96 protein-coding genes (1 of these 96 cut by a window edge) are annotated in these 96,694 nt (G+C 56.9%); 64 read left to right on the top strand and 32 right to left on the bottom strand.

All coding sequences use genetic code 11. From position 1 onward, the window contains the following. Positions 1-335 precede the first annotated feature (335 nt). The 8 genes from rpmH (at position 336) to AAFM46_RS16355 (ending at position 5,841) form a co-directional block, all read left to right on the top strand. Entirely contained in the window at positions 336-473 is a 138-nt protein-coding gene (rpmH, locus tag AAFM46_RS16390) for a 50S ribosomal protein L34 (RefSeq protein WP_044569795.1), read from the top strand. Between the two features lie 54 nt (positions 474-527). Further along, positions 528-953 carry a ribonuclease P protein component gene (gene rnpA / locus AAFM46_RS16385; RefSeq protein ID WP_343318851.1) on the top strand — a complete coding sequence of 142 codons (426 nt, stop codon included), beginning with the start codon at positions 528-530 and terminating at the stop codon, positions 951-953. Beyond that, on the top strand, positions 950-1,345 hold the full coding sequence (yidD, locus tag AAFM46_RS16380; RefSeq protein ID WP_283528729.1) for a membrane protein insertion efficiency factor YidD: 396 nt from the start codon (positions 950-952) through the stop codon (positions 1,343-1,345). Before rnpA ends, yidD begins: the two co-directional genes overlap by 4 nt. 18 nt (positions 1,346-1,363) lie before the next feature. Beyond that, the gene (gene yidC, locus AAFM46_RS16375) at positions 1,364-2,332 is read left to right on the top strand and encodes a membrane protein insertase YidC (protein WP_283528731.1); all 969 of its coding nucleotides are present in this window, start codon (positions 1,364-1,366) and stop codon (positions 2,330-2,332) included. Beyond that, positions 2,332-2,859 (top strand): R3H domain-containing nucleic acid-binding protein, encoded by a 528-nt coding sequence (locus AAFM46_RS16370; RefSeq protein WP_343318850.1) that lies wholly within the window; start codon positions 2,332-2,334, stop codon positions 2,857-2,859. Before yidC ends, AAFM46_RS16370 begins: the two co-directional genes overlap by 1 nt. A gap of 85 nt (positions 2,860-2,944) precedes the next feature. Further along, positions 2,945-3,583, top strand: coding sequence for a 16S rRNA (guanine(527)-N(7))-methyltransferase RsmG (gene rsmG, locus AAFM46_RS16365; protein WP_283528735.1), 639 nt, complete (start codon positions 2,945-2,947; stop codon positions 3,581-3,583). 105 nt (positions 3,584-3,688) lie between these two features. Beyond that, positions 3,689-4,744, top strand: coding sequence for a ParA family protein (locus AAFM46_RS16360; protein ID WP_283528737.1), 1,056 nt, complete (start codon positions 3,689-3,691; stop codon positions 4,742-4,744). Between the two features lie 89 nt (positions 4,745-4,833). Beyond that, a complete protein-coding gene (locus AAFM46_RS16355) occupies positions 4,834-5,841 on the top strand; it encodes a ParB/RepB/Spo0J family partition protein (protein WP_343318849.1) in 1,008 nt (335 codons plus the stop codon). 3,617 nt (positions 5,842-9,458) lie between these two features. Here AAFM46_RS16355 and AAFM46_RS16350 read toward each other — a convergent pair. From AAFM46_RS16350 to AAFM46_RS16330, 5 genes are all read right to left on the bottom strand, one after another. After that, positions 9,459-11,678, bottom strand: coding sequence for a DUF222 domain-containing protein (locus AAFM46_RS16350; RefSeq protein ID WP_343318847.1), 2,220 nt, complete (start codon positions 11,676-11,678; stop codon positions 9,459-9,461). A 329-nt stretch (positions 11,679-12,007) separates the two neighbouring features. After that, positions 12,008-12,334: a thioredoxin gene (gene trxA / locus AAFM46_RS16345; protein WP_283528743.1), complete on the bottom strand. Its 327-nt coding sequence runs from the start codon at positions 12,332-12,334 to the stop codon at positions 12,008-12,010. A 16-nt stretch (positions 12,335-12,350) separates the two neighbouring features. Beyond that, positions 12,351-13,307: a thioredoxin-disulfide reductase gene (gene trxB / locus AAFM46_RS16340; RefSeq protein WP_283528745.1), complete on the bottom strand. Its 957-nt coding sequence runs from the start codon at positions 13,305-13,307 to the stop codon at positions 12,351-12,353. Between the two features lie 125 nt (positions 13,308-13,432). Continuing rightward, positions 13,433-14,833 (bottom strand): ABC transporter substrate-binding protein, encoded by a 1,401-nt coding sequence (locus AAFM46_RS16335; RefSeq protein WP_343318846.1) that lies wholly within the window; start codon positions 14,831-14,833, stop codon positions 13,433-13,435. A gap of 134 nt (positions 14,834-14,967) precedes the next feature. Then, the gene (locus tag AAFM46_RS16330) at positions 14,968-16,578 is read right to left on the bottom strand and encodes a lipid II flippase MurJ (protein ID WP_343318845.1); all 1,611 of its coding nucleotides are present in this window, start codon (positions 16,576-16,578) and stop codon (positions 14,968-14,970) included. Here AAFM46_RS16330 and AAFM46_RS16325 point away from each other — a divergent pair. Continuing rightward, positions 16,550-16,909 carry a hypothetical protein gene (locus AAFM46_RS16325; RefSeq protein ID WP_343318844.1) on the top strand — a complete coding sequence of 120 codons (360 nt, stop codon included), beginning with the start codon at positions 16,550-16,552 and terminating at the stop codon, positions 16,907-16,909. The genes AAFM46_RS16330 and AAFM46_RS16325 overlap by 29 nt on opposite strands. Here AAFM46_RS16325 and AAFM46_RS16320 read toward each other — a convergent pair. Then, positions 16,906-17,445 (bottom strand): NUDIX hydrolase, encoded by a 540-nt coding sequence (locus tag AAFM46_RS16320; protein ID WP_343318842.1) that lies wholly within the window; start codon positions 17,443-17,445, stop codon positions 16,906-16,908. The genes AAFM46_RS16325 and AAFM46_RS16320 overlap by 4 nt on opposite strands. 149 nt (positions 17,446-17,594) lie before the next feature. On the opposite strand from AAFM46_RS16320, the gene AAFM46_RS16315 reads away from it, so the two are divergent. From AAFM46_RS16315 to AAFM46_RS16300, 4 genes are all read left to right on the top strand, one after another. After that, the gene (locus AAFM46_RS16315) at positions 17,595-19,061 is read left to right on the top strand and encodes a CCA tRNA nucleotidyltransferase (protein WP_343318841.1); all 1,467 of its coding nucleotides are present in this window, start codon (positions 17,595-17,597) and stop codon (positions 19,059-19,061) included. Positions 19,062-19,103: 42 nt separating this feature from the next. Beyond that, a complete protein-coding gene (locus AAFM46_RS16310) occupies positions 19,104-19,733 on the top strand; it encodes a histidine phosphatase family protein (RefSeq protein ID WP_343318840.1) in 630 nt (209 codons plus the stop codon). A gap of 90 nt (positions 19,734-19,823) precedes the next feature. Next, the gene (locus AAFM46_RS16305) at positions 19,824-21,290 is read left to right on the top strand and encodes a glycosyltransferase 87 family protein (protein WP_343318839.1); all 1,467 of its coding nucleotides are present in this window, start codon (positions 19,824-19,826) and stop codon (positions 21,288-21,290) included. Continuing rightward, positions 21,283-22,737 (top strand): NAD(P)/FAD-dependent oxidoreductase, encoded by a 1,455-nt coding sequence (locus AAFM46_RS16300; protein ID WP_343318837.1) that lies wholly within the window; start codon positions 21,283-21,285, stop codon positions 22,735-22,737. The genes AAFM46_RS16305 and AAFM46_RS16300 overlap by 8 nt, the downstream gene beginning before the upstream one ends. Positions 22,738-22,813: 76 nt before the next feature. Here the strand turns inward: AAFM46_RS16300 and AAFM46_RS16295 are convergent, their stop codons facing one another. From AAFM46_RS16295 to AAFM46_RS16285, 3 genes are all read right to left on the bottom strand, one after another. After that, on the bottom strand, positions 22,814-23,197 hold the full coding sequence (locus tag AAFM46_RS16295) for an META domain-containing protein (protein WP_283528764.1): 384 nt from the start codon (positions 23,195-23,197) through the stop codon (positions 22,814-22,816). A 90-nt stretch (positions 23,198-23,287) separates the two neighbouring features. Next, on the bottom strand, positions 23,288-23,992 hold the full coding sequence (locus AAFM46_RS16290) for an ABC transporter ATP-binding protein (protein ID WP_343318836.1): 705 nt from the start codon (positions 23,990-23,992) through the stop codon (positions 23,288-23,290). A gap of 47 nt (positions 23,993-24,039) precedes the next feature. After that, positions 24,040-25,182: an ABC transporter permease gene (locus AAFM46_RS16285; protein ID WP_283528770.1), complete on the bottom strand. Its 1,143-nt coding sequence runs from the start codon at positions 25,180-25,182 to the stop codon at positions 24,040-24,042. A 189-nt stretch (positions 25,183-25,371) separates the two neighbouring features. Here AAFM46_RS16285 and AAFM46_RS16280 point away from each other — a divergent pair, with 189 nt between their 5' ends. The 10 genes from AAFM46_RS16280 to AAFM46_RS16235 all read left to right on the top strand — a co-directional run bounded on the left by AAFM46_RS16280 (position 25,372) and on the right by AAFM46_RS16235 (position 37,527). Next, positions 25,372-26,670, top strand: coding sequence for a sensor histidine kinase (locus AAFM46_RS16280; protein WP_343318834.1), 1,299 nt, complete (start codon positions 25,372-25,374; stop codon positions 26,668-26,670). Continuing rightward, positions 26,667-27,317, top strand: a complete 651-nt coding sequence (locus AAFM46_RS16275; protein WP_343318833.1) for a response regulator transcription factor — start codon at positions 26,667-26,669, stop codon at positions 27,315-27,317. Before AAFM46_RS16280 ends, AAFM46_RS16275 begins: the two co-directional genes overlap by 4 nt. A 145-nt stretch (positions 27,318-27,462) precedes the next feature. Beyond that, a complete protein-coding gene (locus AAFM46_RS16270; RefSeq protein WP_343318832.1) occupies positions 27,463-28,521 on the top strand; it encodes a C40 family peptidase in 1,059 nt (352 codons plus the stop codon). 370 nt (positions 28,522-28,891) lie between these two features. Beyond that, the gene (locus AAFM46_RS16265; protein ID WP_343318831.1) at positions 28,892-30,574 is read left to right on the top strand and encodes an ATP-binding cassette domain-containing protein; all 1,683 of its coding nucleotides are present in this window, start codon (positions 28,892-28,894) and stop codon (positions 30,572-30,574) included. Between the two features lie 101 nt (positions 30,575-30,675). Further along, positions 30,676-31,878 (top strand): MFS transporter, encoded by a 1,203-nt coding sequence (locus AAFM46_RS16260; protein WP_343318829.1) that lies wholly within the window; start codon positions 30,676-30,678, stop codon positions 31,876-31,878. Between the two features lie 361 nt (positions 31,879-32,239). Next, on the top strand, positions 32,240-33,217 hold the full coding sequence (locus AAFM46_RS16255; RefSeq protein ID WP_283528784.1) for an ATP-binding cassette domain-containing protein: 978 nt from the start codon (positions 32,240-32,242) through the stop codon (positions 33,215-33,217). Between the two features lie 2 nt (positions 33,218-33,219). Beyond that, a complete protein-coding gene (locus tag AAFM46_RS16250) occupies positions 33,220-34,110 on the top strand; it encodes an ABC transporter permease (protein WP_343318828.1) in 891 nt (296 codons plus the stop codon). 51 nt (positions 34,111-34,161) lie between these two features. Beyond that, positions 34,162-35,445, top strand: a complete 1,284-nt coding sequence (locus AAFM46_RS16245; RefSeq protein ID WP_343318827.1) for a histidine kinase — start codon at positions 34,162-34,164, stop codon at positions 35,443-35,445. Between the two features lie 11 nt (positions 35,446-35,456). Then, complete coding sequence (locus AAFM46_RS16240) at positions 35,457-36,170, top strand: response regulator transcription factor (RefSeq protein WP_343318826.1); 714 nt, start codon at positions 35,457-35,459, stop codon at positions 36,168-36,170. 61 nt (positions 36,171-36,231) lie between these two features. Further along, positions 36,232-37,527, top strand: a complete 1,296-nt coding sequence (locus AAFM46_RS16235; RefSeq protein ID WP_343318825.1) for a M18 family aminopeptidase — start codon at positions 36,232-36,234, stop codon at positions 37,525-37,527. Positions 37,528-37,562: 35 nt separating this feature from the next. Here the strand turns inward: AAFM46_RS16235 and AAFM46_RS16230 are convergent, their stop codons facing one another. Together AAFM46_RS16230 and AAFM46_RS16225 are read right to left on the bottom strand one after the other, a co-directional pair. Further along, the gene (locus AAFM46_RS16230; protein ID WP_343318823.1) at positions 37,563-38,225 is read right to left on the bottom strand and encodes a DUF1345 domain-containing protein; all 663 of its coding nucleotides are present in this window, start codon (positions 38,223-38,225) and stop codon (positions 37,563-37,565) included. Between the two features lie 11 nt (positions 38,226-38,236). Continuing rightward, positions 38,237-41,923, bottom strand: coding sequence for a TM0106 family RecB-like putative nuclease (locus AAFM46_RS16225; RefSeq protein WP_343318822.1), 3,687 nt, complete (start codon positions 41,921-41,923; stop codon positions 38,237-38,239). Between the two features lie 134 nt (positions 41,924-42,057). On the opposite strand from AAFM46_RS16225, the gene AAFM46_RS16220 reads away from it, so the two are divergent. Continuing rightward, positions 42,058-43,545, top strand: coding sequence for a TIGR01777 family oxidoreductase (locus tag AAFM46_RS16220; protein ID WP_343318821.1), 1,488 nt, complete (start codon positions 42,058-42,060; stop codon positions 43,543-43,545). A gap of 103 nt (positions 43,546-43,648) precedes the next feature. Here the strand turns inward: AAFM46_RS16220 and AAFM46_RS16215 are convergent, their stop codons facing one another. Both AAFM46_RS16215 and AAFM46_RS16210 read right to left on the bottom strand, forming a co-directional pair. Then, positions 43,649-44,935: an MFS transporter gene (locus AAFM46_RS16215; protein ID WP_343318820.1), complete on the bottom strand. Its 1,287-nt coding sequence runs from the start codon at positions 44,933-44,935 to the stop codon at positions 43,649-43,651. 52 nt (positions 44,936-44,987) lie between these two features. After that, entirely contained in the window at positions 44,988-45,875 is an 888-nt protein-coding gene (locus tag AAFM46_RS16210) for a LysR family transcriptional regulator ArgP (protein ID WP_343318819.1), read from the bottom strand. Positions 45,876-45,948: 73 nt separating this feature from the next. On the opposite strand from AAFM46_RS16210, the gene AAFM46_RS16205 reads away from it, so the two are divergent. Continuing rightward, a complete protein-coding gene (locus AAFM46_RS16205) occupies positions 45,949-46,566 on the top strand; it encodes a LysE/ArgO family amino acid transporter (protein ID WP_343318817.1) in 618 nt (205 codons plus the stop codon). A gap of 10 nt (positions 46,567-46,576) precedes the next feature. On the opposite strand, the gene AAFM46_RS16200 is transcribed toward AAFM46_RS16205, so the two are convergent. The 7 genes from AAFM46_RS16200 to AAFM46_RS16170 form a co-directional block, all read right to left on the bottom strand. Then, complete coding sequence (locus AAFM46_RS16200; RefSeq protein ID WP_283528807.1) at positions 46,577-46,984, bottom strand: hypothetical protein; 408 nt, start codon at positions 46,982-46,984, stop codon at positions 46,577-46,579. A gap of 75 nt (positions 46,985-47,059) precedes the next feature. Then, positions 47,060-48,184 (bottom strand): DUF1524 domain-containing protein, encoded by a 1,125-nt coding sequence (locus tag AAFM46_RS16195; RefSeq protein WP_343318816.1) that lies wholly within the window; start codon positions 48,182-48,184, stop codon positions 47,060-47,062. Positions 48,185-48,490: 306 nt separating this feature from the next. Then, entirely contained in the window at positions 48,491-49,312 is an 822-nt protein-coding gene (locus AAFM46_RS16190) for an HAD family hydrolase (RefSeq protein ID WP_343318815.1), read from the bottom strand. Then, entirely contained in the window at positions 49,309-50,478 is a 1,170-nt protein-coding gene (locus tag AAFM46_RS16185; RefSeq protein WP_283528813.1) for a cysteine protease StiP family protein, read from the bottom strand. The genes AAFM46_RS16190 and AAFM46_RS16185 overlap by 4 nt, the downstream gene beginning before the upstream one ends. Continuing rightward, entirely contained in the window at positions 50,475-52,028 is a 1,554-nt protein-coding gene (locus tag AAFM46_RS16180) for a phosphoribosyltransferase domain-containing protein (protein WP_343318814.1), read from the bottom strand. Before AAFM46_RS16180 ends, AAFM46_RS16185 begins: the two co-directional genes overlap by 4 nt. Then, positions 52,025-53,218, bottom strand: a complete 1,194-nt coding sequence (locus AAFM46_RS16175) for an HpcH/HpaI aldolase/citrate lyase family protein (protein WP_343318813.1) — start codon at positions 53,216-53,218, stop codon at positions 52,025-52,027. The genes AAFM46_RS16180 and AAFM46_RS16175 overlap by 4 nt, the downstream gene beginning before the upstream one ends. A gap of 90 nt (positions 53,219-53,308) precedes the next feature. Continuing rightward, positions 53,309-53,878, bottom strand: a complete 570-nt coding sequence (locus AAFM46_RS16170; RefSeq protein ID WP_343318812.1) for a hypothetical protein — start codon at positions 53,876-53,878, stop codon at positions 53,309-53,311. On the opposite strand from AAFM46_RS16170, the gene AAFM46_RS16165 reads away from it, so the two are divergent. Next, a complete protein-coding gene (locus AAFM46_RS16165; RefSeq protein WP_343318811.1) occupies positions 53,877-54,017 on the top strand; it encodes a hypothetical protein in 141 nt (46 codons plus the stop codon). The genes AAFM46_RS16170 and AAFM46_RS16165 overlap by 2 nt on opposite strands. A 101-nt stretch (positions 54,018-54,118) precedes the next feature. Here the strand turns inward: AAFM46_RS16165 and AAFM46_RS16160 are convergent, their stop codons facing one another. The 7 genes from AAFM46_RS16160 to AAFM46_RS16130 all read right to left on the bottom strand — a co-directional run bounded on the left by AAFM46_RS16160 (position 54,119) and on the right by AAFM46_RS16130 (position 59,695). Beyond that, positions 54,119-54,670 carry a TerD family protein gene (locus AAFM46_RS16160; RefSeq protein ID WP_283528823.1) on the bottom strand — a complete coding sequence of 184 codons (552 nt, stop codon included), beginning with the start codon at positions 54,668-54,670 and terminating at the stop codon, positions 54,119-54,121. Continuing rightward, on the bottom strand, positions 54,658-55,215 hold the full coding sequence (locus AAFM46_RS16155) for a hypothetical protein (RefSeq protein WP_283528825.1): 558 nt from the start codon (positions 55,213-55,215) through the stop codon (positions 54,658-54,660). The genes AAFM46_RS16160 and AAFM46_RS16155 overlap by 13 nt, the downstream gene beginning before the upstream one ends. Positions 55,216-55,250: 35 nt before the next feature. Next, complete coding sequence (locus AAFM46_RS16150; RefSeq protein ID WP_283528828.1) at positions 55,251-56,444, bottom strand: toxic anion resistance protein; 1,194 nt, start codon at positions 56,442-56,444, stop codon at positions 55,251-55,253. A 178-nt stretch (positions 56,445-56,622) separates the two neighbouring features. After that, positions 56,623-57,204, bottom strand: a complete 582-nt coding sequence (locus tag AAFM46_RS16145; RefSeq protein ID WP_283528830.1) for a TerD family protein — start codon at positions 57,202-57,204, stop codon at positions 56,623-56,625. Positions 57,205-57,288: 84 nt separating this feature from the next. Beyond that, positions 57,289-57,870, bottom strand: coding sequence for a TerD family protein (locus AAFM46_RS16140; RefSeq protein ID WP_283528832.1), 582 nt, complete (start codon positions 57,868-57,870; stop codon positions 57,289-57,291). Between the two features lie 81 nt (positions 57,871-57,951). Continuing rightward, positions 57,952-58,545 carry a TerD family protein gene (locus AAFM46_RS16135; protein ID WP_283528834.1) on the bottom strand — a complete coding sequence of 198 codons (594 nt, stop codon included), beginning with the start codon at positions 58,543-58,545 and terminating at the stop codon, positions 57,952-57,954. 37 nt (positions 58,546-58,582) lie between these two features. Beyond that, the gene (locus AAFM46_RS16130; protein WP_283530082.1) at positions 58,583-59,695 is read right to left on the bottom strand and encodes a DUF475 domain-containing protein; all 1,113 of its coding nucleotides are present in this window, start codon (positions 59,693-59,695) and stop codon (positions 58,583-58,585) included. Positions 59,696-59,962: 267 nt separating this feature from the next. Here AAFM46_RS16130 and AAFM46_RS16125 point away from each other — a divergent pair, with 267 nt between their 5' ends. The 9 genes from AAFM46_RS16125 to AAFM46_RS16085 all read left to right on the top strand — a co-directional run bounded on the left by AAFM46_RS16125 (position 59,963) and on the right by AAFM46_RS16085 (position 68,641). Further along, a complete protein-coding gene (locus AAFM46_RS16125) occupies positions 59,963-61,069 on the top strand; it encodes a hypothetical protein (RefSeq protein ID WP_343318809.1) in 1,107 nt (368 codons plus the stop codon). Positions 61,070-61,078: 9 nt separating this feature from the next. Beyond that, a complete protein-coding gene (locus tag AAFM46_RS16120) occupies positions 61,079-62,173 on the top strand; it encodes an adenosine deaminase (protein WP_343318808.1) in 1,095 nt (364 codons plus the stop codon). A 93-nt stretch (positions 62,174-62,266) separates the two neighbouring features. Continuing rightward, a complete protein-coding gene (locus tag AAFM46_RS16115) occupies positions 62,267-63,064 on the top strand; it encodes a (Fe-S)-binding protein (protein ID WP_343318807.1) in 798 nt (265 codons plus the stop codon). After that, positions 63,061-64,581, top strand: a complete 1,521-nt coding sequence (locus AAFM46_RS16110; RefSeq protein WP_343318805.1) for a LutB/LldF family L-lactate oxidation iron-sulfur protein — start codon at positions 63,061-63,063, stop codon at positions 64,579-64,581. The genes AAFM46_RS16115 and AAFM46_RS16110 overlap by 4 nt, the downstream gene beginning before the upstream one ends. Then, a complete protein-coding gene (locus tag AAFM46_RS16105) occupies positions 64,578-65,237 on the top strand; it encodes an LUD domain-containing protein (protein WP_283528846.1) in 660 nt (219 codons plus the stop codon). Before AAFM46_RS16110 ends, AAFM46_RS16105 begins: the two co-directional genes overlap by 4 nt. 65 nt (positions 65,238-65,302) lie before the next feature. Further along, on the top strand, positions 65,303-65,812 hold the full coding sequence (locus AAFM46_RS16100) for a DinB family protein (protein ID WP_343318804.1): 510 nt from the start codon (positions 65,303-65,305) through the stop codon (positions 65,810-65,812). 154 nt (positions 65,813-65,966) lie between these two features. After that, positions 65,967-67,178, top strand: a complete 1,212-nt coding sequence (gene fdhA, locus AAFM46_RS16095) for a formaldehyde dehydrogenase, glutathione-independent (RefSeq protein ID WP_343318803.1) — start codon at positions 65,967-65,969, stop codon at positions 67,176-67,178. Between the two features lie 121 nt (positions 67,179-67,299). Then, complete coding sequence (locus AAFM46_RS16090) at positions 67,300-67,770, top strand: helix-turn-helix domain-containing protein (protein ID WP_343318802.1); 471 nt, start codon at positions 67,300-67,302, stop codon at positions 67,768-67,770. Between the two features lie 16 nt (positions 67,771-67,786). Beyond that, positions 67,787-68,641, top strand: a complete 855-nt coding sequence (locus tag AAFM46_RS16085; RefSeq protein ID WP_343320482.1) for an IS3 family transposase — start codon at positions 67,787-67,789, stop codon at positions 68,639-68,641. A 124-nt stretch (positions 68,642-68,765) separates the two neighbouring features. On the opposite strand, the gene AAFM46_RS16080 is transcribed toward AAFM46_RS16085, so the two are convergent. Genes AAFM46_RS16080 through AAFM46_RS16065 form a run of 4 tightly spaced genes read right to left on the bottom strand, consistent with a single transcriptional unit; the run spans position 68,766 to position 71,945 of the window. Next, positions 68,766-69,107 (bottom strand): flagellar assembly protein FliW, encoded by a 342-nt coding sequence (locus AAFM46_RS16080; protein ID WP_283528853.1) that lies wholly within the window; start codon positions 69,105-69,107, stop codon positions 68,766-68,768. A gap of 38 nt (positions 69,108-69,145) precedes the next feature. After that, positions 69,146-70,033: a flagellin gene (locus AAFM46_RS16075; RefSeq protein ID WP_343318801.1), complete on the bottom strand. Its 888-nt coding sequence runs from the start codon at positions 70,031-70,033 to the stop codon at positions 69,146-69,148. Position 70,034: 1 nt separating this feature from the next. Then, positions 70,035-71,444: a flagellar hook-associated protein FlgK gene (gene flgK, locus AAFM46_RS16070; protein WP_343318799.1), complete on the bottom strand. Its 1,410-nt coding sequence runs from the start codon at positions 71,442-71,444 to the stop codon at positions 70,035-70,037. Between the two features lie 18 nt (positions 71,445-71,462). Beyond that, on the bottom strand, positions 71,463-71,945 hold the full coding sequence (locus AAFM46_RS16065) for a flagellar protein FlgN (protein ID WP_283528859.1): 483 nt from the start codon (positions 71,943-71,945) through the stop codon (positions 71,463-71,465). A gap of 179 nt (positions 71,946-72,124) precedes the next feature. On the opposite strand from AAFM46_RS16065, the gene AAFM46_RS16060 reads away from it, so the two are divergent. The 29 genes from AAFM46_RS16060 to AAFM46_RS15920 all read left to right on the top strand — a co-directional run bounded on the left by AAFM46_RS16060 (position 72,125) and on the right by AAFM46_RS15920 (position 96,575). Beyond that, a complete protein-coding gene (locus AAFM46_RS16060) occupies positions 72,125-72,982 on the top strand; it encodes a sigma-70 family RNA polymerase sigma factor (protein WP_343318798.1) in 858 nt (285 codons plus the stop codon). Positions 72,983-73,110: 128 nt separating this feature from the next. Further along, positions 73,111-74,280 (top strand): flagellin, encoded by a 1,170-nt coding sequence (locus tag AAFM46_RS16055; protein WP_343318796.1) that lies wholly within the window; start codon positions 73,111-73,113, stop codon positions 74,278-74,280. Between the two features lie 129 nt (positions 74,281-74,409). Next, positions 74,410-75,792 (top strand): flagellar filament capping protein FliD, encoded by a 1,383-nt coding sequence (gene fliD / locus AAFM46_RS16050; protein ID WP_343318795.1) that lies wholly within the window; start codon positions 74,410-74,412, stop codon positions 75,790-75,792. After that, positions 75,792-76,214 (top strand): flagellar export chaperone FliS, encoded by a 423-nt coding sequence (fliS, locus tag AAFM46_RS16045; protein WP_343318794.1) that lies wholly within the window; start codon positions 75,792-75,794, stop codon positions 76,212-76,214. Before fliD ends, fliS begins: the two co-directional genes overlap by 1 nt. 86 nt (positions 76,215-76,300) lie before the next feature. Next, a complete protein-coding gene (locus tag AAFM46_RS16040) occupies positions 76,301-76,594 on the top strand; it encodes a hypothetical protein (protein ID WP_343318793.1) in 294 nt (97 codons plus the stop codon). Between the two features lie 176 nt (positions 76,595-76,770). Further along, complete coding sequence (locus AAFM46_RS16035; protein WP_283528870.1) at positions 76,771-77,112, top strand: flagellar basal body protein; 342 nt, start codon at positions 76,771-76,773, stop codon at positions 77,110-77,112. Further along, positions 77,113-77,499: a flagellar basal body rod C-terminal domain-containing protein gene (locus tag AAFM46_RS16030; RefSeq protein ID WP_343318792.1), complete on the top strand. Its 387-nt coding sequence runs from the start codon at positions 77,113-77,115 to the stop codon at positions 77,497-77,499. A 54-nt stretch (positions 77,500-77,553) separates the two neighbouring features. Next, positions 77,554-77,802 (top strand): flagellar hook-basal body complex protein FliE, encoded by a 249-nt coding sequence (gene fliE, locus AAFM46_RS16025; protein ID WP_283530086.1) that lies wholly within the window; start codon positions 77,554-77,556, stop codon positions 77,800-77,802. After that, on the top strand, positions 77,802-79,400 hold the full coding sequence (gene fliF, locus AAFM46_RS16020) for a flagellar basal-body MS-ring/collar protein FliF (protein WP_343318791.1): 1,599 nt from the start codon (positions 77,802-77,804) through the stop codon (positions 79,398-79,400). Before fliE ends, fliF begins: the two co-directional genes overlap by 1 nt. Continuing rightward, complete coding sequence (fliG, locus tag AAFM46_RS16015; RefSeq protein ID WP_283528878.1) at positions 79,400-80,443, top strand: flagellar motor switch protein FliG; 1,044 nt, start codon at positions 79,400-79,402, stop codon at positions 80,441-80,443. Before fliF ends, fliG begins: the two co-directional genes overlap by 1 nt. After that, positions 80,427-81,170 (top strand): FliH/SctL family protein, encoded by a 744-nt coding sequence (locus AAFM46_RS16010; protein ID WP_343318789.1) that lies wholly within the window; start codon positions 80,427-80,429, stop codon positions 81,168-81,170. The genes fliG and AAFM46_RS16010 overlap by 17 nt, the downstream gene beginning before the upstream one ends. Then, a complete protein-coding gene (locus tag AAFM46_RS16005) occupies positions 81,167-82,492 on the top strand; it encodes a FliI/YscN family ATPase (protein WP_343318787.1) in 1,326 nt (441 codons plus the stop codon). Before AAFM46_RS16010 ends, AAFM46_RS16005 begins: the two co-directional genes overlap by 4 nt. Further along, positions 82,493-82,948 (top strand): hypothetical protein, encoded by a 456-nt coding sequence (locus AAFM46_RS16000; protein ID WP_343318786.1) that lies wholly within the window; start codon positions 82,493-82,495, stop codon positions 82,946-82,948. Further along, positions 82,945-84,309 (top strand): flagellar hook-length control protein FliK, encoded by a 1,365-nt coding sequence (locus AAFM46_RS15995; protein WP_343318785.1) that lies wholly within the window; start codon positions 82,945-82,947, stop codon positions 84,307-84,309. Before AAFM46_RS16000 ends, AAFM46_RS15995 begins: the two co-directional genes overlap by 4 nt. 15 nt (positions 84,310-84,324) lie before the next feature. Beyond that, the gene (locus tag AAFM46_RS15990) at positions 84,325-84,798 is read left to right on the top strand and encodes a flagellar hook capping FlgD N-terminal domain-containing protein (RefSeq protein WP_343318784.1); all 474 of its coding nucleotides are present in this window, start codon (positions 84,325-84,327) and stop codon (positions 84,796-84,798) included. Between the two features lie 78 nt (positions 84,799-84,876). Then, entirely contained in the window at positions 84,877-86,061 is a 1,185-nt protein-coding gene (locus AAFM46_RS15985; RefSeq protein ID WP_283528891.1) for a flagellar hook protein FlgE, read from the top strand. Between the two features lie 230 nt (positions 86,062-86,291). Then, entirely contained in the window at positions 86,292-86,570 is a 279-nt protein-coding gene (locus AAFM46_RS15980) for a flagellar FlbD family protein (protein WP_283528893.1), read from the top strand. A gap of 4 nt (positions 86,571-86,574) precedes the next feature. After that, positions 86,575-87,378: a MotA/TolQ/ExbB proton channel family protein gene (locus AAFM46_RS15975; RefSeq protein WP_283528895.1), complete on the top strand. Its 804-nt coding sequence runs from the start codon at positions 86,575-86,577 to the stop codon at positions 87,376-87,378. Beyond that, positions 87,375-88,187, top strand: coding sequence for a flagellar motor protein MotB (locus AAFM46_RS15970; RefSeq protein WP_283528898.1), 813 nt, complete (start codon positions 87,375-87,377; stop codon positions 88,185-88,187). Before AAFM46_RS15975 ends, AAFM46_RS15970 begins: the two co-directional genes overlap by 4 nt. A gap of 32 nt (positions 88,188-88,219) precedes the next feature. Further along, positions 88,220-89,128 carry a flagellar motor switch protein FliM gene (locus AAFM46_RS15965; RefSeq protein WP_283528900.1) on the top strand — a complete coding sequence of 303 codons (909 nt, stop codon included), beginning with the start codon at positions 88,220-88,222 and terminating at the stop codon, positions 89,126-89,128. Continuing rightward, entirely contained in the window at positions 89,125-89,826 is a 702-nt protein-coding gene (fliN, locus tag AAFM46_RS15960; protein WP_343318783.1) for a flagellar motor switch protein FliN, read from the top strand. Before AAFM46_RS15965 ends, fliN begins: the two co-directional genes overlap by 4 nt. Then, positions 89,827-90,288, top strand: coding sequence for a flagellar biosynthetic protein FliO (locus AAFM46_RS15955; RefSeq protein WP_343318781.1), 462 nt, complete (start codon positions 89,827-89,829; stop codon positions 90,286-90,288). 35 nt (positions 90,289-90,323) lie between these two features. Beyond that, the gene (gene fliP / locus AAFM46_RS15950) at positions 90,324-91,142 is read left to right on the top strand and encodes a flagellar type III secretion system pore protein FliP (protein WP_343318780.1); all 819 of its coding nucleotides are present in this window, start codon (positions 90,324-90,326) and stop codon (positions 91,140-91,142) included. After that, positions 91,139-91,411: a flagellar biosynthesis protein FliQ gene (gene fliQ, locus AAFM46_RS15945; protein WP_283528905.1), complete on the top strand. Its 273-nt coding sequence runs from the start codon at positions 91,139-91,141 to the stop codon at positions 91,409-91,411. The genes fliP and fliQ overlap by 4 nt, the downstream gene beginning before the upstream one ends. Before the next feature lie 11 nt (positions 91,412-91,422). Continuing rightward, positions 91,423-92,193, top strand: coding sequence for a flagellar biosynthetic protein FliR (locus AAFM46_RS15940; RefSeq protein ID WP_283528908.1), 771 nt, complete (start codon positions 91,423-91,425; stop codon positions 92,191-92,193). After that, entirely contained in the window at positions 92,183-93,301 is a 1,119-nt protein-coding gene (locus AAFM46_RS15935; protein ID WP_343318778.1) for an EscU/YscU/HrcU family type III secretion system export apparatus switch protein, read from the top strand. Before AAFM46_RS15940 ends, AAFM46_RS15935 begins: the two co-directional genes overlap by 11 nt. Before the next feature lie 70 nt (positions 93,302-93,371). Continuing rightward, positions 93,372-95,396: a flagellar biosynthesis protein FlhA gene (locus AAFM46_RS15930; RefSeq protein ID WP_283530091.1), complete on the top strand. Its 2,025-nt coding sequence runs from the start codon at positions 93,372-93,374 to the stop codon at positions 95,394-95,396. Further along, the gene (locus AAFM46_RS15925) at positions 95,374-96,276 is read left to right on the top strand and encodes a hypothetical protein (protein ID WP_343318777.1); all 903 of its coding nucleotides are present in this window, start codon (positions 95,374-95,376) and stop codon (positions 96,274-96,276) included. The genes AAFM46_RS15930 and AAFM46_RS15925 overlap by 23 nt, the downstream gene beginning before the upstream one ends. Positions 96,277-96,311: 35 nt before the next feature. Continuing rightward, on the top strand, positions 96,312-96,575 hold the full coding sequence (locus tag AAFM46_RS15920; protein ID WP_283528915.1) for a carbon storage regulator: 264 nt from the start codon (positions 96,312-96,314) through the stop codon (positions 96,573-96,575). Positions 96,576-96,594: 19 nt separating this feature from the next. Here the strand turns inward: AAFM46_RS15920 and AAFM46_RS15915 are convergent, their stop codons facing one another. Next, positions 96,595-96,694: the 3' portion of a stealth conserved region 3 domain-containing protein gene (locus AAFM46_RS15915; protein WP_343318775.1), read on the bottom strand. Its footprint extends 1,439 nt past the window's final position; the window shows 100 of its 1,539 coding nt (coding positions 1,440-1,539); its start codon lies beyond the right edge, outside the window — the gene reads right to left on this strand; it ends in the stop codon at positions 96,595-96,597.

Below are 96,694 nucleotides of genomic sequence, written 5' to 3'. Positions count from 1 at the left end.
TCCCGAGGTGGGGCTAATTTGTGCTTCGTCCACAGCCCGCGGAGACAGCGCTGTACACAGCTGTGGATGAAGCCCGGAGAACTAAGGCCGGTTTCACAGCGTGAAGCAGAAACGGCGAAAAAGGTCTGTTACTGGTGAGTGGAAGGAATCCGTAGTTTGACGAGAAGGCCTTAAATGACCTAACGTTGTGAAGTCCCATGTGTCCGCTTTGCGCTCTTGCGCGTGCTCCTTGTAAAAAAGAAGCGAAAGCGGGCATCCATATACTTAGCGTCGACCCCTTTCTTACCTGTTAGCTACGGGCAAGGCGCATCTTTGATTGTCTTGGAGTAACTACCGTGAGCAAGCGGACTTTTCAGCCGAACAACCGCCGTCGTGCCAAGAAGCACGGCTTCCGCCTTCGTATGCGCACCCGCGCTGGCCGTGCCATTTTGGCAGCCCGCCGCACCAAGGGTCGCGTAGAGCTGTCGGCCTAAACAATAACTGCTTGGCGATTCGTCGAGCCTTAGTGAAGTAGCGGTAGATCGCAGGTGCTGGCCACCAAGAATAGAATGCGGACTGCCGCCAACTTCTCACATACTGTACGTTCCGGCGTCCGAAATGGACGCCGGAACTTAGTGTTATATATGGTGTCCACTTCTCCTGAAGAGCCCAGCCAAGTTGGGTTCATCGTGGCGAAGACTGTAGGGAACGCTGTGACCCGCAATCTCGTTAAAAGGAGACTGAGGGAGATTGTTGTTGAAACAGTCAAGCAGCAACCTTTTGGAGTCAACTTAGTAGTACGGGCTCTGCCGGTTTCTGCTAATGCTTCCTTCTGTGACCTGGTCACGGACTACCGTAAGGCGTTTTCCAGTGCTTTTTCTCGTTTGTACGAGCAAGCAGGGAACTCTTCGCCGTTAGCATTGGCACCTGCAGTTGATAGGGTTCACGTTTCCAAAGGAGAAGATGTTTTGTGACCAGATCACAAACGCAAGGGAGTGCACGAAGGTGGTTGACCGCCGTCGTGCTTTTCTTGTGGCATCTTCCTCGCAATACACTTATCATCGTTTTGAAACTTTACCGGCGCGTCGTCTCACCCATTTATGGGCAGGTGTGCCGGTTTTTTCCGTCGTGTTCGGCTTATGCTTTAGAGGCCGTCACAGTTCACGGTGCAGTGAAGGGCAGTTTTTTTGCTGCTCGCCGTGTAGTGCGTTGCCACCCCTGGAGCGCAGGCGGCCTGGATCCGGTACCTTCGCCGGCACACGTTGATTGGGAAGACCCATTGACGGTGCCGCTTATTGTCCAGCTGAATCACCCGGATGTATTTCTGGCCAAGCAACAGGAAACGCAAAGCCGCGACGCGGCTTGAGGAGATAGATAAAGAAATATGGGCTTCTTCAATACAATTCTGGCCCCCTTCAAATGGGTTGTCTCATGGATCATGGTCCAATTCCATGATGTGCTGACGTTTCTGGGCATGGATGCCGCATCAGGTGTGACCTGGACGTTGGCCATCATCGGTTTGGTGCTGGTTATCCGTGCCGCGCTGATCCCCGTTTTTGTTAAGCAGATCAAGGCCCAACGTGGCATGCAGGCATTGCAGCCAGATATGAAGAAGCTGCAGGCCAAGTACAAGGGTAAAACTGACCAGCTGTCCAGACAGGCCATGGGTCAGGAACAGATGGCCTTGTACAAGGAACACGGGACGAACCCGTTTTCTGCCTGCCTTCCCATGTTGATCCAAATGCCTTTCTTTTTCTCCTTGTTCCAGGTGCTTTCCGGCGTTGCCAAGGCCAACGCTGCCAACGAAGGTATTGGTGCCCTGACACATCAGGAGGTGGTGCAGTTTGACGAAGCCACCATCTTCGGAGCCCGTCTTTCGGATGCATTGCTGCCATCCTTGCAGGGTGGCAACCTTACTGTTGCCATCGCGTTACTCTCCATCATCATGATTTTGGCTATGATCGCCTCTCAGTTCATTACACAGAAACAGATCATGTCCAAGAACATGTCTGAAGAAGCCATGCAGGGCCCCTTCATGAAGCAGCAGAAAATGATGCTATATGTGCTTCCATTGGTCTTTGGTATTGGTGGAGTGAACTTCCCCATTGGTGTGCTGATCTACTGGACCACGACGAACCTTTGGACAATGGGCCAGCAGTTCTTTGTGATTCGTCGCATGCCCACTCCCGGTTCTCCTGCTTACAAGGAGTACCAGAAGCGTCGTGAAGCCAAGGGCTTGCCGCTGTTGGGCGCTTCAAAGAAGAAGGTTGAAGCGGAAGAAGTGATCGAAGAGACTCCTGAGCTCAAGGGCCAGCGGAATCAGCCACAACGTAAAAACAGGAAGAGAAAATAATGCCTGATGACATGCAGCTTGCTCCTGAAGAAGAAATTGCCCCAGCTGACACCGGTGTTAGCAGGGTAGAAGAAGAAGGCGATATTGCCGCTGATTATCTTGAGGAACTGTTAGATATCGCTGATATTGACGGTGATATTGACATCGAGGTGCGTAGCGGACGAACTTATATTTCCATCGTTGCCGAAGAAGGATCAGATTCCTTGCAGAGCCTTGTTGGCCCAGACGGGGAAGTCTTGGATGCACTCCAGGAACTGACCCGGTTGAGTGTGCTCTCCTCGACTGACAGCCGGTCACGGTTGGTGTTGGATATTTCGGGCTACCGGGATCGCAGAAATGCCGAATTGACCAAGATTGCCAGTGAGGCTGCGCAACAGATCAAAGCCGGAAGCGAAGCCGTTGCCCTGGTTCCAATGGGCGCCTATGAGCGCAAGATTGTGCACGACACCATTGCTGAACTCGGTTTGGAATCCGAGTCTGAAGGCGAGGGCGCTAAGCGCCACATAGTGGTGACAGCTGCGCACTAATGCGCACTGTATTGGAAGTGGTAAAGCGGTATCGGCTGGAGCATGCGGCTCTAGCCACGTACCTGAATTTTAGAGGACACAAATAGTGGTGGAATTAACTGCACAAGAAGCCGTTGCTGCGGAGCATATTTTTGGCGACCGACTGGATGTGGTTAAGCGCTACGTTGAACACTTGGCGACGTCAGGGATTGAGCGTGGACTCGTTGGCCCACGGGAGGTTCCACGGTTGTGGAGTCGCCACGTATTAAACTGCGCCGTTGTTGCCGAGCTGATTGAAGATGGAGCCAAGGTTGCCGATGTTGGCAGCGGTGCTGGGTTGCCTGGACTTTGTTTGGCTATTGCTCGCCCCGATCTCTACCTCACCCTGATTGAGCCGTTGGAGCGGCGTGTGATCTGGCTAGAAGAGGTTGTTATGGATCTTGGCCTTTCAAATGTTGAGATCATCCGCTCTCGGGCCGAAGCCGCCATTGGTAAAGTGGAGTGCACCGTTGTGACGGCCCGCGCTGTATCGGCGCTGAAGACATTGGCTCCATTGACGATCCCGCTCTTGGGCGGCGAAGGTGAGCTTCTTGCAATAAAGGGCCGCAGTGCAGCCGACGAAATCGCAACGGCCGGCAAGACTATTAGAAATCTTGGTGGCTATGAAACTGAAATTTTAGTTGCAGGCCAGGATGTTCTAGAGGAGCCCACCACGGTAGTGCGGGTTAAGGTAAAGAGACGCTGATATCCACAGTTCTGGGGTGAAATAGGGGTGATCCCACCTGCTGTTGCTTGGAACCGATAGGCTAGAGGTTGGCAACCATAGCCATAGGAAAGTGAGTGTGTCAGCGTGACCAGTAGCGAAGCAGCTTCGCAACGGATCCCTCCGTTCATGACATTGGGATCGGCACGTTCTAATGTCATCAATCAATCTAAAATGGTTGATTCTTCGACCACTGACAACACAGTCAACGTTTCACGTGAAACCAAAAAGGCCGAGGCAAGCTCACTGGACCTTGACTTTGATGACAGCAGTCCTATTGCCAGGCAGCTCGTGAGCGAAACAAAGCGACGCGAACGACTACTAGGACGCCCCCTGCCCCGACCTGGATATACCCGGATATTGACGGTAGCAAATCAAAAAGGGGGAGTTGGGAAAACGACTACTACGGTCAACGTTGCAGCCGCACTAGCGTCGGCTGGGCTCCATGTTTTAGTAATCGACATTGATCCACAAGGCAATGCCTCGACAGCGTTGGGAATTCCGCATCATGCGGAGATTGACAGCATCTATGATGTCCTCATCAATGATGTTGCAATGTCCGAAGTTGTCGCACAATGTCCAGATATTGCGAATCTGTCATGTGCACCTGCCACCATACATTTAGCAGGGGCGGAGATAGAACTCGTCTCGCTGGTCGCCAGAGAGCAAAGACTGCGCCGGGCGATCGATGAATACGTGAAGTTCAGGGCGGAAAATGGTGAGGAACGGCTTGATTTCATATTCATTGACTGTCCGCCAAGCCTTGGGCTCCTCACTGTAAACGCTTTCTGTGCCGCCAATGAAGTTATGATTCCTATTCAATGTGAGTACTATGCGTTGGAAGGGCTCAGCCAGCTTCTGAAGAACATCAGTATGATTCAGAAGCATCTGAATTCCGAGCTAGTTGTATCAACGATTCTGTTGACCATGTATGACGGCCGCACGAATTTGGCTGCCCATGTAGCAGCAGATGTACGTGAGCACTTTCCAGAACAGGTGCTGCAGGCGATGATCCCAAGATCAGTTCGGATTTCTGAAGCTCCGAGCTATCAGCAGACCGTTATGACATATGATCCGTCGTCAACTGGCGCGCTGTCATATCTAGAGGCTGCGGCAGAACTCGCCGAGCGGTCCGCCTCATAAGCCACAGTTCAACGATAGACTTTGCAGTTAATAATGAAGTTCATGAGAGCCCCAACTACTCTGGGGTTCATTCAACGGAGGATGTCTCAATGACTGAAAAGCGCAGGGGTCTTGGCCGTGGTTTGGGCGCCCTAATCCCAAACTCTTCAGGCGATGAATCGGGATCCTCGCAGCCTGCACGCCCTGTGGACCTATTTTTCCCCGAACCCAAGTCGCGAAACACGACTCCGGTATCAAGAGGAACAACTAAAGCAGCTGTCGCACCGGTGGAGCTTGTTGAAGTGCCGGGCGCAACTTTCATGGAGTTGCCGGTTGGCGACATACATCCCAACAGGAAACAGCCTCGGACGGTCTTCAATGAAGATGATATGGCTGAGCTTGTACATTCAGTGCGTGAAATCGGTGTACTCCAACCGATTGTTGTACGGAAGTCCACTGAGCAGGGCGATCAGCCCTATGAACTTGTCATGGGTGAAAGGCGCTGGCGTGCTAGCCAGGCAGCCGGTCTAGATACTATTCCAGTCATTGTCCGTGAAACGACTGATGATAATCTGCTTCGGGATGCACTGCTTGAAAACTTGCACCGCAGCCAGCTTAACCCTTTGGAAGAAGCGGCAGCGTACCAGCAGCTACTAGAAGACTTCGGTACCACTCATGAGCAGTTGGCAGATAAAATTGGCCGTTCGCGCCCACAAGTCTCCAATACTTTACGACTGTTAAAACTACCACCAGTGGTCCAACGGAGGGTTGCAGCTGGGATCCTTTCTGCCGGACACGCCCGATCGTTGTTATCCCTGCCTGATACTGCGGCAATGGAACAATTGGCGCAAAAGATCGTGGCCGAGGGAATGTCCGTAAGAGCTACTGAGGAGGCCGTGCAGCTTTACCGCGCGCCCCTGATTGGTGATAAGCCGTCCAACCGAACGCCTAACCCCCGACATGAACGTTTAGACTTTCTGGCGAGTTCGCTTGCCGATAGATTGGATACCAACGTGAAGATCTCTCTCGGTGCGCGGAAGGGTAAAGTCAGTATTGAGTTTGCATCGGTCGAGGATCTCAACCGAATCATGGATGTTTTGAGCTCCGGCGGCCAGTAGTTTCAAAAAGCTTGGCGATAGTGGTGGTGTTTCACGTGAAACATCACCACTCTTGTTTCCTATGCAGGTCTGTAGGAACGATCCTAAGGTCAGTCCTCGGTATTTGGGATCCGCGTTGACTACCTGTGTGTGCTCGTCAGGGGGTGCATTTTCCGTAGAACGAACACTGCTTCGTCAGGGTACAGATCTTTCTATTGTGGAAGAAGAGTCAAAGAGAGACTATTGATTCTGATCGTATTCCCAGACTCGGTATAGGTGAACTTTGGCGACGTTCTTGCCCCACGTCATGTTTCACGTGAAACAAGAAGAGAACTCTACAACAAGCTGACGAATGTGTCCTGTTGCGACTATGCACAATGAAACAGACCGTCGGGCTACTGAAGGTCCGTGCCCTCCGAGAAAAAGGTGTGATAATCAGCCACCAGTTTGTATGAAGGATGGAAATAGCGTTCCATCCACTTAGCAGGCAGTTCAATCCTCCATGTGAATAGAACTAGCTTGCTACATTGGTCCAGACTACTCGCCGTAGAAATGACAAGTTTGGGCTTAGACGGTGCACTAGGTGAATGGACTCACACAACCGCTCAGCTAAGGCCCGATACGAAGAGCAGTGGCTTGGGGGCAAGGCGGGGCAGCTTTGATGGCCGTAGAGGCGCTTACGGGGCCCTATATCCCGGTCCAGAGTCGGGTAGCGGGGTAGTCGCCTCGGAGTTGCAGATAGACTGGTGTTAGATAGCGTTGTGGCGAGACAGTGGGCGTATGGACAGCGTCAATGCATGTGAGAGAGCATATGGCACGGTATATACGTCGGGGGACCTGCACGCTTTCTCCACCCAGGCTGACTCTGAAATCAGTTGACAAGTCTCGCTCGCCGTTTATCTCTGCTAACCGAACGGTTCGCAGATTACGGTAGCTCTTACGTAATCGACGGGTATCGCCGCTCTTGACTGCTCGGATAGGAGCGTAGGCGGGTAGCTTCAGTCGAGTGTTTCACGTGAAACGAACAAGGCCACTAAAGGTGTTCTTTGAGTCTCCGTTTCGCATGAAACACGAAGAACTGGCAATTCGAGAGAACGTGTTTCCGTGGCGAGCTACATAAAAAGCCACAGAGCGGAAAAATCGCGCCTATAGCTGGGGCCGCTGCCCAATCGAGTTACCGGCAACCCTCAGCGTTGGAGGTCAACTGAGAGAAGTAGCCAATAATCCAGGGGGCAGTAGGCAAGGGCAATCATACATTCTCCCGCTGTTGGCGGCGCATATGTGTGGTTCCATCGACTATGGAATGGCCTGGTCCAAGTACATCACGCGTACCGTCAAGTCGCTGAGGCGACAGGTCACAGTAGACAGGGACAGCGTTTCCGTTGAAATACCACCAATTGAGCGTTTCACTACACCCAAAATCGATCCAATCAGAGGAGTGGTGATCGTCTTGAACAGGGAAGACCCACAATCTCGGCACTCTAAAGATCACAATAGGTTTCACGTGAAACGCAGCCTGACGCGCGAAGGCGGCGGCTTCTGTTGGCTGGGGACCACCGCAATATGGTCCGTGGTGTTCTACTGTTGTAGAATTCTGTCCTGAGGCAGGCGGGAAAGATGCCAGTCGGGCGGATTCAGGCAGGCAGTAGAGGACCCCAGGAAGAGCCGACCACTACTACTGCGCACTGGAACACCTGTCCTGCAGCGTTCACGGGGAAAGCCTTGTCGACTGCAGGGTAGCTCCCATGGCAGCGTCCACCAGCTCTGCACCATTAAGCCAAGGAGCGTATGGCTAGGCCGGATTGCCCGCGGTGAACCGGCCGCAAGTTTGCTCACTGCACTAATCGAGGACACGTGTTGCACATGATCTATGTTCAGCAGCAGAATAAGCTCGCTACCAGCCAGTATTTTGTACATTCGTGCGTACAGCTGCAGGAACTGAACCACTAGCGGTTCAGACGCGCTTGGTTTATGCGCCCAAGAAAGAGAAGTATCTGTGCTGGGTGCTGGGTTGCTCGAACACGTAGAGGGAGAGAAGAGCCTGGTGCATTCGAAAGGCTGACTGGCCATATGTGAGGGCCTGGATTATTGCACCATCGTATCGATTAGCTACCGTTATCTGCGTGGTTGTGACTCCAAACGACCCGGCTCTGCAGGAGCAACGACCCCGTGGTGCCTCATGTCAGCATGGTCAACATACGAGTACCGCGTGCCTCATCTATTGTGCTCGCGAAATGGGTCAGGATGCGGGGCGCCTGGGAGTATGCCTTGGCCTCGGCGGCTGGATTGAGTCGTTGCTGGATCTCGTTGATCCGGTTCGTTAAATCGGCCAGGTCGAGGATGGCGTAGAGCCCGCCTATGTGTTGGTGTGTGGGTCAAGCGAGATCCTGTGTCCTTGATCCGCTGGGCGGGGGGTCTCGTCGCTGCGCACCGGCTCTTTCTTGCCACGGATGTTGCATTCGGTGAGTCTCTGAGTCGGCAGGAACAGGTTCTTACACACTTCCCCATGAGCCAGAGATCGTTGAATAGGCGAAGTCCAGTATCAGTGTCGTAGCAAGAATTGTACACAGAGCGACTTACGCTGGCGCAATTTTTTTGCTTAACAAATCGGTTGTCGTCGGACTGCTAGGACTTGGACCGCGCCACACGAATATTATGGGAAATTCACCAGTCAATGACGGGTTTGCTAAGGAATTCAGACCCATTATCTCTATGACAGTGTTTGATCGGAGTCTGAAATTCCTACTACATATCATCCATTGCCGCGACGCTACATTTAGCGGCTTTACTCTTGATCGCCCGGTTAGTGGTCCACCTGGTAAGTGGATCGTTGCCGTGCCCATGCCCCGCAGATGGGCATGCACGGCAGCGCTGCAACAGGACCCTGCTTTGGTGAAAGAACCAGTCCGGAGATAAGGGCTCCATGTTGGCCGGCGTGGCGCCTACAACCGATACAAGGTACTTCCTGCACGGCTGCCCGGCAACGACCAAGACTTGCTGATGGTCCTTGACCGTCTAATAGCCATGCGCAGGTGGGCTCGGCCTGCGGACCACAGTAAGGGTAGGTCGACGCGCTGGAGGGAACGCCTGAGCTCCCGACGGGCATTCGCACCAGACCATCCGCCCTCAACCATCAACCGGTCAAGTAGTTCAGTCTTAGCGTCCTTGAAGCCTGAGAATACACTCCGGCTACTCCTTCGTGATTTACGTGCGCGGAGACAACGTCAACCCGAACATCACTCCAAGACACCAAAGCACCCGAGCATGCGTGAGAGGTTTCGCGAATATTGTTCAAATTAGCCACCCACCACATTTCGCGAGCACTTTAGTTGAGCCTCGTCGATCCGTGAGTCAGCATCCCCATAAGCCAAAATAACAACCACTTATTCACCGAAACAAGAGTTGAGCGGAACACAGACGCTCGAGGAAACCTCGTGTAAATCACTCAACCTGCAGTATTGGCCAATACTGGGGAGCGCAACTTCGAGGCATAGAACTCATGACGGGCATCTTGGTACGCAGATTCTAAGAATCCCAGAGTCAACGGTTAGCCGAGCCGAGGTAACGAGCAACCCTACACTCAGGCAGACCCACGTATCCAGAAACTAGTTGCCACATACCGCTTTTGAGGGCCGTGTTTAGGTTGTGTTGTGGTGGGCGAGGTAGTGGTTGAGTGTTTGTTCGTTGAGGGTTTCTTCGTCTTCGGCGCAGGGATATGTTCCTGGTGGTGGTGTTGGTAGGGGTGTGGAGTAGGGGTTTGCTTGGTCCATGTTCTGGATGCGTGCTTCTTCGTGGTCCTCTAGGGCGTTGCGGTCTTCGGTCTCGAGGTGTTTTTTCAACCATTTCGGGTAGCTCGGTGCGTGGTCCTCGTGGGTGGCGGGTGGGTAGTACCGTCCACTCGGTGAGGTCCAGGCAATACGGCCCTGTATGTTCGTGGGTGTCCAGCCGCGAAGTTTCATCGCTTTCCGTTGGGGTGATTGATCGGTGCGGCAAGCACCATTGCGGGTCCGATCGTCCTTGAAGTGTTTCAGGAGATGATGGTGATGACAGAGAGTCTCTAAGTTATTGAAGATAGATCTGCCACCGTGAGCAAATTTCTTGATGTGGTCAATCTGGCAGTTACTTGCTCTGGCTAAACAACCCGGAAATTGGCAGTATTCATCCCTGATCGCCAGCATAGTCCGCATCGCTTTACTGATTCGGTAGCGCTGCGGGGCAGCGTCTAAGGGCTCGTTACTGACCGGGTCTACCAGAACCCGTAACAGGGACTTCGATCCCTGCGTTAGTCGCCGGGCGACTTCCATACTGATAGGACCAGCCCCTTCAAGCCACGCAGGATCCTGTGTAGCGCCCAGCAACGACAACACAGGTATCAGTAACACCGGTGTCACCTGCGGCAACGGCGGCCATACCTCCTCCATAACAACCCCACTACCCTCGCCGGCAGCGCCGCTGTGATTGCCCCGACGGTGCCCCCGATGATGGTCATCGGTAGTCTGTGATGATGAGCCAGATGGTGAGCCGGATGGTGAGCCGGATGGTGAGCCGGATGGTGGGTCTGGTGGTGGGGTAAGGGTTGGTGGTCGGGCTGTGGGGTCCCACTGTGGATCATTGCGGATATCAGGGTCTTTGAATCCTGGATCGGTGTAGTGCGGATCATCAAAGACCGGGATTAGCTGAGGATCTACCCGCCATGATCCTTCATCAGCTGTAAGGTCTTCCTGGTCCCTGTCTTCCTGGTCCCTGTGCGGTTCGGAGTCGAGGGTTGAAAACCACGACTCACCACAGCCGGATATTTGAACACAGCCGGATATTTCATCACACCCTGGTATTCCCTGATGCTCAGACATTTCAGCACTATCTTCGCTCGCATCGGGTTGCATGGGTGGGGCGGGGCTGTGGATGTGGTTTTGGGCCATGCTTTGATTCAGTAGCAGGGACGCTGCAATATCGGCACGGAGTTGGGTCAGGGTCCGGGTTTCATGGGGGCCTTGGGCGCTTTGAGCAGTGAGGGTGCATTGACTCCAGATTCCTTCCAGAGTTGGTGCTGGGCCATACAGGCTGAGCCAGGACATTCCGTCGTGGCCACGATTGACTCGTAAATACCTATCGCTCAAGGCGCGTCTGGTGCGGGCAGTGATCGTTTCAGGATAGAGACGTTCACGTTGCCGTCTGGCTTTTTCACGGAAGCTAGAGACCGTGCAGTCTTCGGCTTTGCCGAGTAAGACCTGCTCTAGAGCGTCAACCGCAGCCGCAGGGACACCGCTTTGACGGACCAAGGCTGTTTCCTGGGCAATAATGACCGCATAGTCCCAGCCTAAAGCGCCCGTACTCATGCATGAGAGAGTGCCTGGCAACTCCCGCACGAGCGTGCGCGAATGAGTCATTAACTCCCCAGCCACACCCTCAGGGATCTGTAAAACCCCGGCTACCTCAGCACGGATCCCGGACATGGACCCTTCACGCTGGAACGCATCAAAGGCAAGGATGCTCCCTTCAAGGCCGCCAGCACAAGAAAGACGCTCCATTAAAACAGCGGCAAGAGCTGCACATTGATTTTGATGCACGCGTAGGGCTTCGATAGCCGCGGTGCACTCATCCATTAACGCCCGCACACACCCTAAACGCGAAGTCGGTAACGCTCCACCCACCACAACACCATCAGCAACCCCAGCCTCAGAAGCAGTAGTCCTGAGATCACCGTTAGGACCCGGGAAGTCTGGCAGTGACACCATCGCAGCAATATCATTAGCCAGCGGCCCGATCACGGGAAGAACTAGCCCAGCAATGAAATCCGCCACACCCATTGTGGTGGAGGAAACATCCCGACCAGCCGGGAAATTCACTGAACTACCCATACCACAATTATAGTCCCAATGTTCTAGTATTACTAGACAACATGTATATTCGTCGTTTATATGTACTGACAGTTCAACGACCCTGCCCGTTCAAATCGAGATTTTCCATCAACGGGCGATGCCAACTTCTTTGTAGTTGGAAGAGGTATCCGTTTCACGTGAAACGGTCAGAAGACTGAATGGCAGATTATTTCGGTGATTACGGATTGATTTCTGCAGTTAGCCGAACTCAAATTCTGATCTTAGGATCAATCTGGGAGAAGCGGCTATAGTGCGTTAAATGTGTGTGGCCCGGACAAGGTCCGGGCCACACACATAAAAGGAACTTACTACTTGAGGAAGTCCGCGAATTCCTTTTCGAAGTACTGCTTCGGCCGAGCGCCGATAACGGTACTTTGGACTTCACCACCCTTGAACAGGTACACGGCAGGGATTGACGTAATCCCGTACTTTGCCGAGATCGCCGGGTTGGCATCTACATCAACCTTGACCACCTCAACCTTGTCTGCGTATTCGACGGAAATTTCGTCCAGGATGGGACCAAGCTTGCGGCAGGGCCCGCACCATTCTGCCCAGAAGTCCACAATGACAGGCTTCTCTGAATTCAGGACTGCATCTGTAAACGTTGCATCTGTTGCGCTTTTAGCATTGCTCATGGTGAACTACTCTCTCTTAGGAATTCTGATCGGCTAGGAAGTGCTCAACATCCAGTGCGGCCACACATCCCGAGCCGGCCGCGGTGATGGCCTGACGGTAGGTTGGGTCAACGACATCTCCAGCAGCGAAAACGCCCGGAAGGCTCGTCTTGGATGAGCGGCCCTCAACTGCGATGGTCCCTGTGGCCGCCAGATCGAGAACGCCTTTGACGAGATCGACTCGGGGATCGTTGCCGATAGCAACAAAAACTCCCGTCACAGCGAGTCCGCTCTTCTCACCGGTCACTAGGTTATTTAACCGGATGCCGCTGACCTTGGCGTCGCCATCAATGCCAACAACTTCGGAATCCCAAATAAACTTGATCTTCGGGTGGTCCAATGCTCTGTCAGCCATGATTTTGGAGGCCCGTAGTGTGTCGCGGCGGTGAACGACCGTGACTGATTCAGCGAACTTGGTCAGGAATATTGCTTCCTCCATGGCTGAGTCACCACCGCCAATGACGGCGATATCGTGGCCTTTGAAGAAAAAGCCATCACAGGTGGCGCACGAGCTTACGCCATGACCAACCAGGCGCTTCTCGCCCTCCACTCCCAGTTCACGGTACGCTGAACCGGTGGAAATGATCACTGTCCGAGCCTTGAACTCTTGGCCGTCGGCCAAGGTGACAGTCTTAACAGCACCCTCAAGCTGAACTGAAGTGACGTCGTCGTACATCACTTCGGTACCAAACTTTTCAGCCTGCTGTCCCAGATTGTCCATCAGTTCCGGGCCCATAATGCCGTCAGGGAAACCGGGAAAGTTCTCAACATCGGTGGTGTTCATGAGTTCGCCACCTGCCGTGACAGAACCGGCGATCATGAGGGGTTTGAGGTCCGCACGTGCCGTGTAAATTGCGGCGGTGTAGCCTGCGGGACCAGATCCTACGATGATGACATCACGGATGTCGCTTGCGGGGGTGGCTTGCGTGCTCACGGGTGAGTGTTCCTCTTCCTTCATTGACTGAACCGCATAATGGCGTAACAATTATGCCTTCGGTATTCACAACCGACGATTGAAGTCGGTTATTCCACCACGCACTCTGGCGGAACTAGGTCAAGCTATTTGACGCTTATTTCGGTGATTTTCAAACCATAGGGATACGTGACAAAGGGCTGGAGTTTTGGCAACTCCGTGAAACTGATGATCACATATTTGGCTTTGACCCCGGGGGCGGCCGAAAAGGTGAAGTCCGGCGCGCTAAATGAGCCGCTGCCAATCTTGGTCGCGCCGTCAAGTTCGGGCTTGCTGTTGGTCAGGATGTTGAACTGGCCCCCAGAGCCGGCAAGTTGGTTAATGGTCACTGAGCTGATGGTTGACTCTGCAGCCAGTGCCACAACCAGGTTCACACCTTCGGTCATGCCAGCGAAATTGGCATTGGAAAACTCCACAGTGGGCCAATAAGTGGCCTTATTGCCATCTATGGCATCCTTGAGGCGCGGGAAATAGGTTTCGCCGTAGTTCTGTACACCGGGAGCATACGCTGTGATATCGGTGAGACCCTGGACCACGGGTGCAACAGTTTTGGGCTGCTCGGGAGCGGCTGGCTTGCTCTCGTTCGCACTTGGCTCCGATGGCGCCGAAGAGCTGGTGTCGGCCGCCTGGTTGCTTGAATCGTTAAAGAGTGTGCCGATGTGTTGGACCGCAAAAATAAGTGCGCCAATGAGAAGCACGCCAACGATTGCCCCTGTTAACCAGCGGCCGCCAGTACGGGGAGCGTTACCGTCATCCTCTTCATCCAATAGTTCGTTCTCGTCGTAATCGTCGCCGGCGTCCCGCAACTGCGCGGGAAAAGTCCCAGGACGGCGGGTCTGCGCGAGATCTTGCTCGTGGTCTTCGTTGATGAAACCGTAGTCATCCTCGTCCCATAGCGTTACTTTATTGGGTGACTGCCGCTGCTGAGCAGCAGTGGGAGGAACGACGGCGGCGCTTGCATCAGGTGCTTGAGCCGACTGTGCTTGTGGTTGCGGAGCCTGAGCTTGTGCAGAAGCTGCTTTCCGGGTCACCTTTGGCAGCGGATGTCCTGGCGTGACAGGTGAGTTGTCCTCATAGACGTATGCGCCGCCGGCGGGTGCGGCATCGCGAGACTGTCCGAAGATCTCAGTGCCAAGAGTGTCGGTGAAGAACGGCTCCTGATAGACCTCTTCGCTTGGATCAGTGGGCACTACAAGATCAAGGAGGTCCGTGGGCGAGGTGCGCGCCGCAATGAGGTAGGTTGTCTCATCCTGAACTCCCATGTCCAGAATGGAAACCTTGGAAACCCTTACTCCGGTTGCAACTTCACGGGCGCTTTGGGTTAGATTTTGGGAATTTTCGACAGCAGACACAAGTATACTGACTGGTCGGTTCAATACCTGGTCTAGGCCATCTAAAATGACGTCGTTCTCGGCGGAAGCCAAGATACGGCCGGTCACCTTGTAGCGGCCGCCAAGGATGGAGCCCACATCAACGGGTTGTGGCACCAATTCCTCCTCATTACATGCATGGTGGCCTGTGCGTGTTGTCCGCACGAAGCCATAATTGACTGATTCTATCGGAAAACACGCCAAGTTCCATGGTTGCCGGGCTGAACGTGAGCAGCCATTTGTAAATGAGCTTATTTGGTCCGCAAGCGACTCCGCACTTTCGCAAGCAGAGGGTTCAATAGGGCATCTATTTCACGCACGCGCAGGCGTTTGAGAATCACAATGTAAATGACGGCCATGACCGTCCCCACAATAGCCAAGGTAAGCGCTGAAGCGGTTATAGAGGACCACATGAAGCCTTCATCAGAGGCACTGCCAAAGAGACGCAACATTAGTTCTCCGGCAATTCCGGATGCTAGGGCAGCGACGAGGAAGCGCATATGTGCTCGCAGAATAAGCCCACCACCATAGTTGCCAAGCTTTCGCGTCAGGAAGAAGTGGCTGACGATCGGGGCCACTACGTTGCTGAGGGTATAGCTGGCCGCCAGACCGAAAATAATCCACTCGTGCGGCAACAGACTCGCTAGTAGAGCAGTGGTCAGTCCCAGCCCAACCATGATGCATTGGATGAAGAACGGTGTGCGGGCGTCTTCCTGTGCGTAGAAGACCCTGTTGAGGATAAAATTGATGCTGTAGAACGGTGCTCCAATAGCCAGAATTGCCAGCGTAATTGCCACGAAACGACCCACAGTTTGTGAATTACCACTGAAGAGCATGCCCATAGGGCCTGAAAGCACCACCAGTGCAACACCGGCAAAAACAGTGGCCATACCCGTGGTTCTCAAGGCTCCAGCCAATGAAGTGCGCAAACCGGATAAATCCTTCCGGGCAGCCGCATGAGACATGGCTGTGAACATGACAGTGGCAATCGATAAAGCGATGATCGAGTGAGGCATGATGTACAACTCGGTGGCGCGGTTCAAAACCAAAACATCCGGTATGCTCGCGTTTCCACCGGTGCTGCCACCAAGGGGGATCGTGGCAACTCTGAGGATGATGAGGAAACTGAGGTTGCCAATGATCATGGTGCCCATGGTCCAACCAGCAACTTTAGCCGTGGCGCCCAGACCGGTGCCCCGCCAACCAAACTTTGGACGCAATTTGAGGCCGAGGCGTTGGACAGGAATGATCAGCACGGCAGATTGCACAGCGATGCCCAATGTGGCAGTTCCGGCCAGGAGCCATGTCTGCCCAATAGTCCAGTTCGCCACTGTATGCGCAGTGGAGGCGGCACTGCCAGAAACAGCAACGAACACCAGTAGCCCCGCGATAGCCACAACGTTGTTCAGCACAGGGGCCCAAGCATAAGCCTTGAAGGCATTATGGGCGTTAAGGACCTGACCCAACAGCGAAAACAGGCCGTAGAAGAAGATTTGAGGTAAGAGGAACAAGCCAAAGGTGATGGCAAGTTGCAAATTCTCTCCACTGAAAGACGTGAAAAGGCCAAAGATGGGAGCCACCAGTACTATCACGATGGCGGTGATTGCCAGCAGGCCCACAATTCCCAGGGTCAGCAGCCGCGAGATAAAGTCGGCGCCGTTGTCCGGCTGTTTGCTCGCCTTTGCGATCTGTGGAATCAGCACGGCATTGAACACGCCGCCCGCAAGAAGTAGGAAGATCAGGTTCGGGATGTAGTTGGAACCCTCAAAGATCGATCCGATGGCCGTATTGGCAATGGCTATACCGAGCACAATCGCCTTGATAAAGCCCAAAATGCGTGATGCCAGTGTGCCAATAGCCATGGTGGCGCTGGATCTGGCACTACTGGGTGCAAGTGCACCGGAAGTGGGCGCCTTGTCAGCGGCTGCAGCCGCACCTGATCCGGCTGCACTTGGACCGGCCGAACCTGGACCGGCTGCACCTGGACCGGGGACGGCCGGCGGTATTTGGCGCAGACTTGTGGTGCTGGCGATGGGATGGGTCTGTGTGGCGGGAGGTGCAGCCACACGCGGGGCTGCTGCAGGTTTCGGCGGGATGTGGACCCGTTTATCGTTAGACATTGTGTCCCATCATCTCACTGCTGTCTTGGTGGCTGCTGGCAGCGCAAATCAACAGCACCAAGAGTTTCTCTAAAAGTATTCCGGCAGCAGGTCGCGGGCCATATCTGTGATGCGGCGTTCATTGGGGAATGAGAGCTTCTTAGCCAATTCCACCAAAGGAACCCAAGCCACATCAACGGCCTCATGGTCCGGATCATTTTCAATAGTGAGGAAACCACCAGTGGCGCGCAACAGGAAATGATGGACAGTCTTGTGCACCCGGTGCCCACTGACAGTGAACCAATAGTCAATGCTGCCTAAAGTTGCGAGCACTTCCCCGGCAATCCCGGTTTCTTCCTCGATTTCACGGACCGCCGCTTCATCATGTGTTTCATCGCCTTCAGGATGGCCCTTGGGTAGGCACCACTCAAGCCGGCCGCCGCGATTGATGCGGGCGATGATCGCAACGCAGGGGACGCCGTCGTGCATCTCAACAACCACGCCGCCGGCGGAGACTTCCTCTACCGTGGGCAACTGGCTTGGCGCGGTGGGTGCTGCGGGCACAACCTGAGGACCCATTGCCGAGGGCAACGGGGTCGACTTGGGCGCGCGCGGCACTGGGTGAACCATGCTGTCCACTCTAGCTATCTTTACTCAAGGATGATGACAGGGCAGACGGGTGGTTTTGATCGGCTTCTTGAAGACAGCAATGGCGCCCCTGCGATGGCATCGGCGGGGACAAACGCGCACAGTGAAAAGTCTGGCATCCTTAAGGAACCATGGATTTAGTGCTTGATACATCAAAATTTGACCCAGTTGTTCTAGAGCTGGGCCGGCTATTCGCCGACGCCGGATTCGAACTTTCCCTTGTTGGGGGTCCTGTCCGCGACCTTTTTCTGGGTCGGACTTCCCCAGATTTGGACTTCACAACCAATGCGAAGCCGGATGAGATCCTTGCGGTTGCCAAAAAATGGGCGGATTCGCACTGGGAGATGGGCCGGGACTTTGGCACCATCGGATTCCGTAAACGCAACCGGAACAAGGAGGTGCTGCTCATAGAGATCACCACCTACCGTGCCGAGGCCTACGACCCTGATTCTCGCAAGCCCGTTGTTGCCTTTGGTACCTCACTGGTGGAGGACCTGAAACGTCGCGACTTTAGCGTTAACGCCATGGCACTACGGTTGCCGGACATGGAGCTGGTTGACCCTTTTGGCGGCGCCAATGACCTTGCTGGTGGTTTGCTGCGCACTCCCGGTGCTGCGGTGGACTCCTTTTCCGACGACCCGTTGCGCATGATGCGTGCTGCCCGTTTCGCTTCGCAGCTGGGTTTTGCTTTGCACCCGGAGGTCCTGACGGCGATGCAGGGAATGGCCGAGCGAATCAGTATTATTTCCGCTGAACGAGTTCGTGATGAGTTGGTGAAACTGATTTGCGGGGCCCAGCCCCGGGCGGGCATCGACATCCTGGTTGAGACGGGACTGGCGGATTTGGTGCTGCCTGAAATTCCCGCACTGAAGCTTGAAACCGATGAGCATCACCGCCACAAGGACGTTTACCAGCACTCACTACAGGTACTGGAACAGGCAGCATCTCTAGAAAGCGGCCCCGACGGCCCCGTTCCCGGACCCGATTTTGTGTTGCGGTTTGCGGCATTGATGCACGACGTCGGCAAGCCCAAGACCCGCCGTTTTGAACCCGGCGGCGGGGTCAGCTTCAGACATCATGACCTGGCTGGCGCCAAGCTGACCGGAAAGCGCATGAAAGCCCTGCGTTTTGATAATGACTCCATCAAGGCAGTGTCGCGCCTGGTTGAGCTGCATATGCGTTTTTACGGGTACGGTGAGGCCGGTTGGAGTGATTCCGCTGTGCGTCGGTACGTAACGGATGCTGGACCCCTGCTCGAAAGACTGCACAGGCTGACGCGTTCTGATGTCACTACTCGCAATCAACGCAAGGCTGAGCGGCTCGCCTTTGCCTACGACGACCTTGAAGCTCGCATTGCCGTGTTGGCCGAGCAGGAGGAACTTGATTCCATCCGCCCGGATCTTGATGGCAGTGCCATCATGGCGTTATTGGACATCAAACCGGGTCGTGTGGTTGGCCGGGCCTACAGCTTCCTCCTTGAACAGCGCATGGAGTACGGGCCCTTGGGAGCTGAGAAGGCTGGCGAAGAATTGCGGAAATGGTGGGCCGATCAGCCCGAATCGCACCCCGAAGAAACTAACAACGCCGTTGAAGACTAATCAGTAATTCCTGGCACCACAGTCGATTGGAACCAAAACACCATGAGTAAGAATTCAGTAGAAAATATCTTGGTACCCGCTGCCCCCATCCCTGGCGGCCCCAAACTGTGGCTGTTGCGCCACGGTGAGACCGAATGGTCCCGTAGTGGGCAGTACACAGGCCTGACGGATATGCCATTGACGGCAGTAGGGGAGGACCAGGCCCGATCCGCTCAGGGAGCCCTTTCCGGCATCGATTTTGATCTTGTTCTCACCTCACCACTGCAGCGAGCTCACCTGACAGCGACCCTGGCTGGGTTCCCCGAAGCAGCAGTTGAACCAAACGCCGTCGAATGGGACTACGGCGACTATGAAGGCGTTAACAGTGCCCTGGTTCGCGCGGAGAACCCCGGGTACCTGATTTGGAACGACGGCGTGCCAAACGGTGAGTCGTTGGCTCAGGTGGCCGAACGCGCTGACCAAATTGTTCAACGGGCTCGCGCTGTTCAGCGTGAAGACGGAGCGCCTGCCAATGTTCTGTTAGTAGCCCATGGACACTTCTTGCGGATCCTGGCGGCCCGCTGGTTGGGCTTGCCAGGTGGGCAAGGCCGGCACTTTGTTCTGGGTACTGCCAAAGTCTGCACACTTGGTTGGGACAAAATGACCCCTGCCGTTGAACAGTGGGGCCTATAGCTTCCGTTGGGAGCGGAACCTAAGGGCGCGTTTCATGCCTGCCCCTGAAGTAAACAAGGAGGGCAGCTGCGACCCGGTAGGCTCATATTTATGCAGGAATCACAGGGTCCACGAACATCAGCCAAGCATGAGATTGTGGTGCCCTCACGCAGCGATACTCTGTTGCGGAATATGACCGAAGTTGTTGGTGGACCGTTGGGAAGACGGACAGCACCAGGGGTTACAAAGCCCGGATTCTTCACGGTTGAGCGGGTCCTGATCGTGATGGCAGCTGTGGCTGCCGTCATAGCTGTCATAACGAAATCCCATTGTCGCACCACCGGTTGGACCACGCCGGATCAGTATTCCACCGTGTGTTGGTCCATGTTCCCCAACTCTTTTACTGAGCACAGACTGGGGACCCTGTTTCCTTTTTTCGCCCCGGGACCCCCCTTTGAACAGCCCATGCTGGCTGGTTGGATCGCCGGCGCAACTGCTTGGCTGACCGGTCCGGCGGGCGAAGGAGTCGGACCGCAGCTCGCCTTTTTTGACCTGAATGCAGCATTGATTGCAATGGTCTGGATCATTACCGTCATTATTGTGGCGCGTACTGCTCGGCGCCGCATGTGGGATGCGGCCATTGTCGCCGCCAGCCCCGTCCTAATGCTCACCGCCTATGTCAGCTGGGACTTCTGGGCTGCTGCTTTGGTGAGTTTGGCGATCTACTTTTTTGCCCGGCGCAGGACGCTATGGGCGGGTGCCATCCTGGGAGTTGGTGCCATGGCCGCACCCTACCCAATTATTGTTTTAGTGGCCTTCGTGGCCCTGGGTATCCGGGCTCGACGCGTGAGCGAGATGCTTGAAATGGTTGGCGCAACAGCAGTCACCTGGCTGTTATTGCTGGCCCCGGTCATGGCTATCAACCCGCCAGGTTTTCCTGAGTATCTGAAGAAGCGGTTGGCAAGTGAACCGTCAGAGTCCTCAATTTATGGCGGCTGGAACCTCGTTGCTGAGCGCATGGGCTGGCAAGGAATGGACATTGGCACGAGCAACGCACTAGCGGTGGTCCTGCTGGCCATTGTGGTCTTGGGTGTGGCTGCGTTGGCTCTGTATGCCCCGCGCCGTCCTCGCGTTGCCCAACTAATTTTTGTCGCTGTCGCAGGATTCATGGTGGTGAATAAGGGCACAGAACCGTGGCACGCAATCTGGTTGTTGCCACTGCTTGCATTAGCTCTACCAAGATGGCGACCCATACTGCTGTGGCAGGCGGCCATCATTGGACACTTTATTGCTCTCATGCTGTTCCGCAGCAAGGTTTTAGGTGACATCAGTAGCCAGCACGCTATTGATTCTCCGTATTTCATGCTGGCTTCAATGGCAGCGGGTGCGGCAACCTGTGCACTTATTGCCCTGACAATTCGGGACATGTATGTTCTCGGCAATGATGTTGTGCGTCGAGGGGGCGTCGATGATCCGCAGGGTGGGGTTTTGCTGGGCCCGCCCAATGACCCCGTGGTGTCTCTTCGGGATCAAATTCAGGATCAAATTCAGGACACGGGGAACGTTGAGCATGGCTGACGTTGCAGTGGTGGGCTCCGGGCCCAATGGGCTGGCCGCAGCGGTCACGATGGCACGGGCCGGATTGTCGGTTGAGCTTTTTGAGGCAGCTGATTCCCTGGGGGGCGGGATAAGAACTGCCGAGCTCACATTACCTGGTTTTCAGCACGACGTATGCGCTGCAGTGCATCCTATGGCGTTGGCTTCGCCATTCTTCCAAGCGTTTGAACTGAACCGCCGGATTGAACTGTTGGTACCCGATATTTCCTATGGGCATCCTCTCGGGAACGGACGGGCTGGCATTGCGTATCGCAGCCTGGACCGTACTGTTGAAAGCTTGGGTGCTGATGGCCGCGCGTGGCGGAACCTGATGGAACCATTGCTGAACAAGCTTGAGGGTGTAGTTGATTTCACTCAGGGCTCCCTCATCCGATTCCCTAGGGATCCACTAACCGTCCTGAGATTTGGCCTACGCGTTTTGTTACAAGGCACGCCTGCGTGGAACCTGGGATTCAAAGAAGACGTTGCGCCAGCCATGCTCACAGGTGTGGGGGCACATGCAATTGGGCGCTTACCCTCCTTGGCAACCTCGGGGGCCGGATTGCTTTTAGGGGTGTTGGCACACGCACAAGGGTGGCCGGTTCCACGCGGGGGCTCACGAGCCATAGCGCAGGCCATGACCGATGACCTCCTGGCCCATGGTGGCCGGATCCATCTCTCTGAGCACATTGACAGTGTGGCGGAATTGAAAGCGGCTACTGGGGCGCGGGCCGTCATTTGCGATACAACGCCGAGGGCCCTGGCACACATGGCACATAACGAATTACCGGAACGATATATACGTCAACTAGAATCTTTCAAATACGGTCCGGGCGTATGCAAAGTTGATTTTGCCTTATCCGGCCCCGTGCCCTGGACTTCCACCGATCTGCGTGGGGCACCCACCCTGCATTTGGGCGGCTCGCGAGAATCCATAGCGCACGCTGAAAACCAAGTCCTTGCCGGTCGCCACCCGGAGAGTCCTTATGTTCTCGCCGTCCAACCCGGAGTCCTTGACGCGAGCAGGGCCCCTGCGGGCCACCATACTTTTTGGGCGTACACACACGTGCCGTCGGGCTCAACGCGTGACTGCACGGAAACCATAATCCAGACCGTTGAAAAGGATGCTCCGGGATTTCGAGATCTCATTCTGGCCACTGCTACGAGAACCGCTCATGATATGGACGCTTACAACGCAAACTATGTGGGCGGTGACATTAGCTCAGGGGCCGTCACACTGAGTCAGCTACTCAAACGTCCCGTGATTTCGCCAGACCCCTGGAGAACACCGGCGCCTGGACTCTATTTGGGGTCCGCCGCCACCCCGCCAGGACCAGCTGTCCACGGCATGGGGGGCTGGTTGGCGGCCAGATCGGCGTTGGCGAACACCTTCGGTCTGGTAACCCCAGATCTGGGTTTTAAGTCTTAAGAAAAATAGCCCGCAGTCAGCGAACAAAGACTAGTCTCTGGCGCCTTACTGCGGGCTATCTGGCACGGCGCAAGAGCTAGTTGCGACGCTCCAGCGTACCCAAGGTGACCCCTGTAGCGTCTTTGACAGTGAGAACGTCGCCGTCAAGCGTTGCGCCGGCTGCCTTGGACAACCACGTGTCAATCCCCTGACACGCCATCATGGTGCTACCCATCTGCGGGAAAGTTAACTCCCCATCAACCATCAGCCACTGGCCTGTCAGACGGTTGCAGCCATCGCTTCCTGACAGGAACCCGGCCTTGTTGTCATCTTGTTCCTGTCCCAGAGCCAATTCAAGGTACGGCAACTTGTCGGTATTGTAGCCATCGCCCCACGTGCCGACTGGTCCTGTTGCGGCACCGCAGGAGGAGATGGTCAAAGCAAGGAGGAGGCTGCCGGCAAGGGCTGCAAAGCGTTTCATTATGAGGGTGGCTCCGATCGCGCTGGTGTATTGGGGCGTTTCCCTTATGTTATTGCATGGCCGAGCATTCGCTGCCCTCGGCCCCAGACGCTAGACGGCACCGACGCTTGCCTCGGAGGGTACAGGAGCGGTGAGAACGCCGTCGCGCATGGTGGCGACAGCATCGGTGAGCGGCACAAACTCGGTGTCATGGGTGACCATGACAGTTGCAATGTTGAACTCGTCACTAACTTTGCGCAGCAACCTGACTATCGAATCGCTGCGGTCGTGATCTAGCGCAGCGGTTGGTTCATCCACCAGGAGAATTTTAGGCTGGGCCATCAACGCCCGGGCAATGTTGACTCGCTGACGCTGCCCGCCTGAGAGCTGGTGTGGGCGTTTGCGGCCGCAACCGGCCAGACCCACCATGTCCAAAAGCTGCGCTGCCCGCACACCTGCATCTTTGAGCGACTTCCCGCGCAGGTGGTCGGTGATGATGAGCTGTTCGGCGGCAGTCAGTGAGGCGAGGAGGTTAGGCTGCTGAAAGATGATGCCCACCTTGTCTCGACGCAGCGCGGCCAGCTCCTTCTCGGACAATCCGCTGGTGTCGACGCCGTCGATCATCACAAGCCCGGAAGTGGGCTTGATCAGGGTCGCGGCCACAGCCAACAGGCTTGACTTTCCCGAACCAGAGGTGCCCACCAGAGAAATGAACTGGCCTGGATTCACTGAGAGGTTTACGGCATCCAAAGCCGTCATAACACCCTCGCCATCGGGGTATTGCAGTGTCACATTGATCAGATTCAGTGCAGTCATGAGAAGTTCCTTAATGTTTGTCAGCGGAGCGGAAACAGGAGGCGGGCTTAGTTGCCGCCAAGGGCGATCATGGCGTCTACGCGGGTCACCTTACGCACAGCAAGGGCCGAACCGCCCAGACCAAGCGCCACAATCCCGAGTGCAGGCAGCAGAGTAGTCGCCGGAGTGAGCAGGAATGGGGCCACCTGCGAGGCAAAGATTCCACCCACAACGCCGATGAGCCCACCAACTCCGGCACCTGCCAGCAGGACCAGAGCTGCCTGCGTCAAAGCATCACGCAGGAGGTAACCACCCGAAGCGCCCATCGCCTTGAGAACTGCGATGTCCCGGGTGCGTTGGACAGTCCAAACGGTGAGGAAAGCAACAATGACAAGGGCTGAAATTCCGTACAAAAATGCCTGCATCATCAGCAGGGAGCCGTTCTCACTTTTATAGCCGCCCAAACCTTGGAACGATCCACTGCGTGTGGCGCTGACGGTGCCAGCCGTCGCGTTGACGCTGTTAGTGTCAACGGTGGCTCCCGGTGCGAAGCTCACAGCGAGAACTGTTGCAAGCTGGTCCGGGTCGCTAAGATGAGCCACCTTTTTCCAGGTGGAAAGGGTTGTCCAAACAACTGAACTATGCGAGTACCACTGGTCGGGCACAATGTTGCCAATGCTCATTTGCGTTCCGGCGATAGTGACGGCATCGCCTGTGGCGAGTGAGAGTTCCTTGGCGACGCTTTCGCCAATGACAACGGTTGAATCACTGATGTCCGACGGCGCGATCCCCGCTTGTCTGCCTTGCTCGCCAACCCCAAACACTGCGACGTTGGCAATTCCCTTACTGTCTCCGGCACCCTGAAAGCGGCTTTGGCTGATACCCAAAGGCACGGCTGATTGCACGCCGGGCTGCGCAGACCAGAGATCGGATTGTTTGGCCGTCACCTGACTTTCGGTGAAGGAAACCTTTGCTTCGTTCTTGGCAGGGGCGCCAAAAACTATCTGGCTCACTTTGGTGCCTGAGCTGCCTGAGCTTGAGGAGTTGCCTGAGCCGGTGCCCAGCTGCGCAATTGCGGAGGTGGATTGGTTGCCGAGCCCTGCTGTCAGGCCCGATAGCAGGACGAGCAGGAGGCTGATGAGGGCAACAACGGCGCCCATCAGGGCGAACCGTCCCTTGGCAAAGCGGATATCTCGGATCGCGAGGAACATAGGAAGCTTCTTTCATGTGCCGGAAGAACTGGTTGTCTTTCGGGTGGATATGTCAGTAATTCAACTTTCCCGCGGAAGAGCTGCTGTTCCATCGCGGGGTTGGTTGATCCGCCTCCTATGAAAAGTTGGAGGGCCCACTCAACCATTTGGTTGATTCCTCTGCTTGAATCCAACGCCTATGCTGGTGACATGTCTGCCATGGATGCCCCACCCGTCACCAGTGGCACGATCCTTCGCTTTCTGCGTGTCACGTTGCACGTTGGCTTTGCGGTGCTGCTGAGCGTGGGCGTCGTCCGACTCCTGATGGATCAAACTCACAGGCACGGGCGCTACTGGTTCCTGGCACTGTCGGTCCTTCTTGCGTTAACGTATTTACTCGGGACTGTGGCTGAAAAGCGTTTTTCGGCGGGGTTAACGCGCCGCAATCCGAGACGTTTCGCGGTGCTCTGGCTCGCTTTGATCACGCTCATGTGGGCCATACTTATGCTCGGCTCGGTAGAGTTCTCCTGGCTTGTCTTCCCGATGTTTTTCCTTCATTTGCATCTCTTGCCGCGCTGGGTGTCCCTAACTACGGTGGTTCTCATGACCGGTGGAGTCATTGTTGCGCAGTGGCTCTCAACGGGATCCACTTTCCCTCCCCTGCCAGTGATAGTGGGGCCGGCCTTTGGTGCCGCTTTCGCAGTGGTCACTTCCAAGGCCTACCAATTGCTGTACCGGGAAGGGGAATACCAGCGTCAAGCGGCGGATGAGCTCCGGCGCACCCGCGCCCAGCTGGCCGCCACCCAGCACGAGTCCGGTGTTCTGGCTGAGCGTGCGCGATTGGCACGGGAAATCCATGACACTTTAGCCCAGGGTTTTTCCTCCATTATTTTGGTCTCGCGTGCAGCCTTGCGCAGCCTGGATTCCGGTGATTTGGAATCCACCGGCGAGAGTTTGTCCATGGTTCAGGCCACGGCCGCGGAGAACTTGGCGGAGGCTAGGAGCTTTGTGCGTAACCTTTCTTCCCCGGCCCTTGCTGAGAGCTCTCTTGCAGAGAGCCTGTCCCGGCTCTGCATTAAAACGCAGGGCGAGTCCACTGCACGTGGGGGCTCGTTGCGGTGCAGTTTCCGGTTGGATGGTGAGCCGATGGAGCTACCGCAGCCCTACAAAGTGACCCTGTTGCGTGCCGCTCAGGCGAGTCTCGCCAACGTCTGGATGCACGCTAAAGCCAAGTCCGCCGTCGTAAGTTTGGCGTTTCTGGGCAGCGAAGTGACCCTTGACGTGTACGACGACGGACTTGGCTTCAACCCGGAAGAGCTCGCCGACATTGTGGCCGGGCGTACGGATGGGAGTGGCTTTGGGTTGCGTTCCCTGCGTGAACGAGTGGTGGCGCAGCAGGGGACGTTGGCAATCGAGTCAGCCCCGGGAGAGGGCACAGTGGTGGCTATCCGGTTGCCGCTGAATGGGGGCCGGCTGGTTCCCGAAGCAGCACAGGGGGAGATTCAATGAATGAGATCCGGATTTTATTGGTAGATGACCACCCTGTGGTGCGGGCGGGTTTGCGGGCCATGCTGACCGAATTTGAGGGATTCATTGTGGTGGCTGAAGCGCCCGAAGGTGGTGCCGCCATCAAGGAGGTGCAGCGCCTGCAAACCTTGGGTGAACCTGTTGACGTGGTGCTCATGGACCTGCAAATGGGAAGCGGGATGGACGGGGTGAGTGCAACGAAGGCCATCAAGGAGTTATCCGGCGCACCGCCTGTGCTGATTCTAACTACCTATGACACTGATGCGGATATTTTGGCAGCCGTTGAGGCCGGGGCTAGCGGCTACATGCTCAAGGATGCCCCGCCCGAACAGATTCGTGGTGCGGTGCAATCGGCTGCTGCCGGGCAAACTGCCCTGGCACCGGAGGTTGCCGCCAGGCTGATGAGCCGGATCCGCAATCCCGCTCCGGTACTGTCTGCACGCGAAGTGGAACTTGTTGAACTGCTGGCCACGGGGATGGGCAACAAAGCTATCGCCAAGGCGCTGTTCATTTCTGAAGCGACAGTAAAGACCCATCTTGTGCACATTTACGACAAATTGGGTGTTGACAACCGGACGGCAGCCATTGCGGCCGCGGTTTCGCGGCGTATCATCCGCAGTGCCGGGTAAGAGTTGCCTGCCTGAGTGAACTTTCTATGAGAACTCCTTTAGATTCCTTGAAAGCGGCGTAGGCTCGTCAGTACCGTGTGCAAAGGGGCAGGAGGACTCGCCGGTGGCTATTTCGCAACATAGGTCGCGACAGCTTCACTTGAGCATGTCCATTATTTGTACGCTGTTGGCTTCCGGCGGCTTCGTGGCGGCCGGCTATGTTGGCACGTCCTCCGCGGATGCTGCTGCAGCTGTGTTCAGCCAAGAAAGCGGCCAGAGCGCCCAGGCCTCTCCGTATGTGGCCACGCTGGCCGGATTTTATTCCAACGGCACCCAACAATCCGATGTAACAGTTTCTTTTGCCGACGCAATTATTAGGGCGAGAAAGCCTACCGTCAAACCGATTTTCGATTTGACCGATCCTACCGCCAACACGGGCCACCTTGTGCAGGGGGTCAATGCTCTGCGTGAGCGAACTCCCGAAATCTCCGCCGAGCTGATCTCTCAAGTGCGGAAAGACATTTTGACCGCGGCATACCAAGGTCTGGGACATCGCTACGTTTGGGGAGGGACCAGCTTCGACAACGGATGGGATTGTTCAGGGTTTGTGCAATGGGCCTATGGACAAGCCGGAGTGAGTCTGCCACGCACGGAACAGTGGCTACCCATGGTCGCGACCAACAACCCCCAGCCCGGCGATATTGTGGTGCAAAACCCTGACGGTCCCAACCACTGGTCTCACATTGGCATCTACGTGGGAAATGGCAGGATGATCAGTGCGCTGAACCCGTCCGTAGGAACTTTTATGCACAGCCCGGCAGATGTCAGCAGCTCTTCGAGCTACTTCACCATGCCGGCATTCGCCACAGCTGATGAAAAGGCGAAGTCTGACGCAGCGAAAATCAAGGCTGCGTCGGCCACACCTCCGCCGGCCACGCCTCAGCCGGCCACAACGGCGGCGGCCGCACCTCCGGCGGCCACACCTCCGCCGTCGGACAAGTCCACGCCCAATCCGGCAGTCAGCACGGCGCCAAGCACTAGCCCTTCAGCCATACCCGGCACGAAGCCGGCTCCAACAGCATCGGAGACCCCAAAGCAACCAGGAACAACACCTGCCACAACCCCAGCTTCGGCGCCTGCACCCTCAGCACCCAGTAGTTCGTCAGGTAGTTCGTCAGCTTCTGAATCATCGGGATCTTCAGCTGGCACCATTCTTTTGCGCTAGTGCCGCCGCTGGAAAGAAGTGCCCGCATTGTGCCAACAGTTCCAGTACCTTCGACTTGCGCGGGCTGGGCGCATTAATGGGGTCGCCTTGGACGCGAATGGAAAGCAGCACCGATCATTTCCGGATCAATGAGTGTGGAACCGTTTCGGATCGGTTCGCTAGCATCGGTGAAGTCCTCAAAATGGGCAGCTCCAAGTCCATGTAAAACCCGGACAGGACACAGAACAAATCGGTACCGATCGTCTGCCATGTTCTAAGACGCAGTATCAACTTGGATCTGAGTGCTTTGAGACCGGTCCATCTGGGGCTTCTCGCAGGGTGCTCCAGAGCGATGGCGTCGGTGGGAACAAGGAGATGGGAGGATTGAGGTGTGGGACATATTGACGTTGCAAACATTGACTATTTTCTCTCCGACGGACGGCAGCTGCTGAACGGGGTGAACTTCCGCGTCTCCGACGGCACCAAAACGGCGTTGATCGGGCCCAACGGAACGGGTAAAACCACGCTGTTACGTATCATCTGCCAAGACATTAAAGCTGATGAGGGAGCTGTGTCGCGTTCTGGAACCATGGGCGTAATGCGTCAGTTCGTGGGCCAGGTCCGCGATGAGAGCACTGTGCGAGATCTTCTACTGTCCGTGGCAGCGAGCAATATCGCCGCAGCCGGTAAAGCCGTAGATGACGCAGAGCTGGCCATGGTGGAGCGCGATGACGAACCCAGGCAAATGGCGTATGCCCAAGCTATCGCTGACTGGGGTGATGCTGGTGGCTACGAAATGGAGACCACCTGGGATGAAGTCACCATGGCGGCAATGGGCATGGATTTCTACACTGCACAGTTCCGTAAAGCTTCCTCACTCAGTGGCGGCGAGCAAAAGCGTCTTGTTCTAGAGGCTTTATTTGCCGGACCTGACGAAGTATTGCTTCTTGATGAGCCTGATAACTACCTCGACGTACCGGGGAAACGCTGGCTTGAGACAAAAATGGGCTCATCGGAGAAGTCAGTTCTGTTCGTCAGTCACGATCGCGAACTTTTGGCCAATGCCGCAGACCGTATTGTCACCCTTGAACCCGGCATCAACGGGGCTTCCAGTTGGACGCACGGAGGCGGCTTCGAGTCCTACATCAAGGCACGCGAGGATCGCAATGCCCGCTTTGAAGAATTGCGCAAACGCTGGGACGAAGAGCACGTCAAACTCAAAGAACTTGTCAACATGTACAAGAATAAGGCTGCGTTCCGCTCTGACATGGCAAACAGGTACCAAGCCGCTCAGTCGCGCCTTGCACAGTTTCTGGAGCAGGGGCCGCCGGAAGCGTTGCCCATTGAACAAAACGTAAAAATGCGTCTCAAGGGTGGCCGGACAGCCAAGCGAGCTGTTATTGCCACCAAGTTGGAGCTGACCGGGCTCATGAAACCTTTCAGTACCGAAGTGTGGTTTGGCGACCGTGTCGGCGTTCTGGGCTCTAATGGATCGGGAAAATCTCACTTTCTGCGTCTTCTAGCCGCCGGTGGCTCAGACCCGGACAAGGAACATGAGCCAGTGTCCGACGTCGAAATCGCCCATGTGCCCCACGAAGGATCTGTGAAACTTGGTGCCCGTATCCGCCCGGGTTTCTTTGCTCAGACGCACGCGCGGCCTGACCTTCTCACCCGGACTTTGCTTGATATTTTGCACCGCGGCGATGAGCATCGTTCCGGTTTGGGCCGCGAAGCTGCTGCCGGGGCATTGGACCGTTATGGTCTGGCGGCAAGCTCGGAGCAGAAATATGATTCGCTATCGGGGGGACAGCAGGCCCGGTTTCAAATTTTGCTGTTGGAGCTCTCCGGTGCAACATTGTTGCTACTGGATGAACCAACCGACAACTTGGACCTACACTCGGCCGAGGCTTTGGAGAAGGCCATAGACTCTTTTGAAGGGACCGTTCTCGCTGTCACGCACGACCGCTGGTTTGCTCGCTCCTTTGACAGGTTCCTTGTTTTTGGTTCCGACGGGAAAGTCTACGAATCCGACGAACCCGTATGGGATGAGAAGCGCGTCGATCGAGCCCGCTAGACCCTGACCCACCCCCGATCACTGCGACCGGGGAAAAATCCATGGCGTTAGAGTTGGTTCAAAACGCCTTATAAAACACTTGTGTAAAGAGTAAATCCATCATGAATCAGCGTGCGGTCCGTGCCGCGGCCATTGCCACCTTCTCAATCTTTGCCATTAACGGTTTTGTGTTTGCCAGCTGGGCCGCAAGAATCCCTGCCGTGACAAGGGTTTTGGAATTATCCGCAGGAGACATGGGCCTGCTGCTGCTAACAATTGCTGCCGGATCTGTCATTGCACTGCCGTTGGCAGGAACAGTCGTAGGCCGGTTAGGTACGGCAAATACCATCCGTGTTGGTGGGTTCACAGCTGCTTTTGGTGGTCTGATCGTTGCTGTTGCGCTAGCTCAGCACTCCGTTGGATTCACGGCTGCCGGACTGTTCTTTTTTGGTATAGGTATTGGCTTGTGGGATGTAGCCCAGAACATTGAAGGTGCGGATGTTGAACGGCTGTTGCGTCGCACAGTCATGCCTCAGTTTCATGCAGGATTTAGCGGCGGTGCGCTTGTGGGCGCTCTTGTTGGTGCGGGCTTGTCAGCGCTGAACGTCAGCATGTCCTTGCACCTGCTGGTCATTGTTGTGGGTGTCTGTGTTGCCATGGTTTTTGTGCCGAAATCCTTCCTTCCGGAGACGCATGCCAGCGGTAGTAAACGTACGCAAGCCACCACGGCTCTGAAGGGCCGCAGTGCTTGGCGCGAAAAACGTACGCTGCTGGTAGGTCTTGTAGTGCTCGGTGCAGCGCTGACAGAAGGGGCTGCCAATGACTGGATAGCGAAGGCAAGCGTGGATGGCCTCGGCACCACTGAAGCCGGTGGAGCCATCATGCTTGCCGTATTCGTGGCTTCCATGACCTTGTTCAGGTTCTTTGGCGGAAAGTTTGTTGACAAGTTTGGCCGGGTGAGTGTTTTGTACGGCAGTCTGGGCTCGGCACTGGCCGGACTCGTTTTGTTCGTTGTTGCTCCGAATATGCTGCTGGCCGGCGCCGGCGCTGTCCTCTGGGGTGCCGGAGCTGCCATGGGCTTCCCCATGGGCATGTCAGCGGCTGCTGATGATCCGGCCCGCGCGGCCGCTCGCGTCTCCGTTGTGTCAACCATCGGATATGTGGCATTCCTTGCCGGGCCGCCCTTGCTTGGCTTCCTGGGCGACCGCGTCACCATCCGCTGGGCACTGCTGGCGATTGCCGTTGCCATTGTGGCCTCTATCCTGACCGCCCCGGCCGCCAAGCCGCTGCCCGCTAGCGAGCATCAGGGTGCGTTGCCTTCCTAGCCGGAAGTTCCCAGCGTGAAGTTCCCAGCGTGAAGTTCTTCGTCGGATGCGCGACGCCGGTAGCTCGCCTGGGGAATGCTCGCTCAGTTGCGGTGAGCGAACGTTTGCCTATAATCGACGTTTACTGAAGGAGCGTTGGATTAAACCCAACGTTAAGTGAGCGAGCGTCGGGGAGGCGGGGCGTCAAACATTGGCGTGTGCCCCTAACGCAACCACCGCCATCATCCATTGTGACTACCTTGAACGCACCCTGAATCATCCCTGAGGTAGAAGAAATTGACTGATTGAATGCGTACGGTGGTTATAGATTCGTAAACCGGGCCACAACGCCCCCAGTAAAACCATCCGAAGGGGTGTCCACATGATTGAGGCAGTCAACCTGGCTAAGCAGTACGGAGCCAAGACCGCCGTTGGCGGTGTCACGTTCACCGTGAAACCGGGAATGGTCACGGGCTTCCTGGGCCCCAACGGTGCTGGTAAATCAACCACTATGCGTATGGTTGTTGGGCTGGATAAGCCCAGTGCCGGAACCGTGACTGTCAACGGCAAGCCATACGTTGCGCACCGCGATCCGATGCACCAAGTGGGTGCCCTGCTGGATGCTAAGGCGGTGCACACCTCCCGCAGCGCCTATAACCACCTGCTGGCCATGGCGGCAACACACAACATTCCCACCAAGCGTGTCAATGAGGTTATTGACATGACCGGCCTGACCTCGGTCGCCAAAAAGAAAGCAGGCGGATTCTCCCTAGGTATGGGACAGCGGCTTGGTATAGCCTCCGCATTGCTGGGCGATCCGCAGACGCTGATCCTTGACGAACCGGTCAATGGTCTGGACCCCGAAGGCGTGCTGTGGGTGCGCAATTTGGCCAAACACCTGGCTGGACAAGGCAAAACAGTATTCCTGTCCTCACATTTGATGAGCGAAATGGCGCAAACAGCTGATCACCTCATCGTGATTGGCCGGGGACGGATCATTGCTGATGCACCCATTGCCGATATTTTGTCCGGTACTCAGCAGGCTAAAGTGCTGGTCCGCACCTCGGAGGTCACCCGACTGAGCCAACTGTTGACAAGCAACGGTGTACAAGTCGAGTGCAATGAGAATGAGACCCTGGAAATTTCGGGGCTGGACTCCCGCCAGATTGCAACCATTGCCATGGATAACCGCGTGCTGGTGTATGAACTAACCACCATGACTTCCTCCCTGGAGGAAGCATACTTTGACCTCACCAAGGACTCGGTGGAGTACCACTCACAAGAACTTACTGATAATTCGCTTGGCAACGGCTCCGGCTCTGCCACTGAGCCGGTTCCGGCCGCTGTGAAGGGACTCTAAAAATGAGCACAACAACAATTACCGCACCCCACCGCTCAGTGGGCGGCTCATTGACCTTTGCCGGTGTGCTGCGCAGCGAATGGATAAAGTTCCGTTCGCTATTGTCGACCCGACTGCTGCTTCTCTTCACCTTTGTTGCAGTGGTTGGAGTAGGTACATTGGTAGCTTGGCTCCAGGCATGGACCTTGGAAGGGGTCATGAAGAGCGGGATGGGCATGGGCATACCGGGCGCTCCCACGGAACCCATGACCTTGGAACAGGCACAGCAGGCGATTGGCTTTACCGGCGCCGCGATACCAAATGGAGGGTTGCAAATTGGTGTCCTGATTCTTGGTTCCCTCTCCGTGCTGTTGATGTCCTCGGAGTTTGGCACAGGTATGATCCGCTCCACCGTCACGGCAGTGCCGAAACGGCTGCCGGCGTTCTTTGCCAAGGCCATGGTCTTGATTGTGATCTCCTACGTCTTGACTCTGTTGGCTGCGCTTGTAACTACATTGGTGGCCATGCCCATCTTTGGTGCCTACGGCGTTGAACTGTCCTTTGGTACAGAAGGCGTCATCTATGCAATTCTCATGGGTGGGCTCTACGTAGCCGGCGTAGCACTGATGGGTCTGTCTTTGGGCACCCTGCTTCGGAGCTCGGCAGGAGGCATCATTGTTTTGGTTGTCCTGATCTTCCTTTTGGAGATTGGGACAAGCTTGCTGGGCCTGGTACCTGGTGAGTTCTTCAAATACGTCAACCAGTACGTGCCCAGCGTTGCTGGCGGACGGATGTTGGAGATCACTGACAAGGAAGCTTTCATCACGCCACTATCTGGTGGCCTGATTTTCCTAGCCTGGATTGCCTTGCTGATGGTGCCGGCCATCATTTCCTTCAAGACTCGTGACGTCTAAGATCTGCTGAAGGTTTCCACTGACTACGGTTGGGGACCTAAGCTCACACTTATGCGCACATATGACCAGGCGGGGGACGCGGAACGAACGGCCGTGACCCCCGCCGATTCACCTTCCGCTGAGCGGCGGGCCGCAGAATTTACGGACCGCCGCCGTGGCGTCATTAGAAGTTACTTTCACGCCCACCCTCGCATCATGGATGTGGTGGTGGTTTTGTGTTATTTGGCCGCTGGTTCCGGGGTGGTCCGGAGTGGTGATTACGAAACAAATTTAGTCGCGCACTTTAGCATCGTGCTGGCCTGTACCGCCGTGTTGATGTTCCGGCGGGACAAGCCCCTAACAGTGTTGGCGATCCTGCTAGTTTTTGAGATTATCAATATCGCGGTGATACCAAATGCCAGCAATATTGGTGTGAGCCTCTGGTTCGCCCTTTATGCTCTTGCCGTGAAGTACCGGCCATTGTTGAGTTTCTCTGCGGCAGTGGGTGTGGCTATTCCGCTGAGTTTGTACACACTTTTCATCTATCAATTTCCCAGCGAATATCTTGTTGTTGATGGCCCCACCGCAAGTCAGACCACCATTATCTCAACCATTATGATGTTGCTGGCCAACATCATCGCCACCGGGATTGGCTCCACGGTACGTAGCGGGCGCCAACATGACGCTGAACTGCGCCAATGGGCCATCCGCAACGCCCAGCTTGCTTCAGTGGCTGAACGCAACCGAATCGCACGGGAAATGCACGACGTTGTGGCTCATTCGCTCACCGTCATGGTGGCCCTGTCCGATGGGGCCGCCGTGGTGGTCAAGCGCGATCCAACAAAGGCGGGCGAAGTGCTGGGGCAGTTGTCACAGACCGGCCGCACGGCACTGGCTGATATGCGCCGCGTGTTGGGAGTCTTACGTGAAGATGCTGGTGAAAGCCGCTCGCCACAGCCGCTCCACACTGACATGGGTGCCCTGATTGAGGGATTCCGGCAGGCCGGTCTGCCCATCACCGTCATCCAAACAGGCCCACCCGTCCCAGAAGACCCCGCGCTTGCATTGACCGTCTACCGAATCGTCCAGGAATCACTAACGAACGTGCTGCGTTACGGGACGGCTGTCTCACGGGTGCGGGTCTGCATTGAAAATAAGCTAATTCATGGGCAATTGTTGGTTCAGGTCTACGATGACGGACGCGGCACTGTAGATACCTCGATTGGTACGGGCCGTGGCATTGTAGGAATGCGGGAACGTGCAGGAATTTTTGCCGGAACTGTCGACGCCGGACCGGCCCCGCACGGCGGCTGGAGTGTTAACGCCGTGCTGCATCCCGCAGAGGGTTCGGAATGAAGGAGCAAGCAATGAATGAGACAGCGGTTGAGGGCAGCGCCGAGCGGGCAGAAGTCATTAAGGTCCTGTTGGTGGATGACCAGCCGCTGCTGCGTATGGGATTTCGGCTGATCCTGGAGGGCGAAGGCGATCTCCAAGTAGTGGGTGAAGCCTCCAATGGGCTAGAGGCTCTAACTGCCGTGAGCAAGCTGGAGCCAGACGTTGTGCTGATGGATGTTCGCATGCCACTCATGGATGGTATTGAAGCCACGGAAAAGATCAGCGCATCCCCTTCACAAGCACGGATCATCATCCTGACCACCTTCGACCTGGATGAATATGCCTTTGCTGGTTTACAGGCCGGTGCTAGTGCGTTCCTGCTCAAGGACGTTGCGCCGGCGGAATTGGTACAAGCTGTTCGATTAGTAGCCAGCGGAGATGCAGTGGTGGCGCCACGGGTGACTCAGCGGCTTTTAGAGAATTTTGTGCGTGGCAGCCGGGCCCGCGCGGCAACACATCCTGACCCGCTTCTTGAAGAACTCACCCCGCGAGAACTTGATGTGGCGCAGTGCATTGCCCAAGGGCTTTCCAATGCCGAGATTGCCCACAAACTTTTCCTCTCCGAAGCCACGGTTAAGACACACGTGCGGAGAATTCTCACCAAACTTCATTTGCGGGACAGGGTTCAGGTAGTGGTTTACGCCTACGAAACCGGCATGGTCATCCCCAGTAATTCAGATTACTAACGCTGCTAAGGCTCGATGGGAGGGTGCCACGCCCACTGAGTGTTCATGATTGAATCAAGGTATGACTTCCGTTGCACACATCCTGGACCTGCGAGACTTCATCGAAGCGTCGCCATCGAGTTTTCATGCAGCCTGCGAGGCAGGGCGGCGGCTGAAAGCTGCCGGGTTCAGTCAACTCGAAGAAGACGCGGCATGGCCCGTGCATGGTAAGTGTTTTGTCATCCGGGACGGGGCAATTATTGCGTGGATAGTACCTGAAACGGCGAACCAGACCACGGGCTTTAACATTTTGGGCTCCCACACGGATTCACCATCTTTCAAGCTCAAACCGAAACCCACCACTGGCCGTTTCGGTTGGCTCCAGGCAGGTGTGGAGGTTTACGGTGGTCCGCTGATCAATTCGTGGCTGGATCGCGAACTGCAATTCGCGGGACGTCTAGTTGACTTAGCTGGCAAGGAAACACTTGTCGCCACGGGGCCGCTCCTGCGCTTCCCGCAACTGGCCATCCATCTTGACCGTGGTGTCAATGATGGGTTGAAGCTGGAAAAGCAACAGCATATGAACCCTGTTTGGGGCCAAGGTGACCCGGCGCAAGAAGATCTGCTCAAGCTCCTGGCAGACCGTGCCGGCGTGGACGTTAAGAGCATTGGCGGCTACGACATTGTGGTGGCGGATACCCAACCTGGTCAGATGTTTGGGGCCAACAATGAATTTTTCGCCGCCGGCCGCATGGACAATCTCACATCAGTGCACGCTAGCCTGCTGGCGCTCATCGCTGTGGCAGAAGCCGGTGAATCAGCAAAAGACGGTGGCAAGCCAATGATTCCGGTCCTTGCAGCCTTCGACCACGAGGAAATTGGTTCAGGCTCCCGCTCAGGCGCCTGCGGGCCTATTTTGGAAGATGTCTTGACCCGGGTCTCGGATGGACTGGGCGCGACTGAAAGTGAACGCCGTCGAGCCTTCGCCAACTCGTTGTGCATCTCAGCGGACGCCGGACATGCCGTCCACCCGAACTACTCGGAGCGGCACGACCCGGTGAACCTTCCAGTGCTCAACGGGGGTCCGTTGCTAAAGATCAACGCTAATCAGCGCTACGCCACCGACGGTGTGGGAGCGGCGCTGTGGGCAACGCTCTGCGCCATTGCGGGTGCTCCGTATCAAGAGTTTGTTTCTAACAACAATGTCCCGTGTGGGTCCACGATCGGTCCATTGACAGCCACGCGTTTGGGGATCCGAACCTTGGATGTAGGAACGCCGCTGCTTTCAATGCACTCTGCCCGGGAGCTGTGCGGCACGGCTGATCCTTACTACTTGGCGCAGATTACCCAGGCGTTCTTTGGCGGGGCACTTTCCTAGCAGTGTGGCAGCTGCCCTAAGTCGGCCGGCCCAAACTAGGCGACGAGGCTAACCACCAAGTTAATGGTTGTGGCCAGAATCCCGGTACCAAAAACAAAGGCAAGCAGGCTGTGGCGCAACACCGCTGAGCGCATGGTGCGTGTGGTGATGTTGGTATCCGAGACTTGGTAGGTCATGCCCACGCTAAAGGCCATGTAAGCAATATCCGTATACTGTGGCGGCGCGTCCTGGTTGAACTGAATTCCACCGGGCTCCCCGCCATAGTAAATTTCGGTGTAGCGCAGTGTAAACAGCGTGTGGACCATGAGCCAGGACATGGCTGTGGTGCTCAGGGCCAGTAGGGCAAGCAGGAATTTTCCCGTTCCTGCTGCGTCTTTGCTGCCCACCATCACCAGTACCACTGCAGCCAGTGAGCCCAATGCGGCCAGCAAAATCAGCAGATCCGAGATTTGCCGGCCAGGGTCTTCCTCCACAGCGTGAGTAGCGGTGCGTTCGGCATCCATGGGAATGATGGTGAACCACACCGAAGCGTTGTAAATCAGTGCCGCAACGGCCCAGCCAACTGCTGGAGCATAAAACCAGGCGCCAAGAACGCCCGCCAGCGTGGCCGCTAATGCCCCGCACACGAGCATGCCCAAAATGCGCAGGCGTCTGTGTCTTGCCCGAGCCGAAGGTGCATGCAACATGTACGTGATCATGCCACAAAGCCTCACTCTGTGGCAGCAGCAGAGTTGCACAGACCTATGAACGCCCCCAGCTCGGCCATGCCGGAAGGTTTGCTGGGCATGAAATTGCTCAGCTGCGGTGACCGAATGATGACGGCGCGCCACTGACCACGCGAAACGGCCACATTAATACGGTTCCGATTCAACAAAAACTCCATGCCGCGTGGTGCTGCCGTGGGGTCTGCACATGCCATGCTCACAATGACCACGGCGGCTTCCTGGCCTTGAAATTTATCCACTGTACCAACCCGCACTCCTGTTAATCCGGCGTCCTCCAAAGCCCCGCGCACCACGTGAACTTGGGCGTTGTAGGCAGCCACCACCAAGATGTCTTCCTGTGCGAGCGGACGGGGCGTTTTGCCGGCGTCGGAGGTCCATAAGAGAGAAATATGGGCCTTGGCCTGGGCAACCACCTCAGCGGCTTCCTCGGGGGAAGACTGCACATTGTCCCTCTCGCTGCCACGTGCTTGGGAGACGAAGACGGTTTCTACCCCTGGGGCTTTCCCTGCCAAATAGCGCAGTTCAGCGGCTGGGGCGGACTTAAGCATGCCTTCGTAACTTAGCTCCGAGACGGCCGCACACAGGGTGGGGTGCATGCGCCACGAGTCAGCCAGAAAGTAGCCCATATCCGCCGGCAAGGTGGCATGCGAGGCAGAAAGCCAGCCCAGTGCCGACTCGTCCACAGGTGCCGGGTGCGAACCCTGTGTCACCTGCGGCAGCTGTTGTGGATCACCCAGCAGCAACAACCGTTGGGCGCATTGTGCCACCGCCAGGGTGTTGGCCAGGGAGTACTGCCCAGCCTCGTCAATGACCAGCAGATCAAGTGCACCAGCAGGAATACCTGCCCCGGTCATGGTCCATGCCGTGCCGCCAATCAGCGCGCCCCCTTCATCGCTTAAGAGTTTGCCGAACTGTTTTTCATCGGTGATGTGCCACGGGACCTCGTGAGGAGTTGGAAGCTTCTTGCCCACCCGCTGGGGATCAACACCGGCTTTTTCAATGGCTGCGCGGAGCATGTTTTCCACCACGGCGTGTGATTGGCCAACCACCCCCACTTTCCAACCTTTTGCCACGAGGTTTGCGATGACGTGAGAACCAACATGCGTCTTACCGGTTCCGGGCGGTCCCTGGACGGCCACATAGGAATGATCCAAATCAAGCACGGCCAAGGTGATGGCGCTGATGTAGTCATACTGTTGGTGGTTGTGCCCATCCCTGTGCTCATCCCCGTGCCCATCCCCCGGCTCATCCCCGCGCCCGTGCACGACGGCGGATGGCAGGGTCCCCCCGCTGGCCAGCCTTGGCGGTGACTTGCGCAGAATCTCAATGCCTGGATGCTTGGGCAGGTGGGGCAGCGTGCTGCCCACTAAGTTCGCAAGGTCCGCCAAAGCTGCCCGGATGCTGGCCGTGGGAACGGGCTTGTTCGGTGTTAGCGCCATGGGCAGCTGGTTGTAGGAGGAGACCTTAGTGGTTGATTTTTCCTGCACCAACAAAGTGGTCAACTCCGGAGTTGCTGGATCCGATGTATCCTCCACAATGGTGATGTTGAAAAGCCCGCCCCGAGCGGTGGGGTCTTGGAGCTCCTCTCCCATCCCGTCCGGAAGAGGGGAGTCAAACATGCCAAACCAGGATGTCCCTGAACGGAAATCCGAGCCTTCGGTGGCCGTTCCCGTCAGTTTGAGCGTGCGGACCTCGGTCCTGGCGCGCGGTGTTGGCTTCTCCCAGTCCTCAAGCACCTGGGCGTCCTGCACCAAGAAGATGTTCCGTTCCTGGGCCCAGTCATCACTGGACTTCTCCAGCCGGTCGAAGTGGCCCCACCAAAACTGCTTGTCTTCACGGCGATGGTAGCTGGCAGCGGCAGCCACCATGGCGATGGCATTTTCATCAGCAGTTTGTTCATGACCCTTCTCTTGGGCCAGATTCTCAATAAAGGCATGCAGCGTCAGCTCAGCCGCAGTGTACTCGTGGATACTTTCCTTGATCTCAGGAACGGCCAGCTTGCCGCTACCCTCCGACCACGCTGGTACTGCGAGCCCGGCTCCTATTGCCAATAACCAGTCACGCAGGCGCAGAGTGGAAAGACAGTCATACTCGTTGTAATCGGAGATGGAGGCAAGAATCTGCCCGGCTTCCTTCGCCCTGGCAGTATTACCTGCCAATCCGTCGTCGCGCGCTGCACAGTAACTTGCGTACGCAACCACGGATGCTCCGGCGTCTGTCACCTCACCGCTGCGAGCAGCCGGCATATAAAATGGCTCAAGTTTTTTAATGGAATACGAAGACTCGGAGATCCGCACCGATTGGCGGACCGTGTCCAGCAGGTCCACGAGTAGGCCCGCACGCAGCCACTCATCCACAATGTCCTCACCCACACCGTGGAAAACTGAAAGGTTCCGCAGCGTCGACTTTTCATAGGGTGCGTAATGATAAACATGCATGTCTGGGTGGGCTGCACGGCGGGTCTGCACGTAGTCAAGGAATGCCATGAATGCTATGCGTTCCTCTGTGCGGGAATGCGCCCAAAACGGGACAAATTTTTCTTTGGTACCGGCCGGAGATGCTGGGTCAGGGGCCTCGATGGAGCCAAATAGGTACTCGATACCCCACTTCTCGGTGACCGGATCCTGCCACAGCGGATCACCTTCAAAGTCAAAGAAAATATCCCCACTGCTGGGTTGGGGAAGTTTGCTGACGCTGTCTTTGAGTACTTTGTAGCTGACCTTGTGTGTGTGATTTCCTTTCCCTGCAAGAGCTGACCCATCTGCAGGTTCCAGGCCAAGCTGCATCCTGGCCTGATCACGCAGACGTGCCAGCGCCCCCGGTGCGTGGGCCATGGCTGCGAGGGCATCAATGGTGGTGATGCCCGCAGCCATGAGTTTGCGGCGTTGGGAGCTGCTCATTCCGTTCACCAGCAGAAGATCGTGGTGATCTTGTACCTGTTGAGCGCAATAATCGCACCTGCCGCAGTGAGAGATTCCGTCCTGGCGCCAGGCAACCGGTTGCGGCTGGGCCCGGTGTGCAGCCGTCAAGGCAAGGAAACGATCCCGGCGTTCTCGGAATACCGGCAGCAGGTCAGGCATGGGGTGGTTGCTGTGTTTTCTATTGCCCAGCACCAAGCTAGCTTGGCGGGCCACGGGAATTTGGTATTTTTGTAGTTGATCCCCGTAGGCGGCAAGTTGCAGGAGGGCGCTAGTTTTTGCATGCCGTGCCAGCTTGGTATCCCAGACGGCGTAGGAACCGTCAGCCTCCTTGATCAAGAAGTCGGCGAAGCCCACCAGTGACCCATCAAAAAAGGTTGCCTGAAAGACCACATCAGCGCCTGCGCGCAAGGCCTCTAAGGTTTCATCCCGCTTGGCCACCAAACTGGTCCACGTCATCTCTCCACGCGCAATGGACTTCACCCCCTTGCCCGTAGCGGGTTGCCATGGACCGTGTTTGTCGATCAGCTCAGCAAGGATCTTGTGTTCAAAGGCATCACCAAGTGTGGCTGCACGCTCAAGCATGGCGTCCTTGGCGAAATCAGGCTTGCCTGCCCGTCCCAGCTTCTCATCCAAAATCCGCAAGGTCCTGTATTGGCATCCACTGGCTGTGACTAGATCCGAGGCGGAGTAGATCAGCAGTGATTCAGCCTTGGCAGAGGCGGAAACGTTCGGGGGGTCAAGTAAAAACATGTCAGGGCCTTCCACGCCGGTTCAGTGCAGCACCTTGAATCTAGCAAGAGCTGCGGAACTTCTGAGAACGTGGCGGCCAGCATGCGCACAGTGACATAGGGCAAGATGGAACTACCACGTACCCAGGAGGCTTTATGAGCAAGTTCCGTTACGAAACCGCTATCCCTTACCCGCGCCCCGACGTCTTTGAATGGTTCACTCGCCCCGGCGCACTGGTTCGGCTCACGCCGTCGTTCTTTGGCAGCACTTTGGCGGAGCCCAGCGACGGTATTAACGTTGGCTCCAGAGCGGCTCTCGGAGTAGGTGCCCCGGGCAATATCGGGATGTGGTTAGGAACCGCCGCCGGGTCTGTGCGCGGACTGTTGCCCGCCTCCCTTGCCGGAAAGAAGTGGACACGACCCGAGCTTCGATGGGACGCGTTGCATACCGAACTGACGCCGGGAACCAGTTTCACGGATGTTATGGACAAGGGACCGTTGGCTGCGTGGACGCATAAACACTCATTTGTTGATGGTGCGCAGCCAGGTACCACCGTGATGGTGGATGAAGTGGATTACGAGCTGCCCGCCGTGGCCCGCAATGCTTGGGCGCAGAAAAAGATGGATGCCGAGCTCACGGCCATGTTTGCTTTCCGGGAGCGCACGCTACTAGCTGATCTGGCTTTTCATGCGAACTATTCCTCGGCTCCGCTAACCATTGCCGTGTCAGGGGCGTCGGGGTTGATTGGCCGTCAGGTCTGTGCCTTGCTAGGTGGAGGTGGGCACACGGTGGTGAAGCTTGTCAGGGGTGCGCCGAAATCCTCCGATGAGATTTTCTGGGATCCCGATGCAGGAGTGCTTGATTCGGCTGGCCTGGCCCGGGCACAGGTAGTGATTCATCTGGCCGGTCACCCCATAGGGGGCCGATTCACCGATGAAGTTAAGGATGCTATTTACCAAAGTCGGGTCCGTGGCACCACGCTGGTGGCGCAGACTTTGGCGGATATAGCGTCCGACGGCGTGGAGCGCACCTTAGTTTGCGGATCCGCGGTGGGATACTACGGCTCCGATCCACATGCTGGTGTCGCGTCCGCGCAGGATGGAACGCCGAGACCACTGGTAGAAAGCGACCCGGCCGGTACCGATTTCCTTGCCCGAGTTTGCCGAGACTGGGAAGCCTCCTGCGCCCCGGCGGTAAAGGCAGGTGTGCGGGTGGCGAATGTGCGCACCGGCCTTGTGCTCTCCGCTGCAGGAGGGGTTTTGCAACGGCTGCTGCCCTTGTACCTGGCCGGGGCGGGCGGGCCCGTGGGTGGCGAGCAGTGGCAGAGCTGGGTGGGAATTGATGACATCGCCGGGATCTTCGTCCACGCGGCGCTGACTCCGCAGCTCAGCGGGCCGCTCAATGGTGTGGCGCCGCAACCGGTAACTGCGCGAGAGTTTGCGCATACCTTAGGTGCGGTGTTGCACCGGCCCTCGAAGTTGAAGGTGCCCGCACTGGCGCCGCGGCTGTTACTGGGGGATCAGGGCGCTAACGAACTGGCGCTCGCCAGCCAACGTGTATCCGCAGCTAAGATCCAAGAAAGTGGTTACACATTCAGGCACAACGACCTTGAATCCGCGCTGCGTCACATCCTTGGGAAGTAGATTCCACACCCGGGGGTAGTTATTACGTTTCGCACCACGTCTGCCGGGTGCAAAAAGTAATAGCTACCCCCGAGCTGCCGACCTTCGGAAGCCGGGCGAGACGCTAGCCTAGGATATCCACGGAGGCGGGCTCCGGCGTCGAACGTAATGCACGCAAACCAAACACAACCATGGGTAGCAGCACTACGAGTGCGGCCATATTGACCCAAAAGAAGCCGCCCAGGGCCAGGATAGGGCCTGCGATGGCTGCCATTCCGGCGGCACCAAAGTTCATCATCATGTCATTGGCGCCCTGCAGCGGCACGCGGAGCTCGTGTGGGGCAGATTGGTTCAGTAGGGATGAGCCACCGATCAGGCATGCCGACCAGCCCAGCCCCAACATGGTGAGCGCCAGGGACATCATGAAAGGGTCGCTGCGCTCGGAAAAAATGGCGCCAACGGTGATGGCTGCCAAGAAAATACCGCAACCGAGCAGCACGACTGGCACGGCGCCCACCTTATCCACCAGGACGCCAAAAACCGGGCTCGCGGCGTACATGCCCAGGATGTGCAGGCTGATCACGATTCCGATGATCTCCAACGAATGGCCGTGGGCGTTCATGGCCACCGGGGTCATCACCATGACACCAACCATGATGGCGTGCCCGCCAGTGACCGCCACCAACGCTGCCAGTGCGCGCGGGTTGTGGCTGGCCAGACGCAGCGCCCGCCATGCCCCGTGCGCCTTGGCGGGCTTAACTTCACTGGCCGGACCCACAGGACTGGCCAACTTGGCGGATGGCAGCTGACTAGCTTCCTGCGCCGGACGGGGTGCAAGAAAGAACACGGAAATCACTAGAGCAGCAGTGATAAATGCTACGAAGGAGAACACGAATGGCCCCGACAAAGGAACTAAACCAAGGGAAATGCCGAACAAACGGCCGGGCTCGGAGAGGTTGGGACCGGCCACGGATCCCACCGTAGTAGCCCAAATGACGATCGCCATTGCACGTCCGGCTTTTTCCGGAGGTGCTCCATCCACAGCCGCATAACGAGCCTGCAAGCCAGCTGCCGTAGCGGATCCGAAAAACAGCATGCCGGCGGCCATGAGCCAGAACTGGCCAAGACTTGCGGCCAGTAGGACCAGTGCCGCGCCTACAGCACCGAGCGCAAAGCCTGTGCTCAGAGCCCAACGTCGCCCGGAGCGCACAGCCAGATTGGCCAACGGTACGGCAACCAGCCCCGCGCCCAAAGCCGACGCCGTTTGTACAAAGCCTGATGCCGCCGTCGTGCCTGCCAGTTGAGCCGCCAGGATCCCTCCCACGGCGACACCGGAGGCAACACCAACCCCGGAGAGCAACTGACCGATGACCAGAACGGTCTGGTTACGGCGTTGGAAGGTGGTGCTCATGCGTTTATCCTAGCGGGTGGTGTTGGGGAGATCTTGTATCTACAGTAGCGTTCTACGTCAGTGCCATGGCCGCGGCCTGGGTCACTGCCTCTGACAACTGCGTCAGAGCTGCTGACTTGATTTTCCAACGTTGCCAGAACAACGGAATGCTTGAAATATAGCCAGGACGTAATTCTATTAGTTCCCCGGCGTCAAGATCGAGGCGGCAATGCGACTCGGGTATCAGGCCCCATCCCAGCCCGCGTTTGACGGCTTCCCCAAACTGAAGGGTATCCGGAATGAAGTGCTGGGTGCCAAGGAGCGGGGAGCCCGTCATGGCGGTAAAAAAGTTGCTTTGAAGGGTGTCATTGCGGTCAAACTGCATGGCTGGAGCTGCTGCGAAATGCTGTGTCGAGAATCCTTGCGGAAACCATTGGTTCATGAATGCCGCCGAGGCAACCGCGCGGTATGTCATCGCACCCAGAGGCAGCACCGAACAGCCCTGGACGGGATCAGCCGTGGCGGTTACGGCTGCCATCACCTCACCCGAGCGCAGAAGATCCACGGAATGTTGCTCGTCAGCTCGGATAACTTCACAGCTCAGGGTGCCATCCGGGACTAACGTTGCAAGCGCGTCCATGAACCATGTGGCCAATGAATCAGCATTCACCACAACTGCAATCGAGGCCCGGTCGGTGCTCTGCAAACCCAACTCAACACTGGCGTCAGCTTCGAGTTGACGCAGCTGACGCGCAAGACGGTGCACAACTGTCCCTGCCGATGTGGCGGTAATGGGAGTGGTTCGCTGCAACAATATTTGCCCGGCAGTTTGCTCCATCGCTTTGATGCGTTGCGAAATGGCTGAGGCACTCACATGCAACTGCTGCGCTGCAGCCTCGAACGTGCCGCGTTCCAGAACGGCAAGAAGGGTGTGTAGTTGTTCGGTTTGGAAGGCGACCATTAGATTTCCTTAGGTATCAATAGAATAATTAGCTGTACCACCTGATGTAAGGCTAGTAGTTTCAATGCTTGTGATGTCATTAAACATTTTTGGAACAATAGCTACCGGCTTTGGGGCAGGACTTGCCCTCATCATCGCCATCGGAGCGCAAAACGTATTTGTCCTGCGCCAAGGTATCCGCCAGGAACACGTTGGTCTCGTTGTTTTGTTCTGCATGCTCAGCGATATTGTGCTGATTGCTGGCGGCATATATGGGATCGGGACGCTCATCACGGCGGTGCCGGCAGTGGTAGTGGTGATCAGGCTGGGAGGGGCCGTATTCCTACTTTTTTATGGCGTTTTAGCGGCCAAACGCGCCAGCCGACCCTCCACGCTGACAGCAGATAGCGGGCACGGCCGACTGAGTAGGAAGGCGGTGCTGCTCACGCTGACGGCACTGACCTGGCTGAACCCTCACGTGTACCTGGACACCGTGTTATTGCTGGGAACATTGGCCAACCAGCATGGCGACCTGCGCTGGTGGTTCGGGGCAGGTGCGGCCTTAGGCAGCGTCATCTGGTTCAGCGCGTTGGGCTACAGCGCTAAGCTGCTGCGACCCGTCTTTGCCAAGCCCGGGGCATGGCGGGTACTTGATGGGTTAGTTGCCGTCGTGATGCTCTTCCTAGGCGTGAAGTTGGCACTGGGGGCTTAGTCGGCATGAACTAAATAAAGTTCATCTCCACTTGCAGGAATGCTTCAGCTGAGATGATGGCGCCCACAAAGGCTTCTTCTTCAGTGGGAGACTTCTGTGGTGTGCGGGTGAACCACTCATGGGTGGTCATATGAACTTTGAGCACTCCACCGCCCGCCGGGGCGTAGAACAACCCAAAGCGTTGAACTGGCCACTCCGCAGAAGTCTCAATCCCAACCAACAGCGCCGCGTTCAGTGCCGGGTTAAACCACTGGGCGATTGGTCTACGCCTGTCCTCGAAAAACAGCCCTGCACAGTAGCGGGCGGCCGCTACCTCACCCATTTCCAGGCACAGCCGCTCACGCCACAACGGCAAAATGACCGTGTCATGGCGCTGCCACACGGCTGGGACCAGAGGCTTGTCGCTGCGAGAGCTCACATATCAATTTTAGCTAATCCACCGGTAGTTGCCAGCTGCGCAGTATTCCTCTTTTACTTTCGGGCCGGCCGCCCGTTATTCACAGCCCACGCCGTCGCCGTCGCGATCGAACTTAGCCTGAAAACCCGGCTGGCCAATATGGATTGGCGCCGCTCCTGCTGCTCTGACCGCTGAACAGTTCTGGTAGTAAGGTTCTGGCGCCGAGACAGGAGGGGCCGGAGCGGGGACCGGGGGCGCTGCTGGCGGAGCCACCTGAACGGGGGCTTCAATAGGAGCCACAATAGCTGCCTCCACGGGGATCACCGGGACCACCGGAGCTGGCTCGGCGGCCGCGGGTTCAACCGGGGCGGCAGTCTGGTTGGTTGGCGCTGAAATATCAACGCAACCCTCCAGAACCCGCGCCATGGCATCATGCTCAGCCTGAGTCACCCATAAAGTGTAGGTCGCCTTGACCGAGATCTGCCTGGCTACGTAATCACATCTAAAACTCTTATTGGGCGGCAACCAAGTGGCCGCGTCACCGGCGCCCTTCTTCTGGTTGCTTGGACCATCAACGGCCAACAAGTTCAAAGGATCGTTGGCAAAGGCTGTACGTTGGGCAACCGTGAGCTGCTGGGCACCCTTCTGCCACGCATCATTCAGGGCAACAACATGATCTATCTGAACAGCACTGCTTGTCGCTGACCCCCGGATGAAATCGATGGTCTTGGCCGTGTATGGATCGGCTAGAACCCCCGTGAGGACCAGGCAGTCGCGTGTGCCTGGCTTGAACGTTTTGGCACTCAAGTCCCTATTCAAGATGTCGTTGCGAGTATCGCAACCATTCCTATCCACATCAGCCCACGCCTGCCCAAATTCACTGCGGCTGTAACCGGTCTTTGGAGCCCGCCCCTTGATCGGCAGGGTTTTGAGCACTTCCAAGGCCTTGGTGGCAAACGGTGGCTGCACGTGTGAGGCCAGATCAGCATCACCTGCGTCGATGACGCCGTCACTGTCTAGCGGAGTTGCATCATTGGCCGAAGAGGAAGGCTGGGGTGTTTCAATCGCCAAAGCGCTTACCGTTGGAGTGCTCGACGCCGGAACCACCTGGGGTGCCGCAGCGCCCCCACATGCTGTTGTTAAGAAAAGGACGGAGGCTAGTGCCGAGCCCACAATGAAATCGGTGGCGCCCAGCGTGCGGGTAGGACGGGATTTAGACAAGACGCAGTGCCCCCAGGCTCAAAGTGATCAGTACGACTTGAGCATACCGGTAGGGGTAAAGAAACTATGACACTAGCTCTAGGAAGGCCGCTCCTGATGTCCCTGACACTTCGTGGCCCTGGCAGCTCCTGACCCTCACCGCTACCGCGTTACATCCACCACGTACCGCACCTCCGCGCCCCGCCCTCACCCCCGCGCTTTGCGCCCGCCCCGCACATCCACCCCGCTGAGATTGGAGATAAACACCAACCGGAGGTTGGTGTTTATCTCCAATCTCAGCGTCGGGGAAGGGGGTTATCTCCAACCTCAACGGGGTGGGGAGGGGAGTTCAGCCAGGATGCTGCGCAGGATTTCTTCCCCAGCCATAACGCCGCGCACGGAGGTGAGACGAAGGTGGGTGGCGGAGTAGCCGGCGTCGTGCAATTCACCGTGGAGGGGACGGTAGGCGAGATCGGCGTGCTCCAACATGCCTTGATCCAGCAGAGAATCTCCGGCTGCGATGACAGTGCCGGCACCGGTGCGGCGGGCAACCTCTGCCAGCGCGTCCGTCTTGTTAATAGGCAGCGGTACACAATAAAGTTTCCGGCCCTGAACCGAAACGCTCCAGCCAGCGTCGGCGCACAACGCCATCAGTTCTACCAAGAAGGAATCGGGCATAGCCTCGCGGTCAATGATGGCGTAGACAAAGAGGTCTTCGGCGCGGCGCACACGCAGGATCCACGACGCAAAATCGGGTTTGGATAGATAAGCGTCAATTGTTTCTACGGGCGCGCAGCCAGCCGCCATCCGTGCCGAAAGCTGTTCATGCCAAAGCGCATCAGGGATGCCCCGGTGCAAGAGCACCCCGCCATTGGAGGTAATGGCATAGTTGGGCACGGCACCGGGCAACTGCACACGTTCATACTGGGCCTGTGTGCGGGTGGTGACCGGAACAAACGTGGCGGCAGCTTTCACACTGAGCAGGAGTTCCTTGGCAGCGCAGGTCATGAAGGACAATGGGGCGCCCTCATACACTTCGGCAACAACCAGGGCCGGAGCATCCTTGTCAGCCCCCGTTAGCCACAGCGCATTTTTGGAGTAGATGAGAGTTCTGTCGAGGTCGCAGGCCACCAGCGTTGAGGTGCTCATGCGTTATGCACTGCCTTGCCATCCGCGCCCACAGCGCTTTTATCGAACTGCGGATGGATCAAACCAACGCAACTATAGGGCAGATCCGGCACTTCCTCCACCGGGGTGCCGCGTTGGGCGGCCAGGAGCAGAACGTGGGCAATATCGCCCTTGGCGCCCGGATTGACCAGCACCCGCCATGGCACCCGGCGCAGCAGCACCCGCGTGGTTTCGCCAACGCCGGGCTTGACGAGATTGACGTTATTGATTCCGTACTTTGTGCTGATTTGCTCCACGGCATCCCAGCCAATCCAGCTCGGCGCCGGGTCAGCAGCGCGGTGGGACGCGAGCTGGCGCTCGACCTCCGGCCCCACCCGATCAAAGTGGGAACAGATGGCAGTGATGAAGTCATTTGACACATCATTGGGGGCAAGCTCTGAGTAGAACTTTGCCCCGTGAAAGTCCTGCGGGCCAATGTGTTCCACGTTGAATACGGTGCGCGAGACCAGCCCGGACACCGTGGAGTTCAGACAGGCTGAGGGAATCAGATAGTCCTCCCGGGTGCCAAACATTGATACGCAATGCCCGGGATCGGCAAGCACGGCCAGATCGTCCGGGAAACGGATACCGGTTTCAGCGGCAAAGTCATCGAGGGCCGCTGTTAGCTCGCGTGAAATGGCGCCCTTGCCCGTCCAGCCGTCCACAAAAAGGATCCGTTCCGGATCAAAATGTGCTGCCAGGTAATGCAAGGCAGTCTTATCCAGACCAACTCCGCGAACAATGCTCATGGTGAAATGCGCCAGGTCCACACCGTGAGTTTGCAAAGCCCAGCGGCGCATCAAAATGCCGATCGGGGTGCCTGCGCGCGCCAAGGAGACCAGAACCGGCTGGTTGTTCCGGGCCGCCAGAGCCAGCTCGCTCACAACACCAACCGCCGTGGCAATCCGCTCACCCGAGCGTTCAACTGCTTGCTGATACAGCCCCTGATATTCCGCACTGGGCGAGTATTCCACCGGCAGCGATTCGGCGTAATTTGCCGCCCCGGACTGAATGGCGCGCTCGCGCTCAGCTGTGGGGGCCTCCAAAGCCAAGTGGCTTAAATCCTTGAGCAGCCAGGAGACGTCCTGCGCCGCATAGGAGCCAAAGTCCGGCCCGGTGAGAGCGGAGGGAAGGGGAGAAGTGCTCATGGCGTGACCTCTGTATCAATGCTGCTGGGAATGCTGCTGTGAATGTTGGCGGGTTGGTTGCCGCGCACAGGGGTATCGACCGGCAGCAAAACGAGAACGACGTCATCGGCTATCCCCGCCAGGGCAAGTCCCAGCGGCTGGAGTCCGGCACCGGGGCGATCAGGCGTAGTGCTACCCGTCAGGACATCTTCGCGGCTGGTCCCCGGCTCGGGAAAGACCACAATAGTACCTGGGCGCTGGCCGGTTCCATTGAGGTTGTAAGCAAAACGAATGCCCGGCCCGTCATGAGTGAGGTCATGGCTGGCAAAGCTGAGGGCGCCGGCAATGGCGTAACCAGACTGATCGAGCGCAACAATAGGGGATCGCGTGGTGGTGGAGAACCTCACATCCCCAGCTGGCAGCAAACTCGCCAACGTATTGGCCACCGCCAGCGGTAGGAACATGTTTTCCTCGCAACCCAGCACCACCAGCGGTCCTTGACACTTATGCGTGCCCACCAGGTGGGACAGCGCCTTGGCAATGACGTCAATGTCAGCAGCATTGGGTGGGCTGATGTTGCCAAAACGGTCGCTGCGCACGGGCGTAAGGTCTTCCGAGGAAAGTTCAAGCACAGACAGGCGCCCCGCCGGTTTGGGATTAGCGGCAGGCACTGGGCTAACGGAAGCCGGGGGTTGCAACCGTTGAATGAGCTCGGCGGCTCTAGGAAGAATATCCGGCGCTAACTCAACCCGGCCCTTCCCCAGCGCCGTCACTGCAATCTTGCAATCCAGTTCCGTCGCCAGAGCATCAAAACGCGCACGATCACTGCTGCTGCGAAGGTCAATCAATGCCGCAATAACGTACACCGCGTGCGGCACCAAGGCGTGCAGCTCACGAATGGTGTTAATGACAGTTGAGCCCGTGCTGAGTTCATCGTCCACCAAAATAACCGGCCCATTGCCATCCAACCAATGCGGATCGGTAGGAACCAAAGCATGCGAGGTGGCGTGCGAGTGCCCTTCCTCAAAACCCGCCACAGGAACAACTGACGGCGTGGCGTGGCGGGTGGAATGAAGATAGTAGGCACCCAATGAGTTTGCCACCAGGCGCCCTAGCCCGGTGGCGGTTTCGGCATACCCAAGAACGACGGCGTCGGTCACCACTGTTCGCAGCCCGGCCACCGTTTCCGCGAAGGCTGCGATAGCCGAGTGCCGCTTCCCTGGTGAACCCTGTAGGACAGCGCTCAACTGCGCAGCCGCGGTGGTGAGGGAGGACTCTCCGGTGGCCGGAAGCGTCCGGGGGTGGCCGCCGTCGTCCGGCATGAGCGCTAATTCACTGGCCACGAAGGCACCCAGCAGTTCACCGGCAGCCATCACTAAAGCGGGCTCGGTGGGCACGTGTTTCGCCAAAACGGCGGAGACCAGCAGATGGGCGCGCTTGGGATTGCGGCGGAGGGCCAAACCGACCAAATCTTGCACTGCCACGGCACTCTGAGGGTCACTGTGGATGGCCACATCGAGCTGATCTGCAACGAAATCGCCGGACCAGGGACGCTGTTGGGAGATGCTCATGCCATGCTCGCTTCCAGAAGATCTACGAACGTGACGTTGGGTGCGGAGACACCAAAGGCATCCGCACGCAGCAAAGTCCGTTGCGCCCAAGCCTGATGCGGTTTCATTTCATTCATTTTGTTGCCGTACGGGGAGGCCGCGGCACCACCGTTCACATTGTCGGCAATGGCCAGCGCATCGAGGTATTCCTCATGGCTGACAACGCTCAGGGCATGCACCAACGCCACGTGGGTGGGGTGAATGACGGTTTTTCCCAGCAAACCGTTGGCCAAATCCAGCTCAATCTCGCGGATAAGGGTGTCCAAGTTAGCCGTCATGATGCGTTGGCGCAGTTCCTGCTCCTCTGGCCGGGCGAAGGGTGTGGTCCGCAATTGAGGACGCAGCACCCGCTCGGTATTGGAGTAGTGCTCCCAGACAGGTCCGGAGATAACAAAGCCACCGTCAGGCCTGCCCAGCACATTGACAATGTCCCCAATGACCCCCGCTACGACATTGACGTCGTAAATGGTGAGGTCACGGGAGCGGCGCAAACCAAAGGCGCTTGACATGTCAGTGGCACCGATCCGGACGGACAAGATGTCCCTGCGGTTGGCGGCCAGTAGCGTGTAAATGTTTGTTAGTGCCGCAGCACGGCTTTCCAGATGGATGACGGCCGAAGATTCCAGGATGGGCATAATGCGTAATCTGTGCCGCGGAGCACCTGCCCCTGGTGAGTCCCCGTCAAGACCCAACTCAGCCTGAATGATGTGCAGGGCATCCAGGAATGCGGCGGCGACCCCAGATTCGTTATCAAACTTCGGAATCACAAAACCCGTCAACACTTCTGTTGCAGCACCTGCCCGGCGCGCCACCGAGAGCATTTGCTCCGGTGTTCTGACCCGAACAAAAAGTAACGGCAGGCTTTCGCCGCGGGAGGCCAGGGTGGAAAGAGCCGAGATGACTCCTTCTTCGGCGCTAAGAACATCACCGTCAGGAATTGAATCCTCCAGGCACAGCACCATGGAAACACAGCCAAAGTCGCGCTGTCGCAGCACATCCTTGACCAGATTCGGTCGATTTGCCGGCGTGTACAACGTCCCACCCAACCCCACTGCAAGAAGCTCGGGGGCACTGTGCGCCGTCAGCTCAACGGGTAGGCGATAAAAAAGAGCGCCGGTTTGAGCGGGGCTCAAGGAACGAAAATGTCGCATGGGTCCTTTCGAACTGCTGGCTGAGGCACTACTTTCCGACTGTTTTTCCCGCTGTGCTGTCCCGCTGTGCTGTCCCGCTGGGAGGGACGTTTAACGCCCGTAGGCAGAGGCTGGTGCTTTGTGGGTCATGGAAAAATCGAATTCCTGCCAAATCGTGTTGTCAGGCCAGTCGTGCGGAACGGGCTCCGCCCGTAGCTCCAGCACATTGCCAACTCTATGCACAAGCAGAACAATCTGGGTACCGTCAGCGGCCGGAGGCAGTGCCACGGTTTGTCCCGTCAGTAGCCTGACGCCCATTGCGGCGCTGCTGCGATTGATGAAGATCGCACGTCGAAGCTCACGTACATGACGCAGGGTGATTAGGACATCTCTGCCTTGGTAGGCCACTAGTTCACGGTTACCAGATGTCATAACGGGAGAGCCGGCTTTGTGTCCGTCAACTGTTTGTCCACCCGTCACATGGCGCACACTTTCCCACGCGACGGCTGTGCTGCCACCGATCACCATGGTGCCAACCGCGGATTCAAGGGGGGATAGCCGGAGCACCCGCTCATCGAGATTGAGCTCAAATACCTCCGCTATTCCAGGAGCCTTAAAAAGCAACTGGACCTCGTGGTCTTCCCGGCCAGCTTTCTCCCGTTGAGCCTCCAGCTTTTGCATGCGTGCGCTAGTAGACGACGACGGGGCGTTGGCCCGCAGATTCAAACCTGCCGAACGCTGGGCTGGCACAGAGGGCGTCCGAGCGGGTGAGCTTGGTGCTAAGGACAACGACGCAGCTGGACTTGAGGCAGCACTTTGAGCAGTGGCTGGCGTGTCCGCTTGACCCCGGCCAGGTTTGATCCGGCGGCGCAGAAAGGGTAGATCAGTACGTGGATTCGAGGAAACATTCATGGGATGGCTCTACAGCCTGATTCCGTAGTCCTTGGCCACTCCAGCCAACCCTGTGCTGTAGCCCTGACCCAGTGCCCGAAACTTCCAGTCGGAGCGGTGCCTGTACAGCTCACCAAAGATCATGGCCGTGACAGTCTCAAGCTTCACGGCCGAAAGATCGAAGCGCACCAACTCACGGTTATCCGCTGTTGCAACCCGGATATGGGCGCTGCGTACAGCCGCAAAAGTGCCTTGCCCACGAAATTCAGGATCCACGTAGACCAAGAAAATGATCTTGGTAATGTCCTCAGGTACCTGGCTTAGCGCAACATCAATTTGTTCTTGATCCCCATCACCGATGAACGTGACTGAGGAATCGGCGCTGACCAACTGGTTAAAAAACACCAAGTGCTCGTTGGAAACGGCCCTGCCATCCGCACCACACATGAGGGCGAAAGGAACCAACTCAGCTTGGGGTCCGTTACTGGGGATGGTGTCCCAGCCCATGCCCACTAAGACGTGGTCAAGACCGGGATTCTCAGCCGTCAGGGCGGCATTCGCCCCCGCCACTAATGCTGCCAACTTTGGCCCTCCAAACGCAATGGGTCTCTTTCTGAAACTGGTTGGTGAAGTTGCAAGGCAGCGTCCTGCTCGGAGAATTTATCCGCCAGGAAGCGTCCGTGTGTGGAGAGTTCCTCCACTGCGCCGATGCGAATCTGATTGAGCAGATCCGCAAGGGTTTGTTCAAGGGTTGCCAGCTGCTCGGCAAACAAAAACGTGGCAGGGGACTCCTCATCGTGATGTGAGGGTGGTAGCCCCAGATACGCCTGCAACGGGGTGGGAACATAACTACAAATCATTGCGTTCAGCAACACTCGTTGCTCCGTAGAACAGCCCCGCACACTGATGTCGGCAACTGTGACGCGCATGAGATCCCCTAAATGACGTAGCTGGGACGTCAATAATGGTGGCAGCTTGCTTCCAGACCTGCGCACGGCAGCGCGCAGAGTATCTACAGCGGCACCCATCTGGGAGATTTCCTCTGCCACTGGATCAACTGCGGGGCGGTCAGGAAGCTGCTGTGCGGCACCACCGCCAAACATGCCCCCCACAAAACGGCCAATCATTGCATAACCCTTGCTTCGTCGTCGTACGTTCTAGGCTACTCCCGTTCAGACTGGCGTGAACGCTCCAGGTACGGCTTGGCCTTAGCCAATCCACTCTCCAGCGCGTTCACGGTTCCTTCCATGTTCTTGGCTGCCGAAGCCCGGAACGTATCAATGGCATCCATGGTCTCAAACACGTTGTCGAAGGCCTTCTGCAACGTTTCAACGCTGACTCCGGAGCTGGAGGCTTGCTGGTGAATACGTACTGTCTGATCCTTGAGCATCTCAGAAGTTTTCAGGATCATGTTATTCGTGGTGGTGTTGATGGCATCAATCTGATCAAGAACCATCTTCTGGTTGGCCAGTGCCTGGGCCACGATCACGGCGGTGCGAAGCGCAGAAATGGTGGTGGTGCGGGCCCTGTCAACGCCCTTGATGAGCTCAAGGTTGTTCTTGCGGATCAGATCCATGGCCAGGTAGCCCTGCACGGAGACTGCAAGCTGAGTCAGGATGTCTTGGTGGCGCTGACGAATGGGGAAAAGGACATCGGCTTCAAGCTTTTGGGCCTGCTCAATCTGGCCTGAAGCGCGCGTGGCGTCAATTTTTTCAACACAGGCGCCATCCAAGGCCTTGGCGAACACTGCGTATTCACTTAAGCTCTGCATGGTTTCCCATAGCTTGACCTTTTCCCCGGCCAGCGAGGCATTGTCCTTCAGGAGTTCATCCTGACCGGTCATGAGCGACTTGATAATGGCATCAATTTGGGTCTGCGCTGACTCGTACTTTTGAAAATATTTTGCCAGCTTGTTGCCGCCAGGGATGAAACCAAGAATTTTCCGGCCCACACTAAGATCGGCGTTATTGGGCGTCAGGTCTTCAACGGTTGAGCGCAGATCGTTTAGCGTGCCAGCGACCTGGGCCTGGGCACTATTGCCACTTTTTTTAGCTCCGGAGACTGACGTTGACGAGCGCTCCAGCATACGGCTTGAGGCGCCTGCTGAGTTGGTCATTTCATTGCCGGCGAGCTTGCTAATGCCATCTACTTTGGTGGTGAACTCGGGGCTGCGCGCATCAAAGGCCGCTATTTCGGCGATGTATTCTTTGGCCTGACGGTTGATTTCGCTCTGACGTTCCGCAGGAACGGGAACCATGCCGGGAGCTTCGTCGGCCACAACAATGTCAGGGGCGTCCGGAGCCTTCAAAACAAGCGCTGTTTCGGATTCAGTGGGGGGTGTTAGTGGTGAAGTCATTGTGATATCCAATTTTCCAGTAGCAAGGGTAGCTGGTGGTGATTTACGGGCGAAGTCCGCCGTCACACCCAAGAGGCTGTGGCGGCGGACTGTCACCAACGCAATAACTGATGGTGGGCTCACAGGTTCGGGCCCGAGTGGACACGTGTCAGCGGCTCCGCTTGGGAGGAACTGGGGATTAGCCCATCGGGACACCGAAGTCGGCAACAATTCCGGCCAGGCCGGAGGCGTAACCCTGGCCCACTGCTTTGAACTTCCATTCGGTGCCGTTGCGGTAAATTTCTGCGAACAGCATGGAGGTTTCCGGCGCAGCATCCTCGCTGAGGTCAAAACGAACAATTTCTTGTTCGCTGCCCTGGTTGACCACACGGCAGTAAGCTCCGCGGACTTGACCGAAGTTCTGTCCGCGCACATCTGCCTGGTCAATGGAGACAACGATGACTACGCGCTCAACATCTGCGGCGATCTTGGCGAGGTCGATCAGAATCTGCTCGTCATCGCCGTCACCTTCGCCCGAACGGTTGTCACCAAGGTGGGTGACTGAACCGTCCTTGGCAGCTGGCTGGTTGTAGAAGATGAAGTCATCACCTGAGCGGACCTTGCCCGTGGCTCCAACGAGCAGCGCGGACGCGTCGAGGTCAAAAGCCTCACCTGTGGTGGTGCGCGGATCCCAGCCCAAACCAACGAGTGCTTTCTGCAGGCCCGGATCGGTTTTGGTCAAAGAAAGGTTGTTGCCTTTTGCAAGCGTGAGTCCAGCCATGAAATCTAGTCCTTACATTGTGGATGTCCGGTGGTTGGTAAAGCAGTGGCTGGTGGGCGGCTGAGCCGCCCACCAGCAGTGGAACTAGTCCAGAACAATTCCGTAGTCAGTTGCAATGCCGTGCAGGCCGCTGGCGTAGCCTTGACCAACTGCGCGGAACTTCCATTCTGCGCCGTTGCGGTAAATCTCAGCGAAGACCATAGTTGTTTCCGATGCCGCATCCTCGGAGAGGTCGTAGCGAACAATCTCTTGCTCGTTGCTCTGGTTGACGACGCGGCAGTATGCGTCGCGGACCTGGCCAAAGTTCTGGTGGCGGGCTTCCGCCTGGTCAATGGAAACTACAATGACCACACGCTCAATTTCCGGGGAAACTGTTGCCAGGTTGATGAGGACCTGCTCGTCGTCGCCGTCGCCTTCACCTGTGCGGTTGTCACCCTGGTGAACAACTGAGCCATCCTTGGACTCCAACTGGTTGTAGAAAATGAAGTCGTCATTGTTGCGGACTTTGCCGCTGCTTGTGACCAAAATGGCCGATGCGTCCAGATCGAACTGATCGCCGCTGGTGGTGCGTGGATCCCAGCCTAATCCCACCATGGCCATCTGCAGACCGGGGTCTGCCTTGGTCAGGGAAAGGTTGCCGCCCTTGGATAGTGTCAAAGATGCCATGGAAACTGAACTCCTTTAATAACGAAGACGTGAATTGCTAAGACGCGCTAATAAATAAAACCAAATGCGTTGGGCGATACCCTACAGGGCGTTGGCTGCCGGCTGGATCAAGTCCATTGCCGTGCGGCCGTTGGCACGCTCACCAATGGCCGTGAACTTCCAGCCTGAGTCTTCACGGGAGACCTTGGCCATGATCATGGCTGTGTGGGTGCCCGCATCGGTCAGCTGGAACCGGGCAACCTCGGGGGTGCCGGCCGTTGAATCATCCACAAGGCGGCAGAACGCGTTTTCAATGGTGTCGAAGGTCTGGCGGCTGTAGCTGCTAATGACAAACACAATCTGGGAAACAGCGGGAGAGACTTTTGACAGGTCTACCAAGATGGTCTCGTCATCGCCGTCGCCTTCACCGGTGAGGTTGTCGCCTGTGTGCTTAGTGGAGCCATCTTTACTCTGCAGCTGGTTGAAGAACACCGTGTCAACGGCCTTGCCGCTGCCGTCAAAGAAAATGGCCGAAGCGTCTAAATCAACATCGGGAGCCTTCTTCAGGCCACCAAACAGTCCGCGCTTGACGGGGGCTGCAGTATCCCAGCCCAAGCCCATCCGCACCCGGGTGAGGGAAGCGCCGTCGTTCTTCTTCAGTGAAAGGGTTTGGCCCTTTTGCAAACTAAGTCCCATAGTGTTGTGCTCCTTTAAAAAATATATTGTGGATGCGCTAGCTGGAGAGTTGTTCCACCCTGTGTGAATCGGCCGCAGCTGCGCGTTTGTTTCGAACAATTGAGGATATGAAGGCGGCGCCAATGAAGACAAGGCCAATAACTCCGGTGATAACTTCATTGACTTCGAAGCTAATGGTCAATAGAAGGATGACGGAGAGTGCACCGATGGCCCAGTGTGCACCATGATCTAAGTATTCAAAGTCATCGAGTGTGCCTTCACGCACGAGGAACACGGTCAGTGATCGGACGAAGATAGCGCCGATCAAACCAAGGCCCAAGGCGATGATGATGGGGTCGGAGGTGATGGCGAAGGCGCCAATAACGCCGTCGAATGAGAACGATGCGTCGATGACTTCCAAGTACAGGAACAACATGAAAGCAGCTTTACCAACAGCCTTGCCGACGCCTTTATTGGCTTTCTTCGCAATTTTTGCCGCTGTTGCGTCGGTATCTTGGGCATCGGTTTCACCGTCCCCGTCAACGTCAAACATGTCACCAAGTCCGTTTACGAGTACATAAGTAATCATGCCCAAGATGCCGGCAATAAGCACATCCACTTCTTTGCCCGGGCGGACCATGACGGCTGAGGCGACGAGGATGAGCAGGGCGATTGCCATGGAGGCGCCGTGCAGGCGGCCAATAACCGCCAGTGGCTTTTCCAGGAACCCCAGCCAGTGGATCTCGCGCTCTTCAAACATGAAATCAAGGAACAGCATGAGCAGGAAGACGCCACCAAATGCGGCAATCTGGGGGTGGGCATCATGGAGCAGGTAGGCGTAGCTGCCGGCAGTGTGGATGTCGCCCTTTTCCAAGGCGAGTTTAATGGCTTCCACCGGGTTTAGGTTGGCGGTGACGCCCACAATCAACAAGGGGAATGCCACGCGCATGCCAACAACGGCGATGAGAATACCCACCGTGAGGAAGATTTTCTGCCAGAACTCGTTCATTTTTTCTAGAATTCGCGCGTTCACTACAGCATTGTCAAAACTGAGACTGATCTCCAAAACACCCAGAATGGCGCAAAGGATCAGGGCTTGAAAGCCGCCGTAGAAGTAGGCGACAACCAGTGCCACCGCGGTGATCCCGAAGGACCAGCCAAAAGTTTTCATGAACACGCGCTGAAAATCTCCTCAAAAGCTCCCTGTCGGATGTGCACCAGGGATTTGTGGTCAAAGTGGGTACAGCCGCACGCGGCCCGACAGCTCACGCGCGGATCGTTCAAAGTCAATTATCTCCATTCACCTTATATATGCCTAATGGTTGGGAGCCGGAGAAAGTTCCATTTTGATCTGCGAAGTTGCAACACCATACTGCCTTACGCGTCCTCATGAGCCTAGGAGTGCCCTAGGCTTGCAAAGAAACGGGGGTTTTGAGTAATGAATGAGATTTCGCTTGACGCTAAAGGTCAAAACAGGCTCGATATTCTGATGCGGTGGGCCGAAGAGCTCGCCAGCACCGGTGGCCAGGCACCGGATCGCCACCATTTGGAATCCATTGCGCGCACCAAGATAGTTGCTATCGACGGGGCGGGTGCAGACTTGATCCAGCTGTGGGAACCCACCATCAGTTGGATGCTCAAACAAGCGGCTTTTGGTGTTGCTGACCCGCATCTGCACCTGCCAGATGAGCTACGTACGCCTGCCTGCAGCGAAACTGCACCGCCCGCCGTCGTGCCTGAAGACAAAGTTGCCCAAGTAACAAATGAGCCGGCGAGTCACCCAGCGCAAGCAACCTCTGCACCCGCAGTTCGGATGCCCAAATGGGAGATTGCAGCAATTGAGCAGGTCCACGATGCCATCAAGCGGTACATCAAGCCGCTTGAAGCGTTGCGGGCTCGCGACGCCAATGAAGGTGACACCCGAATGGTTGTCACTGACATGCTGTGCGAGGGCTTGGACTATGACAAATTTAAGGATCTCACCACCGAATACATGGTGAAGGCGGACTTTGCGGATTACGGGGTCCGTATAGACAAACAAATGGTGGCCTTCATTGAAGTCAAGCGGATTAGCCAGAAACTCAATGAACGCCACCTGCGTCAAGTCCTGATGTATGCGGTCAACGAAGGCGTGGAGTGGATGGTTCTCACCAACGGGGCGGTGTGGCAGGCCTACCACCTCACAGGCGGCCTACCGGTTGTGGTTGATATGGCCTTTGAAGTGGATCTGTTGGGGCCGGCATCTCTGGCAGAAAAAACCGAAATGATGTTCTTGTTGCACAAGGAGGCGCTGAAGCGGCGCCGTATTGACGAAGTGTGGCGGCACCGCGCGGCCACCGAGCCGGGAGTGCTGCTGGAGATGATTCTCTCTGATGCGGTACTGGATGAGTTGCGTAAAGAAGTTCGACGGCGGACTGGGACGGCCACCACGGCGCAGGCCCTGAGCGAGGTGATCCGGACCGAAATCGTGGATCCTAAGCTCATCGCCAAACTGTTCAAGGCCGAGCGTTCACCTTTCCTGACGGTCGGTCCCGTTCGAAAGTAGACTGACGCCATGACCCAAGCACCTGATCCGTCCCTTGCCCCTGTGTCCACTAGTACCGGGTCCACTAATGCCGTGTCCACTAATGCCGGCTCCGTTGACCTTGGGGTCCTTGCAACGTTGCCCAAAGCCGAGCTGCACCTGCACATTGAGGGCACACTTGAACCGGAATTAATCCTGGAGCTGGCAGCCCGCAATGGCATCACGTTGCCATTCCCAACACTGGATTTACTGCGGGAGCAATATGATTTCAGCGATCTGCAGTCATTCCTGAACCTGTATTACGCCAATATGGCTGTGCTCATCACGGAAGCCGATTTTGCAGATATGACGCGCGCTTATCTGCGCCGCGCCCAAGAACATGGGGTGCGCCATGCGGAGATCATGTTTGATCCGCAGGCCCATCTGGTGCGCGGTGTGGAATTGTCGACGGCGGTTAACGGTATTGCGGGTGTCCTAGCTTCCAGCGAGGCTGACTTTGGTATCAGCACGGCCTTGATTGCGGCCTTCCTGCGGGATGAGTCTGAGGAGTCGGCGCTGGTGGTTTTGGAAGCACTGTTGGAGATGGAAGCGCCCATCATTGGTATTGGCCTGGACTCGGCCGAGGTGGGAAATCCGCCGTCGAAGTTCATTCGGCTCTATAAGCGGGCTGCTGTGGCAGGTCTGCGACTGGTGGCTCACGCCGGGGAAGAAGGGCCTCCAAGCTATGTTGAAGACGCTCTGAATCTGCTCGGTATTGAGCGGATCGACCATGGCATTAGGGCCGTGGAAGATAAATTCCTGGTCAAGAGACTTGTCGCGGAGCAGGTTCCCTTGACTGTTTGTCCGCTGTCCAATGTGCGCCTGCGTGCCGTTGATACATTGGCCGCCCACCCGCTGCCTCAGATGATAGATGCAGGGATGAACGTGTGTGTGAATTCTGATGATCCAGCCTACTTTGGTGGCCATGTGGGGGATAACTTTGCCGCCCTAGTAGCCGAATTTGGTTGGACTGTGGAAAAGGTGGAGAAACTGGCGGCAAACTCCATCCGTTCCTCTTTTGCCACGAAAACCCGCAAGGAGGAATTGCTGGCGGAACTTGCACAGTGGAGCGCCGGGCAAGGCTAACGGGACCCACGTAAAGCCCAAATTCGCGAGGCTTTTAACAACTTAGGGTGTGGTCAGTCCACATCCCTGCGAATTTGTCCTACAGTGGGGAACATGAAAATTGCGCTCTTTGCCACATGCATCGTGGACGCCATGTATCCGCGCACGGCGCAGGCCACCGTCGCCATCTTGGAACGGCTCGGACATCAGGTGGTTTTCCCCCGCGGGCAGGCCTGCTGTGGGCAAATGCATGTTAACTCGGGTTATTTCAAGGAAGCTCATACCGTGGTCGCCAACCATGTGCAGGCCTTCGATACAGAAGATTACGACGTCGCGGTGGCACCTTCTGGCTCGTGCGTAGCCAGCGTGAAGCACCAGCATGAATTAGTGGCCCGCCGTTGCGGTGACACAGAGCTCGAAGCACGTGCCGCGGTGGTGGGTGCCAAAACCTATGAACTCTCACAGTTGCTGACCGACGTTCTGGGCATCACCAACGCCGCTCAGCAACTGGGCTCTTACTTCCCCCATAAGGTCACCTACCACCCTAGTTGTCACGGAATGCGGCTGCTACGCCTAGAAGACCGGCAACTAAATTTGCTTGCAAGCGTGGGCGGGATTGAAATGCTCGCATTGCCCGAAGCGGATCAGTGTTGCGGCTTTGGTGGCACGTTCTCCATGAAAAATGCTGATGTCTCCAGTGCCATGAACGTCGACAAGGCAGAAAATATTTGCGGAACAGGAGCGGAACTTTGTTCCGGCGGTGACGCGAGTTGTCTGATGCATATTGGCGGCGGGCTATCCCGGCAGGGGAGCGATGTGGGCACTCTGCATTTTGCCGAGATCCTGGCCAGCACCATGGCAAATCCTATTACAGTCACCGGTGAAGTGAAATTGGCGGGGAGCAAAAGATGACTAACACTTTCTTAGGTATGCCGGCGTTGCCGGTCTACGGAACAGGCAACCTCCATGCCAGCGAACCCTTCCCACAAGCAGCCCACCGAGAACTAGGGAATGCCCAATTGCGTGCCAACTTGGGGCATGCAACCCACACCATCCGGGACAAGCGGCTGAAGGTTGTTGCGGAGTTGCCCGATTGGGAAGACATGCGCAACGCCGGCAGTGCCATCAAGGATGCAACTATGGCCAACCTGCCCGCATTATTGGAGCAGTTTGAAGCAAATTTCACCGCCCGAGGCGGCATCATTCATTGGGCTCGCGACGCCCAGGAAGCCAATGAAATTGTCACGGCTCTCATCAGGGAAACTGGCGAAACAGAGGTGGTGAAGGTTAAGTCCATGGCCACCCAGGAAATTGGTTTGAACAAATACCTACAAGAGCAAGGCATTGCAGCGTACGAAACTGACCTTGCCGAACTCATTGTGCAACTGGATCATGACAAGCCCAGCCACATTCTGGTTCCTGCCATTCACAAGAACCGCAGCCAGGTTCGGGAGATCTTTCTGCGGGAAATGCCCATGGTAGATCCCAATCTCACAGATGATCCGGCCCGTCTGGCCGAAGCGGCTCGGAAACATCTGCGTAAGAAGTTCCTTTCCGCCAAAGTAGCCATTTCGGGAGCTAACTTTGGTCTTGCAGACACTGGCACACTGACGGTTGTGGAGTCTGAGGGCAACGGACGAATGTGCCTGACCCTGCCGGAAACCCTCATTACTGTCATGGGGATTGAGAAGCTTCTGCCCTCATGGACTGACCTTGAGGTGTTCATGCAACTGTTGCCCAGATCCTCCACGGGTGAGCGGATGAACCCCTACACTTCACTGTGGACAGGCGTCACGCCCGGGGACGGGCCCCAAAATGTCCATCTGGTCATGCTGGATAACGGGCGCACGGCCGCATTGGATGATGAAATGGGCCGAACAGCGCTGAACTGTATCCGTTGTTCAGCCTGCATGAATGTGTGCCCCGTCTATGAACGCACTGGCGGTCATGCTTACGGTTCTACCTATCCGGGTCCCATCGGCGCGATTCTTTCCCCGCTCATGACAGGTATTAAGGCGGAGGAAAACAGTTCACTGCCGTATGCCTCATCATTGTGCGGCGCCTGCTTTGATGCCTGCCCGGTGAAGATTAACATCCCCGAAATTCTTGTCCATCTGCGTGGAGAAGACGTGGACTCAAAACGCGCCAAGGTGAAGGCTCCCACTCAAATGGACCTCATGATGAAGGGCGCAGAGTGGGCGTTTGCCAAGGGCTCGCATATGAACCTGCTGGAGAAGGGCCTGCCGTTAGGCAGGCTAGCAGCCGGCCGGGACAAAATCATCAAGAGACTCCCCGGAATCGCAAGTGGCTGGACGCAAAGCAGAGATATCCCCGCCCCGCCAAACCAATCATTCCGCCAATGGTGGGATAAAGAACATCAGGGCCGTGCCGCCGTCGTACCTGAAACCGAGTTGGGGGAGCAGGCATGAGCGCCCGCGAGGACATCATGAACCGGATCAAATCGGCTCTGCGTGATGCCCCAAAAACTCCCGTTGTGCCACGGGAGTACCGCCGCAGCTCAGAGATGACTGATGCGCAACGCCTGGATCAGCTTGTTGAGCGCCTGGTTGATTACAAGGCCAACGTGTTCCTCACTTCGGCAGCCGATGCGCCGGCCAAGCTTGCACAACTACTCTCCGGTAGTGCCTCGATTGTGGTGCCGCATGGGCTTGAGCGGGAGTGGCTTTCGAGGCTCGCTCCAGAGTTTTCCCCGGAAGAGAAGAACGACGCCGGGACGCTGGCTGTGCTTGTTGACTCACCGGAGAACCGGCTCACCGTGGCGGAGCTGGATGCTGTGGACGCCGTGGTGACTGCTGCTGCCGTGGCTGTTTCAGAGACCGGAACGATCATGCTTGACGCTAGCGATAATCAGGGCCGACGGATCATTTCGCTTGTTCCCGATAGGCACATTTGTATCTTGCGTGCTTGTGACATCGTGGAGGTGCTGCCGGAGGCGATTGCCCGGTTGGAAGCTACCCGGGCGCAGACTTGGATCAGCGGACCCAGTGCCACAAGCGATATAGAACTTGAGCGCGTTGAAGGAGTGCACGGGCCCCGGACGCTCGACGTCATCATTGTGAGGTAGTGCTCTGTTTTGTGAGTATCCCGTTGGGGTTCCCAAGACTGGCTGGCAGTGGAAACATGGCGACCATGAGAACTTCTGAACTATTGACAGATGCGTTTGGCCGGATCGACACCATTGTCACAGGTGTCCTTAACGGATTGGTGCCGGAGCGGGCAAATTGGCGCCCGGGCGGGACAGGGAATTCCATTTCGTGGCTGCTGTGGCACCTGAGCCGTGGTCAAGACGAACAAATTGCTGACGTAGCTGGGGCGCAATCCCTCTGGAGCGATGAAGATTATGCCGCACGCTTTGCTTTTGACCTTGAGCCGGGCGACACCGGGTATGGGCATACAAGTGAGCAGGTGTCAGCGGTTCATATTGAATCTATTGCCCTGTTGCGCGACTACCAGACGGCCGTCCAAGCCCAGAGTCTGGAATTTGTGGGCTCACTGACAGATTCTGACTTGGAGCGGATTGTAGACAAACAGTGGAGCCCGCCGGTGACTTTGGGAGTGCGGCTCATCAGTATTCTCGATGATTGCATCCAACACGGTGGGCAGGCGGCCTACATCAAGGATCTGCCCTTACATATTTGATCGCTCAGGCATAGGCTGGCAGCGACCCCACATGGCTCGATGGTGTTCCATTCGGACGGTTAACAAATGCCAGTACCTGTTGGTGGGGTTTTTCTCGTTGCACTGGGGAGTGTCAGCTGATGCTCTCTGAACTGACTAGAAGGGATGCACCACCATGTCAGGAAACAAGGCCGTTGCCTACAAGAGCCCCGGCGTCGTTGAAGTCATTGATATCGATTACCCGACGTTCGAACTCAAAGACGGACCGGGAGTCAACTCGGCCAATGTGGGGCGCAAGGTTCCCCACGGCGTCATTCTCAAGACTGTTGCCACCAACATTTGCGGTTCCGACCAGCACATGGTGCGAGGACGCACCACAGCCCCTTCGGATCTGGTCTTGGGCCACGAAATCACCGGTGAAGTGGTGGAAGCGGGTCCGGACGTTGAATTTATCAAGGTGGGGGATATCTGCTCAGTCCCTTTCAATATTTCCTGTGGGCGCTGCCGCAACTGCAAGGAGCGCAAGACGGGCATCTGCCTGAATGTAAACCCGGATAGGCCAGGCAGCGCCTACGGCTATGTTGACATGGGCGGCTGGGTGGGCGGCCAGGCGGAATACGTGCTGGTGCCGTACGCCGACTGGAACCTGTTGAAGTTCCCAGACCGTGATCAGGCTCTGGAAAAGATGATGGACCTGACCATGCTTTCGGATATTTTTCCCACAGGGTTTCACGGTGCAGTCACGGCCGGGGTGACCGTGGGATCCACTGTCTACATTGCTGGGGCAGGCCCAGTTGGCCTCGCCGCGGCCACGAGCGCACACCTGCTGGGAGCCGCAGTGGTGATTGTAGGTGACATGAACGCCGACAGGTTGGCTCAGGCGCGAACCTTCGGCTGCGAGAGCATCGACCTCTCTCAGGGGGACCCCGGGCCGCAGATCGAGCAACTTCTCGGTGTGCCAGAAGTTGACTGTGCAGTAGATGCAGTGGGGTTCGAGGCCAAAGGCCACGGCCACGGCGCGGGCGAGGCCCCGGCCACGGTGCTGAACTCGCTTATGGACATTACAGCTGCAGGCGGTTCTCTGGGCATTCCTGGCCTGTATGTCACGGGTGATCCGGGTGGCACCGACGAGGCTGCCAAAAAGGGTTCATTGTCATTGAGCCTGGGAACCGGTTGGGCAAAGTCGCTGGCATTCACCACCGGTCAGTGCCCTGTCATGAAGTACAACCGGGGGCTGATGATGGCGATCCTGCATGAGAAGGTGCAGATTGCCAAGAACGTCAACGCCCAGGCCATCTCACTCGCCGATGCCCCACGCGGCTATGCCGAGTTCGACGCCGGTGCGGCCACGAAATACGTGCTCAACCCCAACGGCTACCTAGACTAGCGGCGCTGTCCCTGCCGTGTTCTCGCTCGTAGAGGTTGGAGGTGATGAAACCCCATCGTTCTGAACTGCTCCCCGAAAGTTGGACTGAATAATTCAGTACCTTACTTTCGGGGAGTTTTTCATGCGTCCACGTAGTTCATTGACAGCCGAGCAGCGGCTAGCTGCCGTCGATCTGTTTGAGGAAGGGTTTGGGTATCGCGCGGTATCCTCAAGGCTGGGAGTCAGCGTGTCGGCTATTTGCGAGTTGAGAAGTCGTTTCAAGATCTGGGGTAGAGCAGTATTGGAAAACAAAACAACTAAGCAGGCGTATTCCTTTGATTTCAAGCTGGCGGTTGTTCGCCAATATCTCGACGGTAAGGGGACGCTGCAGGACCTTGCCCAGATGCATCAGCTCAGTTCTCTAGGCCTCTTGCGATCATGGATCCGCGCCTATCGGGACTATGGCCAGGAGGGCCTGCGCCCCAAGGCCAAGGGCCGGCCCAAATTTGTGCCTGAGACCCTATCGGTTGAAGTCAGTGAGCTGGAGAAGCTACGCCGCGAGAACGAACGTCTGGCGGCAGAGAACGCCTACCTAAAAAAATACGGGCCTTGAGGAACCAACCACGGCGCTGAAAGTCAGCACCGTGATTTCCCTCAAGGCATCCCATGCCCTGCCCCTGTTGCTTCAAGCAGCGGGATTGGCTCGTTCCACATTTTTCCACCGTCAAGCGGCACTCAAAACCCCTGACCGGCACGCTGAGCTTCGAGCTCAGATCCACGAGGCTTTCACCGTAGCTAAGGGCCGCTACGGCCACCGGCGCATCCACGCAGTCCTGAGACGCCACGGCTGGCAGATCGCACGCAAGACCGTGCTGAAGCTGATGCGTGAGGAGAACCTGATCTGCAAAGTCCGTACCCGTCGCAAATATTCCTCTTACAAAGGCCAGGTCGGTAAGATCGCCGAGAACCTACTCAAACGAGAATTCGAAACCGATGCGCCGAACACCAAATGGGTGACCGACGTGACTGAGTTCAAAATCGCCGAACGCAAGGTCTACCTCTCACCGGTGTTAGATCTGTTTGACCGCTCGATCGTTTCCTACTCGGTTTCCCAGTCCCCGACCGTTTCCTTCACCAACGAATCACTCATCGCTGCGATTGGCACCCTCGCCCCGGGCGAGACCCCGATGATGCATTCAGACCAAGGATTCCAGTACCAAAACTCCAGCTGGCAGAAACTCCTTAGCGACGCCGAGATGGCCCAATCCATGTCGCGCAGGGGCAACTGTTTAGATAACTCGGTAATGGAAAACTTCTTCGGTCACCTCAAGGAAGAGATGTTCCATCGTCAAGAATTCACTGACACAGAAGTGTTCACCACCGAACTCCGGGACTATATCCACTGGTATAACACCGACCGCATCTCGTTAACGCTGCAGTGCCTGAGTCCGATGGAATATCGGGCTCAGGCACTGGCTGCGTAGACTCTTATTTATCGAGTCCAACTTTCGGGGAGCAGTTCATTCCTCCGGGGTGTCATCATCTCCAACCTCAACGAGGGGGCTTCTTGGTATGGAACTGTGTTGATTCAGGTTGTTTCGGTTTGTTTCAGGCGGGCGTCAAAGGTGCCCTGAGGGGCCACTTAGCGTCGTCCAAGATGATCTGAACACAGGCACCGGTTACTTCATTGACAAGTATGGGCGCGGCGAGGTTGACCGTGCTTTGGGCGCTCGGGTTCACGACCACAAGCACTGTGGCTGTGGCGGTGCCGATGCGCTCGAGCTCAGAGGTAGCGAGCCTTGGCGTGTAGTGCGGCAGATGCTCAGCGGCGTCCAAAACAAACAGGCGCGCCGTGCTTCCTTCGGTTGCGAGGGAAAAGAGCCCGGTGGATCCTTCGATCGCGGTCAGCATGAAGTCCACGGCAGGCTCAAGCCCTGGCGGGGAAGCCACGAATCGGAGCTTAGCGGGGGGGTGCAATACCTCTGAACTCATCGCAGAAAGTCCATCAACGTGGTCTGCAGCACTTTTGAGGTGACGCTTAAGGAGGCTTGGTAGGCAAGTTCCTGTGTTTTTAGCTCCAAAATAGCTTGTCCAAGGTCAAGGTCCTCGATGTTGGCCCGATCTGTTTCCAGATCGAGCTGGGAAGTGATATTCGTTTCCTTGGCACGGAGCAGAACTGCGTGGCGGGCACCCAGTTCCGAACGCTTGTCAATGACGTTGTTTAGAGCGGCGTTGACTTCATCAATGGTGGCGGAAGCCGGGCTTCCCGCTAATACTTCAGCAGAGAGTTTTGAAATCAAGCCAAAGACCGAGCTCGCACCTGTGCCGAAGATGGCTGCCCCGTCGGCATCAACCCGAAGCGTTGATTCTGCGCTGATGCGCCGGGTAACAACACTCCCATCCGCGCCGGTGAATGTCGGTGGTGCACCGTCTTCGAACGCGTTGTTGGCACCAGAGTTGCCGGCAAAGATATTCCGACCCAAAACTTTAGTGTTGGCGTGGACTAGCAATTCCTCGTGCAGAGAATCCAGTTCGGCAGCGATGGCATTTTTTCCTTCTTGGGAAAGACTGCCATTGGCTCCCTGAATGGACAGGAACTGCACGCGCTGCAACAGAGTCACGGAGCTATCCAGGGCTCCATTGGCCATAGTCATCCACGTATTGCCGCTGTCAATATTGCGTCCGTACTGGGCTGCCTGTGTTTGTGTGGCGCGCACGGCCATGGAATCAGCGGCCGCTGCAGGATCATCGGAAAGCCGGACATTCTTTTGCAGGGTGTTTGCCCGCAGCTGGGCCTCGGCTAGTTTGGCCGCATTGGCTTGGACTCCGCGCTGCGCGGCTGCTGAGGTGGTTTGCATGGTGACACGCGAGATCATATTAACGACCCACCCTTCCGGTTTGGTTGATGAGAACGTCAAGTGCTTCATCGACGGCTGTCATGACACGGGCAGCCGCTTGGTATGCGCGTTGATACGTCAGCAGGTTCACGTTCTCCTCGTCAAGGTCCACCGACGCGTTTGCCTGCTGGTTGGAGAGGGCGTTCGTCAAGGAGACATCTGAGAGGGTGGCTTGCTGGAGGCCTGCCTGAATCTCAACGCCAAGACGAACCACAGTGTCTGACCACAAGGCATCAGCGGAGTCGGGTTGTTTGCCCAGCTGTGAGATTTTATCGGCTATTGACCCATCTTTTCCACCCATATTGACGGCTCCAGCGGCTATCTCTTTGGCTGAGGTTGGCACCACGGTAAGGCCTAGAGCGGCCGGTACACCAGCTGTAATTTTAAAAAAGTCACCTCCGGGGGCGCCTTCGGAGGTGACTCCGCTTTGATGGACAACGTTGAGACTTCCTGCCAGTTTTTGCGCTAGTGCGTTGTAAGAAGCCGCAGTTTGTGCCAGAACGCCGCCACTGCCGGCTGGTTTCAAAACAGAGAGCAAACCTGCCAGTTTTCCGCCGTCAAGATCCACTGCAGAACCTGGACGGTGAGACCACTCGAGGCGTACCTCACCGTCATTGGCCATCCTTGTGGCCCCATCGAGTTTCACCGCGTTACTTGTGGAACCGGACAACAGAACGTTCCCGCCCAGCAGGATCTCATTGGTCCCGTCCGGTAGGTCGCGGACGGTTCCCCCGGTCAATTGGGTAATCTTCGTGGTCAAGTTACTCCGCTGGTCAAGGAGCTCGTTGTGAGGGGTGCCCGCAGCATGGGCTGAACGAATGTCTTTGTTCAGAGCCGCTATCTGTCCGGCAGTTGCATTGATTTCAGCGACAACAGTGTTCGCAGTGTCTCGGGTCTGTGACCACTGTTTATCTAGCGCCGAATACCCTGCGGCAATACTGGCCACTAACGCCGCAGATTTTTCCAATAAGACAGCAGAGGTCCCAGCGTTCCCGGGATCGTTGGCAATACCCTGCCATGCGGTCCAGAACCCCTGCAATTGGCTGGAAATTCCGTTCGGGCCCGGCTCGTTCAGTATCTCCTCGATGCCGGTCAGTGCCTGAGCGCGGGCACCGGTGTACCCAGCGGCGGAGAAACTCGTGCGCACCCTTGCATCCAAGAAAGCATCGCCTAGGCGAGAAATACCGCTAACCCCGACGCCCTGACCGGTTTTAATACCTAAATCATTCAGCGAACCTCGAGCTGGAACGCCCAGCGCCGCAAATTCAGTTCGCTGACGTGTGTATCCAACCGTATTGACATTGGTCAGGTTCTGACCAGTGACATTCAATCCGGTGCGGGCAGCATTAAGCCCGGATAGGGCCGTATTTAGGCCACTAAAACTACTCACGAGTTCCTCAAATTTTCTTTAGACACTTTTATCCAGCAGCAGAGAAACCGCATCTTGGCTGGTTTTCCCACGGTGGTCATAGGTGCCAGCCTCAGGACTGAGATTGGCGGCGGTGTCTTGCGCAGAGCGTAAGCCAGCACGCAGAAACTGTAGATTAATGTCCCGTTGCCCACGGATTTGTTCCACCGTGGCCAGCATGGCCTGAAGGTGTTCTGTGAGAATTTCCTGCCAAGGTCCTGTGGAAGCGGCATCTGCGAGATCCAGCAGACCGGCATCCTCCGCTAGACCCCAAGAAACGGCGAGCTGGGACGCCACCACGGTGCGCTCCAGTGAGGTTGCGCGCAGCCGTTGGACAACATGGTCCACTTCACGGGTGGCGCTTTCAAGCCAACGGGTTTTCCCTGTTGAGAGGATCAAATGTTCCTCTTCCAACTTGAAAACCAGAAGGTCAAGGAGTTCCCGCTCACGCCACAATAACGTGCTCAGTTCCTCAGGACCCATGGGTAGTTCCTTTCATAGGGCTGGCCTAGCTGCACCAATAACTATCGGCAGTAAAAGTACACCGGTTAGTCATTTTTTTCTAGAGGTGTTTTTTGTGGCCTCAGTGCCCTACAGTTGTCTTGATTAGTGCGCTATCGGCGATCGCTGAATTCTGGGGGCGAGCCCGTCGATGCACTTTTATGAATTGCCTAGGGGGCAAAAAATTGAATCGCGTTGAGCGCGACGCTCTGGTCGTGCAAAATTTGCCGCTGGTTGGATATCTCGTAGCGGAGGTCTTCCTCCGCGCAAACCATTTAAGTAGGGAAGACCTTGTTCAGGTTGGGGCTATGGCCCTGATTCACTGTGCCGAGGCCTTTGACGAAGGTATGGGTGTGCCGTTTGGCGCCTATGCCCGCCGGCGGATTAAAGGTGCCTTTGCCGATGAGCTACGCCGCGATGATTGGGCCACGCGGGGTGCGCGCAGCAGGATGACCGAGCTTGCAGCCGTCAAAGAGACCCTGGCGAATGTGTTGAAACGCCCGCCCAGTCTTGGCGAACTGGCCTCTGCGCTCGGTGTTGAAAAGTCAGTGGTGGAAGCATCGCAGATTGACGCAAGCCGAACTGTCACACCGTTGACTGACGTCATAGCCGAGATGGTGGCGGCCACCTCGCAGGGGCCAGAAGAGCAAGTGGTGGAGGCGGAGCATGCTGATTTTCTTGGCCATGCGGTGGCTGCCCTGCCGGAGAAGATGCGCTACATCGTTGAACAAATCTACTTCCATGATCGCAGCGTGAAAGAACTTGCGATGGAGTTAGGCTCAAGCCACTCCGCTGTGTCTCAGCAACGTGCAGAGGGCATGCGGTTGCTGCGTGACGGGTTAGAACGGCACTACCTGGCGAGTTCTACGCCGGATTCCCCGGCTCATGCACGGATCACAGTATCCCGCCGGGAGTCTTATCTGGCCGAGCTGGGCACCCGCACCTACGGTGGCGCCACCCGGGCACGGCAAACTCTGCGCGGGATGCCTGCACAGTTGAGCCGTCCCAGCTCCAGATAGATCATATGGTGCCAAGGAGAAACTTTTAGTGGTTCTTCTTACGGCTTGCAGGTGGGTGCCGACAGTGGTGTTTAGCTGCCCATGGATGGGCGGCTTCGGTCATACCCCAACTCACGGAGGATTTACTCATGGGCATGCAAGTCAACACAAACCTCGCGGCTAACAACGCTTACCGCAATTTGAGCACCACCCAGAATGCGCTGGGAAAGTCAATGGAGAAGCTCTCCAGTGGTCTTCGCATCAACCGTGCCGCAGATGACGCAGCCGGCTTGGCCATCTCCGAAGGCCTGAAGTCACAGGTCAACGGTTACACCGTTGCTGCTCGTAACGCTCAGGACGGCATCTCCGTTGTTCAGACCGCTGAAGGATCGCTGACTCAGGTACAGTCCATCCTGCAGCGTATGCGTGATCTGGCTGTACAGGCCGGCAACGATTCAAACAATGACGATTCTCGCGGGGCCATCAAGAAGGAAACCACTCAGCTGACAGCAGAGCTGACGCGCATGTCTGAGGCCACAAAGTTCAACGGCAAGTCACTGTTGGATGGGTCGACGGCGAATATGACGTTCCAGGTCGGTGCGGACGGCAATAAGTCCAACCAGATTTCGGTCAATCTTGCTAATGCGAACGTCGAGACAATTGCGAACACGCTCGCTGGCGGTAACCTGACAACTTCGGGCACGAAGTTTGACATTGCCGATATCTTGACTGTTGCTGGTCCTGCGAGCTTTACGACAACCAAAGGTGGCGTGGCAACCACAGTCACGACGGCCGACCTCGGCGCTGCTGGAGCTTTCGACAGCGTTGACAAGTACGCCGATGCACTGCGCGGCGACGCTTCGTTTGCAGCTAACTTCACAGTCAGCGTAAACAAGGATGCCAACGGTGCGGGCACTGGTATCACTGTTATGGCTAAAGACGGTGGAGTAGTTAGTACAACTGCGCCGACTACAGCTGGTACTGCGGTTGGCACAGCGGGAACCCCGATGACAGGCGGACTGAATTTTGAGACCGCTACGAATGCGCAGGCATCGTTGAACCTGATCGACACGCAGATCAAGACGGTTTCTGCAGCCCGCGCCGACCTCGGTGCCGTGCAGAACCGCCTTGAATCAGCTATCAGCAACTTGAATGTTGGCAAGGAAAACCTGTCCGCAGCCACGTCACGCATCACTGATGTGGACATGGCTTCAGAAATGGTGGACTTCACGCGCTCCAACATCTTGGCGCAGGCAGGCACGGCCATGTTGGCCCAGGCCAACCAGTCCAACCAGGGCGTCCTGAAGCTGCTCGGCTAAATCGAGTAACTTACCGGGACTCTAAAGTTCCGGAGTGCAGGTCAGCTGGGGGTGCGGACTTATCCGTACCCCCAGCTGTGCATGGTCCACTTTAAGATCTAATATCTCACTGCGAAAAGGAAGCTCCACATGGGCTTGGGAATCGACGGACTGTCCTCCGGATTGGACACAACGGCAATTATCAACGCGCTCATTGCCGCCGAGTCCCGCCCCCAGGCGCTGATGAAGAGCAGGGTTGTTACCGATACCGCTTTGGTTACGGCAATGCAGGCGCTCAATACTAAGTTTGCCGCACTGACCAGCCAAGCTGGGGCGCTGGCGAAAACCGGAGGTCTGGACATGTTTCAGGCCACGTCCTCATCTGATGCGATCACCGCCAAATTGGGGCCCGGTGCCGTGACTACCAGCCTGAATCTGAGTGTCAATGCGTTGGCACGAGCACAGTCAAACGTCAGTGGTCCTATGACGGAGTGGCCGGCTAGCCCGGCCGTCATGACCTTTGTTAAAGGTGACGGCACCACCACCGAGGTCACCGCCGAGTCCACGTCCCTTGATGCAATGGCCTACGCCATTAACAGATCCGATGCAGGAATTTCAGCCGTCAAAATTGCCTCAGGTGTTGACGCCGATGGCGCCACGCAATACCGGCTCCAGCTCACTGCCAAGGACACCGGAGCCGCCAATGGCTTCGTAGCTCACCAGGGCACCGCCGCAGAGGTTGAGGCAGGCACTGCCGTACCCCTGACAAGCCCAGGGGCATGGACCACGCTACAAACCGGGCTGGACGCCAAAATGACACTTTGGGCTGGCACCACTGCCGAACAGGTGATCACTTCGGCTAGTAACACCTTCGCCGGGCTTGCTCCCGGACTGGATATCACTGTCAACAAAGTCTCGGCTGAGCCTGTCACGGTTGGCGCCTCACGTGACTCGGCCAAAGTAGCTTCCGCAGCCAAAGATTTCTCTAGCAATATAAACATCATCCTGGGTTCCATCCTGACCCAGTCAACTCTCACGTCGGGAGCCGGCTCGGATGGGGCATCTGTCAAGGGCGGACTCTTTTCCGGGAACAGTACTGTTTCCGATGCCAAAACCAAGCTGTTCAACTCGGTTACATCCCCCATCAACGGGTTCTCCCCGGCGACAATCGGCTTCAACACCACAAAGAACGGTGACCTCTCCTTCGAACCAGACGTTTTTGCGTCAGCGTATGCCAAAGACCCGGTGGCTACCGAAAAGATGCTTCAAACTATGGCCTCGCGGGTGGAAGAAGCGGCCAAGTCGATTTCTGGCCCTGACGTAGGTTCACTGTCCCAAAGAGTCAAAGGTCAGCAATCGATCATCAATGATCTCAACACTCAAATTCTGGACTGGGATTCCCGTTTGATGACGCGTAGAGCGTCATTGCAGGCCGTCTACACGTCACTGGAGGTTCAGATGAGCAAGATGCAATCGCAGCAATCGTGGTTGACGGCCCAAATTAACTCCTTTGATGCGGCAGGCAAGAAATGATGAATGCAAGCAGCCGTAATAAGGCGCTGAACTCCTACCAGCGTGAGGCAATCCTCTCGGCAACCCCTGCGCGTCTCCTGACGATGCTTTATGACAGGTTGCTCCTGGATCTAGCTCGCGCGGAAACTGCGCAGAACGCCTCTGACTGGTCGGTGGCCAGTGATAATCTGCTGCATGCTCAGGACATCATCGGCGAGCTCTCCGGATCCTTGCAACCGGAACTGTGGGCCGGGGCAGACCAGCTGCTGGGCATCTACAATTACGCGGGGACGGCGCTGATGAACGCCAATATCCGGCGTGATCCCGCGCTAACCCGCGAGTGCATCGATCTCTTTGAACCACTTAGACTCACCTGGCATGAGGCTGCGGCTCTGCCCTCCGGTATCCTCACGGGTGCCCAGGCTGGCGGCTACACCTCGTGATTTGGCCGCGCAAAGAACGGTTCGTTGAACCAGTGCAACCCGCACCCGAAAGAATCCCGGCTCCGAGCCCTCCGGCAGAAAGTGGAGTGGCTGATTTGCCAGACCTGGTGGATGCAGCCCGGGCGCAGTGGGAAACTGTCCTGGCTGAGTTGGAAGAGCAACTGTCGGTGGCAGTGTTGCAGAACCGCGGCTGGGTTCCGCCGATGAATCTTGGCCCTTTGCCTGAAGCACTGCGTGAGCGGGCAAAGAATCTAGCTGAGCTACAGAACCAGATGATCCAAGCCTTGCAAACATCACGCGAAAGCACTGCCACAGAACTTGGAACGCTGAAAACAGTTCAGCGTGATGCACCCGCCATTTATCTTGACGTCATGGGCTAACTGCTTTCACGAACCCCGGCCGGCCGGGCGGAATGAGAGCAACTCACAAACAACTTAAAAATAGTGTGTATTTCTCTTACGGTACTTCCCAAGCTTCCGATAGTGACAGATGAGCTACGGACGGCTCGCCCCTCAGCCACGGACAGGCCTCAAGTTTTACATCAAGGAAGAGCTCAGTGCTTGATTCCGTGGTTACTGTGGCGCTCACCAGCGCCCTCGATGGATTGTCCATGCGCCAACGCGCCATTGCCGACAACATCGCAAACGTCAATACCCCCGGCTACACTGCCCAGAGGGTGAAATTCGAAGCCGCCTTGGCCGAATCCGTCAACCGCCGCGACGGTGATGTGCGCGCCACTACGGAACGTTCGGTGGAGCCTACCCAGCTCAACGGCAACAACGTCAACCTGGACACTGAGACGCTTTCAAATATAGAAACCGTGTTGCGGTACCAATTTGCCGCCCACGCGGTTAACAGCGAATTCAACTCCATGCGCACAGTTCTTAAGAGCCAATAAGTGAGCGACGCAATTGGCATTGCCTCCACCGGATTAACGCTGCACCGCAAATGGCTCGACGCCGTTTCGGACAACATCGCCAACGTCAATACCGTGACGGCCACAACCGAGGAAGCTTTCCGTGCCCGGTACATCATTGCTGAAGCAGGGGCAGGGGACTCGGGCGTTTACGTAGCTGGTGCGGCACGCGGTAGCGCAGAAGGGCGAATGACCTTTGAACCTGACCATCCATTGGCGGATGAGGGCGGTTATGTCCGGTACCCCGATATTGATATGGCGTCCCAAATGGGCCAGTTGATCATGGCCCAGCGTGGATACCAAGTCAACGCTGCAGTGGTAGACCGAGCCAAAGTTATGTACGAATCCGGATTGCAGATTGGAAAGTAGCCGATGAGTGTTTCTGGAATTGAAGGCGTACAGGCCAGCATCGGAACGGGGTACATGCCTCAGGTGCAACCCAGTACCGACAACGGTGCCTTTGGCGACTCATTGACGGGGGCGTTGAGTGATCTGCAGGGACTGCAGTCCACCTCGAACACCATGGCGGTCAAGGCCGCAACGGGAAGTCTGGATGATATTCATCAAGCCACGATTGCCTCAGCCAGGGCCGCTGTAACCCTGGAGTTAGTCTCCACACTGCGCATCCGCGGGGTTGACGCATTCAACGAGATCATGAGGATGCAGGCCTGATGCCGCCGTTTCTCACCGCTTTTCCAGCTCGTTTTTCCGGCATGGCCAAGGGTTTCACCATGGCCCAAAAAACCTTGGTGGTTATTGGGTTGGCTGTTTTGGTATTAGGCAGCGTGGCCTTGTTTAGTTGGGTCACGAAACCCAGCTATGCCCCGCTATTTTCCTCTTTGGCACCGGCCGACGCCAATGCCATTGTCACGCAACTTAAAACCGATAATGTGCCCTACCAACTAGTTAACGGCGGTGCCACCATTTTGGTGCCGGACGCCAATGTTTATGACCAGCGTCTCAAGGCTGCCTCCGCTGGTCTTCCCGCGGCAACCACGGCAGGTTACTCACTGCTGGACAGTATGGGTGTGACGTCATCGGAGTTTCAACAAAACATCACGTACAAACGTGCCATGGAGGGAGAACTAGCACAAACCATCATGGCGATGAAGGGCGTGACTATGGCCTCCGTAAAATTGGCGGTCCCTGAACAAACAGTGTTCACGGCCACCAAGCAGGACCCCACCGCGTCAGTGTTCGTGGAAACCAACCCTGGTGTCAGCCTCTCCGATGATCAGGTCAACGCGATTGTGCACCTCACGTCATCCTCGGTAGAGGCTTTGAAGCCAGCAAACGTTTCCGTTGTCGATGCGGCGGGGGCCGTGCTTTCGGCCGCAGGAAATGGTGCCACTGGAAGCGGTGGAAAACAGGCCCAAGCCTACGAGCAACGCGTTAGTGCTGCTGTGCAGTCCATGCTGGATACGGTAGTTGGTCCAGGTAATTCCAGTGTGACTCTCTCAGCCACCATGGACAACGCTTCGACGGACAGAATGAAAGAGTCTTTCACCTCTCCGGAAGGTGCGCCAGCCCTGAACGAGTCGACCTCCACCGAGAAAGGCACGGGAGGTAGTGGGTCAGGAGCTGGCGTGCTAGGTCCAGATAACATTGCTGTTCCCGGCGGTGCTGGTGATGCTGGCGGAACCTCGGAGTCGAATAAGACAACCAAGAACAACGCCATCGACAAGGTAACGGAAAATACCGTTATACCTGCTGGGAATGTCCAGCGGCAGTCGCTTGCAGTCGCCGTCGACACAGCCGCAGCGGCCAAAATCGACGCAGCAACTTTGACGGAAATGGTCTCAATGGCCGCCGGGTTAAACCCGGGTCGCGGAGATACTGTCAGCATGAAGGTAGTGCCTTTCTCCACAGCTCAGTCCGAGGCTGCCCAAGCTGCCCTTGATGCAGCCAAGGCCGAAGCGGGTGCGGCGAAGACCGCAGAAACATGGCGCAATCTGGGCATCGCTGCAGTATTGCTGCTGCTGCTGCTGGTGGTAATTGTCATTTATGCACGCAAAAATCGTCGCCAGGTGCGTGAATTAGTAGACCTCGGTGAGCAGAGCCGGCAGCTGGTCTCGCTGACAAAGCTTCCTGCTGATCCTGAACCTGCCACGACTGCACTCACGGCAATTCCCGTACCCGCTGCCCTGCCTGTGGCCGAAAGTAGCGACGCCGATTCCAAGCGAGCATCTTTGGAGGCGCTGGCCGGTGCGGATCCGCAAAAAACTGCCGGACTATTGCGCTCGCTCATGGATGAAAAAGTGGGTGTCTGATGGCTTCGGTGCCGGTGACAGTTAACCAGAAGCCGGCAACACCACTGACAGGGACTCAAAAGGCCGCAGCCGTGCTCATGCAGTTTTCACAAACAGCGGCGGCTGCCGTCATGTCGCATCTGTCGGAGAGTGAGGCGGAGGCCATTGTCTCAGAGATAGTGAAGATGCGGCGCGTTCAGGCAGATGTTGCTGACGCTGTTATTAATGAGTTTCACGATATCGCCGTCAGCGGGCGGCGTGCAGCCCAAGGCGGACGCGACTTTGCCGCAGGTCTGCTTGCGGCATCATTTGGCAGCGAAAAAGCGGCCGGAGTCATGGACAGGCTGGCCTCGTCCCTGGCCGGAAAGCCGTTTGAATTCTTAGACGACGCCGAACCGGGACAGTTGCTGTCCCTGCTGGAAGATGAGCTGCCGGCCACTATTGCGTTGGTGCTGGCCCATCTGCGTCCCGACCGCGCCTCTGCCACCTTGGCCGGCCTGACTGGCGGGCTGCGCACCGACGTGGCGCAGTCCATCGCAACAATGGGTTCAGCCACCCCAGAAGCTGTAGGGATTGTTGCGGGCATGCTCAAACAGCGCGCGCTGGCCGTTGTGGCACCGCGTGAACAGATGGCGGTGATCGGCGGGATTCAACCGTTGGTTGAAATCATTAACCGCTCCGATGTGGCAACTGAACGTGCGCTCCTGGAAGAGTTGGAACTGCGGGATCCGGAACTCGCAGAAGAAGTACGCTCGCGCATGCTCACATTCACTGACCTGGTGAAACTGGACAACCAGGACGTGCAGCTGGTGCTTCGCGGTATTCCTGCCAACACGCTTGCGCTGGCAATGAAGGGGGCTCCAGCCGCTGTCTTGGAAGCCATTCGATCCAATATTTCTGAGCGCAACCGTGAACTGCTTGAATTTGAACTTGAGGCACTCGGTCCCGTGCGCAGTTCAGAAGTGGAGCAGGCGCGGGCAGATATTGTACGGATCATCCGTGAACTCGAGGCTAATGAAGAGATCACAGTGCGTCGAGGGGATGAAGATGACATTGTCTACTAACCATTCGGTACCGCGCCCAGCGGTGTTCCCAGTAGTAGCTACTTCGGCCCAAGCCCACGCCCTACAGGAAGCAAAATCCAGCGGATTCACCCAAGGCCATGCCGCCGGCTACGTGGCTGGATTGCAACGTGCTGAACAGGAGGCTGCGGCACAAGCGAAACAACAGAACATGGAACACGAGGTGCTGCTGGCCACGTTGGAAACTCGGCAAACAGAGGGTCTGGGCGCCCTGAACCTGGCCAGCGCCGCGCTCACGAACCGCACCGTGCCGGTTCTAGCGCACGCAGAACAAGCTCTTTTTGGATATGCCCTTGAACTGGCGCAGGCACTGCTGGGCCATGAGCTGCGGGACGGGGAAACATCCGCACGGGCCGCACTGGCGCGTGCCTGCGCACGGGCTCATACCGAAATACCAGTGAGTATCCGAATGAATCCTGCGGATATTGCAGCGCTGCCCAACTCCGATTTTCCTGACGGCGTGGCCATCCAAAACGATGCAAGCATCGGCAGGGGCGACGCCATTGCCGAATACGCCGACGGATTCCTTGATGCTCGGCTTGCCACAGCCTTGGACAGGGCCCGATCCGCACTGCTGGGCGATTTTCTGCCGGCCAGCGCATTGACCGCGGACGCACCCGTTCTGGACGCCCTAGTTCCCGGTGCCCAAGCGCCCACTGCCGCGGCGGCGAACGCTCATGCAGCGTCGCGCATGACGGGACGGTCATGAGGACCGCTACTCTCACCGGCTCCCATCGGATGGCAACGGCCGTACGGGCAGCTGCGCCCGAAAGAGTAGGCGTGGTGACAGGTGTTGTTGGATTAGCCGCCCAGGTGAGCGGCCTACGCTGCGCTGTGGGGGACATGGTCACTATTGGTGAGCGCAACCCCGTGGATGCTGAAGTGGTCGCCGTGGCGGTAGGTAGCGTGCGGATCATGCCGCTGGCACCCATGAACGGTATTGGCGAGGGTGACCTGGTGAGGGCCAAACAAGTCCCCCTCTTGGTTCCCACGGGGGACGGGCTTTTGGGCAGGGTTATTGATGGGCTTGGCCGCCCAATCGACGGGCTCGGCCCCTTACAAGGCGTGACAGGGGTGCCGCTGGAAAACAAGTCACCCAATTCCATGCAGCGGGCCCGCATCACCACGCCCTTGCAGACCGGGGTGCGGGTTTTGGACACCATGACCACCACGGGGCGCGGCCAACGTTTGGGGCTTTTTGCTGGTTCCGGAGTGGGCAAGTCTTCCCTGCTCTCGATGATTGCCCGCGGCACCGAGGCGCAGGTGTCAGTCATCGCGTTGGTGGGGGAACGCGGGCGTGAGGTGCGCGAATTTTTAGAGGACGATCTGGGTCCTGCAGGCCTGGCACGCTCGATCGTTGTGGTGTCCACAAGTGACGAACCAGCCCTGCTGCGCCTGCGTGCCGCATTCACTGCAACCCGGATAGCGGAGTCGTTCCGGGAACGCGGGGTTGATGCCATGCTCATGATGGATTCGTTGACCCGGGTGGCAATGGCGCAACGCGAGATAGGCTTGTCCGTTGGTGAGCCGCCAGCAACACGAGGGTACCCGCCGTCGACCTTTTCTGTCCTAGCGCGACTGCTGGAACGGGCAGGCACCGACAAAGTGGGATCCGTCACCGGCCTGTACACGGTGTTGGTGGATGGTGATGATCACAATGAGCCGATCGCTGATGCCGTCCGCTCAATCCTCGACGGTCACGTGGTGTTGGAACGCAAATTGGCGGTGGCAGGGCATTTCCCGGCCATCGACGTGCTTGCCTCCATCTCACGTGTGGCTTCCAAGGTGTGTGCCCCCGGGCAGAAGAACGACGCCGGCACCTTGCGTAAGGTGTTGGCGGCACGGGCCGCGGCCCAGGACCTGATAGACGTCGGCGCGTACCAGGCAGGGAGTAACCACTTGGTGGATGCGGCCGTTCAGCACGGTGCGGCGATCAACGATTTTCTTCAACAAAGTATGGACGAACAAATTCCGGCCCCACAATCGTGGGCACAGCTTCGCGCTTTATCCACCATGATTTCAGGAGCATAAATGGGCAGCACATTCCGTTTGGCCGGTCTCTTACGGTTCCGTCAGGCGCAAGAGGAACAGGCAGCGGCGTCTTTGGCGCAAGCAAATGCGCGGCGTAAGGAACAGCGCGAGCACGTGAGTAAAGTGCGCGGCACTCTGGCAGCTGCGCCATCCAACGCCGGATCTGCTGCCGCTTTGCGGGCCACGGCCGCGGCGCGTTCGTCTTCACGGAGCATGTTGTTGGAGTTGGCAGCGCTGACCCGCTCAGTGGAGGAGGCTGCCTCGAATGCTGAGAAAGATTTACTGATTGCCAAAAAATCTGCTGCATCGCTGGAAAAATTAGCCGACCGTCACGAAATGGACCGCCAGGAACTGTTACTCCACGATGAACAGCTCTTCCTGGACGAGCTGGCAGTTTCGCGCGCAACCAGCCAAGATGACGCAGGCACCGCTACAAGCTTGCGGGTGAACCGATGAGGTCCATCGACACATTGACCACCATGTCAGCGGGTGGGCTCGGTGGCCGCGGTGCCGCGCACTCCTCAACGGAGGGATCTGGGACGAGCTTTGGTGCGTCCCTGCAAGATGCCTTGAAGCATGGGTTGGGAAACAAGACGGGAGGGCTGCAGAACACCGGCACCAACACCGTTGACGTGGAAGATAATGCACCCAATGACGCGAATTCCCGAGTCGGAGCCGGCTCCCCGGATTCTTCGCCCGAGTCTGCCCAGGGTCTGCCAGCTGGCACTGTTGCTGTCTCGATTTCAGACTTTTGGGCCGCCGTCATGCAGCCGGCGGATCCGGCTCTGCCGGCAATAACAGTGCCGGCAACTCCGGATGGTGTTGTTGCCGGAGCAGAAGAGGGCCTTGACGGCACCGGTGTTGGCGCGGAAGCTGGAACTTTGGGTTCCGAGGCTGATTCTTCCGCGTCCATTGCATTTGGGGGCACCGCACCCGGGGCCGCTGCAACCGCGCCAGCGACAGCCGGTGCCACGGCACCCGAGCGCCTTGCCTCCGGTCATGCAGGCGAAGCCGCAGCGGGGGGTGGCCAGCAGAATCCCCAGCAGTCACACGGTCCGGTCTCGCCTGAGGGTGCAAAGACTCCTGTTTCCATAACTCCCTTGGCGCAGGGCGCTGACACAGCGCTGTCACCTGCTGGGTCAGCCAGTGCGTCCGCTGCGAATGCGATGGCAGAAACCGGCTCTACGCCAACTCTCGCTACTGAGGCAGGAAGCCCCGCGCTGAGCCTTGGCAACTTGGCAAGTCAGAGAGTAATTCCTGTCGCAGAGCAAGCGGTAGGCGGTCCGGAGGCTCCGACCATCCCCGCATTATCTGCAGTGGCCGTGACACCGCCGCAGGCTCCGGTCCAGGCTTCCGCCGCGGCGCCGGTTGCGGCACACGGACATACGCCCGCGCCAGCGTTAGTTGAACAGCTGGCACGTCCGCTATTCACGCTGGCGGGAGCCCCCCTGGGGGAGCACGTCATGAAAATCAGTGTGGTCCCTGATGCTCTTGGACCAGTTACCGTAAGGGCTCAGTTGAGCGCCGACGGTATACACATTGAACTAATCGCCGCAAGCGAAGCGGGCAGGGAGGGGCTGCGGGGCATCCTTTCCGACCTGAGACGGGATCTTGCTACCGGGGGGATGGCATCTTCGCTGTCATTGGGCAGCGGGAACTCCCCTGCAAACCAGGGTGAGCAACGCAATTCCCAAACGGTGACAAGTCCGTGGAGCAATAGCATGGCACTAAAGACTGATCAAGACCCGAACCCGCACGGTCCCATGCCGCCTGCGCCCGCGGGCGCAATAAATAATTCACTGGACATCACCGTATAGAAAGGCAGGCAAACCATGAGCGAAAATTCGATTGCCCCATTGACGCCATCTGGCAATTCCATGCAGCCGCCCACAGCGGTGGATGGGATCAACAACATTCCCGGTCGGCGTGATCCTAAACAAGTCATGGACTCCGAAGTGTTCATGAACCTGCTTGTTGCCCAGTTGCGCCATCAAGACCCATCCTCGCCGATGGACACGAACGAAATGATTAGTCAGACTACCCAACTGGCCACCATGGAAAAGCTGACCAATATGGACAAAACGGCTACGGAGAGTTTCTCTCTCCAAATGCGCACGGCAGCAGCTGCACTGATTGGCGAGCAGGTCAGTTGGCAAGATGCTGACGGCACAGCACACAGTGGGATTGCCTCTTCGGTGTCCTTCATCAACGCCGTTCCGCAAGTCAGTGTCGGGGGGAAAATGATTCCCTTGGATCACATATCCGGAATAACCAGTACGGGAAAACCTGAACCCGTTTCCATCTAACTGCCACTCGCCTGCACAGGCACGACTTTTATCAACCAGCTTGACCCTTACCCACCAAGTACAGAAAGGCTTCACATCATGCTTCGTTCCTTGTATTCCGGAATCTCCGGTCTTCGCGCACACCAAACCATGCTTGACGTCACCGGCAACAACATTGCCAACGTCAACACGGCCGGTTTCAAGTCCTCCACGGTCCAGTTCCAAGACACACTGTCCCAGGTGGCTCGTTCCGGCTCCGCAGCTCAAGCACAGGCTGGCGGAACAAACCCCGCACAGGTGGGTCTGGGTGTCCAGGTGGCAGGTATCTCCACTAACTTCTCCCAAGGTTCAGCCCAAGCAACTGGCCGTTCCTCTGACATGATGATCTCCGGCGACGGATTTTTCATTACTGCCAAAGGCGGAGAGCAGCTTTATGCGCGTGCAGGGTCGTTCGACTTCGATTCGCAGGGCCGCCTGGTCTCACCCGACGGTGCCTTGCTGCAGGGTTGGTCAGCAGTCAATGGAGTCGTCAACACCGGGGCGGGACTGGGCAACATTTCCATTTCCAAGCAGATGGTGTCTGACGCATCCCGCACAACGAGCGCCACGTTAGGTGGGAACCTGCCCGACGATGCTATTGCCGGCACCGTACAGACACGCGACATGAAGGTCTTTGACGACGCAGGCAATCCCCGGAACGTTTCGCTGACATTTACCCGCACCGGGACCGGTTGGGACGTCACCGGCGCCGATACGAACGCACCCGGTGGAGCCGCTACAGGCGCCACGGCACTGACTTTCACCAATGGTGCCCTGACCGGCGGCGGAACAATGAACATTGGCGGGTTGAGTGTCAATATGGGCGCCGTGACCGGGTTCGCTCAAATGAGCACACTTGCCGTCACTGCAACCGATGGAAGTGCCGCCGGCACCTTGGACTCCTTCAGCATGGGAACGGACGGCACCCTGACGGGAACGTTCAGCAACGGTGGAAACATGGTGATCGGTCGCATAGCCTTAGCCAACTTCACCAACGCCGGTGGTTTGGAAAAAGCCGGCTCCTCCTCCTACCGTGCCACGGCATCATCTGGAGCGGCGGCGGTTGGAACAGCCGGGTCCAACGGCTTGGGCTCCTTGGCTAGTGGCTATGTGGAAATGTCAAATGTGGACCTGTCTCAGGAATTCACCAACCTGATCGTTGCCCAGCGTGGCTTCCAGTCCAACGCCCGCATCATCACCACCTCGGATGAAGTGCTGCAGGAATTGACGCAACTCAAACGCTGATAAGGATGCTGCCCTGACAATGGCGCAGTGCGTGAACTGGACTTCCATATTTTATGGACTTCACTTCAGGCGCTGCGCCACATCTGTTTAAGGGGCACCTGTGTACGCAGGGTGGCAATTGATCTCTTGGTCATCTGACCCGACAGTGCCGTTTTCTAACCAATAGCGCGGGTCAGCCGACAGTAGCGTTTGATGGACGGCTGGCGTCCCAATGAACTAAGGATGAGCCCTTGATCAGTGTCACCCGTTTGGACGGGCGAGAGTTTGCGCTGAACCCAGACTTGATTGAACGAATCTTCGAGTCTCCGGACACAACTGTGGTCATGGCCGATGGGGCGAACTACATTGTTACCGAATCAATGGCAGCCATCATTGAAAAAATTGTCCGCTTCCGTGCTCGCATCATCTCGATGGCCCATGACTACTCCGAGGATGAGATCGAATTGCCGGCGCCACCTAAATTAAGCATTATCCACCCTTCCGGAAATCCCACCACGTCAGGATCGTAAAGCGATGGATCCCGCAACAATACTCGGTCTGCTCATCGCCTTCGGTGCCTTGTTTGGCATGATCACTTTGGAGGGCGCCAGTGTCACAAGCGTGACGCTCCCGGCCCCCATGCTGCTGGTTCTGGTTGGCACCATCGCCATTGGCGTGGCTGGTTCGACCTTGAAGGATGTTGTGCATGCCGCAAAGTCACTTCCCAGAGCATTTTTAGCTAAACCTCCGAAACCTGGGGAGAGTATCGAGCAGGTCGTGGCGCTGGCAGACAAGGCGCGTCGGGAGGGACTGCTGTCTCTTGAAGCTGCCGCGGCCGAGACTAAAGACCCGTTCTTGCGCGATGCGTTGCAGAACATTGCGGACGGTACCGATGGGGAAGATCTGCGCGAGCTCTTGGATGATGCCGTTGAAACTAAGATCAAAAGTGATCATACGGCCTCTAAATTCTTTACAACTTTGGGTGGTTACGCACCCACCGTGGGCATCATTGGCACAGTTGTTTCGCTGACGCACGTACTGGAGAATCTCTCGAATCCAGAAGAGCTGGGACACATGATTGCTGCAGCGTTTGTGGCTACACTTTGGGGTTTGCTGTCCGCAAACTTCATCTGGCTACCTATTGGTTCACGATTGAGCCGGCTCTCGGAGCTGGAAGTGGACCGTATGACTCTCATTACCGAGGGTGTCTTGGCTGTGCAGGCAGGGTCCCAGCCCACCCTGTTGCGTGAGCGGTTGACAGCCATGGTTCCCGCATACCGCCAACAGGGTGGCAAGAAAAATACACGTGGTAAAGCCCAAGACCGCGATGCAGCATGAGTCAGGGACGTAAAACTGCCCGCAAGCGGAGGGGTAAACCGGAAGAGAGCCACCCGGATGAGCGCTGGATGGCTTCCTACATGGACATGGTCACTGTTTTGATGTGCATGTTTATTGTCCTTTACGCCATGTCCACAGTGGATGATGTGAAGTATGAGAAACTTCGTGACTCGCTAGCCAGTGGCTTTGGCCAGGTGAATGTTGGGAAGGTGGATACTGCCTCTGGAATCGTGGTGCCACCCGAAGATGTGGGCAAGGAAGGTACTTTAACGAACACTCCTCTAGACCGAGCGGTGACCGAGGTTGATCGCCTCACTGCGCTGAAGGAGGCCATGCGCGTGGGGCTGGAGACAAACGGACTGGCTGAGAACGTAGAGTTTCAGATCGACCACCGTGGATTGAGCGTAAAGCTAGTTGGCTCGCAGTCATTCTTTCGTCCAGACAGTCCAGAACTATCCTCCCGTGCTACAGCCGTACTGGATACGATCGCCCCCACACTGCTGTCCTCCGGTCTGGATATTTCTGTTGAGGGTCACGCCGCCGACGCCATCACCAACTACCCCTCAGTGTGGGAGTTGTCCGCAGAACGCGCCGTCGGTGTGGTGCGTCACCTTGTGGAGCGCCGAAATCTGCCCGGCGCCAAGGTTGCTGCGATCGGCTACGGAAGTACACGCTCTGTCAATGACAACTCCACTGAATCTTTACGCGAACTAAACAGACGCGTTGACATAGTGGTGCTATCCAACCAGCCCGAGGAAGTTCGTGCGCTAATTCCAGAAGTATTGAAAGCAAAAGCTGTTCCTTCCTAACGCATGTCTTGGTTGTGCCGATAGTGACAGATATGGCTGACCCTTACCTTCCTTCCTCCCTGCCCGCTCCGTGGGCGAAAAGGGTGGTTGAGGTCTACGATTTTCGGCGGCCAACAACTTTGGCTCGCGAGCACAGTCGTGTGCTGGAACTCGCCTTCGAAACCTTCGCCAGGCAGTGGGGTACGCAACTAACCACCAAAATCCGGGCGGCTTCCTCCGTTATCACCGAACAGGTGACAATGGAGACCTACGATGAATATGCTGCCGGGTTGCCCGCATCCACCGCAATGGTACTTTTCTCCCTTGGTGGGCAAGAGTCCAAAGGTGTCATTCAGTTCCCCGCAGAAGCGGCATTGAGTTGGATCACCCGCATGCTCGGCGGAGGGTCTGCTGTACCGATCCCTGACCGTAAATTCACCCAAATCGAGCACGCGCTGGTGACACGGCTGATGGAAGATGCCTTAGAGGACCTCAGGTACTCCTTTGGGTCCCTACTCGTTGAGACACCTGCCGTTGAAGGTATCCACTTCAACTCCCAGTTTGCCCAGGCTGCCGCTACGAACACACTCATGATTGTTGCCGGTTTTACAGTGCGAATGGGCGACCTGAGCTGGCGTGCCACGATTGCGTTGCCTGCCGAGGTTTTAGTGCAGCAGTTGGGAAGCCACAATCCGATCAGCGATGCCGCTGCGGCGCCCGAACAGTTGCGCGCCCAGCTAGGCGGGGTGCCTGTTGATGTTGCGCTGGCGCTAACTCCGGTGCCGGTCACCCCGGACACCATTTTGAACTTGGCGGTGGGTGATGTTTTGAACCTTCCTCATCCCACCAACAGACCTTTTGACTTGACCGTTGGGGGTAAGCCCGTTGCCTGTGCCATCGGCGTGACGCATGGCTCACGCAAAGCCGGGCAGATTGTTACTATCGAAGAGAGAAACCCATGAGTATGAATCCGGTCAAGCTGGCGGTGGCCAACGCACTGGCAAGTGCACTGCCCTCCACAACGACCTTGAGCGTTAATCTCGCTGATAGCGCCGCTGCGCCAGCCGGAACTGTCGGGTTTCTCGTGGATTATGTGGGGCCCCAAACCGCGGAACTTGCCGTGCTGCTCTCTGAGCGGGCCGTGCAAGCCGTGCGAGCGGCTGGTGGCGCTGGAAGTTTTGCGCTGGTAGATGTTATGCGTCCCGCTTTCGAGGCCGCCACGGCGCAACTTGGCTCCGGCGTTCTTGGGGAAGTGTCAGAAAGCCCTTCTGTGGCCCATTTCAAAGGCGTGGACACAACAGTATTCGAACTGAACGATGCGGGCAGCGGCTTCGATAACCAAGAGCCCTACGCATGGGTGGCGCTTAAGTTTCGTGACTCTGCTAGTCAAGGCGCCGGAGGGCTGAGCGCGGCAAAACTTGGGCGTATTCACGATGTTGAAATGGCCTTGTCTGTGGTCATCGGGCGCACGCGAATGAGTGTGGCCCATGTGCTGGGATTGGAACCAGGTCAGGTAGTGGACCTTGACCGTTCCGCCGGATCCCCCGCGGACGTGTTGCTCAATGGACGCTTGATAGCCCATGGTGAAGTTGTTGTTGTGGATCAGGATTACGCAGTGCGGATCACCAAAATTTTGGACACAGCAGAGACGGTCGGCTAGATGGATGCATTCCTCCTGGTCATCCGGGTAGGACTATCTCTAGGTGTAGTCATGGTCCTCCTCTGGATGGCCCAGAAACGATTTTCGAAGGTCGGACGCTCCGCAGAACAGTCCGATCTTGCTGTGGTTGTTCGCAAAAGTGTTGGGCCAAAGGCCTCAGTGGTGGTCGTGGAATCTGATGGGCTGCGTTTTATGCTTGGGGTCACCGAACATTCGGTCAACGTTTTACACAGCAGCGAGGCACCCGAACCGGCGCCGGTACTATCACAAGCAATGGATCACGGGGAGGATCCTGCCTTTGCTGCGATACTGAAGTCCGCTGGTGAGCCGGCCCTTCGCCGGGATAGCGCAACCCGCAAACTTCGGCACAGCACAGCTACAGGATCCATGCATGGATCGATCTTTGCTCGCAGCACATGGGTCCAGGCAGGTGCCGCTGTGCGCAAGGGCTTGAATCTGTGACCCGGCCCTTCGCGCACTCGCGCAGTTACCTCCGGATGGCTGCCTTAGCCTTCTCGGTGCTTGTCGTGTTGTATTTGCTGTTGATCTCCACATCCATTTCCGCACATGCCTTGACGGGCATGCTCCCGATGGATCCCGTGGACCCGACCCCGCCCACAGATCCAACCCCGCCAGGGGAGAGCGACGGCGTCAACGTCACTGTCAATGGTCTGACAGGCAGCCCCAGCTCCTCCATCGTCACATTGTTGGCGGTCACTTTATTGTCAGTTGCTCCGGCACTGCTGCTGATGATGACCTCTTTCACCAAGATCTTTGTGGTTCTGGCCATGGCTCGCAACGCCGTCGGGCTTCCATCAATTCCGCCCAACCAGGTGCTGGCCGGGCTGGCGCTATTTTTGTCACTGTTCATCATGGCGCCGACTCTGACCGAGATCAATAACATTGCCGTGCAACCGTTCCTCGACGGAAGCATCGACATTAGCCGGGCGTTTGAACTTGCCGGAACACCGTTGCGCCAATTCATGCTCCCGCATACCCGTGAGGCGGATATCGCTCTCATGACCCGGGCCGCCGAACGGGAAAATCCGGCCACACCAGAGACAGTTCCAATGCTGACGTTGATCCCGGCCTTCATGATTTCTGAGTTACGGGCCGCTTTCATTATTGGGTTCGTTATTTTCATTCCTTTTTTGATCATCGACCTTGTGGTTGCCTCAGCGCTGATGTCGATGGGCATGATGATGCTTCCGCCGGTGATGATCTCGTTGCCGTTCAAGATTCTCCTGTTCGTGTTGGTGGACGGCTGGGGCCTGATCATTACTTCTCTTATTCAAAGTTATGCAGGTGGGCCGTGAATTCTGCTGAAGTCCTAAATATTGCCGTACAGGCCTTGTGGGTGGCGGCGAAGCTGTGTGCCCCCATCCTGATCACGGCTCTTGTCGTGGGGTTTTCCATTTCGCTGGTGCAGTCCATCACACAGATTCAAGAGGCCACACTGTCTTTTGTGCCCAAGGCAGCCGCAGTGGTGATTGCGTTGGTAATTTGTGGGCACTGGATGATTACCGAGATCGTCACTTTCACGCATCAACTCTTTGACAAACTCCCCGCGCTGCTGGCCGGTTAGGCACAGAAGCTATGAACATTCCCGTTGAACTGGCGTGGTTGGAGGCCGCGCTGCTGGCTGTGGTGCGTGCCACAGCCTTCATTGTTATTGCACCACCTTTTTCCTACAACGCCATCCCGTTGCGGATCAAAGGCATGCTGGCTCTGGGTCTGGGTCTTGCCATGAGTAATCGGGTGGTGGTTGGGCCCGAGGTGAGCGAGGTGGGCCCTTTTGTTACCGCTGTCATCTTGGAAGTTGTTGTGGGCGCGGCCTTGGGATTCTTGGTGTACGTAGTGTTCGCTGCGGTGCAGTCTGCCGGATCCATGATCGATTTGTTTGGCGGATTTTCTATGGCCCAGGCATTCGATCCACAGTCCATGGTCAATGGAGCCCAATTCACCCGGTTATTTCAAATGACAACGCTGGCACTGTTGTTTGCCTCTGATGGCTATCAGCTCATTATCGGTGGCCTGGCTCGATCCTTTGACGCCATCCCAATCGGTGGGGGATTGGATTTGACGAACCCCGCCGACGCCATGGTGGGCGCTGTGACACAAATGTTTTTAGCCGCTGTGCAGATTGCTGGTCCGCTGATGGTGGTGCTCTTTCTTGCTGATGCAGGGTTGGGTTTGCTCACGCGAGTGGCACCCGCCCTGAATGCTTTTGCATTGGGATTTCCGCTAAAGATCATGCTGACGCTTACTTTGGGTGGGCTAGTGCTGATGGCATTGGGCCCGGTGGTTGCGGCTTTGGTGACCACAGCCATGACGCAGTTGTCCGGGGTGATCAGCCGTGGCGGATGAACCCAGTGGGGAAAGAACCGAAGAAGCCACCGACAAACGTATGCGGGAGGTGCGCGAAAAAGGCCAGCTTTCGCGATCTCAGGACTTAACGGCGTGGGTTGGCGTGGGGGCTGCCGCTCTCTTGATACCGGGTGTGATCTCGCGCGCCTCCAATGAGTTGGCCGAACAAATGTTCACCGTTACGGCCATGGCCGCCAATCCGGAACCAGAGGCAGCAGTGCGGGCCATGGAGGACGCCTTTATGTCCTTGACCAATATTCTAGGAATGCTGTTTGTTGGTGTTGTGGTGGCAGTCCTGGCGGCTGCAGTGTTGCAGGGTGGAGTGCGGTTTAAAAAATTCAAACCCAAATATGAACAATTTAACCTCCTCAAGGGCCTAAAAACCGTGTTTGGGACGCAGGCGCTGTGGAATGGGGCCAAAGCGCTGCTGAAGACAGCCGTCGTCGGACTTGTATTGTTCATTGTCATCGAAGGGCTAACATCGACGCTCTTGCGTTCCTCCGGTGCCCTGCCCATTTCAGAACTGCTATCCACAGCCGGTGCGGGACTTGTTCAATTGATCCAGTACGCGGTTGCCGCTGGAATGCTCTTGGCTGTGGCTGACGTTTTTGTTGTTTCCCGGCGAAATCGGAAACGGACGCGAATGACCAAAAAAGAGGTCAAAGATGAGCACAAGAGCACCGATGGTGATCCACTGGTAAAGTCGGCCCGTCGCCAACGCCAGTTGAGCATGGCTCGGAACCGCATGATGGGCGCGGTGGCGACGGCCGACGTCGTGCTGGTAAACCCCACCCACGTAGCCGTGGCACTGCGTTATGAGCCCGGTAAATCAGCTCCCCGCGTTGTGGCCAAGGGTGCGGATCGGGTTGCTCTGCGCATCCGCGCCGAGGCCGAGGCCAAAAAGGTGCCGGTCGTTAAAGACATTCCGCTGACCCGCGCCCTACACGGCTCCTGTGAGCTGGGAGCTGAAATTCCGGTGGCACTGTACAACCAGGTAGCAGCCGTCTTGGCCTTCGTCATGGCGCTGAAGAAGCGTGGTGGCTCCGCCGGAACCCACCAGATATTAGCTGCCGGATCAAGCATTCCTCCGAGTCTGGTCCCGGTATGAATAGCAACGCCGCCGTATTGTCCCGTCCTTCCAACCTAAGGAAACCGCTGTGAACCGCAACGTGTCAAGCATGGCCATCCCCATGGGTGTGGTGGGCATTGTGCTGCTGCTTGTGGTGCCCATTCCCACCATTTTGTTGGACATACTGATCATCATCAACATCGTGTTTGCACTTTTGGTGCTCATGAATACCATGTTTGTGCAGAAACCTCTTGACTTCTCCGTATTCCCGTCGCTGCTGTTGGTTGCTACGTTGTTCCGGCTGGGCTTGAATGTTGCTTCAACTCGTCTAGTTCTGGGACAGGCCCATGCGGGGGCGGTCATCCAGGCTTTTGGTGAAGTGACAATTGGTGGAAACCTCATCATCGGGGCCGTGATTTTCCTGATTCTTGTGGTCATTCAGTTCGTCGTGGTCACTAAGGGTGCCGAGCGAGTAGCCGAGGTTGGTGCCAGGTTCACTCTGGACGCCATGCCAGGAAAGCAGATGGCGATTGATGCGGACCTCAACACGGGTTTGATCACTGACGCCGAAGCTAAGGACCGCCGGGCGGAAGTATCCGCCGAGGCTGATTTCTACGGTTCTATGGATGGAGCATCGAAGTTCGTCAAGGGTGATGCAATAGTCGGCATCATCATTATCTTGATCAACCTCATTGGTGGAATTGCAATTGGCCTGGGCCAGCGCGGTATGGAAATCTCCGACGCCTTGCACACCTATTCCATGCTGTCCATGGGCGACGGATTGGTCTCGCAGATCCCCGCGCTGCTCATGGCCGTGGCTACAGGCATGATTGTCACCCGCTCCAATGCTTCTGCCGATCTAGGGACGACGGCGGCCGCACAGTTAACGCAATCACGTCCGGCTTTGATGGTGGCTGGCATTGCGGCGATCATCATGGCACTGATCCCCGGTATGCCAGCGCTTTTGTTCCTAAGTGTTGGTGCACTGATGCTGTTCATGGGTCAGCGGGTTAAATCCGCGGAAAAAGCTGCGGCTCAGGCATTGGCTTTGGAGTCTTTGCCTTCTGCTGCGCCGGTAGAAACTACGCAGGACATCCTTGAACAAATGCGGGTTCAGCCCCTCGAGATCCAACTGGCCACTGATTTGGTGGACTTGGTGAACGGATCCGCCGATGATCTGCTGGCCCGCATCCGGGCCCTGCGGCACAAAGTTGCCATGGAACTGGGAATCGTGGTGCCACCGGTGAGGACGCGAGACCACGTGGAACTGCCGCTATCTAGCTATGTCATCCGCATTGCGGGAGTGGAGGCCGGCCGTGGCACCGCCCCACCCGGTCGGGTGCTGGCGCTGGGAGATAATCTAGCGGGCTTGCCGGGCACCCCCACTGTGGAGCCGGTCTTTGGGCTGGCAGGGAAATGGGTACCGGCAGAAATGCGGCACAGTGCGGAAATGGCTGGTGCCACGGTTGTGGACCGTGTCTCGGTCCTTGTCACCCACCTTTCCTCCGTTGTTAGTGCCAATGCTGCGCGGCTCTTGAGCCGGGAGGATGTCCGGGTCCTCACCGAGGGCGTGAAGGAAGTGTCTCCTTCCACCGTCGAGGAACTGGTTCCTGCGTTGCTGTCCCTGGGTGAGGTGCAAAGTGTCCTACAGGGCCTGCTAAGCGAGCAGGTGCCCATTAATGATTTGCCTCGCATCTACGAATCTTTGTCACTGCAAGCCAAAAAGGGAACCGATACCGAGGGACTCGTTGAGGCTGCGCGGAACTCGTTGGGCCCCGTCATTGCTGATAAGTATTTAGATGAGGGTACTCTGGCGGTGCTCATGATCGACCCAACTCTGGAACAGGAAATGCTCGAAGGGCTGCGTCCCTCCGAGCTGGGCACCCAGATCATGATGGATGCCAACAAGCTCGACGCCGTCCTGGGTTCAGTAAGCGACAGAGCGGCCGATGCCGAGGCGGCCGGCAGGAATACCGTCCTGGTCTGCGCTCCGGCACTGCGTCCGGCAGTGCGCAGACTTGTGGCTGGGCGGGTTTCCGGACTCCCAGTCCTGTCCTACACCGAGGCTACCTCCGGTAACCCAACCATTGAAACGTTAGGAGTGATTCGCGGTGTCCAGCCAATTTCAGCTTAAGGGTCACAGCATGGAGAGCCTGCGCTGGCAGCTCTTCGAAACCTACGGTTCCAGGGCCCGGATTATCCGTGCAGAACGGATCCAGACCGGCGGAGTTTTTGGGATCGGGGCAATCACCAGCTTCGAAGTAAACGTGGAAGTTGATGACCTTCAGGAGGATGATCCGGGGCTGACACGCCATGAACGCTCGCGGTCAGTGGAGGTCAACCGAGGCCCGGCAGTGCCGAGACGTGGCCTCGGGGCGTTGTTGGCCCAAGCGGACAACGCTGATAGTGCTGCGCCAAGCCAAACACTGAAGGCCCTTGAACAGAAACCAGATTTTGATGCCATCATGGGAGAGCTTGCTGGCGAAGATCCCTACGATGATTCTGCCCAAGTGGACTCGGCACGAGCCATGCCTCGACCGTCGCAGCGGCCAGGAGATGTCATCATCCTCGCGGGATTGCGTGAACAGCCGTTGCATACGGCCTGGAGCATGATTAGTACCCTTATGGGTGGTGCAGACCTGCTGACAGCAGGAGACCACCGCTCTGTGGGCGTCAGCCACGTCTTTCTCGATAGCGTGGGGGTGAAGAGGGCGCAAGCCCTGGCAGCCAGCGTAGGAAGGCCGCTATTGATAGCATTTAGCTTTGGCCAACGCGGATCATCTAACTTGTCGGTGCTTGCCTCTCTACGGCCCGCCCAGCTGTGGCTGGTGGTAGACGCAGCTCACAAGCCTGAAGACACTCAGTCATGGGTTCGCCGGGCCTGTAGGTACGCGGTTCCTGACGCTTTGGCTGTTGTGGGGGCCACTGACACTATGACGCCGGAAACGGTCAATGAGCTTCGGCTCCCGGTTGGCTGGGTGGACGGTCAACAGGCAACATCAACTGAGCTTTAATATTCCCCCAACTGCATATCCAGGGAAGGAACTGCATGCTGGTACTAACACGCAAGATTGGCGAAAAGATTGTCATCGCAGGAAACATCACGGTGACAATTCTCGATGGCGGCCGCGGCGAAGGAGTGCGCATAGGCATTGACGCCCCACGGGATGTGAGCATTCATCGAAGTGAGGTCATCGATGCCGTTTCGGCGAGCAACTTAGAAGCTGTGGAAGGCTCGGCGGTGGTGGCTACACAAAGTGCTGATAGTCCTGAACAGCTCATTCTGGCCGCATTGGGCATTACGCTGACCTAGATGCGGACTGCGTGGGAGGTTACTTCTCCCACGGTGCCTTGAATGGAAAATACTTTTCTAGAAAATCCGTAACAAGTTCGCGGCGCTCAGTTGACGTGGCGTCACCGAAACTGCCGTCA

The organism is Arthrobacter sp. TMP15 (genome assembly GCF_039529835.1).
GTDB lineage: Bacteria > Actinomycetota > Actinomycetes > Actinomycetales > Micrococcaceae > Specibacter.
The sequence above is the reverse complement of the archived record's forward strand: the minus strand, read 5'-3'. Positions and strand labels throughout refer to the sequence as shown.

Coding starts and splice junctions, on each gene's coding strand:
- fliF (WP_343318791.1), top strand. CDS start 77,802: ATGCCGCCGTTTCTCACCGCTTTTCCAGCTCGTTTTTCCGGCATGGCC.
- AAFM46_RS15930 (WP_283530091.1), top strand. CDS start 93,372: ATGGCCATCCCCATGGGTGTGGTGGGCATTGTGCTGCTGCTTGTGGTG.
- AAFM46_RS16355 (WP_343318849.1), top strand. CDS start 4,834: ATGACTGAAAAGCGCAGGGGTCTTGGCCGTGGTTTGGGCGCCCTAATC.
- AAFM46_RS15955 (WP_343318781.1), top strand. CDS start 89,827: ATGGATGCATTCCTCCTGGTCATCCGGGTAGGACTATCTCTAGGTGTA.
- AAFM46_RS16100 (WP_343318804.1), top strand. CDS start 65,303: ATGAGAACTTCTGAACTATTGACAGATGCGTTTGGCCGGATCGACACC.
- AAFM46_RS16055 (WP_343318796.1), top strand. CDS start 73,111: ATGGGCATGCAAGTCAACACAAACCTCGCGGCTAACAACGCTTACCGC.
- AAFM46_RS15985 (WP_283528891.1), top strand. CDS start 84,877: ATGCTTCGTTCCTTGTATTCCGGAATCTCCGGTCTTCGCGCACACCAA.
- fliS (WP_343318794.1), top strand. CDS start 75,792: ATGAATGCAAGCAGCCGTAATAAGGCGCTGAACTCCTACCAGCGTGAG.
- fliG (WP_283528878.1), top strand. CDS start 79,400: ATGGCTTCGGTGCCGGTGACAGTTAACCAGAAGCCGGCAACACCACTG.
- AAFM46_RS15970 (WP_283528898.1), top strand. CDS start 87,375: ATGAGTCAGGGACGTAAAACTGCCCGCAAGCGGAGGGGTAAACCGGAA.
- AAFM46_RS16235 (WP_343318825.1), top strand. CDS start 36,232: ATGACTTCCGTTGCACACATCCTGGACCTGCGAGACTTCATCGAAGCG.
- AAFM46_RS16305 (WP_343318839.1), top strand. CDS start 19,824: ATGCAGGAATCACAGGGTCCACGAACATCAGCCAAGCATGAGATTGTG.
- AAFM46_RS16155 (WP_283528825.1), bottom strand. CDS start 55,215: ATGATTGGCCGTTTTGTGGGGGGCATGTTTGGCGGTGGTGCCGCACAG.
- AAFM46_RS16005 (WP_343318787.1), top strand. CDS start 81,167: ATGAGGACCGCTACTCTCACCGGCTCCCATCGGATGGCAACGGCCGTA.
- fliE (WP_283530086.1), top strand. CDS start 77,554: ATGCCTCAGGTGCAACCCAGTACCGACAACGGTGCCTTTGGCGACTCA.
- AAFM46_RS16280 (WP_343318834.1), top strand. CDS start 25,372: ATGTCTGCCATGGATGCCCCACCCGTCACCAGTGGCACGATCCTTCGC.
- AAFM46_RS16275 (WP_343318833.1), top strand. CDS start 26,667: ATGAATGAGATCCGGATTTTATTGGTAGATGACCACCCTGTGGTGCGG.
- AAFM46_RS16250 (WP_343318828.1), top strand. CDS start 33,220: ATGAGCACAACAACAATTACCGCACCCCACCGCTCAGTGGGCGGCTCA.
- AAFM46_RS16285 (WP_283528770.1), bottom strand. CDS start 25,182: ATGTTCCTCGCGATCCGAGATATCCGCTTTGCCAAGGGACGGTTCGCC.
- yidC (WP_283528731.1), top strand. CDS start 1,364: ATGGGCTTCTTCAATACAATTCTGGCCCCCTTCAAATGGGTTGTCTCA.
- AAFM46_RS16165 (WP_343318811.1), top strand. CDS start 53,877: ATGCGTGCGCTAGTAGACGACGACGGGGCGTTGGCCCGCAGATTCAAA.
- AAFM46_RS16255 (WP_283528784.1), top strand. CDS start 32,240: ATGATTGAGGCAGTCAACCTGGCTAAGCAGTACGGAGCCAAGACCGCC.
- AAFM46_RS15975 (WP_283528895.1), top strand. CDS start 86,575: ATGGATCCCGCAACAATACTCGGTCTGCTCATCGCCTTCGGTGCCTTG.
- AAFM46_RS16145 (WP_283528830.1), bottom strand. CDS start 57,204: ATGGCTGGACTCACGCTTGCAAAAGGCAACAACCTTTCTTTGACCAAA.
- AAFM46_RS16125 (WP_343318809.1), top strand. CDS start 59,963: ATGAATGAGATTTCGCTTGACGCTAAAGGTCAAAACAGGCTCGATATT.
- AAFM46_RS16325 (WP_343318844.1), top strand. CDS start 16,550: ATGCGTGATGCCAGTGTGCCAATAGCCATGGTGGCGCTGGATCTGGCA.
- AAFM46_RS16120 (WP_343318808.1), top strand. CDS start 61,079: ATGACCCAAGCACCTGATCCGTCCCTTGCCCCTGTGTCCACTAGTACC.
- AAFM46_RS16170 (WP_343318812.1), bottom strand. CDS start 53,878: ATGCAAAAGCTGGAGGCTCAACGGGAGAAAGCTGGCCGGGAAGACCAC.
- AAFM46_RS16260 (WP_343318829.1), top strand. CDS start 30,676: ATGAATCAGCGTGCGGTCCGTGCCGCGGCCATTGCCACCTTCTCAATC.
- AAFM46_RS16225 (WP_343318822.1), bottom strand. CDS start 41,923: ATGTTTTTACTTGACCCCCCGAACGTTTCCGCCTCTGCCAAGGCTGAA.
- AAFM46_RS16060 (WP_343318798.1), top strand. CDS start 72,125: ATGAATTGCCTAGGGGGCAAAAAATTGAATCGCGTTGAGCGCGACGCT.
- AAFM46_RS16300 (WP_343318837.1), top strand. CDS start 21,283: ATGGCTGACGTTGCAGTGGTGGGCTCCGGGCCCAATGGGCTGGCCGCA.
- AAFM46_RS16290 (WP_343318836.1), bottom strand. CDS start 23,992: ATGACTGCACTGAATCTGATCAATGTGACACTGCAATACCCCGATGGC.
- AAFM46_RS16330 (WP_343318845.1), bottom strand. CDS start 16,578: ATGGCTATTGGCACACTGGCATCACGCATTTTGGGCTTTATCAAGGCG.
- AAFM46_RS16150 (WP_283528828.1), bottom strand. CDS start 56,444: ATGACTTCACCACTAACACCCCCCACTGAATCCGAAACAGCGCTTGTT.
- AAFM46_RS16010 (WP_343318789.1), top strand. CDS start 80,427: ATGACATTGTCTACTAACCATTCGGTACCGCGCCCAGCGGTGTTCCCA.
- AAFM46_RS16135 (WP_283528834.1), bottom strand. CDS start 58,545: ATGGGACTTAGTTTGCAAAAGGGCCAAACCCTTTCACTGAAGAAGAAC.
- AAFM46_RS16215 (WP_343318820.1), bottom strand. CDS start 44,935: ATGAGCACCACCTTCCAACGCCGTAACCAGACCGTTCTGGTCATCGGT.
- AAFM46_RS15940 (WP_283528908.1), top strand. CDS start 91,423: ATGAACATTCCCGTTGAACTGGCGTGGTTGGAGGCCGCGCTGCTGGCT.
- trxA (WP_283528743.1), bottom strand. CDS start 12,334: ATGAGCAATGCTAAAAGCGCAACAGATGCAACGTTTACAGATGCAGTC.
- AAFM46_RS16310 (WP_343318840.1), top strand. CDS start 19,104: ATGAGTAAGAATTCAGTAGAAAATATCTTGGTACCCGCTGCCCCCATC.
- AAFM46_RS15995 (WP_343318785.1), top strand. CDS start 82,945: ATGAGGTCCATCGACACATTGACCACCATGTCAGCGGGTGGGCTCGGT.
- AAFM46_RS16175 (WP_343318813.1), bottom strand. CDS start 53,218: ATGCGACATTTTCGTTCCTTGAGCCCCGCTCAAACCGGCGCTCTTTTT.
- AAFM46_RS16210 (WP_343318819.1), bottom strand. CDS start 45,875: ATGGTCGCCTTCCAAACCGAACAACTACACACCCTTCTTGCCGTTCTG.
- AAFM46_RS16075 (WP_343318801.1), bottom strand. CDS start 70,033: ATGATCTCGCGTGTCACCATGCAAACCACCTCAGCAGCCGCGCAGCGC.
- AAFM46_RS16370 (WP_343318850.1), top strand. CDS start 2,332: ATGCCTGATGACATGCAGCTTGCTCCTGAAGAAGAAATTGCCCCAGCT.
- AAFM46_RS16350 (WP_343318847.1), bottom strand. CDS start 11,678: ATGGGTAGTTCAGTGAATTTCCCGGCTGGTCGGGATGTTTCCTCCACC.
- AAFM46_RS16270 (WP_343318832.1), top strand. CDS start 27,463: ATGTCCATTATTTGTACGCTGTTGGCTTCCGGCGGCTTCGTGGCGGCC.
- AAFM46_RS16185 (WP_283528813.1), bottom strand. CDS start 50,478: ATGAGCACTTCTCCCCTTCCCTCCGCTCTCACCGGGCCGGACTTTGGC.
- fdhA (WP_343318803.1), top strand. CDS start 65,967: ATGTCAGGAAACAAGGCCGTTGCCTACAAGAGCCCCGGCGTCGTTGAA.
- AAFM46_RS16220 (WP_343318821.1), top strand. CDS start 42,058: ATGAGCAAGTTCCGTTACGAAACCGCTATCCCTTACCCGCGCCCCGAC.
- AAFM46_RS16105 (WP_283528846.1), top strand. CDS start 64,578: ATGAGCGCCCGCGAGGACATCATGAACCGGATCAAATCGGCTCTGCGT.
- AAFM46_RS16180 (WP_343318814.1), bottom strand. CDS start 52,028: ATGAGCATCTCCCAACAGCGTCCCTGGTCCGGCGATTTCGTTGCAGAT.
- AAFM46_RS16315 (WP_343318841.1), top strand. CDS start 17,595: ATGGATTTAGTGCTTGATACATCAAAATTTGACCCAGTTGTTCTAGAG.
- AAFM46_RS16320 (WP_343318842.1), bottom strand. CDS start 17,445: ATGGTTCACCCAGTGCCGCGCGCGCCCAAGTCGACCCCGTTGCCCTCG.
- fliD (WP_343318795.1), top strand. CDS start 74,410: ATGGGCTTGGGAATCGACGGACTGTCCTCCGGATTGGACACAACGGCA.
- AAFM46_RS16140 (WP_283528832.1), bottom strand. CDS start 57,870: ATGGCATCTTTGACACTATCCAAGGGCGGCAACCTTTCCCTGACCAAG.
- AAFM46_RS16115 (WP_343318807.1), top strand. CDS start 62,267: ATGAAAATTGCGCTCTTTGCCACATGCATCGTGGACGCCATGTATCCG.
- AAFM46_RS16130 (WP_283530082.1), bottom strand. CDS start 59,695: ATGAAAACTTTTGGCTGGTCCTTCGGGATCACCGCGGTGGCACTGGTT.
- AAFM46_RS15990 (WP_343318784.1), top strand. CDS start 84,325: ATGAGCGAAAATTCGATTGCCCCATTGACGCCATCTGGCAATTCCATG.
- AAFM46_RS16110 (WP_343318805.1), top strand. CDS start 63,061: ATGACTAACACTTTCTTAGGTATGCCGGCGTTGCCGGTCTACGGAACA.
- AAFM46_RS16090 (WP_343318802.1), top strand. CDS start 67,300: ATGCGTCCACGTAGTTCATTGACAGCCGAGCAGCGGCTAGCTGCCGTC.
- AAFM46_RS15965 (WP_283528900.1), top strand. CDS start 88,220: ATGGCTGACCCTTACCTTCCTTCCTCCCTGCCCGCTCCGTGGGCGAAA.
- fliP (WP_343318780.1), top strand. CDS start 90,324: ATGGCTGCCTTAGCCTTCTCGGTGCTTGTCGTGTTGTATTTGCTGTTG.
- AAFM46_RS16000 (WP_343318786.1), top strand. CDS start 82,493: ATGGGCAGCACATTCCGTTTGGCCGGTCTCTTACGGTTCCGTCAGGCG.
- AAFM46_RS16240 (WP_343318826.1), top strand. CDS start 35,457: ATGAATGAGACAGCGGTTGAGGGCAGCGCCGAGCGGGCAGAAGTCATT.
- AAFM46_RS16190 (WP_343318815.1), bottom strand. CDS start 49,312: ATGAGCACCTCAACGCTGGTGGCCTGCGACCTCGACAGAACTCTCATC.
- fliN (WP_343318783.1), top strand. CDS start 89,125: ATGAGTATGAATCCGGTCAAGCTGGCGGTGGCCAACGCACTGGCAAGT.
- AAFM46_RS15920 (WP_283528915.1), top strand. CDS start 96,312: ATGCTGGTACTAACACGCAAGATTGGCGAAAAGATTGTCATCGCAGGA.
- AAFM46_RS16295 (WP_283528764.1), bottom strand. CDS start 23,197: ATGAAACGCTTTGCAGCCCTTGCCGGCAGCCTCCTCCTTGCTTTGACC.
- AAFM46_RS16230 (WP_343318823.1), bottom strand. CDS start 38,225: ATGATCACGTACATGTTGCATGCACCTTCGGCTCGGGCAAGACACAGA.
- AAFM46_RS16245 (WP_343318827.1), top strand. CDS start 34,162: ATGCGCACATATGACCAGGCGGGGGACGCGGAACGAACGGCCGTGACC.
- AAFM46_RS16065 (WP_283528859.1), bottom strand. CDS start 71,945: ATGGGTCCTGAGGAACTGAGCACGTTATTGTGGCGTGAGCGGGAACTC.
- AAFM46_RS16205 (WP_343318817.1), top strand. CDS start 45,949: ATGTCATTAAACATTTTTGGAACAATAGCTACCGGCTTTGGGGCAGGA.